Source organism: Mesorhizobium sp. B2-3-6 (assembly GCF_006442305.1).
GTDB lineage: Bacteria > Pseudomonadota > Alphaproteobacteria > Rhizobiales > Rhizobiaceae > Mesorhizobium.
This window is the reverse complement of record NZ_VFVW01000010.1, coordinates 56,043-167,392: the sequence shown is the minus strand read 5'-3', so window position 1 is coordinate 167,392 and position 111,350 is coordinate 56,043. Positions and strand designations below refer to the sequence as shown.

Below are 111,350 nucleotides of genomic sequence, written 5' to 3'. Positions count from 1 at the left end.
GGCCAAGGTCGACACGCCCTATCACGGCGCGATGTACGAGCCGCTCGGCGGCCACATGCATCCCTTGAATTACACGCTCGGGCTTGCCCGCGCTGCAAGCGCGGCCGGCGTCGTCATCCACGAGAATTCGGTGGCCGTGCGGCTTGAGCGCGAGCCTTCGATCCGGGTCTCGACGTCAAAAGGATCGGTGCGCGCAAAGCATGTCGTGCTGGCTGGCGACGCGCTGCTCAATGGGCTGGAGCCGCGCGTCAACAGCCGCATCATGCCGGTCGGCAACTACATCGTCGCCACCGAGCCGCTGGAGGGCTCCCGCAACGTCATTCCTGCCAATGTCGCGGTGTCGGACACGCGCTTCGTCGTCAACTATTACCGCATGTCGGCCGACGGTCGCCTGCTGTTCGGCGGCGGCGAGCGCTACACGCCGTCGCCGCCGGCCGATATTGCCGGTTTCGTGCGGCCGCACATGGAAGGCACCTTCCCGCAGCTCAAGGGCTGCCGGATCGACCATGCCTGGGGTGGGCTGGTGTCGGTGACGACGTCGCGACTGCCGCATGTCGGGCACTATGGCGAGGTCTATTACGCGCACGGCTATTCCGGCAAGGGCGTCATCCTGTCGACCCTGTCGGGCAAGCTGCTCGCCGAAGCCATCACCGGCGACGCCTCGCGGCTGGACCTGTTCTCGACGCTGACCCCGATGCCCTTCCCCGGAGGCACGGCGCTGCGCGGGCCGCTCTATGTGCTGGGAATGCTGTGGTATGCGATGAGGGATCGGATGAAGCATTGAGCTCGCGGCCAACCGGCTGATCGTGGCGCTGCATCCAAGCGTGATTCGCCAGCAGGGCAGGAGAGCTGTGGCTGGGTGGTTAAGTTCGCGCAGGCGCTTGACGAAATGCCGGCGCCAAGCGAACCGAGCTACGACATTGCGCGACCTGCACGCGTCGCACCAAGGCGGCGCATGAGGGAAACGGGAGAGCTGACTGACATGGCCGAAGCCTATATCTGCGACTATATCCGCACGCCGATCGGCCGCTTTGGCGGCTCGCTGTCCTCGGTACGCGCCGACGACCTCGGCGCCATTCCGCTGAAGGCACTGATCGAGCGCAATGCCGGCGTCGACTGGCAGGCGGTCGACGACGTTGTCTACGGTTGCGCCAACCAGGCCGGCGAGGACAACCGCAACGTGGCGCGCATGGCGCTGCTGCTGGCCGGCCTGCCGAAGGAAATCCCCGGCTCGACCGTCAACCGCCTGTGCGGCTCGGGCATGGATGCGCTGACCATCGCCGCCCGTGCAATCAAGGCCGGCGAGGCCGAGCTGATGATCGCGGGCGGCGTCGAATCGATGAGCCGGGCGCCCTTCGTCATGCCCAAGGCCGAGACGGCGTTTTCACGCAATGCCGAGATCTACGACACCACGATCGGCTGGCGCTTCGTCAACCCGCTGATGAAGAGTCAGTATGGCGTCGATTCCATGCCGGAGACGGGCGAAAATGTCGCCGAGGATTTTTCGGTTTCCCGCGCGGACCAGGACGCTTTCGCGGTGCGCAGCCAGGACAAGGCCGTCGCCGCGCAGTCCAATGGCCGGCTGGCCAAGGAAATAACCGCGGTGACCATTCCGCAGCGCAAGGGCGATCCGGTTGTCGTCTCGAAGGACGAGCACCCCCGCGCTGGCACCACGATAGAGGCCTTGGCCAAGCTGCCGACGCCGTTCCGGCAAGGCGGCACGGTGACCGCCGGCAATGCCTCGGGCGTCAATGACGGGGCGGCGGCGCTGATCGTCGCTTCGGAAGCGGCGGCCAGGAAATACGGCCTGACGCCGATCGCCCGCATCCTCGGCGGGGCCGCCGTCGGCGTCGCGCCGCGCATCATGGGCATCGGCCCGGCGCCGGCGACGCAAAAACTGTGCGCACGGCTTGGCCTGACGCCAAAACAGTTCGATGTCATCGAGCTCAACGAAGCCTTCGCCTCGCAAGGCATCGCAGTGCTGCGCCAGCTCGGCATCGCGGTGGATGCGCCGCACGTCAACCCGAATGGCGGCGCCATAGCGCTCGGCCACCCCTTGGGCATGTCGGGCGCGCGCATCTCCGGCACGGCGGCGCTGGAGCTGCGCGAACGCGGCGGCCGCTATGCGCTGGCGACCATGTGCATCGGCGTCGGCCAAGGCATCGCCATCGTGCTCGAACGGGTCTGAACAACCGCTCTCCCGGCTAGTCCAGGAGAGTGGATATGATCGATCTGCCAAATTTGACCATGTGGACAAAAGTCCGGACCCGTTCCATAGTTCCTCGTCTGATTTTTAGAACGGCCGGCTCGACACGGCTGTCGAACAGAGGGGACTGCAATGGAAAACCGGAAGAACAAATCTCATTCAACGCGCGAAGGCCTTTCGCGGCGCAACGTGCTGGAGCTGGGCGCGCTTGGCCTGGCCGCCGCGATGCTGCCGGGCGGCGCCTTCGCCAAGGACAAGAAGCTGAAAGTAGCGGCGATCTTCGCCACGCCCATCGAGGAGCCGTGGGACAATCAGATCCATGTCGCTTTGCAGAAGGCCGAGAAGGAACTCGGCATCGAGTATAAATGGTCGGAGAAGGTGCAGACCGCCGACTTCAGCCGCGTCATGCGCGAATATGCACAGGGCGGCTATGAACTGGTGCTGGGCGATGCCTTCGCCGCCGAGCGTGAATCGCGCCGTACCGCCAAGCAGTTCCCGAAGACTGCTTTTCTGTTCGGCTCCGGCGCCGGGCCGGCGGAGCCCAATTTCGGCGTCTTCGACAATTGGATCCACGAGCCCGCCTATCTCTCCGGCATGATCGCCGGCAAGATGTCGAAGTCGGGCACGGTCGGCGCCGTCGCGGCGATGGGCATTCCGGAAGTGAACCGGCTGGTCAACGCCTTCTTCGCCGGCGCCAAGGAGGTCAATCCGAACATCAAGAAGAAGGTCGCCTTCATCGGTTCCTTCTTTGATCCTCCCAAGGCCAAGGAGGCGGCCGTCGCTCAGATCGACGCCGGCGTCGACGTCATCTATGCCGAGCGCTTCGGTGTCATCGAAGCGGCGGTGGAGAAAAAGATCTACGCCATCTCCAATATGTCCGACCAGTCGAGCCTTGGCCCCGACACCGTCATTACCGGCCCGGTCTGGGATATGTATCCCACCGTCGAACAAGCCATAAAACTGGTCAAGGCCGGCGTCTTCACGGCGCAGGACTATGGCGATTTCTCGCGCATGGCCAAGGGCGGTTCTCACCTGGCGCCCTACCATAAGTTCGACAAGACGCTGCCGGCCGAGGTCAAGGACATGGTCGAGAAGAAGAAGGCCGAAATCCTTGAAGGCAATTTCCGCGTCGACGTGGACGAGAACACACCGGTTTCGGATTGAGTTTCTCACCCTCCCGCTTGTAGGGAGGGTCGATCCGCGAAGCGGAGCGGGGTGGGGTCTTCGGCGCCGCACCCCCGTCTTACGATCTTCGCTTCGCTGCGATCGCAAACCAACCCTCCCCACAAGGGGGAGGGTGAAGCAGAGCCATCTCCGCAGGAGCGCCCTTGCCCGCCCCACTCATCGAAATGCACGGCATCACCAAGAGTTTCGGCGCCGTCAAGGCGAACGAAGCCGTCGACCTCAGCGTGGCGCCCGGCGAGATCCTCGGCTTGCTGGGCGAGAACGGCGCCGGCAAGACGACGCTGATGAACGTGCTGTTCGGCGCCTATGCGCCCGACGCCGGCGAGATCCTCATCCAGGGCCGGAAGGTGCGGATCACCAGTTCGGCCGATGCGCTGGCCGCGGGCATCGGCATGGTGCACCAGCATTTTCACCTGGCGCCACGGCTTACGGTGCTGGAAAACCTGCTTATCGGCATACCAGGCAAATCCGGGCGGATCGACCGCGCCGGCGGACTGGCGCGGTTGGCTGAAATCAGCCGCCAGCACGGGCTGACGCTCGATCCCAGCCTGCCGGTCTCGGCGCTGTCTGTCGGCGAGCAGCAACGTCTCGAGATCGTCAAGGCGCTGTTTCGCGGCGCAAAACTGCTGATCCTTGACGAGCCGACCGCGGTGCTGGCGCCGAGCGAAGTCGACGGGCTGTTTTCGGCCTTGCGGTCGATGGCGGCGCAGGGCCTGGGCATCATCTTCATCTCGCACAAGCTCAACGAGGTGCGCGCGCTCACCCATCGCTGCACGGTGCTGCGGCATGGCCGCGTCGCCGGCCGCGTCGACGATCCGGCCAACACCACGTCGGCGGAAATGGCGCGACTGATGTGCGGCCACGAGATCGTGCCGCCGGCCAAGGGGCCGTCGACGCCGGGGGCAGCGGTGCTCACTCTCGACGGCATTTCCACCTCGAGCCATTCGGGCACGCCGCTGCGCGATGTGTCGCTTTCCGTGCGCGCCGGCGAGATCCTCGGCATTGCCGGTGTCTCCGGCAATGGCCAGCGGGCACTGGCGGAGGTGATCTCGGGCGTGCGAGCCCCGGATGCCGGCCTGATGACGATTGCGGGACAGAAAGTGTCTCGCTTCTCGCCGCGCGAGGTGCAGGCGCTGGGCCTTGGCCGCATCCCGGAAGACCGCATGACGACGGGACTGGTCACCAATTTGCCGCTCGCCGATTCCATGGTGCTGCCGCGCATCGGCACCGCCGCTTTCAGCAGCAAGGGCCTGCTCAAGCCGGATGCGATCCGCGCCTTCGCCGAGGCGCAGATCAAGGCCTATGATATCAGATGCCCCGGGCCGATGACGCGCGCCGGCGCCCTGTCCGGCGGCAATCTGCAGAAGGCGCTTTTGGCGCGCGAGCTCGCCTTCGATCCGAAGGTGCTTATCGTCTCGCAGCCGACGCGCGGCCTCGACATCGGAGCCGCCCGCTTCATCCATGAAAAATTCCTCCACATGCGCGCCAAGGGCTGCGGCATCATCGTCATCGGCGAGGATCTGGAAGAGTTGCTCGTGCTCTGCGACCGCATCGCGGTGATGTATGAGGGCCGCATCGCCGGCACGCTTCCCAGCGCCGAGGCGACGATCGCACGGCTGGGGCTGCTGATGACCGGGGCGGAGGGCCATAGCTGATGTTCCGCCTCGAAGTCCGCAGCTCGACGCCAGCCTGGTTCAACCTCGCATTGCCGCTGCTGGCGATCGGTGCCGCGCTGGTGCTGTGCAGCGGCCTGATCGCGCTGGCCGGCGCCGGCGTGCTCGAATCCTACGGCGTTATGTTCACGGCTTCGCTCGGCGACAGCTATGCGATCACCGAAACGCTGGTGCGCGCCGCGCCCATGATCTTCACCGGGCTGGCGGTGGCTGTCGCCTTCCGCGCCAAATTCTGGAACATCGGCGCCGAAGGGCAACTGCTTGCCGGCGCGGTGGCGAGCTGCTTCGTCGGCGCGATTCCGATGCCGGGACCGCTCGCCATGCTTTTGATGGCAGTGGCAGGCGCCGCGGCCGGTGCAGCCGTCGCGCTCGTGCCGGCAACGCTGCGGGTGAAATTCAAGGTCGACGACGTCGTCAGTTCGCTGCTGCTCAATTCGGTCATCTATTACGCGCTGATGGCGCTGATCGAAGGGCCATGGAAGGATAGTTTCAGTGGCTATCCGATCTCGCCTCCGATTGAGGATTCGGCCAATTTTCCGGTGCTGATCGAGGGCACGCGGCTGCATCTCGGCGTCATCGTGGCGCTTATCGCGGCACCGCTGATCTGGTTCCTGATCGTGCGCACCACGCTCGGCTTCCGGATCCGGGTCACCGGCGAAAATCCGGAAGCGGCCAGATATGGCGGCATCAATGTCCAGCGGGTGCTGCTCTCGACGGCGTTGCTGTCCGGTGCGCTAGCCGGGCTCGCCGGCGTCGGCGAGGTTGGCGGCGTGCATTTTCAGGTGATGAGCGACATCTCGCCGGGCTACGGTTATTCCGGCATCGTCGTTGCAATGCTGGCGCGGCTCAACCCGCTCGGCGTGGTGCCGGCGGCAATCTTCCTGGCTGCCGTGATGACCGGCGCCGAGGCGATGTCGCGCGCGACCGGCGTGCCGGCCTTCCTCAGCGATGTCATCCAGGGCACGGCACTGCTTGCCATGCTGGTGGCGCTGCTGTTCACCGCCTATCGCATCCGCCGCGTCGGAGCCGCCCAATGAGCGCGGTGTTCGAACAGATCTTCCAGGTCGGCTTCTTGGCCGCCATCATCCGCATCGCCACGCCCTTGGCTTTCGCCACGCTTGGCGAAATGTTCTCCGAGCGCGCCGGCGTGCTCAATCTCGGCATCGAAGGCATCATGCTGTTGTCGGCAATGGCCGGCTTCACCGCCGCCAGCCTCAGCGGCAACCTGTGGCTGGGCGTCCTGGCGGCGGTGCTGACCGGCATGCTGATGGGGGCGCTGCATGCGCTGTTCACGGTGGCGCTGGGCTTAAGCCAGCATGTCTGCGGCATCGGCGTGACGCTGCTTGCGTCGGGTCTGGCCTATTTCCTCTACCGGCTGATCTTCGGCCAGCAATCGGTGCCGCCGAGCATCAAGGGTTTTCAGACGCTGCCGATCCCGGTCCTCTCCGAGATTCCCGTGCTTGGGCCGGCGGTGTTCAACCAGTTCGCGCTGGTCTACATGGCGATCCTGGCCATCCCGATCGCCGCCTTCGTGCTCTACCGCACGCCATGGGGGCTGTCGGTGCGCATGGTCGGCGAAAACCCGCGCGCCGCCGACTCCGCCGGCGTCAGCGTCATTGTCACCCGCTTCCAGGCGGTCATTCTCGGCGGGGCGCTGATGGGGCTGGCCGGCGCCTTTCTGTCGATGGCGCAGTTCAACGCCTTCACCTTCGGCGTCGTCTCGGGGCGCGGCTGGGTGGCGATCGCCCTGGTCGTGTTCGGCCGCTGGGACCCGTGGCGCTCGGCGGGCGCCGCGCTGCTATTCGCCTTTGTCGATGCCTTGCAGTTGCGCATGCAGGCGAGTGGTCTCGGGCATATTCCCTACGAGGCGTTCCTGATGCTGCCTTTCATCTTCACCATCGTCGCCATGGCGGTGATGTCGCGCAACGCGGTGGCGCCGTCGGCGCTGCTGAAGCCGTTTCGACGGGAAGAACGATAGACGAGTAGGGCTTGGGACGAAGACCCTGGACCTTTGGGACACCTCACATCGCGGTAAAACCATTGTCGACGAACAGATGGGCCCCGTTGACGAAGCTCGATTCGTCGCTGGCGAGGTACAGCGCCGCCTTTGCCACCTCTTCCGGTTCGCCGATCCGCCCCTGCTGCGCAGCCAGCGCCGCGTCGGAGACATCGACGCCGAGCTTGCCCAGATCGGCGACCTCGCGCAGCCCATGCGGTGTGCGGATGAAGCCGGGGCAGACGGCGTTGCAGCGGATGTTGCGGTCGCGGAATTCCACGGCGATGGCGCGCGCGAACATGTGACAGGCGCCCTTGGTGGTGTCATAGAGCACTTCGTTCGGCGTCGCCGCCACCGCCGAGATCGACGAGGTGCAGACGATCGAGCCGCCGCCGGCCGCGATCATGCCGGGCAGCACGGCGCGGGTCATCAGGAACATCGAGCGCACGTTGACGGCATGCAGCCAGTCCCATTCCTGCACGCTGGTCTCCAGGAACGGCTTTATCACGATGGTGCCGGCATGATTGAACAGGACGGTAACCGCGCCGAACTTCTCGGCCGCGCCCTTCACGGCCGCCTCGACCTGCGCCTCGTCGGAAACGTCGGCGACAAAATGCTCCGCGATTTGGCCGCGCGCCCGGATCGCCGCGGCGGTGGCTGCCGCCGCTTCGCCATTGCGGTCGATGATCGCCACCTTTGCGCCTTCCGCCGCGAACAGTTCCGAGGCCGCCCCGCCCATTCCCGTCGCGCCGCCCGAAACGATGGCGACCTTGCCGGCCAGTCTTGCTCCCATTTCCTTGCTCCTCCCAAATGTCCTTTGGACGATCTCGCATTGTCGCTCTGCCGCGATGCTATCCTGCCCGCGCGGGGCGGCCAATGCACGAATGGATCGGCAAGTGAAGTGCCGTCGAGCGCCGGAAGTGAAACCGACGCTGCCATGTCCGTCGATCACGCCGATGCCGCTCTGCAGCAACTCAGCGCCAGTTCTCACGGCGCTGTTAGAAAAAAATTCTGCGCATGGCCGAAAAATAGCAATCGACAAAGTCTACAACTTTTATAGATTAACCGGCGAGACGGAGGTCGACATGTCCTATATGCAGAACACCGAGACCCGCAGCAGCGGCCAGAGGCTGGCCAATGCCCAGAGCTTCCGCCCGGCCTATGCCGGTGCTTTCGCCTATGTCGTCTTTGCCCTTGCGTTCGTGTTCACCGGGGCTGTTGTTCTGGGCCTCATTCCCTGAGCCGTGGTCCGGCCAGACTGACGACCCACCGCCTTCAGGCAATCGGAGTTGAATGAACAGGATCGCGGTGCGCTTTCGCGTGCGCCATTGATTCGTATTTGACCGCATCCGTGATTCCAGAGATGGAGGAGATGGCAATGCCGATCGAATTCACGCATGTGCCCGGCAAGACCCATCCTGCCGATAGCGCAGTTTCCTTTTTCTACGACTTTGCCGAGACGGCGACCAGGCTGGCGCTGATCGAGGATGGCGGTTTCCGCAACCTCGTCGTCGACGATCCGGCCGGCCTGCTGACCAATATGGATCTTGCCGCCCAGGTGCTGGACCGCAGCTCGTCGCTGGAAGTGGTCCTCACCCATTGGGCCGGCGTGGTCGAACCGACCGTGGCGGCGCGGCAACTTGCCTCGATCGACGCCCGCAGCGGCGGCCGCCTGGCGCTCAGGATGATCAGCGAGCCGTTAAGCGACGACGATGCCGAAGCGCGTCCGGTCGGACACGGTGTCCTCTGGCAGCGCATCGACGAATATCTGGTTCTGTTGAAGCGGCTATGGTCGAACGAGCAGCCTTTCGACCATGAAGGCGCGTTCTACAGCATCAAGGGCGGCTATGTTCCGCGCAAGGGGCCTCATGGTGCCGACCTCGTCATCCGCATGGGCGGGCAGTCCGGCACGGCACTGAAAGTGGCCGGCCGGCATGCCGACGTCTTCGAACTGGCGCCCGGTTCGATCGACGATGTCAGGCAGTTGATGGAGCGTGTGCGCAGCGCCGCCGCCGAACATGGCCGGGCCGCCAGACTACGCTTCGCCCTTCCGGTCCGCATCCACCGGGGAATTTCCTCGGCAGGGCACAAGGCGGTCGATGTCTCCGGTCCGCCGGCCCAGGCCGCCCTGTCGCTGCTTGCTTACGCGGCTCTCGGCATCGATGAATTCATGATCGTCGGTGTCGACACGCCGCGCGAGATCGCGACAGTCGGCCGCGAGACGATCGCGCTGCTGCGCAATTCGCTGGCGCGGCGTGAAAGCGGCGAGTTCCAGCATGGGGCTTTCGCGCAGCGCACGGGACTGGAAACACGGGCAACGGGCTGAACTGCGAAAACGAAATTTTTATTTCGGAGTGATCGGTCCCATCACTTGTCGCCCACGGACGAGGTGCTGTCCGTTCGAGTCGATGATCTGCGCGCCTTGCTGCTTTGCGCTACGCTATCAATCCTGATCCTTTAGCGCCTTGCTACCCAGCCGTGACAGGCCTTCAATGACTGCACCAGAATCCGCCAGCACGCCGAAGACGCCGTCTTCGACCGTCACCATGTGAAGGGCCGCCTCATGTGCCCGTCCGTCGCCGCTGGCGCAGGCGTCGGAGATCGTCAGGCACTGGAAGTTGCGGTCGCAGGCTTCGCGCAGCGTCGTGTGCACGCAGACATCCGTCGTGCATCCGCAAAACAGAAGATGCGTGATGCCTCGCGCGCGCAGCACGAGCTCGAAATCCGTATAGGTGAAGGCGCCGTTGCAGGTCTTGTCGACGATGATGTCCTGCGGCGCGACGTCGATCTCCGGAGCGATCTGAAAACCCGGACCCGAACGAAGCAGGATCTCGGTGCCGTCGAGGCCGGCCCGCCTGCGGCGCCATTTCTCGTAAGGCGTCATGTCGGCCATGTCGGCCCGGTAGCCCTGCCTTGTATGGACGATGCTGACGCCCGCCTCGCGGGCAGCGGCGATCAGCCGGCTCACCGCGGGCAGGATCGCTCTCAACGGCGAGGGATCATATCCCTTCCTGGCGAAGTAACCCGTCGTCGACAGGAAATCCTGCTGCAGGTCGATCACGACCAGCGCGGTGTTCTCGGCCACCAGCCTGCCGTCATAGGGAAAGTCGAAGGGTGTCGCCTTGATCATGCGCGGTTTCCTGTTTCAGCGAAGACCTTAGAGCGGTTCATCGCTTCACGGAAACGCTTCCTTGCCTGAAATTCGAAGCGGCATCAGGCGTCACGATGTTTGTTGATGCAAAAACCCAACTTCATTGTTGACTATTAAAGTCATGTTTCATAGTCAACCGGGCACGGTTGCCGAAAACCGGATTGATGACATGCCCGCAGCCGTACTGGAGACGGACCTTGACCGGAACTGACACCCAGACTGCTTTCCACATCGACGCGGTGCGCTTTGCCGTGGGCGAGCGGACGCTGCTCGGTCCGGTTTCGCTCGAATTGCAGTGCGCGCGCGTCTACGGGCTGATCGGCCACAACGGGTCCGGCAAGTCGACGCTGGTCAAGCTTTTGGCGCGCCAGCAGCCGGCAAGCTCTGGCGCCATCACCTTCGCCAGGCGGCCTTTGGCCCAGTGGGGTGCGCGCGAACTGGCGCGGGCGCTTGCCTATCTGCCGCAGACGACGCCGGCGGCGACCAGCTTGACCGTGCGCGAGTTGGCGGCGCTCGGACGTTATCCGTGGCATGGCGCGCTCGGCCGCTTCGGCCAGGACGACAGACGGCATGTCGAGGAAGCGCTGGCCCTGACCGACATGGCCGGCTTTGCCGACCGGCTGGTCGACGAGCTGTCGGGCGGCGAGCGCCAGCGCGCCTGGCTCGCCATGCTGGTGGCGCAGAATGCCGGCGTCATGCTGCTCGATGAGCCTATCTCGGCACTCGACATCTCCCATCAGGTCGAGGTGCTGGGGTTGGTCAGGGATCTCAGCCGCAAGCGCGATCTTTGCGTCGTCGTGGTGCTGCACGATCCCAACATGGCGGCGCGCTATTGCGACGAGCTGATTGCCCTGAAGGACGGCAGGCTGCTGACGCGCGGCACGCCCGGCGAAATCATGCAAGGCGATGTGCTCAAGGGCATTTTCGGAGTGGAGATGGGCGTGTTCGCGCACCCCGTCACAGGCCAGCCCGTCGGCTACGTCCAGTGACGCTTCAGCGCCACGGCGGGGAAGACTGGCGGCTGTGAGAACGAGGAAGAAGACGATGTCGAGAACCGGTTTTCTCGCAGCGCTGTTTGCATCCGCCATGCTGGCGGCCGCCAGCGCGCCGGCGCAGGAGCAGCCGGCAAGCGGCACGCCCGCCACCATTACGGCGCCAGCACCATCGCCGGCCGCGCCCGCCGCTCCCGTGGGAGCCCTAGCGCCTGCACAGCCGCAAGCCGGGGCCGGTACCGCGGCCGAGCCCTCGCCGGCGCTGAGCTTGCCGCACGATTTGTCGCCATGGGGCATGTTCATGGCTGCCGACATCATCGTCAAGGCGGTGATGATCGGGCTGGCCTTCGCCTCGCTCGTCACCTGGACGATATGGCTGGCCAAGTCGCTGGAAGTGCTTGCTGGCAAGCTTGGCGCTCGTCGCGCCGCGCGGGCCATCGGCAATGCCGCGACGCTGAAGCAGGCGAGCCGCGCGCTCGACCGCAACGGCGGCACCGGCGCCCTGCTGGTGCGGGCGGCGGAGGAAGAAGCGGCACTTTCGGCCGGCGCGCTCGACCATGCCGGCGGCGACGGGCTGAAGGAACGGGTCGCCTCGCGCCTGACACGCATCGAGGCGGCGGCGGCGCGACGCATGTCGCGCGGCACCGGCCTGCTGGCGACGATCGGCTCGACCGCGCCTTTCGTCGGTCTGTTCGGCACGGTATGGGGCATCATGAACGCCTTCATCGGCATTTCGCAGGCGCAGACCACCAATCTGGCGGTGGTGGCGCCGGGCATTGCCGAAGCCCTTCTCGCCACCGCAATGGGGCTCGTCGCCGCGATACCGGCCGTCGTCATCTACAACGTCTTTGCGCGCTCGATAGCCGGCTACCGGCAGATCCTCGCCGACGCCTCGGCTGGCGTCGAGCGGCTGGTCAGCCGCGACCTCGATTTCCGCACGGTGGCGCCGGCAACGGCGCTGGCGGCGCAGTAGCGGGGCAAGACCATGGGCAGCCGCATCCGTCAGACCATGGACGACGATCTCGAGGAAAGCCACGAGATCAATGTCACGCCCTTCATCGACGTCATCCTGGTGCTGCTGATCATCTTCATGGTCGCAGCGCCCTTGGCGACGGTGGATGTCAATGTCGACCTGCCGGGCTCGACCGCGACGCCGGCGCCGCGGCCGGAGACGCCGCTGTTCCTGACGTTGAAGGATGACCTCTCGCTAGCGATCGGCAACGACACCGTGCCGCGCCAGGTTTTCGCCGCCACGCTTGACGGCAGGACCAAAGGCGACAAGCAGGCGCGCATCTTCCTTCGCGCCGACAAGGCGGTTGCCTATGGCGACCTGATGGAGGCGATGAACCTGCTGCGCGGCGCCGGCTACCTGAAGATCGCCCTGGTCGGCCTGGAGGCTGCGCACGCCGGCGATGCTCCCGCAGTGGCGCCAAGCGGAGCCGCTGGTCCATGACCGGGCAAGCGGCCGCCTTGCCAACGGTGGAGCTGTCGCGCCTCGGCTGGCGCGACCTCGGCCTGTGGGCGGTTGCGGCCACGCTGGTGCTTGGGGCGCATGTTGCGGTCGCCTATGCGGTGCAGAGCTTCAGCCCGGTCGACCCGGCGGATGGCGGGCCGCCACCGGCGCTGGCGGTCGAGATGGCGCCGATGGTGGTGACGCCGGCCGTGCCCGAGCAGGCCGCCGCTGTGCCCGACCAGGCCGAGCCGGTCGAGGAGACCGAAAAGGCGCCCGAAGCCGAGCCCGAGAAAATGGTCGAGCAAGCGGAGCCCGTTGCCGAGCCGGATGCAACGCCGCCTGACACGACCGAACCGACTGGAACGACGCGGGCTGAGCCGGCCGACCAACCCCCGCTTGAAGAGATCGTCCCTGACATGGTCGAGACGGTCGCGCCTGACGTCGTGGTGCCGCTGCCGCAGCCGAAGCCGGTCGAGACGCCCAGGGAAAAGAAACCCGTCCAGGCCAAGGTGAAAAAGCCCGTCGAGAAGCCCAAGCCGAAGAAGGAGAAGACGGTACCGCCGAAGACGGTAGCCGCCGCGAGCGCGGAGGCAAAGCCCGCCGCCAGGACAGCCGCGCCGAAATCGGCGTCCGGGGCGGCCGGCGTCAGCCCGGCCAAGTGGGAATCGCGGCTGCTGTCATGGATCAAGCGGCATACGCGCTATCCGAGCGCGGCGAAATCGCGACGCTCGCAAGGCAATGCGAACGTCACCTTCACGGTGGACGCCTCAGGCCGGGTGACGTCGGCGCGCATCGTCCGCTCCTCGGGCGATCCCGACCTCGACCGCGCCGCGCTCGCCGTGCTGCAGGGCGCCACCGTGCCGCCACCGCCGCCGGAGCTGGGTTCGCGCGTCAGCCGCACGGCACCATTCGTATTCAGCCTTCGGAACTGATGCATGCCGCCCAAAACTGAACCCGGTTCGGGAGAAACGACGTCCACGGATCAAAGCAAGGTCGAACGGTCGGCCTACCGATAGCTCATCGACTGACACAGAGCCTCGACCTGCTCGAGGTAGAAGCGGCATCTCATGCGCAGGATCCTGAGGTTCGGATCGCCGGTGCCGTTGATCTCGATGGTCTGCATCATGAAGTCGAAATGGGCATGGAAGGCATCCACCGCGCCCCAGAGACTGTCGGCGTGCCAGGTGTCGGCTATCGCCGTGGAAACCAGTTGGCGCGCTTGCAGGCGCGCCGCATCCGGCGATGCCGGCCGGCTGGCGATCAGGGCATGGAGGCGGCTGAAGACATTTTCACCGACATCGGCGCTTTTGATGGCTGCGATCATGTTCATTTGTGGGTTCCCCTCAGGTCGTCGTGCATAAAGGCCGGTTCGGCGGGCTGCGGGCGATCATTGCAGGGATCGCAGCGGCATCGGCCGGCCGGCCTTGGATGATGTTGCCTCTGCGCCCGCGTGCTCCAACCAATCGGCCATCTCGATGCGGTCAAGCCGACAGCGGCCTTCCTCAAGGACGGCAGCAGGCCTTGCCGCGCACGTCCCCGGGGCACGCCACAGAGATGATGGCTGCATCTGGCTATGCCCTCCTCGGCTGGACGCGATTGTCTTTCGCCTGCGTCCTGGGGTGCGTCGAATTGCCGCTGAGCTGCGGATGCCTGGCCGGCCGGGCGCCGCGAAGGACGTCGAAGGCCTCGGCATAAGCCATGCCCAGCAGATAGGAGATCATGGGGAAACGGCTTGCTTCGGCCATCTGCACCAGCTCATTGGCCATCGACGCGATATATTGGAGACTGTCGATCTCGGACTGGCGTAGGGATTGGTTGGCCACTTGCTGCTCCTGTGATGTGGTGGAATTCAGGGGACCCCTCACCGGGCACTCTGAACATAATCAATCGGCTAATTGATCGACCCCGCTGCCGGGCGCGGATTGGTTTCCGGGATAGACAGTGTCAAGGCGTAGATGGGCGCGTCGGTGAGCCGGTCGAGGCCGAGCAGGCGCTTGATCGCCGAGTGGCTGAGCGCCGCGGTCGGGCAGGCCGAGAGGCCGTGCCTGGTCGCTGCAAGCATCATGTTCTGGCCGATATGGCCAGCTTCGATCAGCACGACACGATAAGCGTTGGCGTCCTCATACTTCCACATGGTGCGGTCGAGCCTTGCGCAGAGCAGGACCAGGCAGGGCATGGGGTCCGCCCATTCCTGTCCGCCGACCAGCTCGGAGATTTTCGGCAGGTGGTTCGCCGAAATCCTTTCAAGATCGTGTCCGACAGCCGAGTAGTGATAGACGCCGGGCTCCAGCCCTTCCACTGCCGGCGCGACCACATAGGCTTCGTAGGGGTTTCTCGCGCCGCCGGAAGGGGTCATGCCCAGCGGCAGGGCGCCAACGCAGTTGCTGGTCTCGCCGGTGATACCCATGCCCGCGAACAGGCAGTCGGAAAGCTGTTTCGCGGTGACGGTGGGCGCCGCCGCCGTCCGGTTCGTGCGACGCTGGGCCATCAGGGCAAGGAGTTCATTGTCGTCCAGCGCGTCCGGCAGCCGGATGGCCGCCGCGGAATTCCTGAGCACGAGGTCGGGCTGCACGGTGTGACCGGCGCGTTCGATCTGCCGCGCCTCCGCCTGTTCGATGGTCATGAACTCGCTGTCCTGGACGCAGAAATGCATCAGCGCGGTCGGAATGCCCCAGTTCCATTGTCCCGAGAATTGGCTCTCCTGTTCGGCCAGTTGCGACCCGGCGGTCACCAGTGCGGAAAAATCGAGCAATTGGGGTATGACGGCATCCAGCTCTGATCGCGACCATCCGTGGTCCCGCGCGATCTCCGCGGCGGATGCCCATTTGTCCCAGGATGCGAGAAGACCGATCACCTCGGAACTGCATTCGAAGACGCTTCTGGTCAGGAAATTGCACGCCGTGACCTTGTTGGCGCCGGGGTAGAAGACAAGCGTTTTTGCGGAGCGCATTTTCATGATGCCGAAAGCCGAATGCAGAAATGTCATTGCGAAGGCGAGGCGCCGACGAACAACCGTCGCCGGCGCCTCGGGCAGCTCAGCGCTTGTTGTAGTGCATGCCCTGCGAAAAGAAGACGGTCTGGGTGCCTGCGGCAATCGTCAGCTTCGGAGCAGTGTTCACTTTCTTCGCCATTTTCATCCCTTCCTGACCCCCAAATGGGATCTGTTGAAAAGATCCCCAAAAACGGGATCCACGGGCGGAAGGTAAGATCGAAAGAGTTAATGGTTTGTTAAAATGGTAGTAAAACTGCATTAATCTAAATTATCTTTCTTAACCCTAAAGTACAAAAAATCGATTTTACTCACATACGGAGTAGATGACTGCCGGCATACGCTATTTCCGGATAGAGTTATTCTTATTTAGCGTAAAAAGGGAAGATTCTGACGCGATCAGTCCAGCCCGTCCCGAGCGAGGCTGACCACGAGGTGGTCGAGGCTCGGGTCGTCGAGCTTGACGACGTGCGCCATGCGGATCGCCTGCCGCGGGCCGATGGATACGTCCTGCCGCATGATGACCGACACGAAGGCCGGCCCGGCTTCCGTCAGAAGCATGGCCTTGCCAATCAGTACCGGTTCCGAGATGGGAGCCCACTGCACCGAGATCAGCGATGGTTCACCGGTCTGGCGGCGATTGACGCCGCTGAAGTAGATCCAGTTCAGGCGCGAGATCGCCACGCCGTAATGATTGCCGCGCGCCCGCGCCCATGTCGTTCCCCGGCGCTCCGACCATCCGGTAACCCTTCGGAACGTCACCAGCTCGGCGTCGCGCCGCACGAAGGTCACCGACCGCATCAACAGGTCGGGGCGGGCCGGGATCGAAAAATAGGTGAAGTAGGTGCCGCCCGCGATCGACGGGGCGGGCGGCCGGATCATTTGGTTGAACAGGCTTTCGGAAATCGGTGGCAGGCCGCGAACCGCAGGCTTCGGCGCGCCCGGTTCCCGGTACAATTCGGCTTCGTCGATGCGGAAATAGTCGCAGATCAGCTTGGCTGTCGCTTTGTTCGGAACAGTCTGTCCCTGAAGGTAGCGTTCGAACTGCGTGCGATTGATGCCCAGTTCCCGGCATACCGCGCTTACCGAGGCATGCTCCTTACAGAGCCGTCTGAGATTTGCAGCGAGATACTCGCGAATTGACACGTTTTGCTTCCGCGGGCGGGTTCTTCATATCGACTTCCAAATCCGTATAGCGCCGTCAGCCGCCCCCACCGAAACGCCTTGCTACAACACACAGAAAAAACTGATTTGGTAATGTCACTCTAATGGGGTGGATTCCAAAAAAAATAGCGCGATTCCATAGCGATCACCGCCATAAGTCCAATTGACAGGCGTTTGCCCCGGAAGGCTCTCGCAATCCTTCATGATGGACGGAAAAGGGCGTCAGTGTCGTGACATTTCGCACCGTAGCCACCGACGTGGCTTCGGCTGTTGCAATGCAGCGAAGAGAAGAAAACGACTATCCCGCTGGTGGAGCTGAGGGGGATCGAACCCCTGACCTCGTCATTGCGAACGACGCGCTCTCCCAGCTGAGCTACAGCCCCGTCCAGCGGATGGCGCATTTATCGGGCACGGCAGTTTTCTGTCAAGGCGACGTTTTGCCGAAATCCTGGCGGCCGAAGCCTGCCCTTGCCGGTTTCGCGCGCAATGGCTACATGTCGGCAACAATTGGAGACCGGCATGCTCGCCCTCATTCAAACAATCGTCATGGCGCTCGACCTCTATTGGTGGGTCATCATCATCTCGGCGATCTTTTCCTGGCTCTATGCCTTCAACGTCGTCAACTCGCGCAACCAGTTTGTCGGCAGCATCGGCAACATGCTCTACCGGCTGACCGAACCGGCGCTCAGGCCGATCCGACGTTTCATGCCGGACCTTGGCGGTATCGACATCTCGCCGATCATCCTGCTGCTGATCCTGTTCTTCCTCAGGCAGTTCCTGCTCACCACCGTGGCACCGCTGGTGCTGTGAACCCGATGCTCGCATGAGTGCCCCGTTCCGCATCCGCGAGAACGGCATCGAATTGTTCGTCCGGCTGACACCGAAGTCTTCCATGGACAGGTTCGAAGGCATAGAGAGATCGGCTGATGGGCGAAGCCATTTGAAGGCACGGGTCCGCGCCGTACCCGAAAACGGCGCCGCCAATCAAGCGCTGGAGAAGCTGGCCGCCAAGACTCTTGGAGTGCCGGCCTCGGCCGTTTCGGTTGTCGCCGGCGGCACGGCACGGCTCAAGACGCTGCGCGTGACGGGTGAACCCCAGGTGCTGATGCAGCGCATCGAGGCGCTCAGTGCTTCGGCCTGAAGTTCAATCGCCCAGCGGCAAACGCGGATCGTCGACCTTCAGCGTGTTCACGCTCTGCTTGATGCGGCGCAAATTCTCCAGCACCTTCGGGCCGCGCGTCTCGGCCACCGACGTGACGATCATGTCGACGATCGCCAGCAGCGCATAGCGCGACGATGTCGGCTTGTAGATGTTGCCGTCCTCGAGCGGCTGCAAATGGATGACGGTGTCGGCGGCCCTGGCCAATGCCGAGTCCGGCGCGGTGACGGCGACCGTTGTGGCGCCATATTGCTGCGCGACCTGCACCGCCTCGATGACCGACCGTGCATAGCCGGAAACCGAGAAGGCGACCAGCGTGGTGTCGGGCGTGGCCACGGCGGCGTACATGCGCTGCAATTGCCCGTCGATCTGCGCCAGCACCGGCAGGCCCAGCCTGAACAGCCGGTTCTGCATTTCGGTCGCCATCATCGAGGAAATGCCGCCGGAGCCGACGCACAGCACGTTGCCTGACGTGGCAATGCGCGCGGCGACATCGACCAGCGTCGTCATGTCGAGGTTTTCGCTGGCGCGCTGGATGGCCGATATCGCCGCCTCGGTGATGGCCGATGCGATGCGCTGCTCGCGGGCGTCGCGGCTCAGCGGCTCGGGCGACAGATACTGGCCGCCGATGGCGATCGCCTGCGCCAAGTAGAACTTGAAGTCGCGCAGGCCTTCGCAGCCGAGATTGCGGCAGAAGCGGGTCACCGTCGGCTCGCTGACACCGACGCGCGCGGCGATCTCCGAGATCGCCGCCTTGGAGGCGAAATCGAGATCGGACAGGACCAGGCCCGCCAACCGGCGATCCGACTTGGTGCCGTCCTGCGACATCAGCTGCAACCGGGTGATGATGTCGGCCGGTGTCTTCATGCCGGTGTCTTCACGCTTGTGCTTTCATAGAGGCAGGCCCGTCGCCTTCTCGAAAAGATGGATGTTGCGCGGCTCGACCGAGACCGGCAGGCGGTCGCCGGGCTTCACCTGCATCCGGTCTCGGAAGACGACGCGCACCGTATCGTTGCCGATAGCGCCGTAGACATGGGTTTCGGAGCCCGTCGGCTCGACGACGTCCACTTTGATGGTCATCGCGTCGGCCGCTTCGCCGATGACAAAATGTTCGGGCCGGATGCCGGCCTCCACCGCACCGCCTGTCGGCACCTCTTTGCCGCCAAGCGCAAGCCTTCCGCCGCCGGTCGATTCGAACCAGCTGTTCGTGGCCGTCGTCTTGAGGGACCCGGAAACGAAACTCATCGAGGGCGAGCCGAGAAAGCCGGCGACGAACTTGTTGGCCGGCCGGTCATAGAGCTCCAGCGGCGGCCCGACCTGCTGGATCCGGCCGCGATCCATCACCACGATGCGGTCGGCCATGGTCATGGCCTCGATCTGATCGTGGGTGACGTAGACGACCGTCGATTTCAGTCTCTGGTGCAGCGCCTTGATCTCGGTGCGCATCTGCACCCGCAATTGCGCGTCGAGGTTGGATAGCGGTTCGTCGAACAGGAAGACCGAGGGCTCGCGCACGATGGCGCGGCCCATGGCGACGCGCTGGCGCTGACCGCCCGACAATTGCCGGGGGTAACGGTCGAGATAGGAGAACAGATTGAGGACGCCGGATGCCTTCTTGACCTTGTCCTCGACCGCGGCGCGGTTCTCGCCGCGGATTTTCGGCCCAAAGCCGATATTGTCGGAGGCCTTGAGGTGCGGAAACAGCGCATACGACTGGAAGACCATGGCGATGTTGCGCTGCTGTGGCGGCAGGTCGTTGGCGCGCACGCCGCCAATGACGAGATCGCCCGAGCTTATCGTTTCCAGTCCGGCCAGCATGCGCAGCAAGGTCGACTTGCCGCACCCGGACGGGCCGACCAGCACGACGAATTCGCCGCTCTCGATGTCGAGGTCGATGTTCTCGAGGATGCTGTGCTGGCCGAAAGATTTCGAAAGGTCGCGGAACTGGACGTCGGTCATGGTCACGCTCCCAATATGTCGTCGATGAACGGCAGGCAGCCGGCGGTCAGGCCGGCATCCACCGGCATCACCACGCCCGTTACGCCGGACGCCCGGTCGGAGGCAAGAAACGCCACGGCTTCCGCCACCTCCGAGGCATTGACGATGCGGCCGAGCGGATAGAGCCGCTGGAGCTTGCCGAGAATATCCGGGTTCTTGGCCAGGCGATGGTCCCAGGCGGCGGTACGGATCGATCCCGGACAGACGACATTGGCGCGAACGCCGCTGCGGCCGAGCTCGACGGCGATCGCCTTGGCATAGGCGTTGATACCGGCCTTGGCGGCGGCATAGGCGGGGTTGCCGAAATGGGCGATGGCGTTGACGGAAGAAATGAAGACGACGCTGCCAGAACCGCGCGCCGCCATCGCCTTGACCAGCGGGTCGGCAAAAGTCATCACGCCGGTCAGGTTGAGGTCGACTTCCTGCCCTATCCTGTCGGTCGTCAATGCGCCGAGCGTCTCCGCGCGCGTCCAGCCGGCATTGTTGATCAGGATGTCGGGCACGCCGTCCTTGTCGAGCACGGCCGCGATGGCTGCCTCGACTGAAACCCGGTCGAGAAGGTTGAAGACATGGCGCGAGGCGAGGTGCGGGCTTGCCAGCGCCTCCTCCGATTGATCGCAGCCGACCACCCGCGCGCCTCTTCCGGCCAGCAACGCGACGATCGCTGTGCCAAGGCCGCCGCCGGCGCCCGTGACAACGACAGTGCGGCCTTCGAACTCGGCTTTCGAAACCACGGCGCTTGCTCCTCCGGCAGTTCGAGCGATTCCAGGAAAGTGTATACGATTTTCGGTCCGGAATTGCGTCAAAACAAAGAGTTAGAGTGGTTCTCCGTTTCCGTGAAACGGTGAACTGCTCTAGGCAGATGTCGGCAGGCTAGTGAATGGAATGTAATTAAGCAACACGATAATCTGCTTGCGTGCTGCCAATTCCCCGATAATGTAGGAAAGTCACATAATCCTGCGTCAACATCGGCGTGAGGAGCGCAAAAAGCGCTGAACAAAATGGGAGAGATCGGATGAGCATTGCGAAATGGACTGTCGGCTTGATGGCCGGAATGAGCATGCTGACCTTCGCGGCACAGGCGCAAGCCGGCGAGGTGCGCGTCACCGTCGCCGAATACAGCGCCAAGACCGGCCCCTACTTCGAGGAGGTCAAGAAGGAGTTCGAGGCAAAGAACCCCGGCATCACGGTCAAGTTCGAAGTGGTGCCGTGGGATGTGCTCTTGCAGAAGCTGACCACCGACATCACCGCCGGCACCAATGCGGATCTCTCGATCATCGGCACGCGCTGGCTGATCGATTTCGTGCAGCAGGACGTCGCCGAGCCGCTCGACAGCTACATCACGCCAGACTTCAAGGGCCGCTTCATCGACACGTTCTTGTCGCCCTCGATCATGGACGGCAAGACCTACGGCCTGCCGATCGCCGCTTCGGCGCGCGCCATGTATTACAACAAGGAGCTGTTCGAGAAGGCAGGCATCGCCAAGCCGCCGGCCAATTGGACCGAGCTGCAGGAGGACGCCCGCAAGATCAAGGCGCTGGGGTCCGGCACATTCGGCTTCGGCCTGCAGGGCAAGGAGATCGAGACCGACGTTTATTATTATTATGCGATGTGGTCATACGGCACCGAGATCCTCAACAAGGACGGCACATCGGGCTTGAGCACGCCTGGCGCGCTCGAAGCCGCCAAGCTCTACAAGTCAATGATCGACGAGGGCCTGACGGAGCCTGGCGTCACCTCCAACAACCGTGAGGACGTCCAGAACCTGTTCAAGCAGGGCAAGGTCGGCATGATGATCACCGCACCCTTCCTGTCCAACCAGATCAAGGAAGAGGCGCCGAGCCTGAAATACGGCGTGGCGGCTATACCCGCCGGCCCGACGGGCGCGCGCGGCACCTATGGCGTCACCGATTCCATCATCATGTTCAAGAACTCCAAGAACAAGGACGAGGCCTGGAAACTGCTCGACTTCCTGTTCACCACGGAGCAGCGCGCCAAGTTCACGCAAGGCGAAGGCTTCCTGCCGGTGAACAAGGAAGAGGCCAAGATGGACTATTACGTCAACAATGCCGACCTCGCCGCCTTCACCGCGCTGTTGCCCGACGCCCGCTTCGCGCCGGTCATCCCGGGCTGGGAAGAGATCGCCCAGATCACCTCGGACGCGATCCAGAAGATATATCTCGGCGGCGACCCGGAGGCAGGTTTGAAGGATGCTGCGGCGAAGGCCAACGCCGTGCTGAAGAAATAGGGCGTATCTCCCTGCGCCCGTGGCGCGCCCCACTCAGGCGGGGCGCGCCACATCTTTGGTCTCCCGATCCGAAATCCGCATAAGCAGAACCTTCCGATCCCGTGCGCCGAGGTTGCAGGCCAGCCGATGCAAAATCGCTTCTTGCCCTATCTGCTGACCTTGCCCAGCCTGTTCCTGGCGGCAATCGTGATCTTCTGGCCGGTCTGGGACCTGATCCAGATCGCCACGCATGACGTCAACCGTTTCGGCCAGCTGCGCGAATTCAGCGGCCTTGCCAATTTCGCCGCCCTCACCGCCGATCCCGATTTCGTCGCCGCACTGTGGCGCACGGGGATATGGACCGTGCTGGTGGTTGGCGGCGCGCTGCTTCTGTCGATCCCGGTCGCGATCATCCTCAACACCGATTTTTACGGCCGCGGCCTTGCCCGCGTCATCATCATGCTGCCCTGGGCGGTCTCGCTGACCATGACGGCGGTGGTCTGGCGCTGGGCGCTGAGCGGCGAAAGCGGCATGCTGAATTCGGCGCTGCTCGGCCTCGGCCTGATCGATCACAATGTCCAATGGCTGGCCAGCGCCGAGACGGCGTTCCCGATGCAGGTGCTGATCGGCATATTGGTGACGGTGCCGTTCACCACGACGATCTTCCTTGGCGGCCTGTCTTCGATTCCGGACGATCTCTACGAGGCCGCTGCGCTCGAAGGAGCGACGCCGGCACAGCAGTTCCGCGAAATCACCTTTCCGCTCCTGAAACCGTTCATCAACATCGCCATCGTGCTCAACACCATCTACGTCTTCAATTCCTTCCCGATCATCTGGGTAATGACGCAGGGCGGGCCGGCCAACTCGACCGACATCCTGGTCACCCACCTCTACAAGCTTGCCTTCCGCATCGGCAAACTGGGGGAGGCTTCCGCCGTGTCGCTGGTGATGTTCGCCATATTGCTGGTCTTCACCATGATCTATGTGCGCCTCGCCATGCGGGAGCAGCACGCATGAGGAGCAAGCTGAAGCGTACCGTCATCGCCTGGCTGCTGCTGGCGCCTTTGATCGTGGTGACGGTCTTCCCCTTCGCGGTGATGTTCCTGACCGCGGTCAAGCCGCGGCAGGAGGTGCTGTCGCCGACATGGTGGCCGAGCGAATTCCGCTGGTCGAATTTTGCCGACATGTGGGTGGCGACCGGCTTCGGCCGGGCGCTCGCCAATTCGCTCTATGTCTCGGTGATCGCCACCGTCGGCGCCATCCTGATCTCCGTGCCGGCGGCCTATGCCATGTCGCGCTTTCGTTTTGCCGGCTATGGCGCCTTCCGCCAGTTCCTGCTGATCTCGCAGATGATCTCGCCGATCGTGCTGGTGCTGGGCCTGTTCCGGTTGATGGCCGCCTGGGGGCTGGTCGAATCGACGACCGCGCTCGGCTTCATCTACATGGCCTTCAACGTCGCCTTCACCGTGTGGATGCTGCAGAGCTATTTCGACACCATCCCGCGCGATCTCGAGGAGGCGGCCTGGATGGAAGGCGCCGGCCGCTGGCTGACGCTGCGCAAAGTGTTCCTGCCGCTCTGCCTGCCGGCCATTGCCGTCACCGCCATCTTCACCTTCATCAACGCCTGGAACGAATTCGTCGTGGCGCTCACCATGCTGCGCAGCCAGGAGAGCTACACGCTGCCGATCCAGGTGTTCTCGCTGGTCGCCGGGCGCTACACCATCGAATGGCATCACGTCATGGCCGCCACGCTGCTGGCGACGTTGCCAGTGGCGATCCTGTTCATCTGGCTGCAGCGGTACCTCGTGCGGGGGCTGGCGCTCGGGGCCGTCAAATAGCAATTCCATTGAAAAAGTGTGTGGCGGTTTTCCGTCCGGAATTGCGAGAGCGAAGAGTAACCTGTCCACGGAGCTTTCATGCGCATCTTCACCGCCTCGCTGGCGACGGAAACCAACACCTTCTCGCCGGTGCCGACCGACAGGGCATCGTTCGAGATGGCCTTCTATGCCGGGCCGGGCAAGCATCCGGAGACGCCGACGCTGTGCTCCTCGCCGATCGTCGTGCTGCGCCGGCGCGCGGCCGCAGAGGGATTGACCGTCATCGAGGGCACCGCCACCTGGGCCGAGCCCGGCGGGCTGGTGCAGCGGCAGACCTACGAGGCGCTGCGCGACGAGATTCTGGGCCAGCTCCGAGCAGCGCTGCCGGTCGAGGCCGTCATTCTCGGCCTGCATGGCGCCATGGTGGCGCAGGGCTATGACGACTGCGAGGGCGACCTGCTCGAACGGGTGCGCGAGATCGTCGGGCCTGGCGTGGTGATCGCTTGCGAGTTCGATCCGCACAGTCATCTCACGCCCAAGCGCGTGGCGGCATCTGATATCATGGCCTATTTCCTCGAATTCCCGCACACCGACTTCTACGAGCGCGGCGAGCATGTCGTCGAGCTCGGCCTTGCCGCGGCGCGTGGCGAGATCAAGCCCGTCATCTCGACCTTCGACTGCCGCATGATCCAGGTGCTGCCGACCAGCCGCGAACCGATGCGCTCCTTCGTCGACCGTATCAAGGCGCTGCACGGCAGGGACGGCGTGCTGTCGGTCTCGGTCATCCATGGCTTCATGGCGGCGGATGTGCCCGAAATGGGCACGCGTATCCTCGTCGTCACCGACAATGACAAGGCCAAGGGCGACGCGCTGGCCGAAACGCTGGGACGCGAGCTCTACGCGATGCGCGAAAAGACGGCGATGACGATGCTGAGCGCCGGCGATGGCATCGATCGGGCGCTGGTGGTGCACGCTGAAAAGCGCGGCAGGCCGGTGGTCATCGCCGACATCTGGGACAATCCGGGCGGCGGCGTGCCGGGTGACGGCACCATCGTGCTGCGGGAGCTTTTGGCCCGCGGCATCGACAATGTCGGCGTGGCGACGATCTGGGATCCGGTCGCCGTGACCTTCTGCCGGGCCGCGGGCGAGGGCGCCGTCATCGACCTGCGTTTCGGCGGCAAGGCCGGGCCCCAGGCCGGCGAGCCGATCGACGCCCGTGTCACAGTGCTGAAAGTTCTCGCCGAAGGTTGGCAGAGCTTCGGGCCGAGCCGGGTGACGCTCGGGCCCGCCGCGTTGATCCGCATCGAGGGCACCGAGGTCGACATCATCCTCAACACCAACCGTACGCAGACCTTCGAGCCGGACATTTTTTCCAACATCGGCGTCGATCCGCTGGCCAAGGACATGCTGCTGATCAAATCGACCAACCATTTCTACGCCGGCTTCGAACCGATCGCCGCCGAGATCATCTATCTCTCGGCGCCGAGCGCGTATCCCAGCAATCCGGCGGTGACGGATTACAGGAAACTGAAGCGGGCGATCTGGCCAAGGGTGGCGGATCCGTGGAAGGACAAGGCTCCCCCTTCTTCCCTTGTGGGAGAAGGTGTCGCCGAAGGCGACGGATGAGGGGCGTTCCAGGGAACACCCACGCCTCACTCCGCTGGAACACCCCTCAACCGTCTCGGCGCTGCGCGCCGATCCACCTTCTCCCACAACAAGGGGAGAAGGGAAGGCTCGCCCTACACCAGCCCCCGCTTCACCATCATGGCTTCCGGCGACGGCATCTTGCCGCGAAACGCGGTGTAGAGTTCTTCCGGATCCTTCGAGCCGCCGGCGGCATAGATGTTCTTTCTCAGCCGCTCGGCCAGCGCGGGATTGAAGGGGTCGCCCGTCTCCTCGAAAGCGGCGAAGGCGTCGGCGTCGAGTACTTCCGACCACATGTAGGAATAGTAGCCGGCCGAATAGCCCTCGCCGGCAAAGACATGGCCGAAATGCGGCGTGCGGTGGCGCATCGCGATGGTGTCGGGCATGTCGAGTTTTTCGAGCGTTTCGGCCTCGAAACGAAGTGGCTCCTCAGGCGCGTGGGGCCTTGCATGGAAGGCCATGTCGATCAGCGCCGAGGCGGTGAATTCCACCGTGGCAAAGCCAGCCCCGAAGGTGCGCGCCGCCAGCATCTTGTCGAGCAGCGCCTTCGGCATCGGCAGGCCGGTCTTGACATGCAAAGCGTGCTTTTCCAGCACCGCCGGCACGGTCAGCCAGTGTTCGTAGAGCTGCGAGGGCAGTTCGACGAAATCGCGGCTGACGGAAGTGCCCGACACCGAAGGCCAGGTGACGTCGGTCAGCATGCCGTGCAGGGCATGGCCGAATTCATGGAACAAGGTCTTCGCCTCGTCCACCGACAGCAGCGCCGGCTCGCCCAGGGGCGGCTTGGCGAAATTCATGATGTTGTAGATGATCGGGCTCGCGCCGGGGCCCAGGCGGTAGCCTGATTTCAGTGCGCTCATCCAGGCCCCGGAGCGTTTCGACGGCCGCGCGAAATAGTCGGCCAGGAACAGGCCGCGCTCGCTGCCATCGGCATTCTTCACCACGAACACACGCGCGTCCGGATGCCAGGCGGCAATGCCTTTCCTCTCTTCGAAGGTGATGCCGAACAGTCTTGTCGCGACGTCGAAACAGGCATCGATGATCCGGTCGAGCTGGAGATAGGGCTTCAATTCCGCCTCGTCGAAGGCGAATTTCTCCGCGCGCAGCTTCTCCTGGTAGAAACGCCAATCCCAGGCGGCGAATTTTTCGTTGCTGCCGGCTTCCGCCGCCAGCCGTTCCAGCTCCTTTTGGTCGGCGGCGGCCTTTTCCAGCGCCTTTTCCCATACGGGATCGAGCAGGTCGTGCACCGCCTTGGGCGTCTTGGCCATGGTGTCGTCGAGCTTCAGCGCCGCGAAGGAGCCGTAGCCGAGCAGCTTCGCCTTCTCGGCGCGCAGCTTCAGCATGTCGCGCACGACGGCTGTATTGTCCGTCGCGCCGCCATTCTGGCCGCGCATGGTGAAGGCGCGAAAGGCGATCTCGCGCAAGTCGCGGCGCTCCGAGAAGGTCGAGAACGGCTCGTAGATCGAGCGCGACAAAGTGACGGCGTAGCGGCCTTTCTGGCCGCGCGTCTCGGCGGCTTCGGCCATCGAGCTCTTCACGAAATCCGGCAGGCCGGCCAGGTCGGCCTCGTCCAGGAACAGCGCCCAGTCGCGTTCGTCGGCAAGCACGTTCTGGCCGAAGCTGGTGCCGAGCGACGACAGCTCCTCATTGATCCCTGCCAGCCGCTTCTTGCCATCCGCATCGAGTTTCGCGCCCGAGCGGACAAAACCCTTCCAGGTCTTTTCCAGCACCCGCAACGTCTCGGCATCGAGCTTGAGCGTCTCGCGGCGCCGGTAAAGGTCGTCGATGCGGGCAAAGAGCCTTTCATTCATCGAGATCGCCGAGAAATGCCTCGACATCCTTGGCGAGATGTCGCGCTCCAGCGCCTGGATGTCCTCGTTGGTGTGGGCCCCGGCACGGCACCAGAAGATCGACGAGACATGGTCGAGCGCTTCGCCGGCGAGCTCCAGGGCTTGAAGCGTGTTCTCGATGGTCGGCGTATCCTCGTTCGCGGCAATGGCCTCGATCTCGGCCTCATGCGCCTTCAGCGCCGCGTCGAAGACGGGTGCGAACTCGTCGTCGCCAAATCGGGCGAAATCGGGCAGGCCGAGTGGCCCTTGCCACGTGGTCAGCGGATGGGCGGCGAGGTCGACGGCTTTCGTGGCGGGCATGGATTGTCTTTCGGGCTGGCAGGTCGGGAGGGGCTGAAATCACCGATGTAGGGCGCTCGTCCGGCGCGCGCAACAGCGCTGCCGGTCAGTAGGCTTCGCAGCTTTCCGCAAGCGCTTTCTGCGTGCTGGCCGTGATGCGGTCGCCCGCTATGGCGAAGGTCTCATGCATCAGCATGTCGTTGTCGGGGAAGTCGTAGCAGGCGATCACCGTGGTGACGCCGCCTTCGTTCTTCTCGATCCGGTGTCGGATCGCGGCACCAGCAACCGCACCTTTCCATTCGTCGAGAGAGGCGATGAACTCCTGCTTTCCCTGCACGATGCCGAGGTCGTCGAGTTCGATGCGCACATTGTCGGCGAGCAGGTCGGAAAGTTCGGTGCGGTCGGCGACCAGCAGGGCCGAATACCAGCGGCTGATGATGGCGCCGTCATCGGCGCGGGCGGCCATGATCGCCATCAGCAGTGCGGCGGCGGTGAACATGACCGGCCGGATGTTCATTGCCTGGCGTGCCGTTTCGGTCACTCCAGCACCGGGCGCTCGAAATCGCCGGTTTCCTTGTTCATCACCCAGAGCTCGCCGGTCGAAATGTCGAACCAGGCACCGTGCAGCGACAGCCGCCCCTTGCCCTCAAGGATCGAGACGCAGGGAAAGGTCCTGAGATTGGCGAGGGAATAGCGGATCGAGATGCGCTCCAGCGCCGTCTGGCGCTCCGTCGCAGTCATGAAGGTGCTGGCCGACACGGTCTCGGCGGCCGGCGCGATCAGGCTCATCCATTTGCCGATGAAATCGCCCGGCGACAGTGGCGCGGAATTGGCGTCGAGCGCGGCACGGATACCGCCGCAGCGGCCATGGCCCATGACAACGATGTTCTTGACCTTGAGGCTCTGCACCGCGAATTCGAGCGCGGCCGAGGTCGAGTGGAACTCGCCGTCCGGCTCGTAAGGCGGCACCAGATTGCCGACATTGCGCAGCACGAAGAGTTCGCCGGGCCCTGCGTCGAAGATCGCCTCGGGAGCCGAGCGGGAATCGCAGCACGCGACGATCATGGTTTCCGGCGCTTGCCCCTCCCGGGCGAGCTCGCGATAGCGGCCGCTCTCGGTGAGATAGCGACCGTTCATGAAATTGCGGTAGCCGGCAAGAAGGTGGTCGGGAAGGTGAGGCATGGGCGGCTTTCCGGGTTGGAGGCGGCAGCTCGTTGCGGTCGAGAAAACGCTCTAGCGGTAAAAGCCCGTCGCGAGCAATGCAGAATTGTGGGGTTGGTGAGAAATGCCCTGCGTCAGGCGCAAAGCTGGGCAATGTTGTCACGCCCAGATGGCGACCGGTATGCCAAAGCCGTCGGTAAGTGGCGGGTCGGGAAACGGCCGTGCCGTGCAGGCGGCGATGCGGCCGGCGATCAGCATCATCGCCGCCGCATCGAGGAAATCGTCATCGGCCGCACCGCGCGGCGGCGCCTGATCGAGGAAGTCTATGGCATAGCCGTGCCGGCTAAGCAGCGCCTTGCGTTCCGCCATGCCGGCCGGATTGATGCTGCCCTTGACCTTCTTCGGCAGCAGCATGGCCTGCCCGCCGTTGAGCCGACAGAAAGCCACTTCCGGATGCGATTCGAAGACGCGGCCACGCAGTTCGGGCCGCGAGATCAGCAACGTATCGATCTCGCGTATTTTGCCAAAGATGCCGAATGCCTGGATCGAAACGCCGCGCGGCGGATCGGATGTCGTCCTGGCCACGTCGCTCGCCCGGCGGTGCGCGGCGTACCAGGCTTCGATCGAAGTGAACTCGGCGGTATCGGCGTAGAGTGCCGCACGAGACGGGATCGAGAAGACGCCGGATTGGCGCGGCCCGAGCAGCCGCCTGACCTGCGCCTCCGGCCCGCGCCCGCCCTTGCTCGAAAATTCAGGCAGGCCGATCGGCATGTCGACGGCGACGATCGCGTCGTCGGGAACCGCCGACAGCAGCGCGGCGAAGCTGGCGAAGACCTCGACCGAAGGCGCCGCGTTCGGAGCGCTCCGAACGGCGACCCAGCCGGCCTTGCAGCCGTCCGCGCCGACCAGCACCCGTGCCGATGTCACGCGCGGCGGTCCCGCCCCGGATGCGTGAGATGGCGAAGCTGCACCATCGCCATCGGGTGCGACAGGCTCTGCGCATCGGTTTCGAGCTGCAATTCGTCGCCGCCGCGTTTGGCCGTGCGCGCCAGGATCTCGTAGACCGCCGCCGTCGTCGATTGCAGCGCCTTGATCGCCGGCTGGCCGGAGAGGATGCGCGCCAGGTAGACCGCCGCTGTCAGGTCGCCCAAACCGTTCGGCGGCTTGTCGATGACGCGGTGCTCGGCGAGCAGCGCCTGGCTGCCGTCGAGCAGAAGATTCCCGGTGCCGCCTGAAATCATCGATGGCGCCGAGGTGACCAGCATGGTCGACGGCCCGGCATGGAGCGCCGCCGCCATCACCGACTTCAGGTCGGGCAACGGCACGCCGGCCATCCATTCCAGCTCATAGCGGTTAGGGGTGGCAATGTCGGCGATCGGCATCAGCCGGTCGCGCATGGCGATCGCCGTCGGCTCCGGCACATAGAGCCCGCCCGAATCGCCCATTACCGGATCGCAGATATAGACGGCGTCGGGCGTCCTCGCCTTGACCGCGGCGACCAGCGAGGCGACGGCTTCGGCCTGGCCGGCCTCGCCGAGATAGCCCGACAGCACCGCCCCGACCTCGCCCAGCCACGGCGCGCGCTCCAGATCGGCCATCAATGCCTTGAACTGATCGAGCGGCGGCACGATGCGGGTCGCGCGCCCATGGCCGGGATGCCAGGGCAGGATGATTGTCGGCACCGCCCATACCGGGAAACCCAGCGATTCCAGCGCAAAGACGGCGGCGCGATTGCCGACCGAGCCGCGTGCGACATGGCTGGAAATGACGATGACCGCGCGCGGCGCGTCGGCTTGCTCGGTGCTCATTGGAATCCTAACTGCCCCGGGTGAGGAAAAGCACGAGCCAGACCATCAGGCCCAGCGCCAGCAGCAGCCCAATTATCCGGCCAATGCGCGTGCCCCAGACTTCGATCGGATCCGCGCGGTCGGCATCGGCCGCCGCGACGTGGTCGCGAACGGCCTTCGCGGTCCGCGCCGCGAGCGAAGTGGCGGCCGGATCGGTTTCGCGCGCGACGCGCTCGAGGATGCGGCGCGATTCGGTGTCGCTGTCCTGGCGCTGCACCATGATGCTGTCCTGTTTCGTGGCGACCTTACCGCGTTCGCTCCGTCAATTACAGCGCCTTGCGACCGACCGTAACCCCATCGGTAACCGTCTGCGCCGAGGTCGTTTTCTTGCGCGCCGATTGTGGTAATGCTTCGCATGCAACTTCTACCGAGGGGACCGATCATGTTTGCCCAGCGCCTTGCTTTCCCGACATTCCGCACGCTGCCCGCCTTGCTGGTGATGGCCGTCATGCTGCCGCTGCTTGCCGGCTGCGGCTACAACACCATCCCGACGGCGGAGGAGAACGCCAAGGCGGCGTGGAGTGAGGTGCTGAACCAGTATCAACGCCGCGCCGACCTCATCCCCAACCTGGTCGAGACGGTCAAGGGCTACGCCTCGCACGAAAAGGACACGCTTGACGCGGTGGTCGAGGCGCGCGCCAAGGCGACGCAGGTCACGGTAACGCCAGAAACGTTGAAGGATCCCGAAGCCCTCAAGAGGTTCCAGGATGCCCAGGCAGGGCTGACCAGCGCGCTGTCGCGGCTGCTTGCTGTGTCGGAGGCATACCCGGACCTGAAGGCCAACCAGAACTTCCTGGCGCTGCAGGCGCAGCTCGAAGGTACCGAGAACCGCATCGCGGTGGCGCGGCGTGACTACATCCAGGCGGTCAGGGACTACAATCTGACGCTGCGGACCTTCCCCTCGGTGCTGTGGGCGACGTTCTGGTTCCGCGGCAACGCGCCCTTCGCCAATTTCACGGTCGAGGAGGACAAATTGCAGACGCCGAAGGTCGATTTCGGCACGAAACAGGGCGGATGATTGCCGGATTCCGACGTGGTGATCCTGCTCGCCAATGAGGGACGACGCGCCATGTATCGCGTCGCTGTCCTGCTCCTCGTTCTCGTGGTGCCATTTGCGGCCCTCGCCGCCGAGCTCCCGGCGCTGACCGGCCGTGTCGTCGACAATGCAGGCATCATCGATGCGGCGACCAGGGCGGCACTGACGCAGAAGCTTGCCGATTTCGAGACGAAGGGCTCCGATCAGATCGTCGTCGCCACCATTCCCAGTCTCGGCGGCGAGGAGATCGAGCCCTATGCCAACCGGCTGTACCGGTTCTGGAAACTCGGCCAGGCGAAGGAGAACAACGGCGTGCTGCTTCTGGTCGCGCCGAACGACCGCAAGATGCGCATCGAGGTCGGCTACGGGCTGGAAGGCACGCTGACCGACCTGCACACCAAGCTGATCATCGAAAACGACATGGTGCCGGCCTTCCGTGCCGGCGATTTCTCCGGCGGCATCACCAAGGCCGTCGACGACATGATCATGGTGCTCAACGGCAATCCCGAGGAGCTGGAAGCACGCGGCAAGCGCAACCAGCAGGCGCCGTTCAATTCCGACGATTTGTTCTTCGCCATCTTCATCGGCATCTGGGCGCTCATCTTCTTCGGCAGCATAGCGGCCTCGGTGTTGCCGCCGATCTTCGGCCAGAAGATCGGTCCCGGCCGTTACCGCTGGCTCGGCATGACGTTCGAGCCGAGCCGGCGATCGTCGGGTGGCGGCTGGTCGTCAGGTGGCGGCGGCTGGTCGGGCGGCGGCGGCTGGTCCTCGGGCGGTAGCGGCGGTGGTTTCTCCGGCGGTGGGGGCTCTTCCGGCGGCGGCGGCTCTTCGGGAAGCTGGTGAGAGGGATCATGGCGATACGACCGATCAGCCCGCAGGACCATGAGCGCATCGCCGGGGCGATCCGCGCCGCCGAATCAAGGACCGACGGCGAAATCTACTGCGTGGTGGCGCATGCCAGCGGCAACTACTTCTTTCCGGCTGCCTTCGTGGCGGCTCTCGCCACGCTGCTGGTCAGCCTCGCCGTCGCCTATGGGCTCGAGGCCTGGTGGCTAACCATCCGTCTGCCGCACTTCGTCATTGCCCAGCTTCTGGCGCTGGCCTGCTTTCTTTTGCTGTTATGGGCCTTTCCGGGGCTGCGCATCCATATGGTGCCGAGACGGCTGCGCTATCAGACCGCGCATGACAACGCACTGAAGCAGTTCCTGGCCCGCAACGTCCACCGCACCACCGCGCGTACCGGCGTGCTGGTGTTCGTGTCGGTCACCGAGCGCTACGCCGAGGTGGTCGCCGATTCAGGCATCGACGCCAAGGTCGGCCAGCATGTCTGGGACGATGTGGTGCGCGAGCTTACCGCACATGCCGGCGACGACCGGCTTGCCGACGGCTTCGTCAAGGCGATCCAATCGGTTGGAGCGGTGCTCGCCGAGCACTTCCCGGTGACGTCGGGCGACACCAACGAACTCGACGATCATCTGGTCGAGATTTGAGCTCCACCGACAGCCTCGAACGCGCATCGCGCAGGCGATGACGGCCTGTGAGAAAGCGTCCTCCGGACTGCCCGGACTCTTGCATTCGAGCGATGCGGGTTTATGGTTAACAAATCATGAATACGCTGAGCATCGATATCCGCAAAGCCGAATCGCGCGACGCCGCGGCGATCGCCGACGTGCATTTGCAGGCTTGGCGCGGCGCCTATAGCGGCATCATCCCGCACCGCACCCTGACATCGATGATCAACCGTCGCGGCGCCGACTGGTGGGCCAATGCCATCCGCCGCGCCGCTACCGTCCTGGTGATCGAGATCGGCGGCACGGTTGCCGGCTACGCCACGATCGGCAAGAACCGGGCCCGCGAACTCAAGCAGCAGGGCGAGATCTATGAATTGTACCTGCGGCCGGAATATCAGGGCATCGGGCTCGGCAGCCGGCTTTTCAAGGCGGCACGGGCGCGGCTTGCCGACCACGGATTGAAGGGCACGGTGGTGTGGGCGCTGGAAGACAATCAGAACGCGCTCGCCTTCTATTCCGGCGCCGGCGGCCGCGATATCGCCGAAGGCGTCGAGATATTCGAGCAGAAGGCGCTGAAGAAGGTTGCTTTCGTCTGGGAATGACCGGCGAGGAACGATCGCGTAAGCGGCGCGAAGCGCAACCTACGCAATCACGACACTGAAACATCTTCTGCTAATGATTGAACGCATTGAATGCCATTGCGTCTTGCTGGGCGTTCTTGAGCACCATTCGCCGCATTGCACCATTTTGCGCCGCCCGCTATCGGTCTGCCAATCGAGAGAGGGATAAGTCATGCGTATTGAAGCCATCGCCACCGGAAAGAATCCGCCCGAGGACGTCAACGTCATCATCGAGGTGCCGATCGGCGGCGAGCCGATCAAATACGAGATGGACAAGGAGGCCGGCACGCTGTTCGTCGACCGTTTCCTGCACACCTCGATGCGCTATCCCGGCAATTACGGCTTCGTTCCGCACACGCTGTCTGGCGACGGCGATCCGATCGACGTGCTGGTCTGCAACACGCGCGCGCTGGTGCCCGGCTGCGTCATCAATGTGCGGCCGATCGGCGTGCTGATCATGGAAGACAATGCCGGCCAGGACGAGAAGGTCATCGCCGTGCCGTCGCCGAAGCTGACGTTGCGTTACGAGAACGTCACCGAATACACGCAGCTGCCCGAGATCACCCGCGATCAGGTGCAGCACTTCTTCGAGCACTACAAGGATCTCGAACCCGGCAAATGGGTCAAGATCGAGGGCTGGCACGATTCCAAATACGCCAAGAAGATGATCGTCGACGCGATCGAGCGGGCCAAGGCAAGCAAGTAGGCCGGCCAGTCGCCTCAGTTCGGCGCGGCCAGCGCCTTCTCGATCTGCGGCAACAGCAGCGTCCGAGCCGTCTCGGCCGTCAGCGGGCCGACATGCTTGTAGGCTATTTTGCCGTCCTTGCCGATGACGAAGGTTTCCGGCACGCCATAGACGCCCCAGTCGATCGCCGTGCGGCCGGCCTCGTCGACGCCGATCGCCTGGAACGGATTGCCGAGATCGCCGAGGAATCGGCGGGCGTTTTCCGGCCGGTCCTTGTAGTTCAGCGCCGCCATGGTGAAGCGCCTGTCCTGCGCCAGCCCCAAAAGCACCGGGTGCTCTTCGCGGCAAGGCGCGCACCATGAGGCGAAGACGTTGACCAGCGTCACCTTGCCGGCAAACGATTTCGAATCGAGTCCCGGCAGGTTCGTGCCGTCCAGCGGGGGCAGGTTGGTCGGCGGCGCCGGCAGGCCGATCAGCGCCGACGGCACCTCCGAAGTGTCGCGCCCCGACAGGAGCTGCGCCAGGAACAGCCCCGCCAGCCCGAGGAAGACCAGCAGCGGCAACAGCACGAACAGGCGGCGCCGGGCCGGCGCCGGCGTTGGCATATCCGTGCTCATGACACGCGCTCCCCGCCCTTGTCGGAGCGTCGGCGCACGCCCGCCGCCTCGAGTTCGGCCAGTTCGCGCTTGCGGGCCCGTTGATCGAGCAGGATCCAGCCGATCAGCCCGGCCAGCGCAATCGCCGTGACGGCATAGGCGGCGGTGACGTAGAGCGCATGCGGGCTCATGCCGGCTGCCTCGTCGGCATGCCGCCCGCCAATTCGATCCTTCCGCCGTGCTCGATCATGCCTTCCCTTAGCCCCGCGCCGGTGACCGCGCAATTGGCCGCCGCGCCGCAGCCCTTGCCGGTCATGGCCGCCTCAATCCGTGCCATGGCGCAGCGCCAGCGCCGCCGCCAGCGGTCCGAGCACGGCAAGAAACAACGTCAGCGCGGCAAGAATGAGGAAAGGTTGCAGGAACGGATCGGGATTGGCCGTCGCGCCATAACTCGCCGAAACCCCGAAGATCAGCACCGGGATGGTCAGCGGCAGCACCAGCACCGAAATCAGGAGCCCGCCGCGCGGCAGCGCCACCGCCACCGCCGCGCCGACGGCGCCGATGAAGGTGATCGCCGGCGTGCCGACCAGCAGCGTAAGCGCCGTGGCGCCGATGGCGATCGGCTCCATGTTCATGAACAGGCCGAGCAGCGGCGCGGCGACCACCAGCGGCAGCACGCTGCCCGCCCAATGCGCCAGGCATTTGGTGAGCACCGTCAGCGCCAGCATGTGGCGGTCGTTGCCAAGCACCAGGAGATCGAGCGAGCCGTCCTCGCGGTCGGCCTGGAACAACCGGTCGAGGCCGAGCAGGCAAGAGAGCAGTGCTCCGATCCACAGGATCGCCGGGCCGATGCGGGCAAGCAGTCTCAGGTCCGGCCCGACGCCGAAGGGAATGGTGGCGATCACGGCGAGGAAGAAGATCACGCCCGTCAGCGCCCCGCCGCCGGCCCGAATCGAAAGGCGGATATCGCGGAGGAGGAGGGCTAGCATGATATGAGATACTCGCGCTTGAGCGCCCCCCTCTGTCCTGCCGGACATCTCCCCCTCGAGGGGGGAGATTGGCAGCTTCGGTGGCTCGCCAATCTTTCAACCGTTGTAATTGGCGAAAGCCAAGCTGGCAGCCGATCTCCCCCCTCGAGGGGGAGATGTCCGGCAGGACAGAGGGGGGCGCCGTAGAGTGCCGTCATCAAAAGGCCTGCCCCATCCTCAACGCCTGCGCCCCCTCGATCCCGAGCGGCAGATGCGTTGCCGCGACGACAATCCCACCATCCGCACAATGCCCCCTCATCAATCCCGCGAATCGCGCCTCCGAATCCCTGTCCAGCCCGGCGGTCGGCTCGTCGAGCAGCCAGATCGGCCGATGGCTGACCAGCAGTTTCGCGATCGCCGCGCGTCGTCTTTGCCCGGTCGAGAGATAGCCGAACGGCAGATGGCCGATGCCGCCCAGTCCGACGGTCTCCAGCGCCTCCTGGACGCCGACGGATCCACCGCCGTTGAAGTCGCGCCAGAAGCGCAGGTTTTCCGTCACGCTGAGCGCCGTTTTCATTGCGTTCTGATGGCCGAGATAGTGGCAGGCCGAAGCGATCGACGGAAATTCATCCCCGCCGCCCTCGATCAGCAAATTGCCTTCAGCCTTCGGCAGCAGTCCGGCGACGATCCTGAGCAAGGTCGATTTGCCTGATCCGTTCGGCCCGGTGACGACCAGCGCCTGGCCTTGATCGAGCTCAAAGCCAATGCCCAAAAACACCGTCTCGCCGCCGCGTTCGCCGCCCAGATTTTCGGCGATAAGCCGCATCCCTCGCCCGCCCTGAAACAATCCGCCTCGGCCCCTGCCGCATCGCACAAATTTGCTTTTTAACTGTCTAGAACTATTCCAGAAAATTCTCTATATGCGGTGCATCCGTGCCAGCGGTCGGCGCGGGAACAGAACTAGCGCCGAACCAGCGCACGCGCCGCCTTGAACGGCTCGGGTTGCTTGGGAGCGGACAGCGGAAATGGCCGTACCCGCACCTTTGCGCGTGATTGCATGCCATCGGCGTCCGTTCCCTTTCAGGCTGAACAGACAAGGACGGATCGCACGTGTCAAAATCCCTCGACAGTTTCAATTGCCGCCGCACGCTGAAAGCGGGCGACGCCGAATATACCTATTTCGACCTCGTCGAGGCCGAGAAGAACGGCCTCATCGGCATCGCCCAATTGCCTTATTCGATGAAGGTTCTGCTGGAGAACCTTCTGCGCAACGAGGACGGCCGCTCCGTCACCAAGGACTCGATCAAGGCCGTCGCCGGCTGGCTGACCGACAAGGGGACGGCCGGCGTCGAGATTGCCTATCGCCCTGCCCGCGTCCTGATGCAGGATTTCACCGGCGTTCCGGCGGTGGTCGACCTGGCGGCGATGCGCGACGCCATGGCCTCGCTCGGCGGCGACCCGCAAAAGATCAACCCGCTGGTGCCGGTCGACCTCGTCATCGACCATTCCGTCATTGTCGACGAGTTCGGCTCGCCGATGGCCTTCGCGCGCAATGTCGAGCTCGAATATGAGCGCAACGAGGAACGCTACAAGTTCCTGAAATGGGGCCAGCAGGCGTTCCGCAATTTCCGCGTCGTGCCACCCGGTACCGGCATCTGCCATCAGGTCAACCTCGAATATCTCGGCCAGGTGGTGTGGACCAACACCGAGGACGGCGAAACATCAGCCTATCCCGACACCTGCGTCGGTACCGATTCGCACACCACCATGATCAACGGCCTCGGCGTACTCGGCTGGGGCGTCGGCGGCATCGAAGCCGAGGCGGCCATGCTCGGCCAGCCCGTCTCCATGCTTTTGCCCGAGGTCATCGGCTTCCGCCTCACCGGCAAGCTGAAGGAGGGCGTCACCGCCACCGACCTCGTGCTCACCGTCACCCAGATGCTGCGCAAGAAGGGCGTCGTCGGCAAGTTCGTCGAATTCTTCGGCCCCGGTCTCTCCAACATGACGCTGGCCGACCGCGCCACCATCGGCAATATGGCGCCTGAATATGGCGCCACCTGCGGCTTCTTCCCGGTCGATAGCGAGACCATCCGCTATCTCACAATGTCGGGCCGCGAGGAAAGCCGCATCGCGCTGGTCGAAGCCTACTCCAAGGCGCAAGGCATGTGGCGTGACGCAGGCTCCGCCGACCCGGTCTTCACCGACTTGCTGGAGCTCGATCTCGGCGACGTCGTGCCGTCGATGGCCGGCCCGAAGCGCCCAGAGGGCCGCGTCGCGCTGGAAGGCATCCCGGCCGGCTTCGTCAAGGCTATGGACACCGAATACAAGAAGGCGGCTGAAATCTCGAAGCGCTACGCCGTCGAAGGCACCGGCCATGATCTCGGCCATGGCGACGTCGTCATCGCCGCCATCACCTCCTGCACCAACACCTCGAACCCGAGCGTGCTGATCGGCGCCGGCCTGCTCGCCCGCAACGCCAATCGCCTCGGCCTCAAGCAGAAGCCCTGGGTGAAGACCTCGTTGGCGCCAGGCAGCCAGGTGGTCGCCGAATATCTCGAGAAATCCGGCCTGCAGAAGGAGCTCGACCAGATCGGCTTCAACCTGGTCGGCTTCGGCTGCACCACCTGCATCGGCAATTCCGGCCCGCTGCCGGCGCCGATCTCCAAGACCATCAACGATAAGGGTTTGATTGCCGCCGCCGTGCTTTCCGGCAACCGCAACTTCGAGGGCCGTGTCTCGCCCGACGTGCAGGCCAACTATCTCGCCTCGCCGCCGCTGGTCGTGGCGCACGCGCTGGCCGGCACGGTGACGAAAGACTTGACCACCGAACCGCTCGGCGAGGACAGGAACGGCAAGCCGGTCTACCTCAAGGATATCTGGCCGAGCTCGGCGGAAATCCAGGAATTCATCGAGAAGAACGTGACGCGCGAGCTGTTCGCCCGCAAATATGCCGACGTCTTCAAGGGCGATGAGAACTGGCAGAACGTCAAGGCGCCGGAAGGCCAGACCTATGCCTGGGACGACAATTCCACCTATGTGCAGAACCCGCCCTATTTCGCCGGCATGACCACGGGCTTCGGCAAGATCGGCGACATCAAGGGCGCCCGCGTGCTGGGCTTGTTCGGCGACAAGATCACCACCGACCACATTTCGCCAGCGGGCTCGATCAAGGCCGCCTCGCCGGCCGGCAAATACCTTACCGAGCATGGCGTCGGCGTTGCCGACTTCAACCAGTACGGCACGCGCCGCGGCAACCATGAGGTGATGATGCGCGGCACCTTCGCCAACATCCGCATCCGCAACCACATGCTGGGCGAGAACGGCAGGGAAGGCGGCTACACCATCCATTACCCGTCGAAGGAAGAGGAATCGATCTACGACGCGGCGATGCAATACAAGAAGGAAGGCGTGCCGCTGGTCATCTTCGCCGGCGTCGAATACGGCAACGGCTCGTCGCGCGACTGGGCGGCCAAGGGAACGAATCTCCTTGGTGTCCGCGCGGTCATCGCCCAGTCCTTCGAGCGCATCCACCGCTCCAACCTGGTCGGCATGGGCGTCATCCCCTTCGTCTTCGAGGAAGGCACCTCATGGGCTTCGCTCAACCTGAAAGGGGATGAGCTGGTCGAGATGGACGGCCTGGACGCCCTCAAGCCGCGCCAGAAGATGGAAGCCAGGATCACCTATGGCGACGGCACGGTGAAGAAGGTGCCGATCATTTGCCGCATCGATACGCTTGACGAACTCGACTACTTCAAGAACGGCGGCATTTTGCAGTACGTGTTGCGCGATCTTGCCGCGTAGCGGCAAGGGAGTAGGGCTTAGGCAGTAGGAAATAGGACCTACTGCCTACTGCCTCGCTGTGGCGCGCCGTAGCGCGCCGCGGCGGCCAGCAGCACAGCCAGCATCAGCCCGTTGAGCAGGTGCCAGAGGAAGTGCGTGCCGAGCGGGAAGCTGGTGCAGACCAGCGGATCGATCATGCGGCAGATGACCGACAGCACGAAGATCGCCGATCCGGCCAGATTATACCAGCCGGCGCGATTCCCGCTGGCCGTCACCCAGACACCGAAGAAGGCGAGCGCCAGGAACGGCGGCAGGTAGCCTGTGGTGCCGTTCGACGCCTGGCGCAGCCAATCCGGCACGGCCAGAGTTATCGCTCCGACAACGGCATAGAAAACGACGAAGATCGCGATCGCCTTGCCCCATTCCAGGCGCAGGAAGCGGCGCAGGTTGAACAGCGTGTAGGCCAGCGTGAAGCCGGCGATCGGCACCACGTCGGCCCAGACCGTTCCCTTGGTGGCGAAGATGTGAAAGATCGTCGAGCCGACGCCGATCGCCACCACCCACCAGGCCAGGACCTCGGCGAAAATGCCGGTCCTGCATCGCCGCACTTCGCGGACGCCCCATAGTCCCGCGGCAATGAAAGCCAGGTTGGTCAAAGCATTCACCGGCTCGGCCCAAAGTTCAGGACCCGTTCGCTCGCAATAGAGATCGACTGGAGCCAGGAAACTTTGCCACATGATGATGATCCCGCCCCCGAATCGAACCGCCGGTTGAAATGCAGTGGGCTTCTCCTATTGCCGCCCTACCCAGGCTTGCAATGGCAAAATTTCACCGCAACGTGACTTCCCGTTGACTTCCGGTTCTGCCACATATTTCAGCCAATCAAAACAAAGCCGGCATCACCGGCGGGAATTGGAATGGTCATGGCCTCGCGTAGATCATTGTGGCTGGCAGCGTTCGCGCTGGCCTTCTCGGCGTTTGCCGGTGCCGGGCACGCCGGCGAGTCCGGCAGGCTCCCGGCCGACAAGCCCCAGGGCGACAGGCCCGTGGGCGTGGTCGAGCTGTTCACCAGCCAAGGCTGCAGTTCCTGTCCGCCTGCCGACGCCTTCTTCTCCGAACTTGCCGCCAGGCAGGATCTTGTCGCGCTCTCCTATCACGTCGGCTACTGGGATTATCTCGGCTGGCGGGACACGCTGAGCAGCAAGGAAAACACCGAGCGGCAATATGAGTATATGCGGGCCTTCGGCAACCGCTCAGTCTATACGCCGCAGGCGGTCATCAACGGCCGGGTCCATGTCAACGGCGCCAATCGCGGCGAGGTCGATGGCCAACTCGCCCGCATGGCAAGGATCGGCGAAGACATGCGGGTCGCCATCAAGATCAGCCGGACCAGCGACCGCGTCATGATCGATACCGGCGATGGCGGGACCGGTCCCAGCGATGCCCATGTCGTCATCGTCTATTTCGAGCCGCCGCAGACGGTCACGATCGGCCAGGGCGAGAACACGGGCCGCAAGATGACCTATTGGAACGCGGTGACCGGCATCCAGACAGCGGGCATCTGGCACGGCAAGGCGCAGCGCTACGAATTGCCGATGAGTGAGATTTCCAAGAAGGGCGGCTGCGCCGTGCTTTTGCAGTCCGTCGGCAAGGACGGCCTGCCAGGGCCCATCCTGGGCGCCGCCTTCATTCACCGCCCCGGTTCCGATGCGCCGTTCGATCGAAGGCTCTGAAGCGCGCCGCCGAAAACGGAAATGATGCGACGCGCTGTCGGTCTCCATTCATGCCTGTCGACCAAACGGAATCGTCGACCGTGAACTATCCGCAAGCCGTTGATCTGGCCTGTTGATTGAGGCGGATAGCGGCTTTGGAATTGCAGGTTTAGCGGTTTGTGGGGGCTGTTTTCCTGCAATTCGGTTTTACGATTCCCTTGTGCCGCGGAGCGTGATTCACTCGGTTCGGCGGCGGCGAATCGAGGGGACGGCGAGTGTCCAGGCCACGCGAGAAGCGCGAGACGGGAGAGCAGGACCTGTTCCGCTCCAGGCTCGATCAGATTATCAACATGAAGCACGAGCTGGTGCGGCTGGCGCAGGCGATCGACTGGCCGATGCTGGAGGAGCGTTTTGGCGCCGTCTATTCGGACGGCCCTGGCATGCCGCCACTGCCGACCCGGCTGATGGCGGGGCTGGCGATCCTCAAGCACACCTTCAACCTGTCAGACGAGGTGCTGTGCGAGCGTTGGGTGGAGAACCCCTACTTCCAGTATCTCACCGGCGAGACGTTCTTTTGCCATACGCTGCCATTCGACCGCTCGTCGATGACGCGCTGGCGCAGCCGCATGGGCGAAGAGCGGATCATGGCGCTGTTGCAGGAAAGCCTCAGCCTTGCGGTCAAGACCGGGGCGATGACGCCGGCCGACACGCGCCAGGTCATCGTCGACACCACCGTGCAGCCGAAGAACGTGATGTTCCCGACCGACGCCAAGCTCATCCACCGGGCGCGCGAGCGGCTGGTGCGGCTGGCCAAGAGGAAGGGGCTCAATTTGCGCCAGAGCTATGTGCGGGTCGGCAAGCTGGCGCTGATCAAGCACCAGCGCTATGCCCACGCCAAGCAGTTCAAGCGGGCCAACAAGGCGCTGCGCAAGCTCAAGACCTATCTCGGCCGGACCATTCGCGACATCGGTCGCCAGATTGCCGGCGATGCGGGGCTGGACGCGCTGTTCAAATGGCCGCTCTACCAGGCCGCCACCGTTCTCGAGCAACGTCAGCGCCAGCGCGGCCGCAAGATCTACAGCCTGCACGCGCACGAGGTGGAATGCATCGGCAAGGGCAAGGCGCACATGCCCTACGAGTTCGGGGGGAAGGTGTCGGTGGCCACCACGCTGAAGCGCTCCAAGGGTGGCCAGTTCGCCTTGCATGCAAAAGCACTGCCCGGCAATCCCTATGACGGCCACACGCTGGCAAGCGTCATCCCCGACATGGAAAAGACCATCGGCAACGAGATCGGCCGCATCCTCGCCGACGCCGGCTATCGCGGCCACAACGCACCCCACAGCCACAAGTTCAGGGTCTTCACCGCCGGCCAGAAGCGCCGCGTCACCTCGGCCATCAAGCGCCAGATGCGACGGCGCTCGGCGGTCGAGCCCGTCATCGGCCACATCAAGGGCGAACACAGAATGGGCCGAAACTACCTCGCCGGCCAGCAGGGCGACGCCGTCAACGCCATCCTGGCCGCCGCCGGCTACAACTTCTCCCTCCTGCTCAGATGGTTCAGGCAGCTTTTGTGGCTTCTCATCGCAGCCCTCCAAAGTCTGCCAAACGAGATCGAAGCCTGACCAATCTCATTGTTCACGGTCGACGGAATCGCGTTTGAGTGACCTGCCTCAATGGCCGGTCAGGCGATCAGCGAAAGCGGCGAGGCGCGACGTCCGCCCCAGGCCGTTTGCCTCCCGCCGGTCGGCGATGCGGTAGAGCTGGTACATGGCGTGGACGCCGAGCCAGCGCAGCGGCTCCGGCTCCCATTTCTTCACCGTGCGGTTGACCCAGGGCAACCGGGTCAGCTCCGTGTCGTGTCCGAGCACCAGGTCGCGCAAGGTGCGGCCGGACAGGTTCGAACTGGAAACGCCGAGCCCGACATAGCCGCCGGCCCAGCCCATGCCGCTTTCGCGATCGAAGCCGCACGTCGTGCACCAGTCGCGCGGCACGCCGAGCGTGCCGCACCAGGCATGGTCGAGCCGCACGCCTTTGGTCTGCGGCAGCAGCCTGGTCAGGATCTCGTGCAGCTGGTCGATGGTCGCCTGTTGTGTCTTGCCGCGCGTGTCGGTGCGCGATCCGAAGCGGTAGGGCACGCCCCGGCCGCCCATGGCGATCCGGCCTTCCCGCGTGCGCTGCGCATAGCAGTAGGTATGCGCGGCATCGCCCAGCACCTCGTAGCCGCTCCAGCCGATTTCGTCCCAGAGCTTCTGCGGCAGCTTCTCGGTCACCACGATGGCGCTGTTCAGCGGCAGCCAGAGACGCTCGTAGCCGGCAATGCCGGCGGTGAAGCCCTCGGTGGCGCGCACGATCTTTTCGGCGCGCACGACGCCGCGGTCGGTGGTGACCTTGCCCTTCTCGAGCGCCAGCACCTGCGTCTGTTCGTAGATGGCGACGCCGAGCCGCGCGACCGCCGCCGCCAGACCCTGCACCAGCTTGGCCGGCTGCACGCGCGCGACGTCGCGCACGACGAAGGCGCCCAATACATTGTCGATGGCGATGCGCTCGCGCGCTTCCTGCGCACCGAGGAAGGCCAACCGCTCCGGCGGCATTTCCCAGTGCCGGGCCTCTTCGTACTCGGCTTTGGCGCGCTCAAGCTGCGCGGCGTTGGTGGCGACGGTGATGTTGTCGACGCGGCGGATGTCGGCGTCGATCCCTTCGGCAGCGGCAATCGCGATCACCTCGTCGACCGTGCCGGACATGGCGCGCTGCATGTCGATCACCGCCCCGCGCGAGGAGGTTTTTGCATATTTCTCGCGCGACCAGCTGAAGCCGCCGGACAGCCATCCGCCATTGCGGCCCGAGGCACCGAAGCCGGCGAACTCCTTTTCGACGATGGCGATGCGCAGCGCGGGCTCTGCCTTCTTCAGATAGTAGGCCGTCCAAAGTCCGGTATAGCCGGCGCCGACGATGCAGACATCGGCCTCGATGTCGCCGGGCAAGGGTGGGCGGCTGGCCGGCGGGCCACCTATGTCGGCATACCAGAACGACACGTCGCCATTGCGCTGGGCTTGCATCTTGTGATCCGTTCTCCGTGCGATTCCAGGAAAGTGTGGAGCGGTTTCAGGTAAGCGTCAGGTCGGCCTTGTCGTCATCGGCGAGCAGCTTCACGTCGCCGCCGGCGAAGAGCACGTCGACCTCGTCTCCAATGGCAAAAGTGTCCGCCTCGAGCGTCGAGCGCACGATGGCTTTCGAGCCGTCGGCGAGCTCCACCTCGTATTTGGAGCCGGAGCCGAGATAGATGGCCTCGCCGATACGCCCGGCGAGCCGGTTGCGGCCATCCCCGCCGCCGCCGCGACGAGCAAGCGCCAGCTTTTCGGGACGCAGCAGCATCACCGGCTTGCCGCCATTGGCGAGACGCTTGGCGGTCGCCACTCTCTGGCCTGATATCTCGATCGCCGTCTCGTTGCCGGAAGTGGCGGCGGGGCCGCGCAGCACGGTAGAATCGCCAATGAACTTGCCGACGAAAAGCGTCGCCGGCTCGTCGTAGAGTTCGCGGCCGGTGCCGATCTGCTCGATGCCGCCGCGGTTGAACACGGCGATGCGGTCGGAGAGCACCAACGCCTCCTCCTGGTCGTGCGTCACATAGACGAAGGTGGTGCCGAGTTCGCGGTGGATGCGCTTGATCTCGAGCTGCAGCCATTCGCGCAGTTTCTTGTCCAGCGCGCCGAGCGGCTCGTCCATCAGCAGCAGCGGCGGATCGAAGACGATGGCGCGGGCCAGCGCCACGCGCTGCTGCTGGCCGCCCGAAAGCTCGCTTGGAAAGCGATGGCCGAAATCGGCCATCTTGACCATGTCGAGCGCGTGGCGGACGCGGCGTTCGCGTTCTGCCCCGGTGACGCCGCGCAGCTTCAGCGGATAGGCGACATTGCGGCCGACCGTCATGTGCGGGAACAGTGCATAATGCTGGAAGACCACGCCGATGTTGCGCTTGTGCGCCGGCACGCCGACCACGCTCTTTTCCCCGACCAGCAGCTTGCCGCTGGTCAGGTCGGTAAAGCCGGCGATCACGTTCAGCGTCGTCGTCTTGCCTGAGCCGCTCGGGCCGAGCAGCGTCATGAATTCACCCGGCTCGATTCGCAGCGACACGCCGTCGAGCGCCTTGAAGGAACCATAGGCCTTGCTTACCGACTCCAGGTCGATCGCCGCACCGCGACTTTCCGCTTTCTGATTCATAAGCCTCCCTTCCGCTCACGGCCAAGAAGCAGCATGCCGCCGCCGATCAGCAGTGTCGTTGCGCATAAGAGGATCGTGCCGACGGCCGCGACCGTCGGGTCGGCGTCGCGCGTGATGGAAGCGAAGATCTGCACCGGCAACGTCTTGAGATAGGGATTGGTGATGAACAGCGACACCACGATCTCGTCGAAGGAGGTGGCGAAGGCGAACAGCAGGCCTGACAGTACCCCGGGGGCGATCAGCGGCAGCGTCACCGTGCGGAACGTGGTGAGCGAACCTGCGCCCAGGCTCGCCGCGGCTGTCTCCAGCCGCTTGTCGAACACTTCGAGATTGGCCGAAACGGCGATCAACACGAAAGGCAGCGCAAGGATGGTGTGGGCCAGAACGAAGCCGAGCAGCGTGCCGACAAGCCGCGTGTCGAGATAGACGGCGTAGATGCCGATGGCCAGGACCACGCCCGGCACCACCATCGGCGTCAGCATCAGCATGCGCAGGAGATTTGCCGGCCGCGCCTGCATGCGGTCGAGGCCGAAGGCGGCAAGGGTGCCGAGCACGGTTGCCAGAACCGCAACGATCGATGCGACCTTCAGCGAATTGAGGAAGCTGGTCGACCAATCCGGATTGGTGACGAAATTTTCGTACCATTGCCAGGAGAAGCCCTGGGGTGGAAATGCCAGCGATTTATTCTCGTTGAATGACATCGGCACCACGACGAGCGTCGGTGCCACCAGCCATATGGCTACCAGCAGGCAGACAAGACCCAGCATGACGCGGGTAAGCGGCTTCATCTCCATCAGGGCCGCCCCGCTTGCCGATGGCTGGACCGCATCACGGGCGCGGCAAGCGCCAGCAGCACGAAGGTCGTGACGAGCAGCACCACGCCCATGGCCCCGCCCCTGCCCCATTGCAGGAGGCTGAGCACCTGTGTCTGCACCAGCGTCGACAGCATCGTCGAGCGCGGTCCGCCGAGCAGGGCCGGCGTGATGTAGAAGCCGAGCGCCAGGATGAAGACGATGATCGCACCGGCATAGACGCCAGGCAGCGACAGCGGCAGATACACCGTGAGGAACGCGCGCGAGGGTCTCGCCCCGAGGCTCCGCGCGGCTTGCATCAGCCTGAGATCGATGCCTTTCATGACCGAATAGAGCGGCAGGATCATGAAAGGCAAAAGCACCTGCGCCATGCCGATGACCACGCCCGTCTGGGTGCGGATCAGCCTGATGCCGCCGAACCCGAGCGCCCGCAGGATCGAGTTGATGACCCCCGAATCCTGCAGCAGTATCACCCAGGACAAAGTGCGTACCACGCCGCTCACCCAAAACGGGATCAGCACACATAGCAGCAGCACCAAGCGCACGCGTGGTCGGACCGCGGTCATCAGATAGGCATAGGGATAGGCGCAAACCACGCAGACCAGCGTGACCCATGCTGAAATGAGGAAGGTCCGCCGGAGCACGGCTAGGTTGATGGGCGCGCCGAAGAACCAGATATAGTTCTGTAGGCCCCACTGCGGCTCCGACAGGCTGCGCACGACGATGGTGAGCAGCGGATAGCCAATCACCGCGAAGAGCAGGACCAGCGCCGGCAGCGCGAGCGCGAACGGCCGCCATGCCCGGCGCCTTTCGGCGGCCGGAATGGTTGGCTGGGACGCGCTCACGGCTTTTGGTCTCCCTCAGCCGGTCAGTTGCCGGACATCAGCGCGGACCACTTCTCCTGCGCCACCGCGAAGTTCGGGACCCAGAACTTGAAGTTCTGCTTGTAGCCCTGCTTCTGGCGTTCGGGCGTGTTGGTCAGGAAAGCGGAGACGGAAGCGTCGACCTTGGGCTGCGCTTCACTGTTGATCGGCGTGTAAGACGTTTGCTCCGTCAACACCTCCTGCGCGTGCTTGCCAAGATAGGCGTTGAGCAGCGCGTAGGATGCCTCCGTGTCCTTGGCGCCGACGGGGATCGTCATCTGATCCATCACCACCAGCCAGTCCTGCCAGGCCGGTGCGTATTTGGCGCCGTTCTTGACGGCGGTCATGGCGCGGCCTGTCCACATCATCAGCATGTCGGCCTCGCCGGATTCGGCGAGTTGCTGCGATTCTGCACCCGTCTTCCAGAAGATGGTATCCGGGCCGAGCTTGCGAACCACATCGATGGCCTTGTCGATATCGGCCACCGTCATCGCCTTGGGGTCCCCGCCGGCAACCTTGAACGCCTGTTCCAGCAAGCCACCGGTCGGGCTGCCGGAGCCGTCGATTCCGCGCACGCCGGGGAATTTCTGCGTGTCGAAGAAGTCGGCCCAGCTCTTGGGCGGATTGTCCTTGTACTTTTCGGTGTTGTACATCAGCACGACGCCGTAGTTCATCGCCGGCACCGAGCACTCGCCGACCTGGCCCTCGGGAATTTTCGAGACGTCGAGTTTGGTGAAGTCCAGCTTCTGGAACAGTTTGCCGCAATAGACATAAGGCGGCAGATCGTCGGTATCGACAACGTCCCATGTCACATTGCCGGACTCGACCTGCGCCTGCAGCTTGGCGATCTCGGTCGGGCCGTCATTGAGCAGCTTGACGCCCGACTTGTCCACGAACTCCTTGAGCGCCGCCGCCTGGCCGTCCTGGTAGATGCCGCCATAGGACACGAAGGTTAGCGTCTTGCCCTTCAGCGAGCCTTCGGCCGCCTCTCCGGCAACCGGCTTCGATTGCGCGAGCGCGGCCGTCGCCGCCAGAAGCACGCCCAGGCACGCCGCATGTGCAAATTTCACTCTCATGTTCAACTCTCCCATTCCAGAGCTCGCATTTGTTCTCATTCACCCGGATGCGAGCGGTTTCCGGGCCTGTACTGATCGAGTTCCAGCGCGCCGGCGGTCGGCGGCGCGATGATCCAGAGCACCTCCGCCGGCGTGTCGCCGACATTGACCGTGCGGTGCGGCACCGAAGTCGCGTATTCAACACTGTCGCCTTCGCGCATCAGATGGCGCTCGTCGGCAAGCGTCAGTTCGACGGTTCCCTTGAGCACCATGAACATCTCATGCTCGCCGCCATGCACATAGGCGTCGTCGCCGGTCGAGCCGCCGACCTCGAAATGCCCCGCATAAACCTCGAACTGATGGATCGGCCGCCGCGACAAAAGCATCTTGCGGCCTCGCACGCCGACGGGAACGACAGGCCGTTCCTCGCGCCTCAGCACCTTGTGCAACGGACGGCTGCTGCCCTCGAACAGGTCGTTGATGCCGAGATCGAGAGCGGCGGCGATCCTGAGCAGCGTGCCTGTGTTGGCGCCGCACAGATTGCGCTCGAGCTGGCTGATGAAGCTCGCCGTCGTGCCGGTCATGTCGGCCAACCGGCGCAGCGAGACGCGCCTTGCCATGCGCAGCGCCTTGATGCGGGGACCGACGCCGCCGGCCTCAGGGGTGGCCGCGACCGTACCATTCACCTCTTTCGCCGTGGAGTCCGATATGCGTGGCATTGCCGCTCCCGTTTCACTTAACACCTTATTAAGTGGTGATGGCGTTGGCAAGCGCGGACGGCATGCCAAGATTTCGGCGCCCATCGATCCTGCCGGTCGCACCGGATCGGGCTGAAAACCGTCCATACGGCGGGAAATCCGCATTAGCGGCGATCCAGGCATGAAAAAACCGACGTCAGCTTGCTTCTGACGTCGGTCATTTAGGTTTTGGGATCGTCGCACCCGGTCTTTCCGAGGAAAAACCGAGGTTGGTTCGATCCGACGCAGACCCGTGGGCGGGGGGCTTGGGGTTTACGAGCCGGTGCCGGACCGAACCGTCTCAGGCAACGCCGGTAAATTCGTCGGACATTGGGGCATGAGCGCGGATAAAAAATGGCGAGAATGTGGCGGAGCATCACCAATTCCAACATGTCGTTTGCAAACGTGACTGGACGCGACGGAAATGGCGCGGGTCCGCACCGCTTCGCCGGCACTTGCAATTCGATGGCGAAAGCGCCAACTTTGGTTGGCAAAGATTCATTTTTGAAGGATCGAGGCATGACCGATCACGGCGGCGGGACGGAGGATGGCGACGCATCCGCGATACTGATCCCGCTCCACGAGGCACGCCGTGCGCGCCTCGACCAGCCGGTGCGCTTCGAGCGGCGCGAACTGGACCAGATCCTGAAACTCTACGGGCGCATGGTTGCCGCCAATGAATGGCGCGACTACGCTATCGATCATCTCACCGACAGGGCCGTGTTTTCAGTGTTCCGCCGGGCCAGCGAGGTGCCGCTGTTCCAGATCGTCAAGGACCCGAAACTGGCACGCAAACAAGGCGCCTTCGCCGTCATCGCCGCGGGCGGCCGTATCCTCAAGCGCGGGCAGGAGCTTGGCCGTGTGCTCGGCGTCTTCGACAGCAAGCTGAAGCTGGTCGAGGCCTGAACCGCGGCGCAATTGCTCGGTTGACCTCAGTCTTGGCGCTCATCTAAGCCCTTATTTTTCTTGGTGGAATTTCCGTTCCGGCAATGATTCCGGATCTGGCGGAGCGGATGCACCGCCGTTCAGCGCCAGTTGCATGAACACCGTGTCCAGCCAGCGTCCGTGCTTGTAGCCGGAGCCTTCGAGGCGGCCGGAATGACGAAAGCCGAGCTTTTCGTGCAGCTTGACGGAAGCGCTGTCGGGATGGCCATCGCCGATCACCGCGACGATCTGGCGAAAGCCCGCAGCCTCGGCGGCCGCGATCAGGCTTTGCATCAGTTTGAGGCCGACACCCTGGCCCTTGGCATCAGGCGCGACATAGACGGAGTCCTCGACGACAAAGCGATAGGCCGGGCGCGGCCGGAAGGGACCGGCATAGGCATAGCCGAGCACGGCGCCATCCTTTTCCGCCACAAGGTAAGGGAAGCCGCCGGCCTGGAGCGTGTCGAATCGCATGCCCATTTCGGCGCGGCCTGGCGGCTCCAGCTCGTAGCTCGCCGTGCCGCGGGTCACAGCGTCGGCATAGATTTGCGTAATGGCGTCGAGGTCGGCCGCGCGCGCGGCCCGTATAACGATAGTGCTCATTCTTTATGCAGGCCTCTTGTCTGCCTGCAATAACAGCAAAGGTCGGCGCAAAAGAAAAGGGCGGCCGTTGGGCCGCCCCTTCCAAACCCGATGGTCCAGTCAGACCATGACGCGGACCAGCCCTCAGCGGCGGTCGCCCATGAACTGGAGCAGGAACATGAACAGGTTGATGAAGTCGAGATAGAGCGTCAGCGCGCCCATGATGGCCTTGCGGCCAGCGACGTCGGAGGCGTCGCCCTCGAAATACATCTCCTTGATCTTCTGCGTGTCGTAGGCGGTGAGGCCGGCGAAGACCAGCACGCCGATCGCCGAGACGGCGAAGGATAGCGCCGACGACTGCAGGAAGATGTTGATCACCATCGCGATGATGATGCCGAACACGCCCATGATCAGGAACGAGCCCATCGCCGTCAGGTCGCGCTTGGTCGTGTAACCGAACAGCGACAGCGCGCCGAAGGCCGCGGCGGTGGCGAAGAAGGTCTGCGAGATGCTGGCGGTGGTGTAGACCAGGAAGATCGACGACAGCGACAGGCCGACCAGGCCCGCATAGACCCAGAACGTCGTCTGCGCCGCCGACACGCTCATCGACTGGACGCGGAACGACAGGAACAGAACGGCGGCCAGCGGGGCCAGCATCACCAGCCAGCGCAGCGGCGAGCCGAAGATCGCGTAGCCGAACGAGGTCAGCATCTCACCGCTCGGCAGCGTCGCGACAGCCGAGGCCGGATCGGTGGTTGTGGCCAGCATGATCGTGCCGACGGCGGCAAGACCAGTGATGAGGAGACCAAGCCCCATCAAATTGTAGACCTTGATCATATAGGCGCGCAGGCCCTGATCGATGTCGACGGCGGCGCCGGGCACGGCGCGCGTCTGATAGTTGCGAATGGGTTCAGCCATTGTGGTCCTCTATTGCTTCTGCCCCGTCCGGTGTCGGGTCCACCCGGACCCAGGCGCCGCTGGCGGGACTCCAGCATGCCTGCGGCGAAATATGATGGTTATTCGCGTCAAGAACAAGACCGTAACCGGGTGTAATGCTTCGTGAGGCACGCATGGCGCGGTTTTCCAGCCCTTTGGCCGCGAAACATTACGTCGATTTAACCAAATGCCGGCCGTCGGCGGGGTGGAACCGATGCGGACTCAGAGGTTTCGCAGCACGGGCGCTGCCTTGTGGCCGAGCACCCGCCAGGTGCCGGCGAGACCGATGCCGACGGTGATGACCAGCGCAAAGAGAATGGTCGCCACCGCCACTTCCGGCATGAAATGCGACGGCAATGTCATGATGCGGGCGACGACGAACCATGCGGCGGCACTGCCGGCGGCGAGCGCGAAGACCGCCGTGGCGAGGCCGATCAGCATGTATTCGAGCGAGAAGGCCGATATCAGCGTCAGCCGCGTCGCACCGAGCGTCTTCAGCACCACCGCGTCATGGATGCGCGCCCGGTTGCCGGCGGCGAGCGCGCCGGCCAGCACAAGCACCGACGCGATCAGTGCCACGCCGGCCGCCGCCCTGATCGCCGCGCCGAGCTGTCCGACCAGACGGTTGACGATGTCGAGCGCGTCCTTGACGCGGACCGTAGTGACTGCCGGGAAGGCGCGGGTGACGGCATTGAGGATGCGGGCGTCATCAGCCGCGGTGGCGCTCTTTTCGGTCAGCGTCGCCACCCAGCCATGCGGCGCGCCGGCAAATGTGTTGGGCGAGAACACCATGACGAAGTTGATGCCCATCGTCTCCCATTCGACCTGGCGGAAATTGGCGATCCTGGCCGTGACATTGCGGCCGAGCACGTTGACGGTGACGGTATCGCCGAGCTTCAGCCCGATTTCCTTGCCTTCCTTGTCGGAAAACGAGACGAGCGGCTCGCCGGTATAATCGGCCGGCCACCAGCTGCCCTCGGTCAGCGTCGCGTTGTCCGGCTGCTTGGCCTCATAAGTCAGGCCGCGGTCGCCGCGCAGCACCCAGGCGCCCTCCGCCGGCACCTTGACCTTGTCGACGGCGACGCCGTTGAGCGCCATCACCCGGCCGCGCAGCATCGGCACCTTGGCCAGCGTCCCCTGCGGGGCCTCCTTGCTGATCAGACTGGAGAAGCCGTCGACATCGCTGCTCTGGATATCGACGAAGAAGAAGTTCGGCGCCCGCTCCGGCAGGCTGCCGGAGATCTGCCGCCGCAGATTGCCGTCGATCAGCGCCAGCGTCACCAGCAGCGTCAGGCCAAGCCCCAGCGACAGCACCACCGACGGCGTCAGCGCGCCTGGCCGATGGATGTTGCCGACGGCGAGCCTGAGCGCCACGAAGCGCACGCGCGGGCTCTTCCTTGCCGCCCATTGCACCAGCGCGCCGACCAGACGCAGCACCAGAAAGGCGAAGATGGTGGCTCCGACGAAAATCGAAGCGATGCGCTGGTCGCCCGAAAACAGGATGGCGAGCGCTGCAAGAAGCACTGCGATGCCGAGCGCCGAAACGACATAGACAGGGCGTGGAAAACCGCGGCCCTCCAGTCCCATCTCGCGGAACAGCGCGGTCGCCGGCACATCGCGGGCGCGACCGAGCGGCAGCAGCGCGAAGGCCAGCGTCACCAGCAGCCCGAACAGCGCTGCCATGCCGAGAGCGCCGGGATAAAAGCCGCCTTGCGCCGGCACCGGAACGACCGACTGAAGCGCGGCGCTCGCGGCAAAGGGCATCAGTGCGCCGAGCACCAGACCTGCGGCGATGCCGAGGGCCGCGATCATCAGGATCTGCACGAGGTAAACGGCAAAGACGAAGCCGCCCGATGCGCCCAGGCTCTTGAAGGTGGCGATGACGCCGCGCTTGCCGTCGAGATAGGCGCGCACCGCGTTGGCGACGCCGACGCCGCCGACCACCAGCGCCGTCAGCCCGACCAGGGTCAGGAATTGCGAAAAGCGTTCGATGTTGGAAGAGAGCGCCGGGGCCGCATTGCTGCGCGTGCGGATCGACCAGCCGGACTCTGGGAAATCCTTGGCAGCCTTGTCCTGGATGGCCTTGAGCCGCGCCTCGTCGGCGTCGGCGGCCAGCCGGATCTTGTAGGAATTCTCGACGAGGCTGCCCGGCTGAACCAGCCCTGTCGCGACCAGGCCCTCGGTCGAGATCATCAGGCGCGGCGCGAAACCGAAACCTTCGGACACGGCATCGGGCTCGGTGACCAGCCTGGCGCGCAGTTCGAAGGTGGCGGTTCCGAGCTTCAGCCGATCGCCGAGCTTCACATGCAGCCGCTCGAACAGCAGGTCGGGCGCGGCCGCGCCGAAAACACCGAACTGTTCGCCAAACAGTTCCTGCTTCGTCAGCGCCGGCTCGGTTTCCAGGGCACCGTAAAGCGGATAGGCCTCGTCGACGGCCTTGGCCTCGACCAGCGCCTGATCGGAGCCGTCGGCAAGCCGCGCCATCGAACGCATGCTGACGGTTCTCGACACCGTGCCCAGCCCATCGAGGAAGCCGCGTTCGGCTTCGCTTGCGTCGCGCTGGTTAAGCTGGAAGCGCAGATCGCCGCCAAGCAGCGTCTGGCCCTGGTTGGCGACGCCGGCACTGATCGAACGGGCCACGGAATTCACGCCGCCGATCGCCGCGACGCCGAGCGCGATGCAGGCAAGGAAGATCAGAAAACCGGACAGGCCGCCGCGCATCTCGCGCAAGGAGAAGCGGACGGCGAGCTTCAACGTCCGCGCCGGTGACATCAGGCGATGGCCTTGGTCGGCGCCGGTGCCTCGATCCTGCCGGAGCGCATGGAGACCTGGCGCGAACAGCGCGCCGCGAGCGCCGGATCATGCGTGACCAGCACCAGCGTCATGCCGCGCTCGGCCGCCTTGGCGAACAAAAGGTCGGCGACCTGCCTACCGGTCGCCTGGTCGAGATTGCCGGTCGGCTCGTCGGCGATGAGGATGCGCGGCGATGGCGCAAGCGCCCGGGCGATCGCGACGCGCTGCTGCTCGCCGCCCGAAAGTTCGCCGGGATAGTGCGTCACGCGGTCGCTCAGACCGACGGCCGCCAGCTCGCGTTCCGCCACCGAGAACGGATCGGCATGACCGGCCAGCTCCAGCGGCACGGCGACATTTTCGAGCGCCGTCATATTGGGGATGAGATGGAAGGACTGGAACACGATGCCGATGTTTCGCCCCCGAAACGATGCGATCTGATCCTCGCTCTTGCCGTTGAGCAGCTCGCCGGCGATTCGTACCGTGCCCGAATCGACCCTTTCCAGACCTGCGAGAACCATGAGCAGCGTCGACTTGCCCGACCCCGACGGTCCAACGATGCCGGTCGCCTCGCCGCGCGCCACATCGAGGCTGACGCCCTTCAGCACATGGACGGACGAGGCGCCTTCGCCCAATGTCAGCGATACGTCTTTCAGCTCGATGACGGCTTCTGTCAAAATGAAAGCGTCCTATATGGAGATGAGGGCTCCGCCTGCGGGCCGTCGCCGGAAGAATTCTCTGTCATATGGGACCTGCCGCATGTCTTTCCAACGCAGAATTGCCGCAGGCCTGATCGTTTTCCTCGCCATTTGCGGCGCCATCTCGTCGGCACGCGCCGAGCCTTTCAAGATCGTCGGTTTCGGTGACAGCCTGATGGCCGGCTACGGCCTCGGACCCGACGAGGGTTTTACCGACAGGCTGCAGGCGGCGCTGCGCGCCAGGGGCAGGGATGTAACCGTCGCCAATGCCGGCGTTTCCGGCGACACCTCCAGCGGCGGGCTGGCGCGGCTCGACTGGTCGGTGCCGGACGGCACGCAGCTTGTCATCCTCGAACTCGGCGCCAACGACATGCTGCGCGGCGTTTCGCCCGACATCACCCGCAAGAACCTGGATACGATGCTGGCCAAGTTGAAAGAGCGCAAGATCTCCGTTCTGCTGGCCGGCATGCGCGCAGCGCCCAATCTCGGCGCCGACTATCAGAACGCCTTCGACGCCATCTTCCCGGAACTGGCTGCAAAATACGGCGTTACCTTGTACCCGTTCTTTCTCGACGGCGTAGCCGGCCAGTCCGCCCTGCAGCTTGAGGATGGCTTGCATCCGAACGCCAAGGGGGTCGCCCAGATGGTCGAGCGCATCCTGCCTGCGGTCGAGAAGGCCATCGCGGCGGCGCCGGGAGGATCGTAAGACGGGATAGGCCCTTTCCGTTGGGGAAATCTTTTTGACGAGACCTGTGACCAACAAACCTCTTGCCCCGCTTGATTATCGATGATTCGCTGGGGGCACAGTTCGATTCGAGGAAGGGAGGCTCTTCATGCCGCGTCTTTTCACCGCCCTCGAAATTCCGCGTGACGCCGCCCTTTCGCTGTCCCTGCTCAGGGGCGGCCTGCCCGGGGCCCGCTGGATCGACGTCGAGAACTATCATCTGACGCTGCGCTTCATCGGCGATGTCGAAGGCCATGTCGCCGACGAGATCGCCAACGCGCTCGACCGCGTCCACCGCCCCTCCTTCCCGCTGACGCTGGCGGGCGTCGGCGCTTTCGGCCAGAGGAAACCCCATGCCGTATGGGCCGGGGTCTCTGCCTCGCCGGATCTCTCGGCGCTTCAGGCTGAAATCGAGCGCATCTGCCAGCGGCTCGGCATTCCGGCCGATCCGCGCAAGTTCATGCCGCATGTCACACTGGCCCGCCTGCGCAATTCGAGCCCGCTGGACGTCGCCCAATATCTTTCGGCGCGCGGCAATTTTTCGACATTGCCGTTCCGCATCAGCCGGTTCGTCTTGATGTCGTCGCGCGATTCGGTCGGCGGCGGCCCCTACATCGTCGAGGAAGCCTGGCCGCTGTCGGGCGCCGATACGCGCGCGGCAAGCCGCGTCGCCAGCGCCTCCGACGCTTCGCGGATCATGCGGTAGACCTCGGCGAAGGCTTCCTCGCCGTCGTGATAGGGATCCGGCACGTCGCGCGCCTTTCCCTGCGCAAATTCCAGGAACAGGTGGATGCGGTCGCGCACGCCGGCGGGCGCCAGCGTCTTCAGGTCGGCGACGTTCGACCTGTCCATGCCGAAGATCAGGTCGAAACGCGAGAAATCCTCGGGCGCGATCTTGCGTGCCCGCAGTTCCGATATGTCGATGCCGTGGCGCGACGCGATGGCGATCGAACGCCGATCAGGGGCGGAGCCCGCCTCCCAGTCGCTGGTTGCGGCCGAATCGAGCACTATGTCCCGGCCCAGTCCACGTTCCGTCAGCACGGAACGAAGCACGCCTTCCGCCAGCGGCGAGCGGCAGATGTTGCCCAGGCAGACGAACAGAATGGATTTTATGGGCTTCGTGCTCATCGATCCGGCGCTATGGTGAAAGTCATCTTCGAAATAGCACAGGAACCGGACATGACGAGAGAGAAACTTGGCAAGGAAGCCATCGTCGCGGCGCTGACAGACCTCGAAGGCTGGTCGCTGGCTGCGGATGGCGCTTCCATCAAACGGACGTTCACCTTCAGGAATTTCTCCGAAGCCTTCGCCTTCATGACCCGCGTCGCGCTTGCGGCCGAGAAGATGGACCATCATCCCGACTGGTCGAATGTCTACAAAACCGTCGACGTGACGCTGAACACGCACGATGCCGGCGGAGTCACGGCGCTTGACATCGAGTTGGCGAAGAAAATGGACCGCTTTGTTGGCTAGGGTAATTCATAGGTGCGGCAACCCCGGCTTCGTCAGCCACGGGAGCGAAGCGGACGCGCAGACCCGAGGATCCATGCCGCGACGTTGACCAAGGGGTGCAGTCGAGCAGAATTCAGCACCGCTGCGTCGCTCTTGAGTCGCGGCATGGATTCTAGGGTCTGCGCCGCGTCGCTTCGCTCCTTGCTTCGCCCTAGAATGACGACGGGAGGTGCGTTTGCCGCCGAACTCCAAGGGAGGACGACTGCCAGCGGAGTGTCCGCCAGGCCGGCATCACCTGATCCGCAGGACAGCACGCTAAAGACTGATTCCGATTTTCAGGCCAGCGATCTCCCAAGCTCTTGCAGCAAGCGTCGGGTTTCACCACATTTTGCCCCGCGGCCATGCGCAGGCAAGCGCATGAGCCCGCAAGGAGAAATTGATGGCGCAAAAATCCGGTTTTGATTTCTTCGGCTTTGGCGACAGGCTGGGCGGTGAGAGCGAGGTGCGCGAGAAATTCTGGCGCACGGCCAAGAAGGCCGCGCGGCAGATCCCGTTCATGGAAGATGTCGTCGCGGCCTATTACTGCGCCATGGACAAGAACACGCCGCTGCGCGCAAAAGGCATCCTGGTGGCGGCACTCGGCTATTTCGTCCTGCCGGTGGATATGGTCCCCGATTTCGTCCTCGGCCTCGGCTTCACCGACGATATCGCCGTGCTCACCGCCGCAATCACCGCCGTCAGCGCCCATATCACGCCGGCGCACCGGCAGGCCGCCAAGGACGCCATATCGGACAAGGGCTGAGCCCTGGAACCGGCCTTCGCGCGCGCTGGACACCAGCGTTCAGAGGGCTTGTGGAAAAGTCAAACTCTTGCCGCTTTCATGCCCTCCAAGTCGCCGAAGGGACATCGCGCCAGCCGCTTGAAAGGCGGCGGCGCGAAGACGGCGGCGGTTTCCTGGGGTGAGCGTCCTTTTCTCAGAGGTAATTCACCGTTTGGTAACCCAGATTAAATCAAAATGAAGCGACGGCAGGACGCCACGCGGCCCGCCTCCGCACCATTTGGAATACGGGAAAAACGATGCGCGGATTGATTGCTACAGTTTCGAGCCTGGTCCTGGTGGCCTTCGCAGCGCCGGCGATGGCGCAGCAGGCGACCAAGATCGGCCAGCACAATGCCTGGGGCACCTACAGCTACCAGGCATCGGGCGGCAAGGTCTGCTATGTCCTCACCGTGCCGACCGACAAGCAGCCGCCGACGCTCGACCATGGCGACATGTTCTTCTTCGTCAGCCAGCGGCCCGGCCAGCAGGTGTCCTACGAGCCGCAATTCATCGCCGGCTACACCTTCCAGGAAAACTCCAAGGCCACCGTCACCATCGACAAGAAGACGTTTTCGATGTTCACGCGCGGCAAGTCGGCCTGGGTCGAGAACGCCGCCGAGGAGCCGGTGCTGATCGCCGCCATGAAATCCGGCACCGACATGAAGGTGCAGGCCAAGTCCGGCCGCGGCAACACCACCTCCTACGTCTTCTCGCTGAAAGGCATCTCGGCGGCGCTGTCGTCGATCGCCAACTGCAAATAGTCGAAATTTCGCTTTGAACAGAGAGGCCGGACCGCTGGGTCCGGCCTTTGTTTTTCACGCAGGACCCGGTTCCGGCGCCGCCTCCGCCGCCCTGCGCCTGCGGATGGCTTCCGCGATGAAGACGCGCGACAGCGCATGATAGAGCGGCTCGCGCGAGATCATGCGCGCCGTGCCGTAGCCCAGCATCGAGGCCAGCATCAGCGCGATGACATTGTCGTGATTGCCGGTCATCTCCAGGATGATGACGAAGGCCGTCATCGGCGCCTGCACGACGCCGGCGAAATAACCGGCCATGCCGAGCAACGCGGCCGCACCCGTGCTGGCGCCGAAGACGAGGCCGAGCGAGCTGCCGATGCCGGCGCCGACCGAAAGCGAAGGCGCAAAGATGCCGCCCGGAATGCCTGAGACCATTGACAGCAGCCCGGCAAGGAACTTCTCGGCGAAGAAGAACCAGGGCAGCGGCGTGCCTTCAACGGCGCCGCGCGCCTGCGCGTAGCCGGTGCCGAAGGTCAGGCCGCCCGAGGCGATGCCGATCGCCGCCACGCCGAGCCCGCAGATGGCGGCGACCAGCAGGACGCGCCGCAAGGGCTGCCCCGTGTTCCAGCGCCGGATCCGGCGCGTCGCCTTCAGCGCCAGGAGCGAGAACAGCGCGCCGAAGCCGCCGCCGATAACGCCGCAGGCAATGACAAGCGGCCACTCGGCGGCAAACGAGATTGTCTCCTTCGAGACGCCGAAATAGGTGTAGTTGCCAAGCAGGCCGAGCGAGGCGATGCCGGCCAGGATCACCGCCGTCAGCACCAGTCCATTGGTCCGCGCTTCGTAGGTGCGGCCCATTTCCTCGATGGCGAAGACGATGCCGGCCAGCGGCGTGTTGAAGGCGGCTGCGATGCCTGCGGCGGAGCCGGCCAGGATCAGGCCGCGCGCCTGCGCCATGCCGCCCCAGCGTGCCGCCTGCAGCATCAGCGACGCGCCGACCTGCACGGTCGGTCCCTCGCGGCCGATCGAAGCGCCGCAGAACAGGCCGACCAGGGTGAGCGCGATCTTGCCCGCCACCAGCTTCAGCGACAGGATGTGGCCACGGTCGTCGTCGTCGCGCAGATGCCGCGCCGCGATCGCCTGCGGAATGCCGCTGCCTTGCGAGCCCGGGAAGAAGGCTTGCGCCAGCCAGGCACACAGCACGAAGCCGAGCGGCGTGATCGCCAAAGGTAGGTAGAAGCGCCAGCCGCCGTCATCGCCGGTCATGGCATGGAACAGCACCTGCGCCTTGTCGGCGAGCACCGCGAACAGCACGCTGATCACGCCGATGCAGATCGCGCCGGCCCAGAACACCAGCCGCGGCTGCCACACCCGGCGAGAGCCCCACATCGCGCGCGAACGCCGCAGCAAGGGGTATTTTCGCACTGTACCGGCCATGTCTGTCCTCTCGACGGAGCCCCAGCCCTAACACAGGCATGGCCTCGATCAAGCGTTCGCATCAAACGTGAAATGGAAGACGGACGTGGAGCAAAAGTCCATGGCTGCGGTTTGGCACCATGAACAAGGAAGTTATGCCGGTTCGGCGCAATGATCGTCGTTTCCGCATTGATCATGAGACACCCTCAACACCGACAGGTGGATATCTCGACCTGCGTGTGCTGGAGTGGTCTGCGGGAACAAGGCTCGAATGGGCTCCCGCCGACCTTCGAGCCGGCGGGAATATCGATCGACGGCAGGCCTCACATGGCCATTTTTTCGCATTCCGCCTGAGCCTTCTTGGTCGACGTGTCGATCATGAAGGCTTTGCCCTTGGCGTCGGTCATCATCATCATGCAGTGCTTGATCGGCTTTGCCATCTTCATCATCTCGGCACTCATTTTCGCGTCCGGCGTCATGGTGCCCATATGCCCGTCCGGCATGATTGCCGTGACTTGCCCTGCCTTCATCATTGTCATTGTGCCCATCGCGTCTTCGGCAAATGCCTGCGAGGCGGAAAGGCCGACGAAACTGGCAATGACGGCGAGCTTGATAGAGTTCATCGTGCATACTCCCATTTGTCGGGGCATGGTTGCCCCATTCAGGGTTCGAACGCGCGGTGAGAACCGTTACTTCAACACGATCAAGTGATCCGTTTTCGGGCGAAAAGCAGGGACCGCAGGTCTGACCGGCCGGCGCATCTGTCAATCGGTCGGCGCACGGATCGCCTCGCCATCGCATGACTCCGCCGCCAAGCTGTGCTATGGGCCGCGCTTCATATCGGGCCGATGGATGAAATCGGCCGCAAACCGCTTATATCAGTGCAACCATGACCCTTTCATTCGACCTCACCGCCGAAGGCGCCCGCGACGCGTTGCGCGCCCGCGCGATACAGCCGGAAAAGCCGTCGCTGATCGGCCTGACGCGCGCCGAACTGGGCGAGGCGCTCGTCGCGTCCGGCATCGTGCCGGAGCGCCAGGCAAAAATGCGTGCACAGCAGCTCTGGCACTGGATGTATGTGCGCGGCGTCTCCGATTTCGCCGGCATGTTCAACATTTCCAAGGATCTGCGCGCCGAACTCGACAGGCATTTCACCGTGGCGCGGCCCGAGATCGTCGAGGAGCAGGTCTCCGCCGACGGCACGCGCAAATGGCTGTTCCGCTTCCCGCCGCGCGGCGCCGGTCGCCCGGTCGAGATCGAGACTGTCTACATCCCCGAGGAAGGCCGCGGCACGCTCTGCATCTCCTCGCAGGTCGGCTGCACGCTGACCTGCTCCTTCTGCCACACGGGCACGCAGAAGCTGGTGCGCAACCTGACTGCCGAGGAAATCCTCGCCCAGTTGCTCACCGCGCGCGACCGGCTCGGCGATTTCCCCGACCGCGACACGCCCGACGGCGCCATCGTGCCGGCCGAGGGCCGCAAAGTGTCCAACATCGTCATGATGGGTATGGGCGAGCCGCTCTACAATTTCGAGGCGGTCAAGAAGGCGCTGCTGATTGCTTCCGACGGCGACGGCCTTTCGCTGTCGAAGCGCCGCATTACCCTGTCGACCTCAGGCGTGGTGCCGGAGATTTTCCGCACCGGCGAGGAGATCGGCGTCATGCTCGCCATCTCGCTGCACGCCACCAATGACGATCTGCGCGACCTTCTGGTGCCGATCAACAAGAAATATCCGCTCAAGGAGCTGATCGCCGCCTGCCGCGCCTATCCCGGCCTGTCGAACGCCAGGCGCATCACCTTCGAATATGTGATGCTGAAGGACGTCAACGATTCCCTCGACGACGCCAAGGCGCTGGTCAAGCTGCTCAGGGGCATTCCGGCCAAGATCAACCTGATCCCGTTCAACCCCTGGCCCGGCACCAACTACCAGTGCTCGGACTGGGAGACGATCGAGAAATTCGCCGACTACATAAATAACGCCGGCTATGCCTCGCCGATCCGCACGCCGCGCGGCCGCGACATCCTCGCCGCCTGCGGCCAGCTCAAATCGGAATCGGAGCGCATGCGCAAAGTCGACCGGCTGGCGCTGGAAGCCATGATGATCGCGGGGCACGGCGAGGCGTGAGGCGTCTCGTCGCCGGGCTCAAGCGCTTCGTCTTCATAGCAGTCGGCTATATCGCCGCCGTGCTGACCTCGATCCTGGTGCCTGTGCTGCTGATCGCTCTTCTGGAAGGGCTCGAATATGGCAACTGGTCCATCGTTTTCGCATTCGACTGGCTGGTTTCCTTCCCGCTCGCGGTAGCGACGGTGGCGGTCTGCGCGCTGTTGATCGTCGGCCCCGCGATCTTCATGGCCGAACGCTTGTCGCTTCGGGGCTGGTTCTACTTCGCGGCCACGGGCGCGATCACGTCCATCGCATTCGGGGTTCTTGTCCCGGGCTCGGCCGGAGGGTTTGTTTTCAACCCGGGCTTTCTCGGGTTCCTGGCCACCGCCGGCATTGCCGCCGGTTCGGTCTACTGGTTTCTGGCCGGGCGCAAGTCCGGCCATCCCTTACGCCGGGATTCGCAATGACCCGTCTCGTCGCCTATATCGTGCGCCTTGCCGTCATCCTGTTCGGCTATGCCGTCGCCGCGCTGGCGGCCAGCGCGTTCCTCAATGTCCTGTTCCTGGCCTCCCTCGGCTACACGCCGGCGCATGCGGAGCCGGCGGCGACCGCCTCGCTCTATTTCTCGATCCCCTTCGTCGCGCTGTTTGCCGCCTATTTCGCCTTCATGCCGGCGGCCCTCGTGATTCTGATCGCCGAGATTCTCGGCCGGCGCGATTGGCTGTTCTATGCGCTGGCCGGTGCGATCGTCGCCGCCGTCTTCGTCGGCTTCGCCGACCAGATGGGCGACACGCCATTCGCCGTCACCGAGCCGCGCGCCATGGCCGCCGTCATCGGCGGCGGCATGGTCGGCGGCATCTTCTATTGGCTCAGCGCCGGGCGCTGGGCCGGAACCTGGTGGAAAGCCGAACCCTGACCTCGAACCGAGCGCCCACGTAAGCAGGGAGCTTTGCTGACCTCCGGTTCGGAAGAGATCAGCAGCGAACAGCAAAATCCTACTTCGCCTGGGCAGTCAGGATTTTGAGCGCGAACGCGGAAAACACGCCGGCGAAGAGATAGTCGACCACCCGCGTCACGCGCGGGCTGGCCTTCATCGCCGCCGAGAATTTCTCCGCCGCCAGCACCATCGGGGTTGTCACCGGGGTCGAGAGCACGACGAACATGGCGCCGAGGAAGAACAGCTTTCCCGGCGCGTGCGGATCATGCGCGGAGACGAATTGCGGCAGGAAGGTCATGAAGAACAGGATGATCTTCGGGTTGAGCAGGTTGACGCCCAGCCCCACCATCCAGCTCCGGAACAGCGAGATTTGCGGGCCCGTCTTCTTCTCCGGCGAGAAGGCCGAACCCTTGGTGATCGCCTGCCAGGCCAGGAAGACGAGATAGCCGGCGCCGAAGATCTTCAGCACGAAGAAGGCCATCGGCGAGGCGACGATCAGCGCCGAGACACCGACCACCACCAAGGTGGTGTGGATCAGCGTGCCGCACAGCGCCCCCGCCATCGAGGCGAAGCCGGCGGCGCGGCCCTGGCTCAGTGTGCGCGAGACGAACAGCGTCATGTCCGGTCCGGGCGTGATCGCCAGGATGAACGTGGCGATGGCGAACTGGATCAGCGTTGCGGTGTCGGGAATGAAGGACATGGTAGGCCCGTTGACTTTCGATACGCAGCTATAATGAACGGGGCCTGCCGTTGCCAGCGGCTGTGCGACGGAAAGGATGATCCAGCTGTCCCGTATGCCTGTTTCTCCGCGCCTTGCCCCGTTCATCCCTTGCGGTGACCGGAAACGGCGTGATACCTCGCCGGCCGAGAACTCTTGTCGCGGAAACAGCAAATGTCGAAAACAAAAGACGTCAAGAAGGTCGTGCTCGCCTATTCCGGCGGCCTCGACACATCAATCATCCTGAAATGGCTGCAGACCGAGCTCGGCGCCGAGGTCGTCACCTTCACCGCCGACCTCGGCCAAGGCGGCGAATTGGAGCCGGCGCGCCGCAAGGCCGAGATGATGGGCATCAAGGACATCCGCATCGTCGACGTGCGCGAGGAATTCGTTGCCGACTTCGTCTTCCCGATGTTCCGCGCCAACGCCGTCTACGAAGGGACCTATCTGCTCGGCACCTCGATCGCCCGGCCGCTGATCTCGAAACACCTCGTCGAGATCGCAAAGGAGACCGGCGCCGACGCGATCGCCCACGGCGCCACCGGCAAGGGCAATGACCAGGTGCGCTTCGAGCTTTCGGCCTATGCGCTCAATCCCGATATCAAGGTCATCGCGCCCTGGCGCGACTGGTCGTTCAAGTCGCGCACCGACCTCATCAACTTCGCCGAGCAGCACCAGATTCCGGTGCCGAAGGACAAGAAGGGTGACGCGCCGTTCTCGGTCGACGCCAATCTCCTGCATTCCTCTTCCGAGGGCAAGGTGCTTGAGGACCCGTGGAGCGAGCCGCCGGAATTCGTCCATCAGCGCACCGTCTCGCCCATGGACGCGCCGGACAAGGTCACCGAGATCGAGATCGAGTTCCTGAAGGGCGATCCGGTCGCGCTCGACGGCAAGAAGCTGTCGCCGGCAACCATGCTCGCCGCCCTCAACGATCTCGGCCGCGACAACGGCATCGGCCGGCTCGACCTCGTCGAGAACCGCTTCGTCGGCATGAAGTCGCGCGGCGTCTACGAGACCCCCGGCGGCACCATCCTTATCGCTGCCCACCGAGCCATCGAATCGATCACGCTCGACAGGGGAGCTGCCCACCTCAAGGACGAGTTCATGCCGCGCTACGCCGAACTCATCTACAACGGCTTCTGGTTCGCGCCCGAGCGGCTGATGCTGCAGGCGATGATCGACAAGAGCCAGGAGGATGTCGAAGGCACGGTGCGTCTGAAGCTCTACAAGGGCAATGTCATCGTTACCGGCCGCAAGTCGAAGAAGACGCTCTATTCCGACGCGCTGGTGACCTTCGAGGACGACCGCGGCGCCTACGACCAGAAAGACGCCGCAGGCTTCATCCGCCTCAATGCGCTGAGGCTGCGCACCTTAGCGGCGCGCAATCGCGGAAGTTGATGTCAGTATGTTTCGCCTCAAGACAAAACCCGGCGTCTCTATTGGAGCCGATTGTCGATGCCGGCGCCGCCCCTCATCGGCCTGCTGGCACCTTCTCCCCGTATAGTGACGGGAAGAAAGGGACTGGCCGCAGCCCGAGCGCCTTTCTTGCAACGATTGCAATTGGCAACGACTGTAATTGGCGAAACCGTCGATGACAGCGCCCTCTCCCCGTCGCTATACGGGGAGAGGATGCCGGCAGGCAGGTGAGGGGCGGCGCTAACATCCGGTAAGAGTGCCCGCCATCGCGGCCGGGCTTTCTGCTGAACAGCGATTTCTAACGATCACTCGCCATCGATTGCGGTGGCGATACGGGCGATGGCCTGTTGATAGACACTCGCCGAGTTCCAGCCGGCAATTGCACCCATATTCGCCTGAGCGCTCGCGCCGGCCTGCCAGCCATGCGCCTTGAGGAAGTTGGCCGTGGAAGCCAGCGCGGTGCTCTTGTCGCGCAGGTTTCCGCTGCCCACTCCATATTTCAGGACATTTCCGGGCAGGAACTGCGTATGGCCGATCTCGCCATGCATGGCCCCGACCGACGAGGCGGTCAACGTTCCGCGATCGACCAGCTTCAGGGCCGCAATGGCATGCGGCTGAAAATAGTCCGGACGGCGGCAGTCATAGGCAAGCGTCAAAATGGCGGACACCGTGTTCTGGTTGCCCATAGAGGCGCCGAAGCCCGTCTCCATGCCCCAGATGGCAAGCAGCACGCCCGGCGAGACGCCGTAGGTCCTTTCGATCTTGTCGAACAGCGCCGCATTCGATTTCTTCAGCGCCCGGCCCCTGGAAATGATCGCCGCCCCGCCGCGGCGCTTCATGAAGGCTTCCACGGAGCCGCTGAAAGCCTTGTGGATGGCGCGGTCCGCGGAAATGGTCCTGGTCGCGTAGGTCGCGCCGGCCAGGGCGGCCAGCCCCCTCGAACCCACGCCCTCGGCCCTGGCCTCCGCTGCGAAGTCCTGCTTCCAGGCATCGAAGCCGGCTCCGGTCTTGCCACAGCTGGCCGCCGCCTGCGCGCCCGTCGCCAGCGCAAGCATCGCCACCACAGTGGCCGCTGCAAACATCTTACCCTTGGCAAGAAATGCCATGTTGTTCTCTCCTGGTTGCCTGAATCACGTCCCGGCCGGAATTTGCCAGTGAAACGCGCACTTGTCACTGTCGCGCGCGCAAGCTGGCCAATGGAAGGGAATTTGCCTACGATCAAGCAAATATTGTGGCAAGAACCACCCATGGCCTGACGATCCTTGCGCCATGTTGCTCAATGACGTCACAGTGGGGAACGACGTCTGTCGGCCGGCGTTTTGCACGACGCGCCTTCCCCTGTTCCCTGGTCCGAGACCGAGATGAAACTCTTCGACTGTCCTCATTGCGGCCATCGTCTCTATTTCGAGAACGCCCGGTGCCTGAACTGCTCCAGTGCCGTGCTCTATGATCCGCAGCGCGCCTGCTTTGCCCTGTCCGGTGCCGACAGCGGCTCCCCATGCGCCAACGCCGACGAATGCGCCTGCAACTGGATGGCCGAGCCGGGACAGCCCTTCTGCCGCGCCTGCGCGCTCAACCAGCTGATCCCGGACCTCTCCGTCGACGGCAACCGCCGCCGCTGGATACGGGTCGAGGCCGCGAAGAAGCGCGCGGTCTATTCGCTGCTGGCTTTCGGACTGCCGGTGACGCCCAAGCAGAACCCCGCCGACGAGGCCGGCCTTGCCTTCGACTTCCTTGCCGATCCGATCGGCGGCGGCCCGGGCGGCGAGCGCATCCTGACCGGCCACGACAATGGCCTGATCACCCTCAACGTCGCCGAAGCCGACTCCGCCGAGCGCGAAAGGCGGCGCGTTGAGATGGGCGAGAACTATCGCACCTTGCTCGGCCATTTCCGCCACGAGCTCGGCCACTACTACTGGGACCGGCTGATCCGCGACGATCCGCAAAGGCTTGACGCCTTCCGCGCGCTGTTCGGCGACGAGCGCACCGGCTACGAGCAGGCATTGAAGAACCACCATGCCAATGGTGCCCCACCCGACTGGCAGCAACGCCACATCTCGCCCTATGCCACCTCTCATCCCTGGGAGGACTGGGCCGAAAGCTGGGCCCACCACCTGCATATCACCGACACGCTGGAAATGGTCCATGCGCTGAACTTCCCGCTCGGCCGGCTGGAGACGGTGGAGGCCAACGAATTGCCCCAGGGCGATACCGGGGGCATGCTACAACCAGCGCCGTCCGAACCGACACCCGCTCCCGAACCGTTCGAAAAGATCCTGTCGCGCTGGCTGGTGCTGTCGGAAGCCTCCAATTCCATCAATCGCTGCATGGGTCTGCCCGACCTCTACCCTTTCGTCATCTCGGATGTCGCGGCGCGCAAACTGGCCTTCGTTCACGACCTCTTGACCCGCCTGCCGCAAGAAACGGGAACAAATCGTGAGTTGGCTTCAACATTTTAGCGGGAACGCATGCGCCGCTCTCCCGTTTTCGCTGCCGAGGGACCATGAAACGGAGAGAAACCATGAAATCCGTATTGTTTCCCGCGGTCGCCGGAATGCTCACGCTCTTCTCGGGCGCCGCCATGGCCGACACCCCCGTCTCCGCAATCACCGATCTCAACGTCCGCGCTGGCCCAGGCCCGCAATATCCTGTCATCGGCGTGCTCGCCGCCGGCCAGTCGGCGACGCTCAATGGCTGTATCGAAAACAGCAAATGGTGCACCATCGCCGAAGCCGGTGGCCAGGGCTGGGTCTATTCGGACTATGTGACGGCTGATTTCGGCGGCAACCGGGTCGTGTTGACGCGACGCCCGCTCGGCTCCAGCGTCGCCGTCGTGTCGCCGCCCGAGGGCTATTCCACCGACTACACCGGCTCGATCATCGCCGGCGAGCCGGTCGAGGACGCCATCCCGCAGCCTCCCGCCGAAGTCAGGACCTATGTCGACACGCATCGCGTCGACCCTGTCTATCTTGAGGGCGAGGTGGTCACCGGGGCCGTTTTGCCCGAGAGTGTCGAACTGCGCGAGATCCCCGATTACGATTACCGCTACGTCTATGTGAACGGCCAGCCGGCGCTGATCGACCCGCAGACGCGGCGCATCGTGTATGTGGTGCGTTGAGGCGGATAGGACACGGGGGTAATCATCGGAGCATGCCTTTCGCCTGCCGGCAGGCAGGCGAGGGCGGCGCACATGCGCCGAAGGCTGGCGGGGCGTACCGAACAGGAATGATTGCGCAGAACCGCCCGATCCCATAGATCATGCGACGCGAAGCACCAGCTTGCGAGAGAGCGTGATATCGGACCCTGCCGTCTTCGAGCACTATCGAAACACAGCCAACGAAAAGACGACTCTGCCGCGCCTGCTTCTCGGGACCGGGATCGTCGTCCTGTTCTGGGCCGCGTCGACGGCGGTCGTGCTGCTGGGCGGCACCTATGCCTTTTTCGCCTGGCGGACAGCGCAAGGCGCGGCTGCGCCCGCCGGCGGCATGCAGGGTTTCCTTGCGTCGCCAATCGGCATTCTCACCGCGCTCGCGTCTTTCGCCGGCATCTGGATCGGCTTGTGGATCGCCATGCGCTGGGTGCATGGCGAGAAGCTGTCGGCGCTCCTCGGCAACAGCCGTCGCATTTCGCGCTCGGGTTTCGTCAAGGGACTGGTCGCGGTGTTGGTCACTTCGCTCGTGTCCGAGGTCCTGCTCTACCTGATGCAGCCCGAGATCGCGCGCGGCTCGATCGCCCTGTCGTCCTGGCTGCTGTTCCTGATCCCGATCCTCGCGCTCACTTTTCTGCAGACATCATCGGAAGAGGTACTGTTCCGAGGCTACCTGCTGCGCGGTCTTGCCTACCGGTTCAGGAGCCCGTTCGTCTGGGCACTGCTGCCGGGCCTGCTGTTCACCTCACTGCACTGGAGCGCGAGCGCCTCGGCCGCCATCAATGCCTGCGTGCTGGTCTCGATCGCCGCTTTTGCACTGCTTCTGACGCTTGTCGTCTATGCCACCGGCAACCTCGGCGCGGCCCTTGGCGCCCATCTCGGCAACAATCTGACCGGCTTCCTGCTGATCTCGCATCAGGAGAGCTACAATTCCTTCGCCCTGTTTACCGCCAGACCACTCGAAGGGCCGGGCTGGGCGACGTCGGATGCGGTCCTCATCGCCACGATCGGCATCGCCTGCAGCCTGCTGACGATACTGCTGCTTTTGCATCCGCGCTCGCCGCTGAGCGTCTCGGCCGAACCTGCAGACGCAACGAAGGCGACTTGATTGCTGCGCAGGGAGACCGGCGGAACGGTCCTTGTCTTGACTCCGCGGCCGTTTTCCTGTCTACAGCCCCGAATTCCGCGACGAGTATCCCTCCGAGCAAGCCGACCAGGACGCCGAAGCCTCTTTGAGGCCAAGTGCTGTAAACAGATCCTGGAGGCCAACACCCGGCAGCGCTGTGCGCCCCCGGGTGCTTTTTGGTTTTGGCTTTTGCTTGCCACGAGACTTGGACACTTGGCGCGAACGCATTACCTCTCGGGCACCATCCGGTTGCCAGGGAAAAGGAAACAGAATGTTTGAATCACTTCAGGAGCGCCTTGGCTCCATCCTGAACGGCCTGACAGGCCGCGGCGCGCTGTCGGAGGCGGATGTCTCGGCGGCGCTCCGCGAGGTGCGCCGTGCGCTGCTCGAGGCCGACGTGGCGCTGGAAGTGGTGCGCTCCTTCACCGACAAGGTGCGCGAGAAGGCGGTCGGCGCGGCGGTGCTGAAGTCGATCAAGCCCGGCCAGATGGTCGTCAAGATCGTGCATGACGAGCTGGTCGACATGCTCGGCGCCGAAGGCGTCGCCGTCGACCTCAACGCACCGGCGCCTGTCGTCGTCATGATGGTCGGCCTGCAGGGTTCCGGCAAGACGACGACCTCGGCCAAGATCGCCAAGCGGCTCACCGAGCGTCAGAATAAGAAGGTCCTGATGGCCTCGCTCGACACGCGGCGCCCCGCCGCGCAGGAGCAGTTGCGCCAGCTCGGTGAGCAGGTCAAGGTGGCGACGCTGCCTGTCGTGGCCGGCCAGAACCCGGTCGATATCGCCAAACGCGCCGTGCAAGCGGCCAGGCTCGGCGGTCACGACGTGGTCATCCTCGACACTGCCGGCCGCACCCATATCGACGAGCCGCTGATGGTCGAGATGGCCGACATCAAGAAGGTGTCGGGCCCGCACGAGATCCTGCTGGTCGCCGACTCCTTGACCGGCCAGGACGCCGTCAACCTCGCCAAGAGCTTCGACGAGCGCGTCGGCATCACCGGGCTGGTACTGACCCGCATGGACGGCGACGGCCGTGGCGGCGCCGCGCTCTCGATGCGCGCCGTCACCGGCAAGCCGATCAAGCTGATCGGCACCGGCGAGAAGATGGACGGGCTGGAGGAATTTCATCCCAAGCGCATCGCCGACCGCATTCTCGGCATGGGCGACATCGTTTCGCTTGTCGAAAAAGCCGCCGAGAACATCGATGCCGAGCAGGCGGCGGCGATGGCCAAAAAGATGCAGTCGGGCAAGTTCGACCTGAACGATCTCGCCCAGCAGCTTCAGCAGATGTCGAAAATGGGCGGCATGGGCGGCATCATGGGCATGATGCCCGGCATGGGCAAGATGAAGGACCAGATGGCCGCCGCCGGTCTCGACGACAAGATGTTCGGCCGCCAACTCGCCATCATCTCCTCGATGACCAAGGCCGAGCGCGCCAACCCCGACATTCTCAAGCACTCGCGCAAGAAGCGCATCGCCGCCGGCTCCGGCACCGACGCGGCCGAGATCAACAAGCTCTTGAAGATGCATCGCGGCATGGCCGACATGATGAAGGCGATGGGCGGCAAGGGCAAAGGCGGCGGCCTGATGCGCGGCATGATGGGCGGGCTCGCCTCCAAGATGGGCCTCGGCGGCATGATGCCCGGTGGCATGGGCGGCATGCCTGACCTCTCCAAGATGGATCCCAAGCAGCTCGAAGCCTTGCAGAAGCAGGCGCAGGCCGCCGGCATGAAGGGCCTGCCCAGCGGCCTTACCGGCGGCGGTGGCCTGCCCGGCTTGCCCGGCGGCATGAAGCTTCCCGGACTTCCCGGTCTCGGCGGCGGTGGCCTGCCTGGCCTCGGCAAGAAGAAGTGAGGACGCGATGAACGAGGAAAAGGACATGGCGGACGCCCGCACCATCCTGGCCGGCTACCGTGCTTCGATCGACAACATCGATGCCGCCCTCATCCACATGCTGGCCGAGCGCTTCCGCTGCACCAAGGCGGTCGGCCTGCTCAAGGCCGAGCATGGCTTGCCGCCGGCCGATCCGGCGCGCGAGCAGCAGCAGATCGCCCGTCTTCGCCAGCTCGCGGACGATGCGCATCTCGACCCGGATTTCGCGGAGAAATTCCTCAACTTCGTCGTCCGCGAAGTGATCCGCCACCACGAACAGATCGCCGCTGCCAACGGCGTGACGAAAACCGGCTGAAGACAAAGGTTTAGCCGCAACCCCACCAACGAAATCAGAGCTTTTAGGAGATAAGAAATGGCACTGAAGATCAGACTGGCCCGCGCTGGCTCGAAGAAGCGTCCCTACTACCACGTCGTCGTCGCCGACGCGCGCTCGCCGCGCGACGGCCGTTTCATCGAGTCGCTCGGCTCGTGGAACCCGCTGCTGCCGAAGGACGGCGAGCGCGTCAAGGTTGACGCCGAGCGCGTCAAGCACTGGCTGTCGCACGGCGCCCAGCCGACCGACCGCGTGCTGCGCTTCCTCGATGAGGCCGGCCTCGCCAAGCGCGACGCCCGTTCCAATCCGAAAAAGGCCGAGCCCGGCAAGAAGGCACAGGAGCGCGCCGCGCTTCTGAAGAAGGCGCAGGACGACGCCGCTGCCGCCGTCGCGGCGGCTGCGGCCGCGCCGGCCGAGGCGGAGCCTGCCACGGCCGAGTAATCGATCACCGATCGTCTTTTTCGAACGGCGGGCCCTTAGCCCGCCGTTTTCTATTTCGAATTCATTGGGCGGATGCTGCCGCTCAATAGCCGCTCGGGCAGCGATCGACATAGACGTGGCCGCGGCTGTCGCGATAACGGCAGCGGCCCGGTTCGCTGGCCCGCCCGATCAGCGCGCCGGCTACGGCACCGACCGCGCCGCCGACCACGGCGCCCTGGACGGGATCGCCCGCCACCGCCGCGCCGACCGCTGCTCCGCCCAGGCCGCCGACGGCCGCGCCTTTTTCCGTCTGCGAACAGGCGCCAAGCGCTGCCGTCAGCACCAGAATGGTCATGATTTTCTTCATTGTCGTTCCTCTCTCACGGGGATCGCCGTCCTCGCCGCCATGTTCCTAACTCCCAGGCGGCCGATTTGATCCCTAGACATTGAAGGCCGGTGCTTCGCCGCGCCTGCCAAGGCCATGCCGATCTCCGACAAGCATTTGAAATCGTTGATATTCTGACGCCACAGCGCAGTTCTCTCGCCGGGTTGTCCGTGCAGCGCGCCGGCGTGGCTATCGGCGCGCTTCGGTCGCGTATATGAAGAGCCGGCGGGCGTGGCCCCTCAGACCAAGAGCAGGCAATATGGCCGGAGAGACAGATCTGAAGACATTGCTGGCGTCGATGACGCCGCAATTGATTGCCGGCATCCATGTCTTCGCCACGCTGCCGGCGGGTGTATCGGTTCCGGAAGGACTCGAAGCGGTCATGCTGTTTCGCGAACGCGAAGGCACGACATTGATTCTGCTCGAAGACGAGGCGCAGGCAGCCGGACTGGAAGCCGTTTTCCGCTGCCGCATGATAACGCTGAACATCCATTCGTCGCTGGAAGCCGTCGGCTTCCTCGCCGCCATCACCGCACGCCTCGCCGCCGCCGGCATGGGCGTCAATCCCGTCTCCGCCTTCTATCATGACCATCTGTTCGTGCCGGTCGACCGGGCCGAGGAAGCGATGAGGTTGCTGCGGGAACTGGCGGCGGAAAATCGGACATAGGCCAGCGCCCCCTCATCCGCCTGCCGGCACCTTCTCCCCGTATAAGGACGGGGGGAAGGTGAGCTAACGGCCGAAGGCCGAGCCCGCGACTGCGGGCCGCCGGTCGTCCGGCGCCCTCGCGGAGGGCCAGCCCCGGCAGCGGCGGTGCGGCCCGCGAGCGAAAGCCAAACAGCCGTCAGGCCGCCTTCTTCTTCGGCTGGATCAGGCCGCGCTCGACCAGCAGCTCGGCGATCTGCACCGCGTTGAGGGCGGCGCCCTTGCGCAGATTGTCGGAAACGATCCACATCGACAGGCCGTTGTCGATGGTCGAATCCTCGCGGATGCGCGAGATGAAGGTGGCGTCCTCGCCGGCCGATTCCAGCGGCGTGATGTAGCCGCCGTCCTCGCGCTTGTCCAAGACCTGACAGCCCGGCGCCTCACGCAGGATGTCACGCGCCTCGTCGGCGGTGATCGGCTTTTCGAACTCGATGTTGACCGCTTCCGAATGGCCGATGAACACCGGCACGCGCACGCAGGTCGCCGTCAGCTTGATCTTGGGATCGAGCATCTTCTTGGTCTCGGCGACCATCTTCCACTCTTCCTTGGTGAAGCCGTCATCGAGGAAAACGTCGATATGCGGGATCACGTTGAAGGCGATACGCTTGGTGAACTTCTTGACGTCGACCTGGTCGGCGACGAACACGGCGCGGGTCTGCGTGAACAGCTCGTCCATGCCTTCCTTGCCCGCGCCCGACACCGACTGGTAGGTGGCCACGACGATGCGCTTGATGGTGGCCGCGTCATGCAGCGGCTTCAGCGCCACGACGAGCTGCGCCGTCGAGCAGTTCGGGTTGGCGATGATGTTCTTGCGGGTGAACAGCGAGATCGCATCCGGGTTCACTTCCGGGACGATCAGCGGCACGTCGGCGTCGTAGCGGAAGGCCGAGGAATTGTCGATGACGACGCAGCCCTGCTTGCCGATCTTGGGTGACCATTCCTTCGAGACATTGCCGCCGGCCGACATGATGCAGATGTCGGTGTCGGAAAAGTCGTAGGTGTCGAGTGCGCGGACCTTCAGCGTGCGGTCGCCGAACGACACTTCCGTGCCCTGGCTGCGGCGCGAGGCAAGCGCCACCACTTCGCTGACCGGAAAACCGCGCTCTTCCAGTATGTTGAGCATTTCGCGGCCCACATTGCCCGTGGCGCCAACTACCGCAACCTTGAAACTCATAAAGATCTCCTATCCCTCTCCGCTTGGTTGTTGGAGAAAACCCGCCGGCCAGGTGCGGGTTCCGTCCCCCGGGCCGAACCCGGGAGAGGGTGGTCAGGCCAAGGGAATCACACCGTTTTGGTGGTGGTTTTGGCCGTTACTTTGCTGGAACGGGGGGACGCGCCGAAACGCCCGGCGCAATGATGCTCATCGCGGCTGGGGGCATCGAATGCAAGAAGAGCCATCAAAAGGCCGCGCATCGAAAAACGATCCCGTTCGAAGCGGGCTTTTACGCGGTTTGCGGCAGGAGTCAATCAGTGGTGTTTCTTCCTTCCCTCCTTGCGGGAGAAGGGAAGGCGGTGCCGCCTGCCCTGTACAAGAGCGGCGCCAGCAAGTACGAACGGGCGAGATCGTCTGGCTGGCGCTGCGCCAGCCCTGTATGTGCTCCATGATGAGCGCAAGCCCTGAATTCCGAAAGAGCGAGATGTCCAACTTCGAAGCACTTGTTCCTGCGCTGGCAAAGGCGCTGGAAAAACGCGGCTATGCCGAACTGACGCCGGTGCAGAAGGCGGTCCTGGAGCTTGGCCAGGCCGACGCGCTGGTGTCGGCGCAGACCGGTTCCGGCAAGACGGTGGCCTTCGGCCTTGCCATGGCGCCGACGCTCCTCGGCGGCGCCGACCGCTTTGCCCATGCCGCGGCCCCGCTGGCGCTGGCGGTGGCGCCGACGCGCGAGCTGGCGCTGCAGGTGACGCGCGAACTGGAATGGCTCTACGAGCTGACCGGCGCCACGGTCGCCTCCTGCGTCGGCGGCATGGACATGCGCACCGAACGGCGCGCGCTGGAGCGCGGCGCCCATATCGTCGTCGGCACGCCCGGGCGGCTGCGCGACCACATCACGCGAAACTCGCTCGACATGTCGGCGCTGAAGGCGGTGGTGCTGGACGAAGCCGACGAGATGCTCGATCTCGGTTTTCGCGAGGACCTGGAATTCATCCTCGACGCCGCCCCCGCCGAGCGCCGCACGCTGATGTTTTCGGCCACCGTGCCGCGCTCCATCGCAACCCTCGCCCAGGGCTATCAACGTGACGCCGTGCGCATCTCGGCCGCCGGCGAGGAGAAGCAGCATCTCGACATCGAATACCGGGCGCTCAGCGTCGCCCAGGCCGATCGCGAGAACGCCATCATCAATGTGCTGCGTTTCTACGAGGCGAAAAACGCGCTGGTGTTCTGCAACACCCGTGCCGCCGTCAACCATCTCACCGCACGCTTCAACAACCGCAATTTTTCAGTCGTCGCGCTCTCGGGCGAGCTCAGCCAGAACGAACGCAGCCACGCGCTGCAGGCGATGCGCGATGGCCGCGCCAAGGTCTGCATCGCCACCGACGTCGCGGCGCGCGGCATCGACCTGCCCAATCTGGAGCTGGTCATCCATGCCGACCTGCCGACCAACCCGGAAACGCTGCTGCACCGAAGCGGCCGCACCGGACGCGCGGGTCGCAAGGGCGTCAGCGCGCTGATCGTGCCCAACAGCGCCCGCAGGCGAACCGAACGCCTGCTGGCGAGCGCAAAGCTGACCGCGACATGGGCAAGTCCGCCATCCGCCGACGACGTGATCCGCCGCGACGACGAGCGCATCCTTGCCGATCCCGCCTTCGATGAACCGGTGAAGGACGACGAACGCGGCTTCATCGACGCGCTTCTCGCCAAGCACGGCGCCGAGCAGGTGACGGCCGCCTTCGTGCGGCTGTGCCGCTCGAGCCGCTCGGCGCCAGAGGATCTGATGGACGTCGCGCCGTTCACGCCGTCGCGTGAAAGACCGGCGGGCGAAAACTTCGCGCGCCGCGACGAGGCGCCCAGCCGCCGCGACGATTTCGGCGCCAGCGTCTGGTTTTCGCTGTCGGTCGGGCGCCGGCAGAATGCCGAGCCACGCTGGCTGATTCCGATGCTGTGCCGCACCGGCAGCATCACCAAGCGCGAGATCGGCGCCATCAAGATGCAGCCGGAAGAGACCTTCGTGCAGATCGCCGCCGACTGGGCCGACCGTTTCCTTGCCGCCGTTGGTCCCGACCGCAAATTGCAGGGTAACATCGTGGTGAAACGGCTGGACGGCATGCCGGACCTGTCGCGCGCCGGCTACCAGCCGCCAGGTCCGGACAAGAAACCGCATCGCGGCAAGGCGCCGTTCGACCCGAACGCGCCGAAGCGCAAATTCGAGAAGCGCGCGCCGGCTGGCGACCAGCGCCCCGCCGCATCTGACGCGAAGCCCTGGGCGAAAAAGCCGGGCAAGCCGAAATTCGACAACGCCGGACCGCCGAAACCCAAGAAGGCGAAGAAGCGGCCGAGCTGAGATCTCCCGGCCATGTCGTCACGATGGCTGCCGCGCCAGCCGTCGCATTTTCATGCTGCCCCTTGCGATCCGCCGGAACTTTGAACAGTCTGGTCGGGCGTTCGGGGGATCGGGGCATGCGCGGCGAAGTTCTTCACTATGACGAGACCCAGGGCTTCGGCTTCATCACCGGGGCGGATGGTGAGCGCTATACTTTCGCGCGTGAGGATCTGCGCCGCGAAATCGCAATTGCCCGAGGCACGGCCGTTGAATTCCAGCCCGGCGGCGGCCAGGCGCGCGACATCTTCCCGGCCGGCGCCCAATCCGCGCCTCCAACCGGCGTGGCCGCCGGCGCCCATGCGCGAACCGGTGCGTCCGTCTCTTCCGCTGCTCAAATCGCACAGCCGCGGCATTTTGGCCGCGCCGCCAGCACCGGGCCGGCCGAGCCCGGCCTGTGGGGTTATTTCTGGCGCGGCATCACCGAGAATTATTTCAACTTCACCGGCCGCGCCCGCCGCAAGGAATACTGGGCCTATTGCCTGTTCTGGTTCGTCGCGCTGCTGGCAGTGACCGGCATCGGCATTTTCGCCGATGCCGCGATGGGCAATCTCGACGACGCTGAAATGCCGGCGGTGACGATTGGCCTGTTCGGCCTTTTCCTACTTGCGACCTTTCTGCCTGGCCTCGGCATGACCGTGCGTCGCTTGCACGATATCGGCCTGACCGGCTGGCTTTTCCTGGTGATCCTGATCCCCACCATCGGCAGCCTGATCATCCTGGTCTTCGCGCTCATCCCGACCCAGGCCCGGGAGAACCAGTGGGGACCGGTGCCGGCGGGCGCCAGAACGTAGCTCTGCGTGCGTATTGCAATTATATGCAACCTTGAGTAGCGTATCGCGACGCAATGTGAAATGGGGCAGAGCATGCGCGGGACGGTGTTCCACTATGACGAAGGCCAGGACTACGGTTACATCAACGGAACCGACGGCAAACGCTACATCTTTTCCCGTATCGATTTCAGCCTGGAACTGCCCCTCGACAAGGGTACCCTTGTCGAGTTCCAGCCGGGCGACGGCACGGCGCACAATATTGTCGCCACGGCCTCGGCCGCATCGTCGTCAACCACCAATCAGCCACGGCAGACCAGCCGTTCTGCCCGAAGCCGGCCCGCCTACTCCACAGGGTTGTGGGCTTATTTCTGGCGCGCGGTGATCGCGGATTATGGCAATTTCACCGGACGCTCCCGCCGCAAGGAATTCTGGGCCTTCTGGCTATTCTACACCCTCGGGGTGCTCGCGCTTTTCGGCTTCGGGATACTTGTTGAACTGGCGATCAACGGCTTCGAAACCAACGCGGACAGGACGCCGATGGGGTTCATAGGGTTCATACCCCTACTGGTGTTCCTTTCGGGATTGATCCTGCCTTGCATTGCGCTCCTCGTACGGCGTGCGCATGACGCCGGCCTGAGCGGCTGGTTTGCCCTGCTTTGCTTCATCCCGCTCATTGGCGGCATCGCCGTGCTAGTCTTCGGGCTTATGCCGCCTCAGCTGGGCGAAAATCCTTGGGGACCGGTGCCGGCGGGCGTCAGGGTCTGACCGCCCCCAGCGCCTCGCCCGAAAGCCTGAGAAAGATCTTCTGACCGTGGCGTTCGCCAAGCCGGTCGTAGAAGCGCAGCGCGCCTTCGTTCCAGTCCTCGGTGGTCAGGTCGATGCGGCCGATGCCGTTGCGTCGGCAATGGTCGGCGAGAAAGCCGACCAGCGCCCGGCCGACCCCAGCGTTGCGAGCCTTGTCGCGCACGAACAGATCCTTGAGGAACAATAGCCGCTCGAGGTCGATGCCGGGATGCGCGATCGCTACCGACGCCAGGCCGCTGATCTCGGCCCCGATGAAGGCCAGCGCGAAATGCGGATAGGCCGGGCTTTCCTCATCCAGCCATTTGCGTGCCGCCGACAAGGCGCGCTCGTGGTCGAGCGGCGGCTGCCGGTAGTGCACCGCCATGTCGCACAGCATTGTGGCGAGCGCCGTCGCGTCGCCGGTCGTCGCCCAGCGGACGTCGACCGTCATGGGCTCAGCCCAGGAACTTGGCGATGATCGCGTCGCCCATCTCGACCGTGCCGACCTCGGTCATGCCAGCCGAGAGGATGTCCTTGGTGCGCAGCCCGTCGTCCAGCACGGCAGCGATTGCCGCTTCGAGCTTGTCGGCTTCATCGACCATGGCGAAGGAATAGCGCAGGCACATGGCGAAGGAAGCGATCATGGCGATCGGGTTGGCGATGCCCTTGCCGGCGATATCGGGCGCCGAACCGTGCACCGGCTCGTAAAGCGCCTTGCGCTTCTTGGTCTTGGCATCAGGCGCGCCGAGCGAGGCGGAAGGCAGCATGCCGATCGAGCCGGTCAGCATGGCGGCGATATCGGACAGCATGTCGCCGAACAGGTTATCGGTGACGATGACGTCGAACTGCTTGGGCCAGCGCACCAGTTGCATGCCGCCGGCATCGGCCAGCATGTGGTCGAGCTTGACGTCGGAATATCGGGCCTTGTGGGTCTGGGTGACGACCTCGTTCCACAACACGCCGGACTTCATGACGTTGCGCTTTTCCATCGAGGTGACATGGTTCTTGCGCGTGCGCGCCAATTCGAAGGCGACGCCCGAAATGCGCTCGATCTCGAATGTGTCGTAGACCTGGGTGTCGATGCCGCGCTTCTGGCCGTTGCCGAGATCGATGATCTGCTTGGGCTCGCCGAAATAGACGCCGCCGGTCAGTTCGCGCACGATCAATATGTCGAGGCCTTCGACCACCTTTTGCTTCAGCGAGGAGGACGCCGCCAGCGCCGGATAGCAGATCGCGGGCCTGAGATTGGCAAACAGCTCCATGTCCTTGCGCAGGCGCAGCAGGCCGGCCTCGGGGCGAACCTCGTAAGGCACGGCATCCCATTTCGGCCCGCCGACGGCGCCGAACAGCACGGCTTCGGCGGCAACAGCCTTTTCCATGTCGGCATCGGAAATCGCGGCACCGTGTGCATCGTAGGCGCAGCCGCCGACCAGCCCCTCGTCGGTGGCGAAGCCGCTGCCGAGCTTCTCGTTCATGGCCGCTATCAGCTTCTTGACCTCGGCCATGGCCTCGGGGCCGATGCCGTCGCCGGGGAGCAGGAAAAGATGCTTCGTTGCCATGAAAACCGTCCCAGAAAGATTTGAACCGGCGCTTTGCTAAACGCCAAGCGGTTGCGACGCAAGGAGGAACAATTGGCGAAGGCGGCTAAGCGCGTAATCTCCCCCCTTGAGGGGGAGATGGCCGCCAGGCCAGAGGGGGGCGCTGTCCCGCCAGCATGTCCAGGTCAGCAGTCGCCTCGGCGCTTTGCAGATATTCACCGATGCGAGAGAATGTTGACCAGCCGGCCGAAAGGATCGCGCACATAGAAGCGCCGCACGCCCCAAGGCTCGTCGGCCGGTCCGTATTCGATGGCGAAGCCGGCTGCCTTCATGGCGTCGAGTGCGGCATCAACGTCGTCGACCTCGATCGACAGGTCCGGCACCGGCGTGCCCGACCCGCCTTGCGCCATGAAGCTGACCTGTACCTGCATCCTTTCCTCGGACCCGTAGGTGACGATCCAGCCTTGATCCATGAGCATATCGAGGCCGAGCAGGTCGTGGTAGAAGCGCCTCGCCGATGCCGCATCCTTTGTTTCGATATTGGCTACGATGCGCCGCACCTTCATGGCATTGGCCTCCTCAGTCTGTGCGCCGCAGCGCCGTCACCTCGATTTCGATCTTCATCTCCGGCCTGTTGAGCTGGCACACGATCATCGTTGCCGCCGGCCTGATCTCGCCGAACGCTTCGCCGAGAATGGGGAACACCACGTCGACGAAGGCCTGGTCGGTGATATAGTAATGCGCGCGCACCACATCCTCCATGTCGAAGCCACCGTCCAGCAAGGCTTTGGCGATGGTTGCCAGGCAATTGCGCGTCTGCGCCTCGACCGTTTCCGGCATCGTCATCGAGGCATAGTCATAGCCGGTCGTTCCGGACACGAAACACCAGTCGCCCTGCACCACGGCGCGCGAATAGCCGGCGGTCTTCTCGAAGGGCGAACCGGTGGAGATCAGCTTTCGCATGGCATCCTCGCAAAGGGGTGTTCGCAACCACTTTGCGGGCAAAGGCCTCGCACGGCCATAGGCCAGACGGAGCTGGCCGTTGTCCCGATGACCTTGAGCGTCCGCTGGGCCTCAGCTCGCCAGCCGGCTGACCATCTCGTGCTGGGCGTAGGCGCGGCCGAAGCGGTTGGCGAGGAAGGCGTCGAGCGCGATGTCCTCCTGCTTGACGAAGCCGGTCGCCGGCAAGGTACCGTCGGCCAGCATGTCGAGCACGGCGCAGATTCCGGATGCCGTGGTGATCTGGATGGCGCTGCGCACCGTCTGGCCGACCCGCTTCGAATAGATCTTGTTGGCGTAGGTCTCCTGCAGCAGGCGGCCGTTCTTGCGCCCCGAGACGGTGACGAAGACGATGACCACGTCCTGCAGCGTCGCTGGCAGCGCGCTTTCGAAAATGTCCTTCAACACCTCGCGGCGGTGACGCAGGCCGAGGTCGTTGAGTAGCGCCTTCATGATGGCGGCGTGGCCGGGATAGCGGATAGTGCGATAGTTGAGCGTGCGCACCTTGCCCTTCAGCGTCTCGGCCAAAGTGCCGAGCCCGCCCGAGGTGTTGAAGGCCTCGTAGGTTACCCCGTCGAGCGAGAATTCCTCGCGCTCCTCCAGCGGCGGCACCTCGACCAGCTCGCCCTCGACGATCGCCTCGCAGGGCTCGCAATATTCGTTGATGACGCCGTCGGTGCTCCAGGTCAGATTGTAGTTCAGCGCGTTCGAGGGATATTGCGGCAGCGCGCCGACCCGCATGCGCACGCTTTCCAGCGTGTCGAAACGGCTGGCGAGATCGTTGGCGACGATCGAGATGAAGCCCGGCGCCAGCCCGCATTGCGGGATGAAGGCGCTGTTGGCCGAACGCGCCAGTTCCTTCACGCGCCGGGTCGAGACGACGTCCTCGGTGAGGTCGAGATAATGCACGTCGGCGCTTGCGGCGGCTTCGGCGATGCGCGTGGTCAGATGGAAGGGGGCGGCGCTGAGCACCGCGAACTTGCCGGCGAGCGCAGCTTCCAGCCTGCCTGCGGCCGCGATGTCGAGTTCCAGCGTCTCGACCCCGTCAGGCAGTTCGGCCGCGGCAAGCTGCGCGGCCGAGCGGTCGACGAGAGTGACGTGATAGTCCCCGGTTGAAAACAGCATCTCGGCAATGGTCGAGCCGATCTTGCCGGCGCCGACGACAACAATTTTCTTCATGACCCGGTTCCCTCGCCCGACAGTTGATTTGTCCCGCTACAATCGCGGCTTGCCGGACGAAAGGAAGCGTGGAATTGTACGAAATGAAGTACCCTTTTTGTCGATATGCCGACCAGGTTCGTTGAAATGCTCAGTGATGCCGACCAGGCCCTGCTTGCCCTGTTGCGCGAGAACGCCCGCGCCTCGACCGCCGCTCTGGCGCGCCGGCTCGGCGTGTCGCGCACCACGGTGCAGAGCCGCATCGAACGGCTGGAGCAGCGCGGCATCATCGCCGGCTACGGCGTCAAGCTTGCGCCCGATTATGAACAGGGACTGGTGCGGGCGCATGTGCTGCTCACCGTGACGCCCAAGCTCGCCGACAAGGTGGTGCGCAGCCTGCGCGCCCTGGCGCCGGTCAGGACGCTGCATTCGGTGAGCGGCAATTTCGACATGATCGTCATCGCCGACGCGCCGTCGATCAAGGACCTGGACACGCTGCTCGACCAGATCGGCGCCCTCGAAGGCGTCGAACGGACATCGTCGTCGATCATCCTGTCGACGCGGATCGATCGGTGATCACCGGTGAAAAACCGGGCCGCAGGCGGCCCGGTCGTGCCGCCTTTACTTGGCAGGCTGGATGTTCGAGACCAGCGATTTGCCGGATTTCGTCGAATAGGTGACGATCACCTTCTTGCCGGGCTTCAGCGTCTCGACCTCTATGCCCTCCGGCAGGTTCAGCGTCTTGCCGTCGGCCAGCGTGATGGCGTCGCCCTTTGCATCGACATTGACGATGGTGCTGGTAACCGTCCTTGCAAGGGCTGCCGTCGAGGATGCGGCCGCCAGCACTGTCGCGGCGGCGATGACGAATTTCCTCATGGTCTTTTCTCCTAACGCTTGTTGTGGTGCCGAAGTGGTTCGGCATCGAGGGGTCGGAACGATTACAGTTGCCGCCCCGCTTCCCCCGGATCGAGAGAAGATCGGTCGATCCTAGCGAGGCGAGTTGTCGGGCAGCTGGCCGGCGCCTTACGGATCCGTAAGACCGGGATGACGGACAGAGGATCCAGGTCTATCGCCGGCTAACCCGACGCCAGCGGGAAACTCACCATCACGGCGAGACCCGGCCGGCAGTCCTCAAGCGTGATCGATGCGCCGTGCAGGTCGGCGATGGCCCTAACGAGGCTGAGGCCGAGGCCGCTGCCTGGCGTCGAGCGGCTGTGGTCCAGCCGGTAGAGCCGCTGGAACACTTTTTCACGCTCGTACGCCGGGATGCCAGGACCGTTGTCGGCGACTCTGGCCAGGATATGCTCGTCCCGGCGTTCGGCCGACAATTTGATCGCGGTGCCGGGCGGGCAATGGCGCAGCGCATTCTCGACCAGGTTGGCGAACATCTGCATCAGCAGCTCGCGATCGCCATGGATCCGGTCCGTCGTCCCGTCCAGCCGCTGCGACGACAGCGACTTGCAGTCGTCCTCTGCCACCTCGGTGTAGATCTCGGCGATGGTTTGCAGAATCTCGCCGAGATCGACATCGGTAAAGCGCGCCTTGCGCGCGCCAGCCTCGATCTGTGCAATTCTAAGCAGCGCGTCAAAGGTCTCGTTGATCTGGTGACCCTCCGCGCGCGCGTCGGCCAGGTCGCCGGAGACATCCTGATCCTGCGCCGCCTTGTCGGCCGCGCCCTCCAGAATCATCTGCAGCCGATTGAGCGGCGTCTTCAGATCGTGCGCAATGTCGGCGCTGACCTGCTTCATGCCTTCGACCAGCGCCGACAGACGATCAAGAGCCGCATTGACCTGATTGGACACGACGTCGATGTCGTCGCCATTGCCGGTCAGTGGAATGCGGGTATCCAGCCGGCCATGCGAGACATCCACCATAGTGGCGGCAATGCCGTCGAGCCGGCGCTGAACGCGCGAGGCGAGCAAGGCGCCGCCGGCCACCGCCAGCCCGGCGATGATCAGCGTCGCCCAGCCGAAGCTCATCAGTATGATAGTTTCCAGTTCCTCCGTCTCGGACAGGCTGAAGGCGATCGTCAGATTGTTGCCGCCAATCGAGCCGGAATAGGCACGGTATTGGGCACCGGCCGGCACACCGGGCATTTTTGCGTCGAGCATCGAGAACCCGTCGGGAACTCCAGCCGCGGTGAAGTTGCCGGCCAGACGGTTGCCGGCCGCGTCGGTCAGCGAAAAGAGCTGTTCCTTCTTGGAGCTGAGCTGCGAATGACTCTCGACCGTGGCGATCAGGTCCTCGAGGTCGCTCTCGGTATACGTTGCGGCGACGACCGAGTAGGTTTCCCTGATGGTTTCGTCGAGCCGTCCCGCAAGATCGGCGCTCATCATCCGGTAGACGATGGCGCCGGACAGCACGAAAGCCAGCATGAACAGGAAGGCGAACGTCAAGGCGAGCCGGAACGGCGTGCTGCGCGGCAGCCGGGACCATGTTGCGGTCATGGTGAAAGCGGTGCGTGCAGGCTGTAGCCGGTATTGCGGACCGTATGGATGAGCTGGGTTTCGAAAGGCCTGTCGATCTTGGCCCGCAAGCGGCTGATATGGGTCTCGACGACGCTGGTCCTGGGATCGAAATGGAAATCCCAGACGCGCTCCAGGAGCATGGTGCGGGTGATCACCCGGCCCTCGCCGCGCATCAGCACCTCCAACAGGCTGAACTCACGCGGTTGCAGGTCGATCGGCTGGCCCTGCCTGGCAACGCGGCGCATGATCAGGTCCATTTCGAGGTCGGCTACCCGCAGAACGGTCTTCTGCTCCAGTGCGGCCGGCCTGCGGCCGAGCGCATTGATGCGGGCAAGCAATTCGGAAAAGGCGAAAGGCTTGACCAGATAGTCGTCGCCGCCAGCCTCGAGGCCCTCGACACGGTCGTCGATGCCGCCGACGGACGTGAGAAAGATCGCCGGCGTGCGCACGCCCGCCGCACGGACCGCCTTAACCATCGACAGGCCGTCGAGGCCTGGGATCATCCGGTCGGCCACGATCACGTCATAGCCGCCGCTGGTCGCGGCGAAGAGCGCGTCGTGCCCGTTGCGCAATAGGTCGCAGACATGGCCGGCCTCGGTCAGGCCCCTGACGATGTAGTCAGCCGTCCTGTGGTCATCCTCAACAAGAAGAAGTCGCATCGCTGTTCCGGTTGATTGCCGATGTTGGGAACAGGCTAGCACCGGCGTGGGTCCGTTCCTAGGATGGCACGTGGCCGGTAAGCTCGGCTGCGCTTGTCCGGCGTCAGTCCGATTCCAGCAAGATCTCGTCGGCATCGTCTGCGGTCTTCTTCAGCGTCATGTAGAGAACCAGGGCAATGATGCAGCCGAGGAAGATCAGGCTGGTGAAGGTGGTGCCGAAACCGAGGCCGCCATATTCGACTGGCTGCGACAGCAGATCGCCGAAGGAGGCGCCAAGTGGCCGCGTCAGGATATAGGCGAGCCAGAAGGCGAGAATGCCGTCCAGATGAAGCAGGTAATAGGCACCCGCGATGACCGCGATTACGCCGCCGAACAGCAGGCCGGTCGTCAGGTAGCCCATGTCGAAGCTCTCGGCGACGAGATCGCCGGCGGCGGTGCCGAGCGAGAAGGTGAACAGGATCGCCAGCCAGTAGAAGATCTCGCGCCGGGTGGTGAAGATGGTGTGGATCGACAGCGTCCGCTCGCTTGCATACCAAACAGCGAATGTGGCGGCGAGCATGACGGTGAAGGCGATCGTGGTCGTTTCGAGACGCACGCCGAAATTGTCGACCAGATTGTCTGATATCAGCGTGCCGACGACGCTGATCAGCACCACCGCCAGCCAGTAAGCCCAGGGCACGTAGCGTTTCTGGGCGAACTGGAGGGCAAGGGCAACGACTAGGACGCCGGTCATGATCAACGACGTGGCGGTCAGCCCAAGGCCAAGGTTGACGGCGAGATAGTCAGCCGCCGTCTCGCCCATGGTCACCGCCATCAGCTTGATCAGCCAGAAATCGGCGGTGACGTCCGGGACCCTGTTGTGGGTCGATCCGGCGGGCTTTTGCGCGTTGGAAGTGAGCATGGCGGATGTCCTGCGGTTTGTGATTCGCGGACTTACTTGCCTATGACCTTCATGGCCTGGGCGAAGAAGTCGTCGGCGCGCTTATCATCGTCGGCATTGCAGCGTTCGATGCCCTGGCTCTCTAGTTCCGAGACCTTCGCCGTGTCGGAGGCGCCGAGCTTAACCGTAGCCTCCGCCGCGCGAAGAGCCTTCAGTGTGTCCTCGCAAGGTGCGGTGGCGGCGAAAACGGGCGAGATCGAAGCCGAGACAGCGAGGCTGCCCACCGCAATGGCAAGTGCAAATCTTCTCATGAAACCAGTCCCTGTCCGATGCCGGTGGTCCGGCGGCCATAGTTGATGTCGGCCCATGGCGGACCGGCATCGCAATGATATGGAAGCGACTTCACTCCAGCCTGTCCGCCGGCATACAAATTCGTAAGGTTGGACCTGGTTGGCGCAAAAAGGCTTTACGAACGTCGTGCGCTGCTTTGATAGAAAGCGATTGCCTTGTATCCGCCATCAATGGCGTGCCCGAGTGCACGCTGGCCTCGCCAGCGCCCCAGGAAAACACGAATGACCTACGCTTCCCTCAAGCCGGTCTCAGAGGCCTTCGTCCAGCGCAAACGGCTGATTTTCGTGCGAGTGGCGGCGGTGCTCGCGGTCCTGCTTCTGTTCCTCACCAAGCCTGGGCTCAACGAGGGCTCGCAAGGCCACGAGACGCTCGAATTCCTCGGCTTCTGTCTGGTGCTCGCCTGCGTCGCCGGCCGGCTCTGGAGCATCCTCTATGTCGGCGGCAAGAAAAACGAGGAACTGGTCTCGATCGGACCGTTCTCGATAAGTCAGAACCCACTCTATTTCTTCTCGACGGTGGGCGCTGTCGGTATCGGACTGCTCTACGGCTCGGTTCTGGCGGCCGTGGCGCTGGGCGCTGCCAGCTTCCTCATCTTCCGCGTCACGGCGCGCAAGGAAGCCGAATACCTCCTGGGCAAATTCGGCCCGGCCTATCTCGCCTACACCAAGGCCACGCCGCGCTTCTGGCCGAACCCGCTGCTTTACCGCGACAATGACGAGTTGCAATTCTCGACGCGCGCGCTGAAGCGCACCTTCTATGACGGGCTCTATTTCCTGGCCATTTTCCCGGCCATCGAGCTGATCGAATATCTCCGGGAGAGCGGGCTGCTGTTCCCGCCCTTCGTGACGCTCTACTGATCGTCGGATCGGTTGCAAAAACCGACCCGCCCTCGACAACAGGCGCTATCAGCCTCCCAGCGGATAGGGCATGTAGCCGACGAAGCCCGCGATCTTCCAGCTGCCGCCGACCTTCCTGCAGAAATACAGCGTCTGCCATTTCAGCCGATCGACATCGCCATCCGCCTTGGCGACGGTGCCGTCGAATTTCTTGTGCAGCACGGCGCGGTCGCCGTCGACATCGATGTCGCGCAGGTTGGTGACGCGGAACAGCGCCTCGCGCAGCGGCTCCGCGAATTTGGTCGCCGCCGTTTCCTTGGCCTGGCGCAGCCACTCGTCGCGATAGATCTCCAGCCGCGGGAACTGCAGCCGCCAGGCGTCGGCGTTGGCAAGAAAATGCGCGTGCATGCCGAAGAAGCTTTCGGCGACAAAATCGTCCTCGACCATGGACCAGTCCTGACCGATGAAGGCATCGATGTCGCGCCGCACCAGCATCTCCCAGAGGGCGTGGCGGTCGGCATCACCTGATGGAAACGGGTTCTTGTCGAAGGTCATTCTCGGTTCTCCGCTCTGGAAATGCGCCCGTCCGTTTCAGGCCCGGCCGGCGAGCGCGCACGATGCAAGCGCTTCTGTAATAAAGCAACATGGATTTCCAGGAATGTTGCTTTCCAACAAGACCTCTATCGGGATCGCCTCGATCGGGGTAAATCTCGGCCGAAGCGGGCGCTCCCATCGCGTCCCGTCATATCATCAGAGGAGGTCCGCCCTTGCCCAAGCAATGTTTTGGAACGTCGCATGTCCCGCTGTCACCCGCGGTGCGGGCCGGCGACTTCGTCTATATCTCGGGCCAGGTGCCGGTCGGCGGCGACGGCATCGTGGTCAGGGGCGGCATATCCGAACAGACGGAGCAGGTGCTTTCCAACGTCAAGGCGGCGCTGGCGCAGGCCGGCTGCACCATGGACGATGTGGTCAAGACCACCGTCTGGCTGGAGGACGCGCGCGACTTCGGCGCCTTCAACACCGTCTATGCCAGGCATTTCCCGAAGAACCCGCCGGCCCGCACCACGGTCGAATCGCGGCTGATGATCGACATCAAGATCGAAGTGGAAGCCGTCGCTTACCGGCCGCTCTGACGGCCGTCGGCGAGGATGGGACGAAGCGGAGGCGCGCCCGATGCAATTTGATCTTCTGTTCAAGGGCGGGCGGCTGATCGATCCGGCGGCCGGGCTCGACGCGCCGCGCGATCTTGCCATCGCCAATGGCCGCGTCGCCGCCATCGACGCCGACATTCCCGCCGACCGCGCGGCCAGCGTTATCGATGCCCAGGGCTGCATCGTGGCGCCCGGCCTCGTCGACCTGCACAGCCACGTCTATTGGGGCGGCACCTCGCTCGGCGTCGATGCCGACCGGCTGGCGGCCAAGAGCGGCACCACCACCTTCATTGATGCCGGCAGTGCAGGCGCCGGCAATTTCCTCGGCTTCCGCCGCCATGTCATGGAGCGCTCGAAGGTGCGCATCCTGGCCTATGTCAACATCTCCTTCGCCGGCATTTTCGGCTTCTCGCAGACCGTCTCGGTCGGCGAGTGCAGCGATCTCAGGCTCTGCGAACCGCGCGAAGTGGTGGCGGCGGTGCGCGAGCACGCGGACGTCGTCGTCGGCGTCAAGGTCCGCTCCGGCAAGCATGCCGGCGGCACCAGCGGCATCGCGCCGGTCGATCTGGCGCTGGAGGCGGCCGACAAATCCGGTCTGCCGCTGATGGCGCACATAGACGAGCCCCCGCCCGGGCGCTCGGAAGTGCTGCCGCGCCTGCGCAGGGGCGACATTCTCACCCACTGCTTCCGGCCGTTTCCCAACGCGCCGGTCTTCGCCTCCGGCGCGGTGCGGCCCGACATGCGGCTGGCGCGCGAGCGCGGCGTCATCTTCGATCTCGGCCACGGCATGGGCTCGTTCGACTTCGAGGTCGCTCGCGCCATGCTGGCCGAAGGGCTGGCGCCCGACGTCATCTCGAGCGACGTGCATCTCTACTGCGTCGACGGTCCTGCCTTCGACATACTGGTGTGCATGTCGAAGCTGCTGGCGCTCGGCATGCCGCTGGACGAGGTGTTGCGCGCCGCCACCCAAGCGCCGGCGCAGGCGATCGCGCGGCCTGATCTGGGCACGCTCAAGGTCGGAACCGCCGGCGACGTCGCGCTGCTGCGGCAGCATTCCGGCCGCTTCACCTTTGTCGACGCGGTCGGCGCCTCGCTGGTCGCCGACCAGCGGCTGGTCTGCGAAGGCATCGCCATCGGCGGCGCCTGGTGGCCGAACGAGACGATGAACGATGTCGGCGACACCGAGCGTTTCGAGGCGCATGTGGGGCATACGCATGTCGAGGTCGCGGCCAGGCATTTTGGGCACCGGCATGATTGATTGATCTCGGTAGCACTGCGCCGCCTGTCTTGCCGCGGCTGCGAGTTTGGCGAATGGCTTCCCCCACTCCGTCGCTGCTCCGCAGCGCCACCTCTCCCCCTCCGGAGGGAGAGGAAGGGAGCCTCCCGGCATAAGCTCGCGCCCTTCCTCTCCCCGTCGATCGGGGGAGAGGTGTCGAGCGAAGCTCGACGGAGTGGGGGCGACCTTCCCTTGAAGCAACGCTTCCGCTTCACCGTCGCGCGTTGCTGACCGCCCCATAAACCGGCGTATCAATCCCCTCCATCCGCGCCTTGATCTGCAGCGCCACATATTTCGAATAGAAGCGCGAGAGCGCCAGATTGCCGCCGTGGAACCACAGCGCTTCCTGTGCCGTCGGTTTCCACATGTTGCGCAGTTCGCCCTGCCATGGCCCGGGGTCGCCCTTGACGCCGGAGCCGAGGCCCCAGCACGGGCCGACCCTGTCGGCGACCTCGCGCGAGACGATTTGCGCCACGGTTTCGTTCATCGACTGATAGCCGGTGCAGGCGATGATGGCGTCGGCTTCAAGCTCGCTGCCGTCCTCGAAGAGAATGCCTTTCGCGGTCAGCGACTTGATCGCCACGCCGCTGCGGATGCCGATCTTGCCGTCGATGATCAGGTCCGAGGCGCCGACATCGATGTAGTAGCCGGAGCCGGTGCGGTAGGCCTTCATCAGCAGGCCCGTCTCGTCGTCGCCGAAGTCGAGGGCGAACCCGGCGGCGCGAAGCCGCTCGTAAAAAGCCGCGTCGCGTGCGCGGATGACGTCGTAGAGCGCCCGCTGGCCCTTGGGCACCAGCGCGAAGGGCGTCGAGGCGACGATCATGTCGGCCTTTTCGGTGGTGATGCCGCGCGCCAGCGCGTTCTCCGAAAAGATCTCGAAACCGACTTCCATCAGCGTGTCCGATTTGACCACGGTCGTCGGCGAACGCTGGATCATGGTGACCTCGGCGCCGCTTTCCCAGAGATCGACGCAGACGTCATGCCCGGAGCTCGCCGCGCCGATGACCGCGGTCTTTTTGCCGCGGAGCTTCTCGCCGCTGGAATACTGGCTGGAATGCAGCAGCTCGCCCTTAAAGTCACCGGCGCCCGGCAGGTCGATCGGCCGCGCCGGACCGTAGGCGCCGGTGGCGAAGACGATGTGCTTGGGCTTCAGCGTGATGTGCTGGCCGACGCGGTCCACGACCACGGTCCAGACCTTCTCGGCCTCGTCATAGCTGGCGCTGACGCATCTGGTGGCGACCCAATAGTTGAGCTCCATGACGCGCGTGTACATTTCCAGCCAGTCGCCCATCTTGTCCTTGGGCGTGAAGACCGGCCAATTGTCGGGAAACGGAATGTAAGGCAGATGGTCGTACCAGACCGGATCGTGCAGCACGAGCGTGCGGTAGCGCTTGCGCCAGGAATCGCCCGGCCGGGCATTCTTCTCGATGACGATCGAGGGCACGCCGAGCTGCCTGAGCCGCGCGCCCAGCATGATGCCGCCCTGGCCGCCGCCGATGACCAGGCAATAGGGCTGCTCGGAAGCGCCAAGCTCGCGGGTCTCGCGCGCGCGCGCCTCCGACCAGGTCTCGCGCTCCGGGTCGGCCTTGTGGCGCACGCCCAGCGGCCGCGTCGCGCCCTTGCGCTCCTCGAATCCTTTCAGGTCGGTCATTGCCGTGAACAATGTCCGGCAGCGGCCGTCGCGCAGGCGCATGATGCCCTGGCCCGAGGCCACGGCGGTCTCGAAGGTGAACCAGGCCTCGATTATCTCCTCGTCCGAGGTGGCTTCGCCGGTGAGCTGCCATCTTGCCGGCCGCGTCGCTGCCAGCGTCGCCTTCAGCATGTCGGCGATCGCCTCGCGCCCTTCCATCGTGGTGACGTTCCAGGTGAAGGTCAGGAGGTCACGCCAGTAGCAATCGTCGACGAACAGGTTGGCCGCGGCCGCTATGTCACCGGCTTCGAGCGCCTTGTCGAAAGCGCCGAGCCATGCGGCTGCCTGTTGCGATGGTGCTATTTCGAGCATTTGTTTCCCTCTTTTTCGCGTTGGCGCTGTCCGGTGTTCCCTTCTCCCCTTGTGGGAGAAGGTGGCCTCGCGGAGCGAGGTCGGATGAGGGGTGCTCCAGCTCGGGACGGCCGGCACTCCGTCACCCACCCCTCAACCGTCTCGGCGCTGCGCGCCGATCCACCTTCTCCCACAAGGGGAGAAGGGAAAAGCCTCCTAATCCCCGAGCGGCTCCATCTCCTTGCCGGTGCGGTGGATCTGGGCATTGTATTTGATGCGGCGGACCGTCTCGCGGGCCGAGCCGTCGAGCTTGTAGGCGGCAGCCACCGCCATGAGGTCGATCATGGCCAAAAAGGCGAAGCGCGATGCCGTCGGCTTCAGCGTATCGGGATATTCCGGCACCGCTACGGTCAGCCTGACGTCGCCGACGCGCGCGAGCTCGGTGTCGGGCGCCGTCACGCAGATGGCATTGGCGCGGTAGTGCTTGGCGAGTTCGACCGCCTCGATCACCTCGCGCGTGCGCCCCGTCGCCGAAATGGCGATCACCAGGTCGCCGGGCTTCAAGGTCGAGGCGGTCATGCGCATGAGATAAGGGTCGCATTGCGCGCTGATCGATATGCCGTAGCGAAACAGCCGGTACTGCGTTTCCTGCGCCAGCGCCGAGGAACTGCCGCCCAGTCCGAACACCGTAACCTGGCGCGCCTTGGCGATCAGCTCGGCGGCCTTCTGCAGCTGGACCGGATCGAGCTGCCGCTCGGCCTCCTGCAGCGCCCGCCGCGCTTCGCCGAACACCGCGTTCCAGAACGGCATGCCGGTGTCGTTCTCCCTGGCTGGCGAAGTGTCCAGATAGAGCGCGCCGACGACGAGGCTCTGCGCCAGCTTCAGCTTGAAATCACGCACGCCCTCGCAGCCGATGGCGCGGCAGAAGCGGGTCACCGTCGGTTCGCTGACGCCGGCACGCTGGGCAAGGGCGGCGTTGGAGGCATCGACCGCGTATTTGACGTCGTCGAGCACGACATCGGCGACGCGGCGCTCGGCCGGACGCAGCTCGGCATAGGTATCCTTGACCAGCGAGATGATGTCGGGAATGCGCCGCACAGGCTCACCCCCGTCCGCCTCGCCATCCGTCATCAGGTTTTCCCGGCTGTCAGCTTCGGTCATGAAGTGGCCTTCCCTGGTCCCTTGTCGACCTCTTACCATGCTTGCACGCTGTCGTTCCATGTGCACGGCCCCGCTGCAACTGCTGCGTGCCGTTACGGCATGCCACCCGGCTTTGCCCATCTGCAACGCCGCGTTGTTGTGCCACTTTTCCCGAGTATGTAGGAAAGCAACACGCATTTCAAGATAAAGAAAAGACAATGAAAGCAGGCATATAGGGGAATAGGCGGCTCTCAACGACGGAACGATCGCGCTCTTCGCTTGACACCAAAGTAGGATAGTTACACACTGACTTTGGCAGTCGATTGGACGCACTCTCCGAGGGGCGGATGAACGCGGGCGAAACAACAGCGCCGAAGCTTGGTGTGCAGGCAGCGACCAAGATCTATCACACCGCATCCGGCGACCTCCTGGCGCTGGACCGCTGCAGCCTCGACGTCCACGCCAATGAAATCGTTTCGATCGTCGGCCCGTCCGGCTGCGGCAAGACCACGCTTTTGTGGTCGATGTCGGGCTTGCACAGCCTGACCGGCGGCGAGATCCGGCTCGACGGCGTCAAGATCACCGGGCCGCATCCCGACATCGGCATCGTGTTCCAGGAAGCGAACCTGCTGCCCTGGCGTAACCTCGATGCCAACATCCGCTTTCCCTTCGAGATCAAGGGCGAGAAACCAGACCGCGCCTGGATCGCCCATCTGCTTCACCGCGTCGGGCTCGACGGTTTCGGCGGCAAGTTCCCGCGCGAGCTTTCGGGCGGCATGCAGCAGCGCGCCGCGATTGTGCGGGCGCTGGCGCCAAAACCCTCCGTGCTTTTGATGGACGAGCCGTTCGGCGCGCTCGACAGTTTTACCCGCGAGGAGATGAACCGTCTCGTCGAGGAGATCTGGCTCGACACCAAGACCACCATCGTCTTCATCACCCACAGCATCGAGGAAGCAATCTTTCTCTCCGACCGCGTGGTGGTGCTGAGCGCGCGGCCCGGCCGCGTCGCCAGGGAGTATCGCGTGCCGTTCGCGCGGCCGCGCTCGCTGGAGATCATGGCGACGAAAGAGGTTTTCGACCTCACCAACCGGATCAAGATGGACATCGTCGGCGAGCGCGCCAGGCCCAAGGCACCGGAACAGGAACGCGCCAGCGCCGAGATCGTGAGGATCAGGCCGTGAGCGACGCCATCCCGGAATTCTCCAAATCCAAATCGGGTGCCAAGTCCGGCGATGGGCAGGACGTCAGCCTGACCAATCTCTCGGCCTTCGCCAGCGGCCCCGGCATCAAGTCGGGCAAGGAGGTGGCGGCCATCATCGCTGTCGCCGTGATCATCATCGGCGGCATCGAACTGGCGCTGCGCCTGTTCCATGTGCCGCTCTACATCATGCCGCCGCCAAGCTCGATCGCCTACGCGCTGTTCGACGAGTTCCCGCTGATTGCGCCGCATCTCGGCTATACGCTGGTCGAGCTGGTTTCCGGCTTCGCCATCGGAGCCGTCGTCGGCCTGGTGCTGGCCGCCGTCATCACCCAGTTTCCCTTCGCCGAAAAGATCGTCGCGCCCTACATCCTGCTTCTCGTCACCACGCCGATGCTGGCGCTGGTGCCGCTTTTGATCCTTCGCTTCGGTTTCGGCTACACGCCGCGCATCATCGCGGTGGCGCTGGCTGCCGGGCCGATGGTGATGATAAACGCGGCCACCGGCTTTCGCCGCGTCGACAGCGCCAAGATCGCGCTGGCGCGCTCCTATGGCGCCAGCACCTTGCAGATATTCTGGAAGATCCGCGCGCCGATGGCGCTGCCGATGATCCTGGTCGGGCTGATGATCGGCGCCATCTTCGGCCTGCTGACCGCCGTCGGCGCGGAGATGGTCGGCGGCGGCTTCGGCCTCGGCAACCGGCTCACCACCTATTCGTCGATGATCCAGATGCCGCAATTCTTCGCCGTGGTGCTGATCCTGTCGACGCTCGGCATCCTGATCTACGTGCTGTTCTTCCTGATCGGCAAGAAATGGGCGAGCTGGGAGGCTTGAGCACGAGATCATGAACGCCCCGGAGCGGGCGAGGAGCGGGCGAAAGGCCATCGATCAACAAGAAGGTCAATCAACAAAAGGGGAATGCCATGACCGACCAGAACTCATTCCAGACGGCGACAAGAACGGGCATCAGCCGCCGCACCTTCCTGCAGGTGACGGCAGCCGGCGTCGTGACCGCCACCGCGCTCGGTGCATCGGGCTTGAAGGCCAGGGCGGCGGCCTATGAAAAATTCACCTGGATCTCGCCGCGCGGCACGCTCGAAGTGCTCGACGACTATCCTTATTGGGCAGCCAAGAAGGCAGGCTATTTCGACGGGCTCAGCACCGACATGCAGCCAGGCCCGTCGGACGGCACGGCGACGGTGAAGTTCGTCGATGTCGGCCAGGCCGATATGGGCTTTCCCTCGCCCGGCGTGTTCTCCTTCGCCATCCAGAACGGCATGAAGCTGAAGTCGGTGTTCCACATGGGCGCGCGCGACACGTTCTCCATCGCCTTCCGCAAGGGCGAGGGTACGAACGACTTGAAGAAGCTCGAAGGCAAGACCATCCTGCTCGGCTCCGCCGCCTGGCAGTCGATCACCGATCCGCTGCTCGCCGCGCAAGGCGTCGACATCAAGAAGGTCAAGTATGTCGAGGCCGGCTGGCCGACCTGGGGCACCGCGCTCGCCGGCGGCCAGGGCGACGCTGCCTTGTCGTGGGAGGGGCTGCGCGCCGAATGGATCGCCAAGGGCCTCGACTTCGAATACTGGCTCGGCGTGAAGAATTCCAAGCTGCCGGCCAACACCTTCGTCGTGCGCGCCGCCGATCTCGAAGATCCCGACAAGAAGGCGTTCCTGGAAAAATATCTGCGCGGCTGGGCGATGGGGCTGGAGTTCGGCTACCAGAACCCGCGCGCGGCGGTCGAAGCGGTGTTCGAGCAGTTCCCGACATTGGCCAAGAACCTCGGCCCCGAGCTCGGCACCACCTCGATCCTGCAGCAGATCAACGTCTTCCGCGGCGACATGGACAAGCGCGGCGGCTGGGGCTCGCACGACATGGCGAGCTGGCAAGGCTTCTTCGACGAGATCCACAAGATCGGCCAGATCACCAATCCGGTGAAGGCCGAGGATGTCTGCACCAACGAGCTGATTCCGGCCGCCAACGACTTCGACAAGGCCAAGGTCAAGGCCGATGCCGACGGCGTCAAGCTGACGGAGGGCTTTGCCGCGCTCGATGTCGAGAAGATCAAGGCGCATCTGTTCGATTCGGCGGTGAAGTAAGGGCTGCAAAAGAGGTCATGTCGTTCATTGCCCTGTCTTGGCTCCTTTCCTCTCCCTCCGGACAGGGGAGAGGAAAGGGCAGGCGGATGAGGGGCGGCGCCAACCTGAAGTGATTGTTCTGGATGCCCAGGCGCGGCAGCAGCTCGCCAGGTCCTATCAAAAATTGGGAGGCTGAATTGGCCGACAAAATAAAAGTGCTGGTTGTGGGTCTCGGCAATATGGGCGCCTCGCATGCCAGCGCCTATCACCGCTCGGACGGCTTCGAGATCGTCGGCATCATGAGCCGCTCGATCAAGAGCAACAAGAAGATTCCAGCCGAATTGTCCGGCTATCCGCTTTACGAGGATTTCGATCAGGCGCTCGCGGTGACCAGGCCGGACGCCGTGTCGATCAACAGCTGGCCCAACACCCATGCCGAATACGCGCTGAAGGCGATAGCGGCCAACTGCCACGTGTTCATGGAAAAGCCGCTCGCCACCAACATCGAGGATGCCGAAAAGGTCGTCGCGGCAGCGCGGGCGAAGAACCGCAAGCTGGTGCTTGGCTACATCCTGCGCGTCCACCCGTCCTGGATAAAATTCATCGAGGTCGGCAAGACGCTGGGCAAGCCGCTGGTGATGCGCCTCAACCTCAACCAGCAGAGCAGCGGCAGCGCCTGGCACTGGCACAAGAACCTGATCGATTCGCTGATCCCGATCGTTGATTGCGGCGTGCACTATGTCGACGTCATGTGCCAGCTCACGGGCGCCAGGCCGGTGCGCGTGCACGGCATCGGCGCGAAGCTCTGGGCGGAAGCCGACAAGCAGAATTACGGCCATCTCCACGTCACCTTCGATGACGGTTCGGTCGGCTGGTACGAGGCAGGCTGGGGGCCGATGATGAGCGAGACGGCCTATTTCGTGAAGGACGTGGTGGGGCCGAAGGGCGCGGTGTCGATCGTCGCCGGCCAGCAGGCGAGCAGCGCAGCGGAAGCGGCGGAGGTGTCGAACTCGGCCGACATCGACCGCCACACCAAGACCGACGCGCTGAAGATCCATTATGCGGCGGTCGACGCCGACAAGAACTTTGCGAAACCCGACGAGATCGTCAGCATGGAAGACGAGCCCGGCCACCAGGAGCTCTGCGACCGCGAGCAGGCCTTCTTCCTGCGCGCCATCCGCGAGGATCTCGATTTGACCGAGCAGATGGACGCCGCCGTCAACAGCCTGCGCATCGTGCTCGCCGCGGAACAGAGCATCGAATTGGGGCGCACCGTCGAGCTGGCGTGAGACAAGCGCGCTGCTGGGGGCAGCAGTTTCAGGTCGGTGCCCCTCACTCAGCCCTCTCCCGAGAAGAACGGGAGGCGGTCGCCAGCATCAGAGCGCTTTCCTTCTCCCCGTCATGACGGGGAGAAGGTGCCGGCAGGCGGATGAGGGGCGGCGCCAACGTCGGCCCGAAGCGATAGCTCGGGCGCGGCGCGAGGCAAAGACTGGGAGGAGAGACATGGTCACCGACAGCCTGCTGAAAACCTATGCGAACTCCGATGCGCTGGATCTTGCTGACTTGGTGCATCGGGGCGAGATTTCACCTGCGGAAATGGTCGAGGCGGCGATCACGCTGGTCGAGCAGCTCAACCCGGCGCTGAACGCGGTCATCCATCGCCTCTACGACATGGCGCGTGCCCAGGCGCAGACGGTCGACAGATCAGCACCTTTCGCCGGCGTGCCATTCCTGCTCAAGGAACTGGCCTCGTCCTGGACCGGCGCGCCGAACACCAACTCTTGCCTCTACCTGAAAGATGTCGTCGCCGATTTCGACACCGAAGTCGTGCGCCGCATGAAGGCGGCCGGGCTGGTGCTGGTCGGCAAGTCGAACGCGCCCGAAAACGGCTGGTCGATCACGACGGAACCGAAGCTCTACGGCACGACGAAGAACCCGTGGAAGGAAGGCATCACGCCAGGTGGCTCGAGCGGCGGCGCGGCGGCGGCCGTCGCTTCGCGCATGGTGCCGATCGCCGAGGCTAGCGACGGCGCCGGCTCGATCCGCATTCCGGCCTCCTGCTGCGGCATCGTCGGGCTGAAGCCGTCGCGCGGCCGCGTCAGCCTGGCACCGTTCGGCGACTATTGGTATGGCGGCGCCTACTTCCTGTGCTGCTCGCGCAGCGTGCGCGACACGGCGGCCTATCTCGACGCGGTGGCCGGCGCCTTGCCGGGCGACCCCTATACGCCGCCGGTCCCCGACGCCTCCTGGCTCAGCCTGTCGGCACAGGCGCCGAAGAAACTGCGCATCGGCTTCACCGTCACCCCGCCCAACGGCACGGCCATCGATGCGGAAGTGAAGGCCGCCGTGCTGGCCACCGTGGCGGCGCTGGAGCGGCTGGGACATGACGTCGAGGAACACGACATGCCGCTCGATGCCGATGCCATGTGGGCCACCTACACCAACATGACCTGCGTACAGACGGCGGCGACCTTCGACTATCATGAAACGGTGATCGGCCGGCCGGTGACGCCTGATGATGTCGAACCGGTGACCTGGGCGATCATCGAACGCGGCCGTGCGACCAGCGGCACCAGGCACATTTCCGATGTCGAGCAGCTCAGGCAGGTCGGCCGCGACATCGTCGGCGACCTTTCGCCCTACGATCTCTTCATCACCCCGACGCTGACGCAACTGCCGCGTCCGTTCGGCTATTACGACATGTCGGAGACCGACATCGACCGCTACAACGCCAAATGGACGGATGCGGCGTTCGCCTTCCCCTTCAACATCTCAGGCCAGCCGGCCATCTCGCTGCCGCTCGGCTGGTCGAAAGACGGCGTACCGATCGGGGTGCAGCTTGTCGGCCGCTATGGCGACGAGGCAGCGGTGCTGGCCGCGTCGGCGCAGCTCGAGCGGGAAATGCCGTGGAGGGACAGGCGGCCGCCGGTGAGCGGTTAATCGCTCGCGGCAGGGCACCCATCGCCGAGTTCTGTGGCGCCCCCCTCTGTCCTGCCGGTCATCTCCCCCTCAAGGGGGGAGATTGGAAGTTTCGGCGCCGGCTCATCTTGTTCTTGCAACGTTGAAAAATGGCGAAAGCGGGAGCGATAATCGATCTCCCCCCTTGAGGGGGAGATGCCCGGCAGGGCAGAGGGGGGCGCCGTAGGGCGCTGACAGTGACACCGTCACGATCCCGCCCTCGCTATCCTATCCTCTCCAATCGCCTCGGCAGCCGGTTCATCGCGGCTGGCCCATCCGGCGTGATCAGGAACTGGTCCTCCAGGTTGAAGCTGGCGAGGCCGTCGATGTAGAGCGGGATCTCGAAGGCCAGCACCATGCCGGCTTCGACCAGGACATCGCTGTCGGCCGCAATGAACGGCCATTGCTCCGAGAACACAGACTGCCCGACACCGTGGCCGAAATGCCCACGGCGGTAGGAGCGCAGGCCTTGCCGCGTCAGGCTGTCGGTGGCGGCGCGGTGCACATGGCCGAGCGAATTTCCCGGCACGAGTGCCGCCAGCCCGTCCTCGAAAGCGCGCTCGGCGATCGCGTGCAGTTCGACCTGGTCGGCGGAAGCGGGACCGAAAGTGAAGTTGCGCGACATGTCGGACGCATACCCGCCGACCGTGCAGACCATGTCGCATTTCAGCGGATCGCCGGGCATTGCCTTGGCATCGGCACCCTTGGCCCGGGCGCCGAGCGTCACATATTCCGCCGTCGCGACCGGATGGGAGAGGCCCACCGCCGCCGCGGCCACGCCTTGCCGGTAGAGCGCGATGAGATCGGCCTGGCGCATGCCGGCCATCGCATCGACCTGCAGCCGCTCCAGCCCTGCTTCAGACAGGATAATGCCTTGGCGCAGGAGCTCGATCTCGCGTTGCGACTTGATCGCCCGCAGCCGATCCAGCACCGGCGAGCCGTCGATCATCCGGCACTGCGGCAGCAGCGCCTGCATGGCGGAAAAATCGGCGGCTGGAACAAAGCCGAGATCGATGCCCAGCGTTGCGCGCTCCAGTCCGAATTCCGCAAGCAAGGCTTGCAGCTGGCGCACCGAGCCGGCGAGATCGAAGGTGGCGGGGCGCGCGAAATCCGGCGCGCGGCCAAGCGAGACAAGGCCAGCCTCGATACGCTCCGCCAACGGGCCGCGGGTTCCCGTCTCGACCGGCGCGAATTCGATCCAGATCGGGTGCGAACGCACAACCGCTTCGGGCGCGGCGATCCGCAACTGTCCCGCACTGAAATCCGCGACGACGACGCCGATCGGCAGGTCCTGCCGGGCCGGGATGACAACGAAGCCGGCGCCGGCACGCCGGAACAGCCCCGCCGGGCCGATCGACGCGCCGGTCGCATAGTGGAAGGCCTCGGGCGCTGAGAGCACCAGCGCCTGCAGGCCGGCGCGTTGCATCAGTTGCATCGCGCGCTGGCGGTCGACAAAGCCGGTCATGGTTCTCTCCGGATGGCTGAAGCGACATCGGAGCATTGCGGAAGCGGACAATCAAGCGGCACGATGCCGGTAGTCTCCGCCACAAGATGGAACCTGTCGTGGCCTGGAGCATTGCCCGGCGACGGCGGCGGGGGAGCGCGGCGAGCCCGCTACTTGATCGATTCCAGCTTGGCGATTGCCGCGGTGAAGCCGGCCAGCGAGACCGGGATGGTGACCGGCTTGCGGGTCACCGATTCCATGCCGATGTTGAGATTGGTTCCCGATTTCATCGCCTTGATCAGTTCCGCCGGCAGCGGCGTGGCGGCATAGGCGCCGTTCTGGTCGCTGGTCTGGATGGCGATGGTCGTCTTCTGGCCCTGATCGATCTGGTAGCTGGCGCCGGAGGGCAGGAACAGCCCGTGCGGCAGGGCGAGCAGCATGGCGAGGGAGCCGTTGCCGTTGTCGCGGCGCACGGTCACGGTCAGCACGCGCTGTCCGGTCTTGGCTTCGGTCAGGTTCTGCGACACCTGGCATTGAAGCTCGCTGTTGGCCGCGCCGCTTGAACAGTTCACCGCCCATGGATTGGCGTCGGCCGGCTTGGATTGAGCGGCCGGGGGCTGCGCCGGCTTGGCGTCCTCGGCAAGCGCCGGCCCGGTGACCGATGCGATCAGCCCCAGGGCGCCCAGTGCTGCGGCCAGATTTAACAGATTAGCACGCGCTAAAATGGCTGCCATGTTCTTCATGCCCCGCATTTTTCTCGAAACGGCAGGTATTTTCCCACCGGCGGCTTGATACAATACTCCTGACTGTTCCGGAAGCCGCGCACAGGCGAGGAGAGCTGGCAAAATTACTGTTGCGGTATTGCAACAAGTCAGAACTTTACGGCGCAACAACAGCAGTCGCGACGTTGGGGACTCGCTATACAATGGAATTCGCGCAAGGATTGGTGCGGGGGCGAGCAGTCCCCAAAGGGCGGCCAGGGATGGGAACTACCGAGACGTCTCGGCAGGTTGGGGAGATGGCGGCGCGCGGGGAGGATTTCCGCGTGCGCGTGGCCTATGGTCGCTCGCGTTTTGCAAGGCATCTCTGGAAGACGACGGCGCTTTCGACGCTGGCGGTGGCGCTGTCAGGCGTGGCCGCCTATGGCGACGACGCCCTCTGGCAGCCGCAGATACGCGCCATCATCGGCGCCGACAACAATGGCGGCAACGCCGCGCTCGAAGGCTTCATCCCGATCAAGCAGACGGCCGAATCGGTGCTGTTCCTGGATGTCAGGGCCAAGCACGATTTCAAGGACGCGTTCGGCCAGGATGTCGGCCTGGGCATTCGCCGCATCGTCAATCCGGACCTGATGCTCGGCGGCTACGCCTATCTCAACGTCGAGAACTACAACTCCAACCAGTTCACGTCAGCCACGCTCGGCGCCGAGGCCATCACCCCGCATTTCGACGCGCATGTGAACGTCTTCGTGCCGATCAAGGGCGACACGACGGACCATTCGGTCTCCTCGACCCTGTCGATGGTCTCGAACCAGTTGATCGAGCAGATTTCGGTGCTCGACCATCGCGACTACGCGGCCTGGGGCATCGAGGGCGAGATCGGCGCGCGGGTGCCGCTCAACCTTCCCGACAAGCATTCGCTGCGGCTCGACATAGGCGGTTACCACTTCGAGGATCCGCATGGCGACGACAGCGGCGTAACCGGGGTCAAGGCCGGCATCGAATATGAGATCGGCGATGTCTTCGGCACCGGAACGGCGCTGACCTTCACCGGCGAGGTGCGCAACGACAATCGCGACGACACCCAGTTCGCCGGCAGCGTGCGGCTGAGCATCCCGTTCAATCCCGGCCAAGGCGGCGCGGACAGCGGGCCGGAGCCGGTCTATCCGATCAGCGAAGGCCTGCGCAAGCGCGTCAACGAGCGGGTGCGCGGCGACATCGGCGTCAGGATCCAGAGCCAGGAACTGCCCGGCGGCTCGACGACGCGCGTCGCCATAAACGCCGCCACCAATGCCGCCTTCGGAAAGTTCTACTACGCCGATGGCGGCCTGGCCGGCGCCGGCACGCTGGCCGATCCGACGACGCTGGACGACGCTGTGGCCAAGGCAGGCGCCAGCGGTTTCGTGGTGGCGCTGGGCGGCAACGGCAACATCACCACCACTGGCACGACGCTCGCAGACGGCCAGACCGTCATCGGCGGCGGCCAAAGCGTCACCGCGAAGCTGTTCGGCGGCGGCACCGGCACCTTCAATCTGGGCGGCAGTAACGGCACCATCCAGGGCACCAGCGTGGCCAACAACGTGATCACGCTCGGCAACGGCGACACGCTGAACGGCATCACCATCACCGGCGGCGCCGACGGCATCTTCGGCAACAACATCACCGGCGCCACGCTGACCAATGTCACGGTGACAGGCGCCGGCGGCAACGGCGCCGCCTTCACCGGCAACTCGACCGGCATCACCGGTTCCAATTTCACCGCCACCGGCAACGGCCTTGACGGCCTGCACATCGAAGGCGACGGCACCTACAATTTCGCCGGCACGACGCTGCTCCAGGGCAATAGCGACGACGGGCTGGATGCCACCGGCCATGGCACCTATACATTCGCGACGCTTAGCGCGAAGGACAATGCCGACCGCGGCATAACCGTTCAGGGCACCTCGACATCAGGCAGCTTCGCCACCACCGGCGGCACCGTGTCGGGCAATGGCGGCGTCGGCGTCTTCATCGATCCGATCACGGCGCATGTGGTGCTGGATTCGATCGACCAGACCGGCGGTCCGTCGGGCGTCGTGCTCGATCACGTGGCGGGCAGCTTCGCCGTCACCGGCGCCACGACCATTTCGGACACCACCGGACCGGCGATCGCCATTTCCAACTCACCGGCGGCGATCCGCTTCGGCGATATCGACATCAGCGCTCCCGCCGGCGACGGCATCTCGTTTACCGGCGTCAACGCGGCGGTGGTGGCAGGCGACATCGTCATCTCGGGCCTCGGCGTCGGCACTGGCCTCGACTTCTCCGGCAGCCATACGAACTTCACCGCACAGTCGCTCAACATCGCCGGCACGGGTGCGGCCGGCTCGATCGGCATCGACCTCACCTCGCCGACCTCGGGCGGGGCAACGATCGTCATCACCGATGGCGGTGCGATAGCAGGCGTCGACACCGGCGTGCGCTTCGGCATTTCCGGCTCGCTGCTGAACTCGGCCAATGCCGAATTCTCCTTCGGCGGCGGTTCCATTGCCGGCAGCACCGCCTCGCTCGACGCGCGCGGCCTTAACCAGACGCTCGGCCACTACGCCTTCGGTTCGACCACCTTCAGCGGCCCGCAACTGTTCGACCAGCAGAATGTCATCTTCGTCGGCGCGGCGGCGACCGGCTCGGGCACCGGATCCTCGCTGCTCGACCTTGCCTCGATTGCCACCGCCGATGCCAACATCGACGGCACCGCGATCTTCGTGCTGGTCAACCGCGGCGCCATCGACGACACCGACGGGTTCTCGCTGAGCGCCGGACAGACGCTGGCTTCCTTCGGCAACGGCCGCACATTCTCGCTCGGCGGCATCCCGGTTAACGTAACGGGCGACAACATCGCGCACACCAGCGCCATCTCGGACGGCGCGGGCGCGGCGACGCTCACCAGTTCGGCCGGCGCGGACACTGTCACGCTGGCCAACAACAGCGCGCTGCTCGACTTCAACGTCTCGAACGCCAATCCGGGCGGCGGCAACGGCATCCACGGCAACAATGTCACCGGCGTGACGATAAGCGGCATGAATGTCAGCGGCGCCGGCCTGGACGGGCTGCTGTTCGAAGGCGCCAGCAATGTCGCGGCCAACAATGTGACCTCGACGAGCAACGCCAGCGAGGGCCTGCATATCGACGGCGACGGCAGTTATGCCTTCACCGGCACGACGACACTGTCGAACAATGCCGGCAATGGCCTGTTCGTCGGCGGCGACGGAACATATGCATTCCAGACGCTGAACGCCTCCGACAATTCCGGCTTCGGCGTCAACGTCCTCTCCACCACCGGCACGTTCAGCACCACCGACGGCACGATCTCCGGCAATGGCGCGGCCGGCGTCGCCTTGCTCGGCGCCAATCTCGACGTCACGCTGGCCAGCCTGACGCAGGACGGTGGCCTGTTCGGCGCGACGTTGGCAGGCGTATCGGGAAATTTCACCGTTTCCGGCGCAACGACGATCAGCAACACCGTCGTCGGCGGCCTCGGGATCTTCGACAGCACCGCCGATTTCACGTTCGGAGCCGTCGATATTTCGGACATCACCGCCCCCGGCGGCATCGGCATCGACGTCCAGAATTCCGGCGGCGCGGTCACCTTCGGCGGGCCGGTCATGCTGACCCATATCGGCAGCGAGGGCATCCTCGCCACCGACAACACCGGCACGCTCACCTTCAGTGGCCCGGTGAGCATGACCGGCCCCGGCGAGGGCGTCTGGCTGGAAAACAACACCGGCGCCGTTTCGTTCGGCGGCGCCGTCACCATCGACCAGCCGCTCGGAAGCGGCATCGACGTCGTCGGCAGCAACGGCGTCATCAGCTTCGACGACATCGACATCACCGGCCTGTGCAATTGCTCCACCGCGCTCGACCTCTCGGGCAGCACGTCGACCTTCACCGCCGCCACGCTCGACATCAGCGGCAGTTCTGGCGGCTCCTCGATCGGCGTCGACCTGTCCGGCACCAATGGCGGCTCGGTGACCATCGGCAGCGGCGTCATCACCGGTGTCGACACCGGCGTCCAGATGGGCACCAACGGCCTGGCCGGAACCACCGCCAGCACGGCGTTCTCGTTCGGTGCGGCCGGCGGCGCATCGATCACCGGCGTCATCGCCTCGCTCGACATGCGCGGCCTGCTGCCCGGCAGCGGCACCTATGCCTTCAACGGCACGCATCTGGTTGGACCGCAGCTGTTCGATGCAGCCAACGTCGTCTTCGTCGGTTCGAGCAGCACCGGAACGGGCGACGGCTCAAGCGTCGCCAACCTGATCGATGCCGCCGCGGCCGACGATCTGACCACCAATGCCAACACGACCTTCGTGCTGGTCAAGACCGCGGCCGTGCAGACCACCGACACCGATGCCAACGGCTTCACGCTGGCCAGCGGCCAGTCGCTGGTCTCCTTCGCCAACGGCGCCACCATCAGCCTGGGCGGCCCGCCGGCCAATGTCACCGGCACGGCGGTCGTCACCGGCGCGACACAGGCCGATCCGTTCGGCTTCGGTGGCGCGACGCTGAACAACGGCGGCGGCAACACCATCGACCTCGCCAGCGGCAACACCGTCTCCAACCTCAGCGTCAACAGCTCGTTCCTGGCGATCGACGGCACGGCGTCGATCAACGGCCTCACCAGCACTGGCGTGACGATCGTGGGCGGGACCATCGGGCTTTACCTCGGCAGCGCGTCGGGCGCGATCACTGTCAACGATCTGACCATCCAGGGGTCGGTGCCGACCGGCGTCGTGCTGGCCAACACATCCGCGACGGTCGACTTCACCGGCACCACGACGATCGCCGGCGGCAGCAATATCGCGCTGCTGGTCAATAATTTCGGCGGCACCGCCAATTTCGCCGATCTCGACATATCAGGCGGCAGCGGCCTCGGCATCGTGATCCTCAACGGCTCGAGCGGAAGCCTGACCTTCGGGGCGGCCAGCTCCATCGCCAATACCGGCGCCAGCGCGATCGTTATCGGCAGTTCGTCGGCCGACGTCACCTATGACGGCACGATTAGCCAGAGTAGCGCGGCAAAAGCCGTCAGGATCGACGGCACCACCGGCGGCCTGATCACATTCGGCGGCGCCATCACTTCGACCGGCACCGGCGGCCTCTTCGATATCGGGGAGATAACCGCTCCCACCGACACCGCGATCCGCTTCACGGGTCCGCTCACGGCGACCGGCGGCGGCGGCGCGTCGATCACCAGCCTTGGCGCCGACTCGACATTCGAGGTCAGCGGCACGCTGTCGATCACCGGCACGACCGGCGCCGCGCTGTCCATCTCGAATGCGGCCGGCAGCGCCACCTTCGGCACGACCAATGTGACGCTGGGCGCGACCAGCACTACCGGCATCGATTTCTCCGGCACCAACAACGACGTCAGCTTCGGCACGACCACCGTCAGCGGCCTCGGCGCGGGCGCCAGCCAGACCGCCATCGACTTCTCCGGCTCGGCCACGACCGCCGATTTCGGGCTGACGACGATCACCGGAAACGACGCCGCGAGCTCGCGCGGCATCGACCTGTCCTCGACCACGGGCAACCGCACCATCACCTTCCTGACCGGATCGTCGATCTCAGGCGCCGGCATCGGCGTCGATCTGTCGTCCGGCCAGACGGCGGCGACCAGCGCCAACGCCAGCTTCACCTTCGGCGACGGCGAATTCGCCGACGCCAACGGCCGCAATTCGACGATCACCGCGGCGGCGGGCAATTTCACCGTCAACACCGTCGGTCTCGCCGCGCTCGCCAATTATGATTTCGATGACGTGCTCTTCACCGGCAGCGCGAATCTGGCCAGCGCCGTCGGCGGGGTGTTCATGGTGTCGCAAAATGGCGGCGTCATCGCCGCCGGCTCATTTGGGCTCAGTACGTCAGTCAATACCATCTCGGTTGCCGATGCCGATCTGAAGACCGGCACCCAGACCTTCGCCTTCGTCGGCACGGTCGACCTCAGCGGCACGCCGTTCACGCTCGATTCCGGCCAGTCGATCACCGGCTTCGGCAACGGCAACGCCATCACCACGACCGGCACCATCCAGCCGGTGAACGTGCAGGGCAATCTCGGCGCCACCGGCGGCGACGTCACCGGCGACGAGGGCGTAGTCAAGAGCACGGGCAGCGATACCCTGCATCTGCTCGGCAGCAACCAAGTGCGCAACACCGCCTTCGACTTCACAGGCGGCAGCGGCTCGGTCTTCACCATCGACCAGAGCGCAAGCAGCTTCAATAATGCCGGCGGCATCGTCATCGAAGGCGTCACGGTCGGCAATGTCGGCGCCGGCCAGACGGCGTTCAAGGTCGCCGGCCTCGACAGCAATTTGTCGATCACCAACAACAACGTCAACGTCGCCGGCACGCTGCTCGACGTCGACGGCGGCGCCGGCAACATCACCGTGACGCGCGGCATCTTGCCCAACAGCGGGCCGGCCGGCACGCTGACCGGCGGCGGCATCTCGATCGCCAATCACGGCGGCGGTCTGATCAATTTCACCGACAAGGTGACTGTTGGCGGCAACGGCGTCTCGCTCACCAACAACGCCGGCACCGTCAACTTCACGGATGTGGACATTTCCACGAACGGCGCGACGGCGTTCAGCGCCAGCGGCGTCGGCACGGTCAATGTCCTGACGGGTACGGTCAATGCCACCAACGCGCAGGCGGTGGCCCTCGACGGCATCGCCGGCAATATCGATTTCGCCTCGACCAGCGCGTCGTTCGGTTCCGGCAGCGGCATCGACCTGCAGAACCTCAGCGGCACGTTCAATTTCGGCACCGGCACGCTGACCAACACCGGTTCGGGCACGGCCTTCAATGTCGGCTCGGGCACCAATGCGAGCGGCGGCAACGCGAACATATCCTACGCGGGCGCCATCGTCAGCAACGGCACCGGCGCGGCGGTCTCGATCCAGGAACTGACCGGCGGTTCTGTGACGCTGTCGGGCAACCTGACCGATGGCCTTGCGGGCGCCGGCGGCAATATCGTCGTTGCCGGCATCGACAACGGCACGGCGGCGACCGTGACCTTCTCGGGCGCGACCAAGCAGATCAGCTCGGGCGCGACGGACGGCGTCAGCCTGATCGGCAACCCGAACGCCACGATCGGCTTCGGCAATGGCGGCCTTGACATAACGACGACGGCAGGAGCGGGTTTTGGGGCGGGCTCCGGCGGCACGATCAGCATCTCCGGCACCGGCAACACCATCACGACAACGACTGGAACCGCGCTCGATCTCGACGGCGCAACGGTCGGCGCGGGCGGCGTTATTTTCGATTCCGTTTCGGTCAATGGCGCGGCGACCGGCGTTTCGCTCAACAATATAGTCGGCGGCGCCATCGATCTCGGCGCGGTCGACCTGCAGAACATCACCTCGCGCGGTGTCGACATATCCGGCACGCTCGGCTCGACCTTGGGCTTCGACAGCCTGAACATCGGGCTCAATGCAGCCAATGCGGTCGGCTTCGACCTCAACGGCGCTGCGCTCGGCACGAGCAACATCAAGGCCGGCGATTTCGACGTCGACGGCGGCAGCTTCGCCGGCACTATCGGCATCGACATGGCCGGCACGACCGGCACCGGCACGATCCAGCTCGGCGACACTGCCAACAACAATCCGGCGGGCCAGACCTCGAAAATCGAAAATGTCGGCTATGGCGTCCAGTTCTCCAGCGCCACCAACGCCAGGCTGGTGTTCGGCGACGGCGCTGGCCTGGCCGAATCGACGATCGCGACCACCGGCGGCCAGGCCATCCATGCCATCGACACCCTGCCGACCAATGGCGACTACAATTTCAACGACGTCACCTTCACCGGCGACACGTCGAATCTGTCCGCTTACAAGGTCTACTACGTCACCACCGACGCCACCGGCGGCGGCGACGGCAGCTTCGTCAATCCAGGCACCTATGCCAACGCCCAGGCGTCCACGGCCAATGTCATCGTGCTGATCGACAAGAACGGCACCGGTAGCCAGGAAACGATCGACCTGAGCGGCACGTCGTTCCAGCTCGATGACGGGCAGGTGTTGCTCGCCTTCGGGCAAAGCGATACGGCCATCGATGTCTCGCAGCTCGGTGTCGACACCAGCAGCGGCGCGTCGGCGGCATTCCACTTCACCACGGTGCAGAATTCGCCGATCATCGCCGCACCGGCCGGCATCGACACGCTGCGGCCGATCCTGCAGAGCAACACTGCCGGGTCGGTGATCACCCTGGCGACCAGTGGTCCCAGCCCGATCACCGGCGGCATCGAGAATCTCATCATCCGCAACACCGGCACCGGTGCCGGTGTTGCCGTCGATGCGTCGACCGCGTCGAGTTTCTTCCTCCGCAACAATGACATATCAGCCGGCGGCAGGGCGCTCGACTTCTCCACGACCGGTGCGGCGGCCAACACGCTGCTGCTTTCGATCGACGGCAATACGCTGCGATCGACGGGATCTGCGCTGGCCGCGTCCTTCGCCGGCCAGAACATCAGCGCGACGGACAATTCGATCGCCATCCGCTCCTTCGCCGGCAACACGGTGCTCGGCGGCACCGGCGGCGGCATTGCCTTCGACAATGTCACGTTCGACTCCACTGGCGCCGGCGGCACGGTCAGCGCCGGCACGCTCGACGTCGGCACATCAGGCGCGCGCGTCCAGGGCAACGGCCTTGCCTTCACCAGCACCAGCGGCACGCTCGATCTCGGCACGTTCACCACGTTCAATGATGGCGGCACTGGCGTCCTCGTCGACACCAAGGGCCCCCCGGCCACAACCTTTGCGCTGAACAGCAGCGGCGGCACCGTCGACACCATCAACGGCGTGGCGTTCAATCTCGATCCGCTGACCGTCAGCATGATCGTAAACAGCGTCAACGCCAGCGGCGGCGCCAGCGGCTTCATCTTCGACGGCGTCGCCGGCACGTTCACGGTCACGGGCGCGACCACCGTCACCGGCACGACGGGTGCCGGCATCAGTTCGAACGCCAGCAATCCCACCGGCACCTTCAATTTCAACACGGTGACGGTGAACAACACGGCTTCGACGGGCGGCGGGATCGGCTGGGAGAGCGGCACGCTCAACGTCGGCGGGCTCGCCGACATCGATACGACCAGCGGGGCCGGCCTGTTCCAGGGCGGCGGCACGACCAGCTTCAACGGCGGGCTGACAATCGACACCACCACCGGCGCCGGCATTACCGGCCCCGGCGGGACGATCAACATCATCGCCACCGCCGGCAGCGAAACGGTGAATTCCACCAGCTACAAGGCGATCGATCTCACCAATGCCGCCCTCGACATCGCGCTCGACTCGACGTCGTCCGGCGGCGGCGGTGTCGTCCTGACCAATGTCACCGGCACCGCCGGCCTCGGCACCGGCACGCTGAGCGGCGGCGGTGGCACGGCATTCAGCGTCGGCGGCGGCACCGTAACCACCACCTATGGCGGCAACATCACCCAGGCGGGCAACGCCGCCCTGGTGTCGGTTTCAGCAGGCCATACGGGCACGCTGACCTTCTCGGGCACGCTGTCGGCGAACAACGGCACCGGCCTGCAGTTCGACAATGCCGACGGCACCTACAATTTCAACGGCACGACGACGTTGAATGGCGGCGACGCCGGCATCGATATCGTCAACAATTCGGGCGGCACGTTCAACTTCGGCGCCGGCACCTCGATCACCAACCCGAACAGCACGGCCTTCAACGTCGACGCAAGCGCGGCGAACATCACCTATAGCGGCAACATCACCCAGGCCGGCAATGCCGCGCTGGTCGGCATCGCCGGCCAC

The 111,350-nt window shown here is 64.5% G+C and carries 109 protein-coding genes and 1 tRNA gene (2 of these 110 cut by a window edge); 56 read left to right on the top strand and 54 right to left on the bottom strand.

Annotation, left to right across the window (positions count from 1 at the left end; genetic code table 11):
- The 6 genes from FJ953_RS26400 to FJ953_RS26375 all read left to right on the top strand — a co-directional run.
- Positions 1-784: the 3' portion of an FAD-binding oxidoreductase gene (locus tag FJ953_RS26400; protein WP_181165198.1), read on the top strand. Its footprint begins 515 nt before the window's first position; only the last 784 of its 1,299 coding nucleotides appear in the window; its start codon lies off the left edge, out of view; it ends in the stop codon at positions 782-784.
- A 198-nt stretch (positions 785-982) separates the two neighbouring features.
- Positions 983-2,188: a 3-oxoadipyl-CoA thiolase gene (gene pcaF, locus FJ953_RS26395; RefSeq protein WP_140554814.1), complete on the top strand. Its 1,206-nt coding sequence runs from the start codon at positions 983-985 to the stop codon at positions 2,186-2,188.
- A gap of 150 nt (positions 2,189-2,338) precedes the next feature.
- Positions 2,339-3,370: a BMP family protein gene (locus FJ953_RS26390; RefSeq protein WP_140625395.1), complete on the top strand. Its 1,032-nt coding sequence runs from the start codon at positions 2,339-2,341 to the stop codon at positions 3,368-3,370.
- 164 nt (positions 3,371-3,534) lie between these two features.
- A complete protein-coding gene (locus FJ953_RS26385; protein WP_140625394.1) occupies positions 3,535-5,046 on the top strand; it encodes an ABC transporter ATP-binding protein in 1,512 nt (503 codons plus the stop codon).
- Positions 5,046-6,101: an ABC transporter permease gene (locus tag FJ953_RS26380; protein WP_140513979.1), complete on the top strand. Its 1,056-nt coding sequence runs from the start codon at positions 5,046-5,048 to the stop codon at positions 6,099-6,101. Before FJ953_RS26385 ends, FJ953_RS26380 begins: the two co-directional genes overlap by 1 nt.
- Positions 6,098-7,042 carry an ABC transporter permease gene (locus tag FJ953_RS26375; RefSeq protein ID WP_140524643.1) on the top strand — a complete coding sequence of 315 codons (945 nt, stop codon included), beginning with the start codon at positions 6,098-6,100 and terminating at the stop codon, positions 7,040-7,042. The genes FJ953_RS26380 and FJ953_RS26375 overlap by 4 nt, the downstream gene beginning before the upstream one ends.
- 43 nt (positions 7,043-7,085) lie before the next feature.
- On the opposite strand, the gene FJ953_RS26370 is transcribed toward FJ953_RS26375, so the two are convergent.
- Positions 7,086-7,853 (bottom strand): SDR family oxidoreductase, encoded by a 768-nt coding sequence (locus tag FJ953_RS26370; RefSeq protein ID WP_140492551.1) that lies wholly within the window; start codon positions 7,851-7,853, stop codon positions 7,086-7,088.
- Positions 7,854-8,145: 292 nt separating this feature from the next.
- Between FJ953_RS26370 and FJ953_RS26365 the strand changes: the two genes are divergently transcribed.
- Both FJ953_RS26365 and FJ953_RS26360 read left to right on the top strand, forming a co-directional pair.
- Complete coding sequence (locus tag FJ953_RS26365) at positions 8,146-8,301, top strand: hypothetical protein (protein WP_140492547.1); 156 nt, start codon at positions 8,146-8,148, stop codon at positions 8,299-8,301.
- Between the two features lie 137 nt (positions 8,302-8,438).
- Positions 8,439-9,386, top strand: a complete 948-nt coding sequence (locus FJ953_RS26360; RefSeq protein ID WP_140563928.1) for an LLM class flavin-dependent oxidoreductase — start codon at positions 8,439-8,441, stop codon at positions 9,384-9,386.
- 117 nt (positions 9,387-9,503) lie between these two features.
- Here FJ953_RS26360 and FJ953_RS26355 read toward each other — a convergent pair whose 3' ends face one another.
- Entirely contained in the window at positions 9,504-10,190 is a 687-nt protein-coding gene (locus FJ953_RS26355) for an isochorismatase family cysteine hydrolase (protein ID WP_140625393.1), read from the bottom strand.
- Positions 10,191-10,408: 218 nt separating this feature from the next.
- Here FJ953_RS26355 and FJ953_RS26350 point away from each other — a divergent pair, with 218 nt between their 5' ends.
- Genes FJ953_RS26350 through FJ953_RS26335 form a run of 4 tightly spaced genes read left to right on the top strand, consistent with a single transcriptional unit; the run spans position 10,409 to position 13,588 of the window.
- The gene (locus FJ953_RS26350; protein WP_224704352.1) at positions 10,409-11,200 is read left to right on the top strand and encodes an ATP-binding cassette domain-containing protein; all 792 of its coding nucleotides are present in this window, start codon (positions 10,409-10,411) and stop codon (positions 11,198-11,200) included.
- Between the two features lie 55 nt (positions 11,201-11,255).
- Complete coding sequence (exbB, locus tag FJ953_RS26345; RefSeq protein ID WP_140625392.1) at positions 11,256-12,176, top strand: tonB-system energizer ExbB; 921 nt, start codon at positions 11,256-11,258, stop codon at positions 12,174-12,176.
- Positions 12,177-12,188: 12 nt separating this feature from the next.
- Positions 12,189-12,656, top strand: a complete 468-nt coding sequence (gene exbD, locus FJ953_RS26340) for a TonB system transport protein ExbD (protein WP_140524638.1) — start codon at positions 12,189-12,191, stop codon at positions 12,654-12,656.
- A complete protein-coding gene (locus tag FJ953_RS26335; RefSeq protein ID WP_140625391.1) occupies positions 12,653-13,588 on the top strand; it encodes an energy transducer TonB in 936 nt (311 codons plus the stop codon). Before exbD ends, FJ953_RS26335 begins: the two co-directional genes overlap by 4 nt.
- A 74-nt stretch (positions 13,589-13,662) precedes the next feature.
- On the opposite strand, the gene FJ953_RS26330 is transcribed toward FJ953_RS26335, so the two are convergent.
- The 5 genes from FJ953_RS26330 to FJ953_RS26305 form a co-directional block, all read right to left on the bottom strand.
- Positions 13,663-13,986 carry a hypothetical protein gene (locus FJ953_RS26330; RefSeq protein ID WP_140625390.1) on the bottom strand — a complete coding sequence of 108 codons (324 nt, stop codon included), beginning with the start codon at positions 13,984-13,986 and terminating at the stop codon, positions 13,663-13,665.
- Between the two features lie 241 nt (positions 13,987-14,227).
- Positions 14,228-14,479, bottom strand: coding sequence for a hypothetical protein (locus tag FJ953_RS26325; protein WP_140625389.1), 252 nt, complete (start codon positions 14,477-14,479; stop codon positions 14,228-14,230).
- A 68-nt stretch (positions 14,480-14,547) separates the two neighbouring features.
- On the bottom strand, positions 14,548-15,642 hold the full coding sequence (locus FJ953_RS26320) for a SagB/ThcOx family dehydrogenase (RefSeq protein WP_246674902.1): 1,095 nt from the start codon (positions 15,640-15,642) through the stop codon (positions 14,548-14,550).
- A 402-nt stretch (positions 15,643-16,044) separates the two neighbouring features.
- Positions 16,045-16,791, bottom strand: a complete 747-nt coding sequence (locus FJ953_RS26310; protein ID WP_140492521.1) for a helix-turn-helix transcriptional regulator — start codon at positions 16,789-16,791, stop codon at positions 16,045-16,047.
- A gap of 325 nt (positions 16,792-17,116) precedes the next feature.
- A tRNA-Ala gene (locus FJ953_RS26305) sits at positions 17,117-17,192 on the bottom strand.
- 136 nt (positions 17,193-17,328) lie between these two features.
- On the opposite strand from FJ953_RS26305, the gene FJ953_RS26300 reads away from it, so the two are divergent.
- Both FJ953_RS26300 and FJ953_RS26295 read left to right on the top strand, forming a co-directional pair.
- Positions 17,329-17,619, top strand: a complete 291-nt coding sequence (locus FJ953_RS26300) for a YggT family protein (protein ID WP_140492518.1) — start codon at positions 17,329-17,331, stop codon at positions 17,617-17,619.
- Positions 17,620-17,632: 13 nt separating this feature from the next.
- On the top strand, positions 17,633-17,950 hold the full coding sequence (locus FJ953_RS26295; RefSeq protein WP_140554805.1) for a DUF167 family protein: 318 nt from the start codon (positions 17,633-17,635) through the stop codon (positions 17,948-17,950).
- Positions 17,951-17,953: 3 nt separating this feature from the next.
- Here FJ953_RS26295 and FJ953_RS26290 read toward each other — a convergent pair whose 3' ends face one another.
- Genes FJ953_RS26290 through FJ953_RS26280 form a run of 3 tightly spaced genes read right to left on the bottom strand, consistent with a single transcriptional unit; the run spans position 17,954 to position 20,700 of the window.
- On the bottom strand, positions 17,954-18,835 hold the full coding sequence (locus FJ953_RS26290; protein ID WP_140492512.1) for a MurR/RpiR family transcriptional regulator: 882 nt from the start codon (positions 18,833-18,835) through the stop codon (positions 17,954-17,956).
- A 24-nt stretch (positions 18,836-18,859) separates the two neighbouring features.
- Positions 18,860-19,927, bottom strand: a complete 1,068-nt coding sequence (gene ugpC / locus FJ953_RS26285; protein WP_140625388.1) for a sn-glycerol-3-phosphate ABC transporter ATP-binding protein UgpC — start codon at positions 19,925-19,927, stop codon at positions 18,860-18,862.
- Between the two features lie 2 nt (positions 19,928-19,929).
- On the bottom strand, positions 19,930-20,700 hold the full coding sequence (locus FJ953_RS26280) for an SDR family oxidoreductase (protein ID WP_140625387.1): 771 nt from the start codon (positions 20,698-20,700) through the stop codon (positions 19,930-19,932).
- Between the two features lie 281 nt (positions 20,701-20,981).
- On the opposite strand from FJ953_RS26280, the gene FJ953_RS26275 reads away from it, so the two are divergent.
- From FJ953_RS26275 to FJ953_RS26260, 4 genes are all read left to right on the top strand, one after another.
- Entirely contained in the window at positions 20,982-22,214 is a 1,233-nt protein-coding gene (locus tag FJ953_RS26275) for a sugar ABC transporter substrate-binding protein (protein ID WP_140625386.1), read from the top strand.
- A 126-nt stretch (positions 22,215-22,340) separates the two neighbouring features.
- The gene (locus FJ953_RS26270) at positions 22,341-23,210 is read left to right on the top strand and encodes a sugar ABC transporter permease (protein WP_140625385.1); all 870 of its coding nucleotides are present in this window, start codon (positions 22,341-22,343) and stop codon (positions 23,208-23,210) included.
- On the top strand, positions 23,207-24,031 hold the full coding sequence (locus tag FJ953_RS26265) for a carbohydrate ABC transporter permease (RefSeq protein ID WP_140554800.1): 825 nt from the start codon (positions 23,207-23,209) through the stop codon (positions 24,029-24,031). The genes FJ953_RS26270 and FJ953_RS26265 overlap by 4 nt, the downstream gene beginning before the upstream one ends.
- Before the next feature lie 78 nt (positions 24,032-24,109).
- Positions 24,110-25,636 (top strand): M81 family metallopeptidase, encoded by a 1,527-nt coding sequence (locus FJ953_RS26260; protein ID WP_140580201.1) that lies wholly within the window; start codon positions 24,110-24,112, stop codon positions 25,634-25,636.
- A 113-nt stretch (positions 25,637-25,749) separates the two neighbouring features.
- On the opposite strand, the gene FJ953_RS26255 is transcribed toward FJ953_RS26260, so the two are convergent.
- From FJ953_RS26255 to FJ953_RS26230, 6 genes are all read right to left on the bottom strand, one after another.
- Positions 25,750-27,804 (bottom strand): M3 family metallopeptidase, encoded by a 2,055-nt coding sequence (locus tag FJ953_RS26255; RefSeq protein ID WP_140625384.1) that lies wholly within the window; start codon positions 27,802-27,804, stop codon positions 25,750-25,752.
- A gap of 85 nt (positions 27,805-27,889) precedes the next feature.
- Positions 27,890-28,300, bottom strand: a complete 411-nt coding sequence (locus tag FJ953_RS26250) for a nuclear transport factor 2 family protein (protein ID WP_181168552.1) — start codon at positions 28,298-28,300, stop codon at positions 27,890-27,892.
- A 20-nt stretch (positions 28,301-28,320) separates the two neighbouring features.
- Positions 28,321-28,965: a carbonic anhydrase gene (locus FJ953_RS26245; protein WP_140492485.1), complete on the bottom strand. Its 645-nt coding sequence runs from the start codon at positions 28,963-28,965 to the stop codon at positions 28,321-28,323.
- 138 nt (positions 28,966-29,103) lie between these two features.
- Positions 29,104-29,871: a DUF429 domain-containing protein gene (locus FJ953_RS26240; protein WP_140625383.1), complete on the bottom strand. Its 768-nt coding sequence runs from the start codon at positions 29,869-29,871 to the stop codon at positions 29,104-29,106.
- On the bottom strand, positions 29,868-30,752 hold the full coding sequence (gene pdxY, locus FJ953_RS26235; protein WP_140625382.1) for a pyridoxal kinase PdxY: 885 nt from the start codon (positions 30,750-30,752) through the stop codon (positions 29,868-29,870). Before pdxY ends, FJ953_RS26240 begins: the two co-directional genes overlap by 4 nt.
- Before the next feature lie 7 nt (positions 30,753-30,759).
- Positions 30,760-31,011, bottom strand: coding sequence for a hypothetical protein (locus FJ953_RS26230; protein WP_140492477.1), 252 nt, complete (start codon positions 31,009-31,011; stop codon positions 30,760-30,762).
- 162 nt (positions 31,012-31,173) lie between these two features.
- On the opposite strand from FJ953_RS26230, the gene FJ953_RS26225 reads away from it, so the two are divergent.
- From FJ953_RS26225 to ppa, 5 genes are all read left to right on the top strand, one after another.
- Entirely contained in the window at positions 31,174-31,809 is a 636-nt protein-coding gene (locus FJ953_RS26225; protein ID WP_140625381.1) for a LemA family protein, read from the top strand.
- A 51-nt stretch (positions 31,810-31,860) separates the two neighbouring features.
- Positions 31,861-32,670, top strand: coding sequence for a YgcG family protein (locus tag FJ953_RS26220; protein WP_181165206.1), 810 nt, complete (start codon positions 31,861-31,863; stop codon positions 32,668-32,670).
- 8 nt (positions 32,671-32,678) lie between these two features.
- A complete protein-coding gene (locus FJ953_RS26215) occupies positions 32,679-33,317 on the top strand; it encodes a TPM domain-containing protein (RefSeq protein ID WP_140524615.1) in 639 nt (212 codons plus the stop codon).
- A 116-nt stretch (positions 33,318-33,433) separates the two neighbouring features.
- Entirely contained in the window at positions 33,434-33,940 is a 507-nt protein-coding gene (locus tag FJ953_RS26210) for a GNAT family N-acetyltransferase (protein ID WP_140492466.1), read from the top strand.
- Between the two features lie 190 nt (positions 33,941-34,130).
- Positions 34,131-34,664, top strand: a complete 534-nt coding sequence (gene ppa / locus FJ953_RS26205) for an inorganic diphosphatase (protein ID WP_140492463.1) — start codon at positions 34,131-34,133, stop codon at positions 34,662-34,664.
- A 14-nt stretch (positions 34,665-34,678) separates the two neighbouring features.
- Here ppa and FJ953_RS26200 read toward each other — a convergent pair whose 3' ends face one another.
- The 5 genes from FJ953_RS26200 to ccmA form a co-directional block, all read right to left on the bottom strand.
- A complete protein-coding gene (locus FJ953_RS26200; protein WP_140492460.1) occupies positions 34,679-35,260 on the bottom strand; it encodes a DsbE family thiol:disulfide interchange protein in 582 nt (193 codons plus the stop codon).
- Entirely contained in the window at positions 35,257-35,430 is a 174-nt protein-coding gene (gene ccmD / locus FJ953_RS26195; RefSeq protein ID WP_140492264.1) for a heme exporter protein CcmD, read from the bottom strand. Before ccmD ends, FJ953_RS26200 begins: the two co-directional genes overlap by 4 nt.
- Entirely contained in the window at positions 35,427-35,576 is a 150-nt protein-coding gene (locus tag FJ953_RS30620; RefSeq protein ID WP_181165197.1) for a hypothetical protein, read from the bottom strand. Before FJ953_RS30620 ends, ccmD begins: the two co-directional genes overlap by 4 nt.
- Positions 35,563-36,228, bottom strand: coding sequence for a heme exporter protein CcmB (ccmB, locus tag FJ953_RS26190; protein WP_140514012.1), 666 nt, complete (start codon positions 36,226-36,228; stop codon positions 35,563-35,565). Before ccmB ends, FJ953_RS30620 begins: the two co-directional genes overlap by 14 nt.
- Before the next feature lie 196 nt (positions 36,229-36,424).
- Positions 36,425-37,033: a heme ABC exporter ATP-binding protein CcmA gene (gene ccmA / locus FJ953_RS26185; RefSeq protein ID WP_140625380.1), complete on the bottom strand. Its 609-nt coding sequence runs from the start codon at positions 37,031-37,033 to the stop codon at positions 36,425-36,427.
- 284 nt (positions 37,034-37,317) lie between these two features.
- On the opposite strand from ccmA, the gene acnA reads away from it, so the two are divergent.
- Positions 37,318-40,008, top strand: coding sequence for an aconitate hydratase AcnA (gene acnA / locus FJ953_RS26180; protein WP_140625379.1), 2,691 nt, complete (start codon positions 37,318-37,320; stop codon positions 40,006-40,008).
- Between the two features lie 38 nt (positions 40,009-40,046).
- On the opposite strand, the gene FJ953_RS26175 is transcribed toward acnA, so the two are convergent.
- Positions 40,047-40,724, bottom strand: coding sequence for a ceramidase domain-containing protein (locus FJ953_RS26175; RefSeq protein ID WP_140625378.1), 678 nt, complete (start codon positions 40,722-40,724; stop codon positions 40,047-40,049).
- Positions 40,725-40,904: 180 nt separating this feature from the next.
- On the opposite strand from FJ953_RS26175, the gene FJ953_RS26170 reads away from it, so the two are divergent.
- The gene (locus tag FJ953_RS26170; protein WP_140625377.1) at positions 40,905-41,720 is read left to right on the top strand and encodes a thioredoxin family protein; all 816 of its coding nucleotides are present in this window, start codon (positions 40,905-40,907) and stop codon (positions 41,718-41,720) included.
- 254 nt (positions 41,721-41,974) lie between these two features.
- On the top strand, positions 41,975-43,321 hold the full coding sequence (locus tag FJ953_RS26165; protein WP_140625376.1) for an IS5 family transposase: 1,347 nt from the start codon (positions 41,975-41,977) through the stop codon (positions 43,319-43,321).
- A gap of 48 nt (positions 43,322-43,369) precedes the next feature.
- On the opposite strand, the gene FJ953_RS26160 is transcribed toward FJ953_RS26165, so the two are convergent.
- Genes FJ953_RS26160 through FJ953_RS26135 form a run of 6 tightly spaced genes read right to left on the bottom strand, consistent with a single transcriptional unit; the run spans position 43,370 to position 49,363 of the window.
- A complete protein-coding gene (locus tag FJ953_RS26160; protein ID WP_140625375.1) occupies positions 43,370-44,755 on the bottom strand; it encodes an FAD-binding oxidoreductase in 1,386 nt (461 codons plus the stop codon).
- A gap of 46 nt (positions 44,756-44,801) precedes the next feature.
- Complete coding sequence (locus tag FJ953_RS26155; RefSeq protein ID WP_140625374.1) at positions 44,802-45,914, bottom strand: ABC transporter ATP-binding protein; 1,113 nt, start codon at positions 45,912-45,914, stop codon at positions 44,802-44,804.
- Positions 45,911-46,708, bottom strand: coding sequence for an ABC transporter permease (locus FJ953_RS26150; protein WP_140492241.1), 798 nt, complete (start codon positions 46,706-46,708; stop codon positions 45,911-45,913). The genes FJ953_RS26155 and FJ953_RS26150 overlap by 4 nt, the downstream gene beginning before the upstream one ends.
- On the bottom strand, positions 46,708-47,571 hold the full coding sequence (locus FJ953_RS26145) for an ABC transporter permease (RefSeq protein WP_140514018.1): 864 nt from the start codon (positions 47,569-47,571) through the stop codon (positions 46,708-46,710). The genes FJ953_RS26150 and FJ953_RS26145 overlap by 1 nt, the downstream gene beginning before the upstream one ends.
- Positions 47,572-47,594: 23 nt before the next feature.
- A complete protein-coding gene (locus FJ953_RS26140) occupies positions 47,595-48,665 on the bottom strand; it encodes an extracellular solute-binding protein (RefSeq protein WP_181171637.1) in 1,071 nt (356 codons plus the stop codon).
- Positions 48,666-48,700: 35 nt separating this feature from the next.
- Positions 48,701-49,363 (bottom strand): XRE family transcriptional regulator, encoded by a 663-nt coding sequence (locus FJ953_RS26135; RefSeq protein WP_140559226.1) that lies wholly within the window; start codon positions 49,361-49,363, stop codon positions 48,701-48,703.
- 537 nt (positions 49,364-49,900) lie between these two features.
- Between FJ953_RS26135 and FJ953_RS26130 the strand changes: the two genes are divergently transcribed.
- Positions 49,901-50,287, top strand: coding sequence for a DUF2794 domain-containing protein (locus tag FJ953_RS26130; RefSeq protein WP_140514020.1), 387 nt, complete (start codon positions 49,901-49,903; stop codon positions 50,285-50,287).
- Positions 50,288-50,338: 51 nt separating this feature from the next.
- On the opposite strand, the gene FJ953_RS26125 is transcribed toward FJ953_RS26130, so the two are convergent.
- The 4 genes from FJ953_RS26125 to FJ953_RS26110 form a co-directional block, all read right to left on the bottom strand.
- Positions 50,339-50,908 carry a GNAT family N-acetyltransferase gene (locus FJ953_RS26125; protein WP_140514021.1) on the bottom strand — a complete coding sequence of 190 codons (570 nt, stop codon included), beginning with the start codon at positions 50,906-50,908 and terminating at the stop codon, positions 50,339-50,341.
- A 123-nt stretch (positions 50,909-51,031) separates the two neighbouring features.
- Complete coding sequence (locus tag FJ953_RS26120; protein ID WP_140492223.1) at positions 51,032-51,805, bottom strand: Bax inhibitor-1/YccA family protein; 774 nt, start codon at positions 51,803-51,805, stop codon at positions 51,032-51,034.
- A 240-nt stretch (positions 51,806-52,045) separates the two neighbouring features.
- Positions 52,046-54,595, bottom strand: a complete 2,550-nt coding sequence (locus FJ953_RS26115; RefSeq protein WP_140625372.1) for an ABC transporter permease — start codon at positions 54,593-54,595, stop codon at positions 52,046-52,048.
- On the bottom strand, positions 54,595-55,290 hold the full coding sequence (locus tag FJ953_RS26110) for an ABC transporter ATP-binding protein (RefSeq protein WP_140559223.1): 696 nt from the start codon (positions 55,288-55,290) through the stop codon (positions 54,595-54,597). Before FJ953_RS26110 ends, FJ953_RS26115 begins: the two co-directional genes overlap by 1 nt.
- Before the next feature lie 82 nt (positions 55,291-55,372).
- On the opposite strand from FJ953_RS26110, the gene FJ953_RS26105 reads away from it, so the two are divergent.
- On the top strand, positions 55,373-56,017 hold the full coding sequence (locus FJ953_RS26105; RefSeq protein ID WP_140625371.1) for an arylesterase: 645 nt from the start codon (positions 55,373-55,375) through the stop codon (positions 56,015-56,017).
- A gap of 127 nt (positions 56,018-56,144) precedes the next feature.
- Complete coding sequence (gene thpR / locus FJ953_RS26100; RefSeq protein ID WP_140559221.1) at positions 56,145-56,741, top strand: RNA 2',3'-cyclic phosphodiesterase; 597 nt, start codon at positions 56,145-56,147, stop codon at positions 56,739-56,741.
- Here thpR and FJ953_RS26095 read toward each other — a convergent pair.
- A complete protein-coding gene (locus FJ953_RS26095) occupies positions 56,645-57,163 on the bottom strand; it encodes a low molecular weight protein-tyrosine-phosphatase (RefSeq protein ID WP_140492208.1) in 519 nt (172 codons plus the stop codon). The two genes, thpR and FJ953_RS26095, sit on opposite strands and share 97 nt — an antisense overlap.
- Before the next feature lie 51 nt (positions 57,164-57,214).
- Here FJ953_RS26095 and FJ953_RS26090 point away from each other — a divergent pair, with 51 nt between their 5' ends.
- From FJ953_RS26090 to FJ953_RS26080, 3 genes are all read left to right on the top strand, one after another.
- Positions 57,215-57,508, top strand: coding sequence for a 4a-hydroxytetrahydrobiopterin dehydratase (locus tag FJ953_RS26090; protein WP_140625370.1), 294 nt, complete (start codon positions 57,215-57,217; stop codon positions 57,506-57,508).
- Positions 57,509-57,926: 418 nt separating this feature from the next.
- Positions 57,927-58,289 carry a YkvA family protein gene (locus tag FJ953_RS26085; RefSeq protein ID WP_140514028.1) on the top strand — a complete coding sequence of 121 codons (363 nt, stop codon included), beginning with the start codon at positions 57,927-57,929 and terminating at the stop codon, positions 58,287-58,289.
- Between the two features lie 275 nt (positions 58,290-58,564).
- A complete protein-coding gene (locus FJ953_RS26080) occupies positions 58,565-59,068 on the top strand; it encodes an invasion associated locus B family protein (RefSeq protein ID WP_140492199.1) in 504 nt (167 codons plus the stop codon).
- A 54-nt stretch (positions 59,069-59,122) separates the two neighbouring features.
- Here the strand turns inward: FJ953_RS26080 and FJ953_RS26075 are convergent, their stop codons facing one another.
- Together FJ953_RS26075 and FJ953_RS26070 are read right to left on the bottom strand one after the other, a co-directional pair.
- The gene (locus FJ953_RS26075) at positions 59,123-60,481 is read right to left on the bottom strand and encodes a chloride channel protein (RefSeq protein ID WP_140554787.1); all 1,359 of its coding nucleotides are present in this window, start codon (positions 60,479-60,481) and stop codon (positions 59,123-59,125) included.
- Between the two features lie 302 nt (positions 60,482-60,783).
- The gene (locus tag FJ953_RS26070; RefSeq protein WP_140554786.1) at positions 60,784-61,083 is read right to left on the bottom strand and encodes a hypothetical protein; all 300 of its coding nucleotides are present in this window, start codon (positions 61,081-61,083) and stop codon (positions 60,784-60,786) included.
- A gap of 266 nt (positions 61,084-61,349) precedes the next feature.
- Between FJ953_RS26070 and rlmN the strand changes: the two genes are divergently transcribed.
- The 3 genes from rlmN to FJ953_RS26055 are packed head-to-tail and all read left to right on the top strand — an operon-like array spanning position 61,350 to position 63,480.
- Positions 61,350-62,585 carry a 23S rRNA (adenine(2503)-C(2))-methyltransferase RlmN gene (gene rlmN, locus FJ953_RS26065; RefSeq protein WP_140580215.1) on the top strand — a complete coding sequence of 412 codons (1,236 nt, stop codon included), beginning with the start codon at positions 61,350-61,352 and terminating at the stop codon, positions 62,583-62,585.
- Positions 62,582-63,031, top strand: a complete 450-nt coding sequence (locus tag FJ953_RS26060; protein WP_140580216.1) for a hypothetical protein — start codon at positions 62,582-62,584, stop codon at positions 63,029-63,031. The genes rlmN and FJ953_RS26060 overlap by 4 nt, the downstream gene beginning before the upstream one ends.
- On the top strand, positions 63,028-63,480 hold the full coding sequence (locus FJ953_RS26055) for a hypothetical protein (RefSeq protein ID WP_140580217.1): 453 nt from the start codon (positions 63,028-63,030) through the stop codon (positions 63,478-63,480). The genes FJ953_RS26060 and FJ953_RS26055 overlap by 4 nt, the downstream gene beginning before the upstream one ends.
- A gap of 79 nt (positions 63,481-63,559) precedes the next feature.
- Here the strand turns inward: FJ953_RS26055 and FJ953_RS26050 are convergent, their stop codons facing one another.
- Positions 63,560-64,201 carry a LysE family translocator gene (locus tag FJ953_RS26050; RefSeq protein ID WP_140550602.1) on the bottom strand — a complete coding sequence of 214 codons (642 nt, stop codon included), beginning with the start codon at positions 64,199-64,201 and terminating at the stop codon, positions 63,560-63,562.
- A 192-nt stretch (positions 64,202-64,393) separates the two neighbouring features.
- On the opposite strand from FJ953_RS26050, the gene FJ953_RS26045 reads away from it, so the two are divergent.
- Positions 64,394-65,617, top strand: coding sequence for an argininosuccinate synthase (locus tag FJ953_RS26045; protein ID WP_140625369.1), 1,224 nt, complete (start codon positions 64,394-64,396; stop codon positions 65,615-65,617).
- A gap of 323 nt (positions 65,618-65,940) precedes the next feature.
- Here the strand turns inward: FJ953_RS26045 and FJ953_RS26035 are convergent, their stop codons facing one another.
- Positions 65,941-66,741 carry a lytic transglycosylase domain-containing protein gene (locus tag FJ953_RS26035; protein WP_140492175.1) on the bottom strand — a complete coding sequence of 267 codons (801 nt, stop codon included), beginning with the start codon at positions 66,739-66,741 and terminating at the stop codon, positions 65,941-65,943.
- Between the two features lie 255 nt (positions 66,742-66,996).
- On the opposite strand from FJ953_RS26035, the gene FJ953_RS26030 reads away from it, so the two are divergent.
- The 6 genes from FJ953_RS26030 (at position 66,997) to rpsP (ending at position 72,557) form a co-directional block, all read left to right on the top strand.
- Complete coding sequence (locus tag FJ953_RS26030) at positions 66,997-68,094, top strand: putative zinc-binding metallopeptidase (RefSeq protein ID WP_140625368.1); 1,098 nt, start codon at positions 66,997-66,999, stop codon at positions 68,092-68,094.
- Positions 68,095-68,156: 62 nt separating this feature from the next.
- Positions 68,157-68,753, top strand: coding sequence for a DUF1236 domain-containing protein (locus FJ953_RS26025; protein ID WP_140559212.1), 597 nt, complete (start codon positions 68,157-68,159; stop codon positions 68,751-68,753).
- A 172-nt stretch (positions 68,754-68,925) separates the two neighbouring features.
- Positions 68,926-69,891: a type II CAAX endopeptidase family protein gene (locus FJ953_RS26020; protein ID WP_140563902.1), complete on the top strand. Its 966-nt coding sequence runs from the start codon at positions 68,926-68,928 to the stop codon at positions 69,889-69,891.
- Between the two features lie 289 nt (positions 69,892-70,180).
- Positions 70,181-71,764, top strand: a complete 1,584-nt coding sequence (ffh, locus tag FJ953_RS26015; protein WP_140625367.1) for a signal recognition particle protein — start codon at positions 70,181-70,183, stop codon at positions 71,762-71,764.
- Positions 71,765-71,771: 7 nt separating this feature from the next.
- Positions 71,772-72,098: a chorismate mutase gene (locus tag FJ953_RS26010; protein WP_140492160.1), complete on the top strand. Its 327-nt coding sequence runs from the start codon at positions 71,772-71,774 to the stop codon at positions 72,096-72,098.
- 57 nt (positions 72,099-72,155) lie between these two features.
- A complete protein-coding gene (gene rpsP, locus FJ953_RS26005) occupies positions 72,156-72,557 on the top strand; it encodes a 30S ribosomal protein S16 (RefSeq protein ID WP_140492156.1) in 402 nt (133 codons plus the stop codon).
- Positions 72,558-72,639: 82 nt separating this feature from the next.
- Here rpsP and FJ953_RS26000 read toward each other — a convergent pair whose 3' ends face one another.
- A complete protein-coding gene (locus FJ953_RS26000) occupies positions 72,640-72,903 on the bottom strand; it encodes a glycine zipper domain-containing protein (protein WP_140492153.1) in 264 nt (87 codons plus the stop codon).
- Positions 72,904-73,180: 277 nt separating this feature from the next.
- Between FJ953_RS26000 and FJ953_RS25995 the strand changes: the two genes are divergently transcribed.
- Positions 73,181-73,588 (top strand): ACT domain-containing protein, encoded by a 408-nt coding sequence (locus FJ953_RS25995; RefSeq protein ID WP_140514037.1) that lies wholly within the window; start codon positions 73,181-73,183, stop codon positions 73,586-73,588.
- Between the two features lie 175 nt (positions 73,589-73,763).
- Here the strand turns inward: FJ953_RS25995 and FJ953_RS25990 are convergent, their stop codons facing one another.
- Positions 73,764-74,798 carry an aspartate-semialdehyde dehydrogenase gene (locus FJ953_RS25990; protein WP_140550592.1) on the bottom strand — a complete coding sequence of 345 codons (1,035 nt, stop codon included), beginning with the start codon at positions 74,796-74,798 and terminating at the stop codon, positions 73,764-73,766.
- A 463-nt stretch (positions 74,799-75,261) separates the two neighbouring features.
- Between FJ953_RS25990 and FJ953_RS25980 the strand changes: the two genes are divergently transcribed.
- From FJ953_RS25980 to FJ953_RS25970, 3 genes are all read left to right on the top strand, one after another.
- On the top strand, positions 75,262-77,124 hold the full coding sequence (locus FJ953_RS25980; RefSeq protein WP_140524564.1) for a DEAD/DEAH box helicase: 1,863 nt from the start codon (positions 75,262-75,264) through the stop codon (positions 77,122-77,124).
- A 116-nt stretch (positions 77,125-77,240) separates the two neighbouring features.
- Positions 77,241-77,954: a DUF805 domain-containing protein gene (locus FJ953_RS25975; RefSeq protein ID WP_140492138.1), complete on the top strand. Its 714-nt coding sequence runs from the start codon at positions 77,241-77,243 to the stop codon at positions 77,952-77,954.
- 72 nt (positions 77,955-78,026) lie between these two features.
- Entirely contained in the window at positions 78,027-78,698 is a 672-nt protein-coding gene (locus tag FJ953_RS25970; protein ID WP_140625365.1) for a DUF805 domain-containing protein, read from the top strand.
- Here FJ953_RS25970 and FJ953_RS25965 read toward each other — a convergent pair.
- The 5 genes from FJ953_RS25965 to FJ953_RS25945 all read right to left on the bottom strand — a co-directional run bounded on the left by FJ953_RS25965 (position 78,688) and on the right by FJ953_RS25945 (position 82,432).
- Complete coding sequence (locus FJ953_RS25965; RefSeq protein WP_140625364.1) at positions 78,688-79,167, bottom strand: GNAT family N-acetyltransferase; 480 nt, start codon at positions 79,165-79,167, stop codon at positions 78,688-78,690. The two genes, FJ953_RS25970 and FJ953_RS25965, sit on opposite strands and share 11 nt — an antisense overlap.
- A 4-nt stretch (positions 79,168-79,171) precedes the next feature.
- Positions 79,172-80,275, bottom strand: coding sequence for a 3-isopropylmalate dehydrogenase (gene leuB / locus FJ953_RS25960; RefSeq protein WP_140625363.1), 1,104 nt, complete (start codon positions 80,273-80,275; stop codon positions 79,172-79,174).
- 194 nt (positions 80,276-80,469) lie between these two features.
- Positions 80,470-80,820, bottom strand: coding sequence for a VOC family protein (locus FJ953_RS25955; protein ID WP_140625362.1), 351 nt, complete (start codon positions 80,818-80,820; stop codon positions 80,470-80,472).
- Positions 80,821-80,833: 13 nt separating this feature from the next.
- On the bottom strand, positions 80,834-81,217 hold the full coding sequence (locus tag FJ953_RS25950) for a RidA family protein (RefSeq protein WP_140625361.1): 384 nt from the start codon (positions 81,215-81,217) through the stop codon (positions 80,834-80,836).
- A gap of 111 nt (positions 81,218-81,328) precedes the next feature.
- The gene (locus FJ953_RS25945) at positions 81,329-82,432 is read right to left on the bottom strand and encodes a saccharopine dehydrogenase family protein (protein WP_140625360.1); all 1,104 of its coding nucleotides are present in this window, start codon (positions 82,430-82,432) and stop codon (positions 81,329-81,331) included.
- 126 nt (positions 82,433-82,558) lie between these two features.
- Here FJ953_RS25945 and FJ953_RS25940 point away from each other — a divergent pair, with 126 nt between their 5' ends.
- Positions 82,559-82,987, top strand: coding sequence for an Lrp/AsnC family transcriptional regulator (locus FJ953_RS25940; protein ID WP_140492118.1), 429 nt, complete (start codon positions 82,559-82,561; stop codon positions 82,985-82,987).
- 45 nt (positions 82,988-83,032) lie between these two features.
- Here FJ953_RS25940 and FJ953_RS25935 read toward each other — a convergent pair whose 3' ends face one another.
- The 5 genes from FJ953_RS25935 to FJ953_RS25915 all read right to left on the bottom strand — a co-directional run bounded on the left by FJ953_RS25935 (position 83,033) and on the right by FJ953_RS25915 (position 86,729).
- A complete protein-coding gene (locus FJ953_RS25935; RefSeq protein WP_140492115.1) occupies positions 83,033-83,287 on the bottom strand; it encodes a DUF1344 domain-containing protein in 255 nt (84 codons plus the stop codon).
- A gap of 200 nt (positions 83,288-83,487) precedes the next feature.
- On the bottom strand, positions 83,488-84,858 hold the full coding sequence (locus FJ953_RS25930; protein WP_140492112.1) for a HAMP domain-containing sensor histidine kinase: 1,371 nt from the start codon (positions 84,856-84,858) through the stop codon (positions 83,488-83,490).
- A complete protein-coding gene (locus FJ953_RS25925; protein ID WP_140492109.1) occupies positions 84,855-85,538 on the bottom strand; it encodes a winged helix-turn-helix domain-containing protein in 684 nt (227 codons plus the stop codon). The genes FJ953_RS25930 and FJ953_RS25925 overlap by 4 nt, the downstream gene beginning before the upstream one ends.
- Positions 85,539-85,641: 103 nt before the next feature.
- Complete coding sequence (locus FJ953_RS25920) at positions 85,642-86,439, bottom strand: hypothetical protein (protein ID WP_140492106.1); 798 nt, start codon at positions 86,437-86,439, stop codon at positions 85,642-85,644.
- 32 nt (positions 86,440-86,471) lie between these two features.
- On the bottom strand, positions 86,472-86,729 hold the full coding sequence (locus FJ953_RS25915) for a hypothetical protein (RefSeq protein WP_140625359.1): 258 nt from the start codon (positions 86,727-86,729) through the stop codon (positions 86,472-86,474).
- A gap of 261 nt (positions 86,730-86,990) precedes the next feature.
- On the opposite strand from FJ953_RS25915, the gene FJ953_RS25910 reads away from it, so the two are divergent.
- Positions 86,991-87,626 carry an isoprenylcysteine carboxylmethyltransferase family protein gene (locus FJ953_RS25910; RefSeq protein WP_140625358.1) on the top strand — a complete coding sequence of 212 codons (636 nt, stop codon included), beginning with the start codon at positions 86,991-86,993 and terminating at the stop codon, positions 87,624-87,626.
- A 48-nt stretch (positions 87,627-87,674) separates the two neighbouring features.
- Here FJ953_RS25910 and FJ953_RS25905 read toward each other — a convergent pair whose 3' ends face one another.
- Positions 87,675-88,160 carry a hypothetical protein gene (locus tag FJ953_RS25905; protein WP_140524553.1) on the bottom strand — a complete coding sequence of 162 codons (486 nt, stop codon included), beginning with the start codon at positions 88,158-88,160 and terminating at the stop codon, positions 87,675-87,677.
- Positions 88,161-88,372: 212 nt separating this feature from the next.
- Here FJ953_RS25905 and FJ953_RS25900 point away from each other — a divergent pair, with 212 nt between their 5' ends.
- A complete protein-coding gene (locus tag FJ953_RS25900) occupies positions 88,373-88,738 on the top strand; it encodes a RidA family protein (protein WP_140492093.1) in 366 nt (121 codons plus the stop codon).
- 40 nt (positions 88,739-88,778) lie between these two features.
- Positions 88,779-90,014 (top strand): amidohydrolase/deacetylase family metallohydrolase, encoded by a 1,236-nt coding sequence (locus FJ953_RS25895; protein ID WP_140625357.1) that lies wholly within the window; start codon positions 88,779-88,781, stop codon positions 90,012-90,014.
- A 229-nt stretch (positions 90,015-90,243) separates the two neighbouring features.
- On the opposite strand, the gene FJ953_RS25890 is transcribed toward FJ953_RS25895, so the two are convergent.
- Positions 90,244-92,034, bottom strand: coding sequence for an NAD(P)/FAD-dependent oxidoreductase (locus FJ953_RS25890; protein WP_140563896.1), 1,791 nt, complete (start codon positions 92,032-92,034; stop codon positions 90,244-90,246).
- Between the two features lie 195 nt (positions 92,035-92,229).
- Positions 92,230-93,174 carry a MurR/RpiR family transcriptional regulator gene (locus FJ953_RS25885; RefSeq protein WP_140492084.1) on the bottom strand — a complete coding sequence of 315 codons (945 nt, stop codon included), beginning with the start codon at positions 93,172-93,174 and terminating at the stop codon, positions 92,230-92,232.
- Between the two features lie 326 nt (positions 93,175-93,500).
- Between FJ953_RS25885 and FJ953_RS25880 the strand changes: the two genes are divergently transcribed.
- The 5 genes from FJ953_RS25880 to FJ953_RS25860 all read left to right on the top strand — a co-directional run bounded on the left by FJ953_RS25880 (position 93,501) and on the right by FJ953_RS25860 (position 99,366).
- Positions 93,501-94,334 (top strand): ABC transporter ATP-binding protein, encoded by an 834-nt coding sequence (locus FJ953_RS25880; protein ID WP_140563894.1) that lies wholly within the window; start codon positions 93,501-93,503, stop codon positions 94,332-94,334.
- Positions 94,331-95,185: an ABC transporter permease gene (locus tag FJ953_RS25875; RefSeq protein WP_140492076.1), complete on the top strand. Its 855-nt coding sequence runs from the start codon at positions 94,331-94,333 to the stop codon at positions 95,183-95,185. Before FJ953_RS25880 ends, FJ953_RS25875 begins: the two co-directional genes overlap by 4 nt.
- 89 nt (positions 95,186-95,274) lie before the next feature.
- Entirely contained in the window at positions 95,275-96,447 is a 1,173-nt protein-coding gene (locus tag FJ953_RS25870; protein WP_140554766.1) for an ABC transporter substrate-binding protein, read from the top strand.
- Positions 96,448-96,623: 176 nt separating this feature from the next.
- Positions 96,624-97,715, top strand: a complete 1,092-nt coding sequence (locus FJ953_RS25865) for a Gfo/Idh/MocA family oxidoreductase (protein ID WP_140492069.1) — start codon at positions 96,624-96,626, stop codon at positions 97,713-97,715.
- Positions 97,716-97,929: 214 nt separating this feature from the next.
- A complete protein-coding gene (locus FJ953_RS25860) occupies positions 97,930-99,366 on the top strand; it encodes an amidase (protein ID WP_140625356.1) in 1,437 nt (478 codons plus the stop codon).
- A gap of 241 nt (positions 99,367-99,607) precedes the next feature.
- Here the strand turns inward: FJ953_RS25860 and FJ953_RS25850 are convergent, their stop codons facing one another.
- Both FJ953_RS25850 and FJ953_RS25845 read right to left on the bottom strand, forming a co-directional pair.
- Positions 99,608-100,849: a Xaa-Pro peptidase family protein gene (locus tag FJ953_RS25850; RefSeq protein WP_140625355.1), complete on the bottom strand. Its 1,242-nt coding sequence runs from the start codon at positions 100,847-100,849 to the stop codon at positions 99,608-99,610.
- A gap of 149 nt (positions 100,850-100,998) precedes the next feature.
- Entirely contained in the window at positions 100,999-101,571 is a 573-nt protein-coding gene (locus FJ953_RS25845; protein WP_246674900.1) for an invasion associated locus B family protein, read from the bottom strand.
- Between the two features lie 275 nt (positions 101,572-101,846).
- Between FJ953_RS25845 and FJ953_RS25840 the strand changes: the two genes are divergently transcribed.
- Positions 101,847-111,350, top strand: partial view of an S-layer family protein gene (locus FJ953_RS25840; protein WP_140625353.1) — the 5' portion only. 3,003 nt of this gene lie beyond the right edge of the window; 9,504 of the gene's 12,507 nt are visible here — the first part of the coding sequence; its start codon is at positions 101,847-101,849; its stop codon lies off the right edge, out of view.

What these genes read in the sequence shown, in the direction of transcription:
- pcaF (WP_140554814.1), top strand. Translation starts at nt 983, where the DNA reads ATGGCCGAAGCCTATATCTGCGACTATATCCGCACGCCGATCGGCCGC.
- FJ953_RS26390 (WP_140625395.1), top strand. Translation starts at nt 2,339, where the DNA reads ATGGAAAACCGGAAGAACAAATCTCATTCAACGCGCGAAGGCCTTTCG.
- FJ953_RS26380 (WP_140513979.1), top strand. Translation starts at nt 5,046, where the DNA reads ATGTTCCGCCTCGAAGTCCGCAGCTCGACGCCAGCCTGGTTCAACCTC.
- FJ953_RS26375 (WP_140524643.1), top strand. Translation starts at nt 6,098, where the DNA reads ATGAGCGCGGTGTTCGAACAGATCTTCCAGGTCGGCTTCTTGGCCGCC.
- FJ953_RS26370 (WP_140492551.1), bottom strand. Translation starts at nt 7,853, where the DNA reads ATGGGAGCAAGACTGGCCGGCAAGGTCGCCATCGTTTCGGGCGGCGCG.
- FJ953_RS26365 (WP_140492547.1), top strand. Translation starts at nt 8,146, where the DNA reads ATGTCCTATATGCAGAACACCGAGACCCGCAGCAGCGGCCAGAGGCTG.
- FJ953_RS26360 (WP_140563928.1), top strand. Translation starts at nt 8,439, where the DNA reads ATGCCGATCGAATTCACGCATGTGCCCGGCAAGACCCATCCTGCCGAT.
- FJ953_RS26355 (WP_140625393.1), bottom strand. Translation starts at nt 10,190, where the DNA reads ATGATCAAGGCGACACCCTTCGACTTTCCCTATGACGGCAGGCTGGTG.
- exbB (WP_140625392.1), top strand. Translation starts at nt 11,256, where the DNA reads ATGTCGAGAACCGGTTTTCTCGCAGCGCTGTTTGCATCCGCCATGCTG.
- exbD (WP_140524638.1), top strand. Translation starts at nt 12,189, where the DNA reads ATGGGCAGCCGCATCCGTCAGACCATGGACGACGATCTCGAGGAAAGC.
- FJ953_RS26335 (WP_140625391.1), top strand. Translation starts at nt 12,653, where the DNA reads ATGACCGGGCAAGCGGCCGCCTTGCCAACGGTGGAGCTGTCGCGCCTC.
- FJ953_RS26330 (WP_140625390.1), bottom strand. Translation starts at nt 13,986, where the DNA reads ATGAACATGATCGCAGCCATCAAAAGCGCCGATGTCGGTGAAAATGTC.
- FJ953_RS26320 (WP_246674902.1), bottom strand. Translation starts at nt 15,642, where the DNA reads ATGACATTTCTGCATTCGGCTTTCGGCATCATGAAAATGCGCTCCGCA.
- FJ953_RS26300 (WP_140492518.1), top strand. Translation starts at nt 17,329, where the DNA reads ATGCTCGCCCTCATTCAAACAATCGTCATGGCGCTCGACCTCTATTGG.
- FJ953_RS26295 (WP_140554805.1), top strand. Translation starts at nt 17,633, where the DNA reads ATGAGTGCCCCGTTCCGCATCCGCGAGAACGGCATCGAATTGTTCGTC.
- FJ953_RS26290 (WP_140492512.1), bottom strand. Translation starts at nt 18,835, where the DNA reads ATGAAGACACCGGCCGACATCATCACCCGGTTGCAGCTGATGTCGCAG.
- ugpC (WP_140625388.1), bottom strand. Translation starts at nt 19,927, where the DNA reads ATGACCGACGTCCAGTTCCGCGACCTTTCGAAATCTTTCGGCCAGCAC.
- FJ953_RS26275 (WP_140625386.1), top strand. Translation starts at nt 20,982, where the DNA reads ATGAGCATTGCGAAATGGACTGTCGGCTTGATGGCCGGAATGAGCATG.
- FJ953_RS26270 (WP_140625385.1), top strand. Translation starts at nt 22,341, where the DNA reads ATGCAAAATCGCTTCTTGCCCTATCTGCTGACCTTGCCCAGCCTGTTC.
- FJ953_RS26265 (WP_140554800.1), top strand. Translation starts at nt 23,207, where the DNA reads ATGAGGAGCAAGCTGAAGCGTACCGTCATCGCCTGGCTGCTGCTGGCG.
- FJ953_RS26260 (WP_140580201.1), top strand. Translation starts at nt 24,110, where the DNA reads ATGCGCATCTTCACCGCCTCGCTGGCGACGGAAACCAACACCTTCTCG.
- FJ953_RS26255 (WP_140625384.1), bottom strand. Translation starts at nt 27,804, where the DNA reads ATGCCCGCCACGAAAGCCGTCGACCTCGCCGCCCATCCGCTGACCACG.
- FJ953_RS26250 (WP_181168552.1), bottom strand. Translation starts at nt 28,300, where the DNA reads ATGAACATCCGGCCGGTCATGTTCACCGCCGCCGCACTGCTGATGGCG.
- FJ953_RS26245 (WP_140492485.1), bottom strand. Translation starts at nt 28,965, where the DNA reads ATGCCTCACCTTCCCGACCACCTTCTTGCCGGCTACCGCAATTTCATG.
- pdxY (WP_140625382.1), bottom strand. Translation starts at nt 30,752, where the DNA reads ATGAGCACCGAGCAAGCCGACGCGCCGCGCGCGGTCATCGTCATTTCC.
- FJ953_RS26230 (WP_140492477.1), bottom strand. Translation starts at nt 31,011, where the DNA reads ATGGTGCAGCGCCAGGACAGCGACACCGAATCGCGCCGCATCCTCGAG.
- FJ953_RS26225 (WP_140625381.1), top strand. Translation starts at nt 31,174, where the DNA reads ATGTTTGCCCAGCGCCTTGCTTTCCCGACATTCCGCACGCTGCCCGCC.
- FJ953_RS26220 (WP_181165206.1), top strand. Translation starts at nt 31,861, where the DNA reads ATGTATCGCGTCGCTGTCCTGCTCCTCGTTCTCGTGGTGCCATTTGCG.
- FJ953_RS26215 (WP_140524615.1), top strand. Translation starts at nt 32,679, where the DNA reads ATGGCGATACGACCGATCAGCCCGCAGGACCATGAGCGCATCGCCGGG.
- FJ953_RS26210 (WP_140492466.1), top strand. Translation starts at nt 33,434, where the DNA reads ATGAATACGCTGAGCATCGATATCCGCAAAGCCGAATCGCGCGACGCC.
- ppa (WP_140492463.1), top strand. Translation starts at nt 34,131, where the DNA reads ATGCGTATTGAAGCCATCGCCACCGGAAAGAATCCGCCCGAGGACGTC.
- FJ953_RS26200 (WP_140492460.1), bottom strand. Translation starts at nt 35,260, where the DNA reads ATGAGCACGGATATGCCAACGCCGGCGCCGGCCCGGCGCCGCCTGTTC.
- ccmD (WP_140492264.1), bottom strand. Translation starts at nt 35,430, where the DNA reads ATGAGCCCGCATGCGCTCTACGTCACCGCCGCCTATGCCGTCACGGCG.
- FJ953_RS30620 (WP_181165197.1), bottom strand. Translation starts at nt 35,576, where the DNA reads ATGGCACGGATTGAGGCGGCCATGACCGGCAAGGGCTGCGGCGCGGCG.
- ccmB (WP_140514012.1), bottom strand. Translation starts at nt 36,228, where the DNA reads ATGCTAGCCCTCCTCCTCCGCGATATCCGCCTTTCGATTCGGGCCGGC.
- ccmA (WP_140625380.1), bottom strand. Translation starts at nt 37,033, where the DNA reads ATGCGGCTTATCGCCGAAAATCTGGGCGGCGAACGCGGCGGCGAGACG.
- FJ953_RS26175 (WP_140625378.1), bottom strand. Translation starts at nt 40,724, where the DNA reads ATGTGGCAAAGTTTCCTGGCTCCAGTCGATCTCTATTGCGAGCGAACG.
- FJ953_RS26170 (WP_140625377.1), top strand. Translation starts at nt 40,905, where the DNA reads ATGGTCATGGCCTCGCGTAGATCATTGTGGCTGGCAGCGTTCGCGCTG.
- FJ953_RS26160 (WP_140625375.1), bottom strand. Translation starts at nt 44,755, where the DNA reads ATGCAAGCCCAGCGCAATGGCGACGTGTCGTTCTGGTATGCCGACATA.
- FJ953_RS26155 (WP_140625374.1), bottom strand. Translation starts at nt 45,914, where the DNA reads ATGAATCAGAAAGCGGAAAGTCGCGGTGCGGCGATCGACCTGGAGTCG.
- FJ953_RS26150 (WP_140492241.1), bottom strand. Translation starts at nt 46,708, where the DNA reads ATGGAGATGAAGCCGCTTACCCGCGTCATGCTGGGTCTTGTCTGCCTG.
- FJ953_RS26140 (WP_181171637.1), bottom strand. Translation starts at nt 48,665, where the DNA reads ATGAGAGTGAAATTTGCACATGCGGCGTGCCTGGGCGTGCTTCTGGCG.
- FJ953_RS26135 (WP_140559226.1), bottom strand. Translation starts at nt 49,363, where the DNA reads ATGCCACGCATATCGGACTCCACGGCGAAAGAGGTGAATGGTACGGTC.
- FJ953_RS26130 (WP_140514020.1), top strand. Translation starts at nt 49,901, where the DNA reads ATGACCGATCACGGCGGCGGGACGGAGGATGGCGACGCATCCGCGATA.
- FJ953_RS26125 (WP_140514021.1), bottom strand. Translation starts at nt 50,908, where the DNA reads ATGAGCACTATCGTTATACGGGCCGCGCGCGCGGCCGACCTCGACGCC.
- FJ953_RS26120 (WP_140492223.1), bottom strand. Translation starts at nt 51,805, where the DNA reads ATGGCTGAACCCATTCGCAACTATCAGACGCGCGCCGTGCCCGGCGCC.
- FJ953_RS26115 (WP_140625372.1), bottom strand. Translation starts at nt 54,595, where the DNA reads ATGTCACCGGCGCGGACGTTGAAGCTCGCCGTCCGCTTCTCCTTGCGC.
- FJ953_RS26105 (WP_140625371.1), top strand. Translation starts at nt 55,373, where the DNA reads ATGTCTTTCCAACGCAGAATTGCCGCAGGCCTGATCGTTTTCCTCGCC.
- thpR (WP_140559221.1), top strand. Translation starts at nt 56,145, where the DNA reads ATGCCGCGTCTTTTCACCGCCCTCGAAATTCCGCGTGACGCCGCCCTT.
- FJ953_RS26095 (WP_140492208.1), bottom strand. Translation starts at nt 57,163, where the DNA reads ATGAGCACGAAGCCCATAAAATCCATTCTGTTCGTCTGCCTGGGCAAC.
- FJ953_RS26090 (WP_140625370.1), top strand. Translation starts at nt 57,215, where the DNA reads ATGACGAGAGAGAAACTTGGCAAGGAAGCCATCGTCGCGGCGCTGACA.
- FJ953_RS26085 (WP_140514028.1), top strand. Translation starts at nt 57,927, where the DNA reads ATGGCGCAAAAATCCGGTTTTGATTTCTTCGGCTTTGGCGACAGGCTG.
- FJ953_RS26080 (WP_140492199.1), top strand. Translation starts at nt 58,565, where the DNA reads ATGCGCGGATTGATTGCTACAGTTTCGAGCCTGGTCCTGGTGGCCTTC.
- FJ953_RS26075 (WP_140554787.1), bottom strand. Translation starts at nt 60,481, where the DNA reads ATGGCCGGTACAGTGCGAAAATACCCCTTGCTGCGGCGTTCGCGCGCG.
- FJ953_RS26070 (WP_140554786.1), bottom strand. Translation starts at nt 61,083, where the DNA reads ATGAACTCTATCAAGCTCGCCGTCATTGCCAGTTTCGTCGGCCTTTCC.
- rlmN (WP_140580215.1), top strand. Translation starts at nt 61,350, where the DNA reads ATGACCCTTTCATTCGACCTCACCGCCGAAGGCGCCCGCGACGCGTTG.
- FJ953_RS26055 (WP_140580217.1), top strand. Translation starts at nt 63,028, where the DNA reads ATGACCCGTCTCGTCGCCTATATCGTGCGCCTTGCCGTCATCCTGTTC.
- FJ953_RS26050 (WP_140550602.1), bottom strand. Translation starts at nt 64,201, where the DNA reads ATGTCCTTCATTCCCGACACCGCAACGCTGATCCAGTTCGCCATCGCC.
- FJ953_RS26045 (WP_140625369.1), top strand. Translation starts at nt 64,394, where the DNA reads ATGTCGAAAACAAAAGACGTCAAGAAGGTCGTGCTCGCCTATTCCGGC.
- FJ953_RS26035 (WP_140492175.1), bottom strand. Translation starts at nt 66,741, where the DNA reads ATGGCATTTCTTGCCAAGGGTAAGATGTTTGCAGCGGCCACTGTGGTG.
- FJ953_RS26030 (WP_140625368.1), top strand. Translation starts at nt 66,997, where the DNA reads ATGAAACTCTTCGACTGTCCTCATTGCGGCCATCGTCTCTATTTCGAG.
- FJ953_RS26025 (WP_140559212.1), top strand. Translation starts at nt 68,157, where the DNA reads ATGAAATCCGTATTGTTTCCCGCGGTCGCCGGAATGCTCACGCTCTTC.
- ffh (WP_140625367.1), top strand. Translation starts at nt 70,181, where the DNA reads ATGTTTGAATCACTTCAGGAGCGCCTTGGCTCCATCCTGAACGGCCTG.
- FJ953_RS26010 (WP_140492160.1), top strand. Translation starts at nt 71,772, where the DNA reads ATGAACGAGGAAAAGGACATGGCGGACGCCCGCACCATCCTGGCCGGC.
- rpsP (WP_140492156.1), top strand. Translation starts at nt 72,156, where the DNA reads ATGGCACTGAAGATCAGACTGGCCCGCGCTGGCTCGAAGAAGCGTCCC.
- FJ953_RS26000 (WP_140492153.1), bottom strand. Translation starts at nt 72,903, where the DNA reads ATGAAGAAAATCATGACCATTCTGGTGCTGACGGCAGCGCTTGGCGCC.
- FJ953_RS25995 (WP_140514037.1), top strand. Translation starts at nt 73,181, where the DNA reads ATGGCCGGAGAGACAGATCTGAAGACATTGCTGGCGTCGATGACGCCG.
- FJ953_RS25990 (WP_140550592.1), bottom strand. Translation starts at nt 74,798, where the DNA reads ATGAGTTTCAAGGTTGCGGTAGTTGGCGCCACGGGCAATGTGGGCCGC.
- FJ953_RS25980 (WP_140524564.1), top strand. Translation starts at nt 75,262, where the DNA reads ATGTCCAACTTCGAAGCACTTGTTCCTGCGCTGGCAAAGGCGCTGGAA.
- FJ953_RS25975 (WP_140492138.1), top strand. Translation starts at nt 77,241, where the DNA reads ATGCGCGGCGAAGTTCTTCACTATGACGAGACCCAGGGCTTCGGCTTC.
- FJ953_RS25970 (WP_140625365.1), top strand. Translation starts at nt 78,027, where the DNA reads ATGCGCGGGACGGTGTTCCACTATGACGAAGGCCAGGACTACGGTTAC.
- FJ953_RS25965 (WP_140625364.1), bottom strand. Translation starts at nt 79,167, where the DNA reads ATGACGGTCGACGTCCGCTGGGCGACGACCGGCGACGCGACGGCGCTC.
- leuB (WP_140625363.1), bottom strand. Translation starts at nt 80,275, where the DNA reads ATGGCAACGAAGCATCTTTTCCTGCTCCCCGGCGACGGCATCGGCCCC.
- FJ953_RS25955 (WP_140625362.1), bottom strand. Translation starts at nt 80,820, where the DNA reads ATGAAGGTGCGGCGCATCGTAGCCAATATCGAAACAAAGGATGCGGCA.
- FJ953_RS25950 (WP_140625361.1), bottom strand. Translation starts at nt 81,217, where the DNA reads ATGCGAAAGCTGATCTCCACCGGTTCGCCCTTCGAGAAGACCGCCGGC.
- FJ953_RS25945 (WP_140625360.1), bottom strand. Translation starts at nt 82,432, where the DNA reads ATGAAGAAAATTGTTGTCGTCGGCGCCGGCAAGATCGGCTCGACCATT.
- FJ953_RS25940 (WP_140492118.1), top strand. Translation starts at nt 82,559, where the DNA reads ATGCTCAGTGATGCCGACCAGGCCCTGCTTGCCCTGTTGCGCGAGAAC.
- FJ953_RS25935 (WP_140492115.1), bottom strand. Translation starts at nt 83,287, where the DNA reads ATGAGGAAATTCGTCATCGCCGCCGCGACAGTGCTGGCGGCCGCATCC.
- FJ953_RS25930 (WP_140492112.1), bottom strand. Translation starts at nt 84,858, where the DNA reads ATGACCGCAACATGGTCCCGGCTGCCGCGCAGCACGCCGTTCCGGCTC.
- FJ953_RS25925 (WP_140492109.1), bottom strand. Translation starts at nt 85,538, where the DNA reads ATGCGACTTCTTCTTGTTGAGGATGACCACAGGACGGCTGACTACATC.
- FJ953_RS25920 (WP_140492106.1), bottom strand. Translation starts at nt 86,439, where the DNA reads ATGCTCACTTCCAACGCGCAAAAGCCCGCCGGATCGACCCACAACAGG.
- FJ953_RS25915 (WP_140625359.1), bottom strand. Translation starts at nt 86,729, where the DNA reads ATGAGAAGATTTGCACTTGCCATTGCGGTGGGCAGCCTCGCTGTCTCG.
- FJ953_RS25910 (WP_140625358.1), top strand. Translation starts at nt 86,991, where the DNA reads ATGACCTACGCTTCCCTCAAGCCGGTCTCAGAGGCCTTCGTCCAGCGC.
- FJ953_RS25905 (WP_140524553.1), bottom strand. Translation starts at nt 88,160, where the DNA reads ATGACCTTCGACAAGAACCCGTTTCCATCAGGTGATGCCGACCGCCAC.
- FJ953_RS25895 (WP_140625357.1), top strand. Translation starts at nt 88,779, where the DNA reads ATGCAATTTGATCTTCTGTTCAAGGGCGGGCGGCTGATCGATCCGGCG.
- FJ953_RS25890 (WP_140563896.1), bottom strand. Translation starts at nt 92,034, where the DNA reads ATGCTCGAAATAGCACCATCGCAACAGGCAGCCGCATGGCTCGGCGCT.
- FJ953_RS25885 (WP_140492084.1), bottom strand. Translation starts at nt 93,174, where the DNA reads ATGACCGAAGCTGACAGCCGGGAAAACCTGATGACGGATGGCGAGGCG.
- FJ953_RS25880 (WP_140563894.1), top strand. Translation starts at nt 93,501, where the DNA reads ATGAACGCGGGCGAAACAACAGCGCCGAAGCTTGGTGTGCAGGCAGCG.
- FJ953_RS25870 (WP_140554766.1), top strand. Translation starts at nt 95,275, where the DNA reads ATGACCGACCAGAACTCATTCCAGACGGCGACAAGAACGGGCATCAGC.
- FJ953_RS25860 (WP_140625356.1), top strand. Translation starts at nt 97,930, where the DNA reads ATGGTCACCGACAGCCTGCTGAAAACCTATGCGAACTCCGATGCGCTG.
- FJ953_RS25850 (WP_140625355.1), bottom strand. Translation starts at nt 100,849, where the DNA reads ATGACCGGCTTTGTCGACCGCCAGCGCGCGATGCAACTGATGCAACGC.
- FJ953_RS25845 (WP_246674900.1), bottom strand. Translation starts at nt 101,571, where the DNA reads ATGAAGAACATGGCAGCCATTTTAGCGCGTGCTAATCTGTTAAATCTG.